Origin of the sequence: Kocuria rhizosphaericola, assembly GCF_044462205.1 — a bacterium.
Taxonomy (GTDB): Bacteria; Actinomycetota; Actinomycetes; order Actinomycetales; family Micrococcaceae; genus Kocuria; species Kocuria rhizosphaericola.
This window is the reverse complement of record NZ_JBISWK010000034.1, coordinates 1-106,007: the sequence shown is the minus strand read 5'-3', so window position 1 is coordinate 106,007 and position 106,007 is coordinate 1. Positions and strand designations below refer to the sequence as shown.

Annotated in this window: 99 protein-coding genes, 2 pseudogenes and 1 riboswitch; of the genes and pseudogenes, 44 read left to right on the top strand and 57 right to left on the bottom strand. The window is 73.6% G+C overall.

Annotation, left to right across the window (positions count from 1 at the left end; all coding sequences use genetic code 11):
* Positions 1–43: 43 nt before the first annotated feature.
* Positions 44–433: a YchJ family protein gene (locus tag ACH9D2_RS03785; RefSeq protein ID WP_396361422.1), complete on the top strand. Its 390-nt coding sequence runs from the start codon at positions 44–46 to the stop codon at positions 431–433.
* Positions 434–443: 10 nt separating this feature from the next.
* Here ACH9D2_RS03785 and ACH9D2_RS03780 read toward each other — a convergent pair whose 3' ends face one another.
* The 3 genes from ACH9D2_RS03780 to ACH9D2_RS03770 form a co-directional block, all read right to left on the bottom strand.
* Positions 444–809, bottom strand: a complete 366-nt coding sequence (locus ACH9D2_RS03780) for a VOC family protein (RefSeq protein ID WP_396361418.1) — start codon at positions 807–809, stop codon at positions 444–446.
* Positions 810–818: 9 nt separating this feature from the next.
* Positions 819–1,682, bottom strand: a complete 864-nt coding sequence (locus tag ACH9D2_RS03775) for an SDR family NAD(P)-dependent oxidoreductase (RefSeq protein ID WP_396361417.1) — start codon at positions 1,680–1,682, stop codon at positions 819–821.
* 106 nt (positions 1,683–1,788) lie between these two features.
* Complete coding sequence (locus tag ACH9D2_RS03770) at positions 1,789–2,814, bottom strand: AraC family transcriptional regulator (protein ID WP_396361416.1); 1,026 nt, start codon at positions 2,812–2,814, stop codon at positions 1,789–1,791.
* A gap of 69 nt (positions 2,815–2,883) precedes the next feature.
* Between ACH9D2_RS03770 and ACH9D2_RS03765 the strand changes: the two genes are divergently transcribed.
* The 4 genes from ACH9D2_RS03765 to ACH9D2_RS03750 all read left to right on the top strand — a co-directional run bounded on the left by ACH9D2_RS03765 (position 2,884) and on the right by ACH9D2_RS03750 (position 7,193).
* Positions 2,884–4,431: an NAD(P)-binding protein gene (locus ACH9D2_RS03765; protein ID WP_396361415.1), complete on the top strand. Its 1,548-nt coding sequence runs from the start codon at positions 2,884–2,886 to the stop codon at positions 4,429–4,431.
* Positions 4,428–5,360 (top strand): alpha/beta fold hydrolase, encoded by a 933-nt coding sequence (locus ACH9D2_RS03760; RefSeq protein WP_396361414.1) that lies wholly within the window; start codon positions 4,428–4,430, stop codon positions 5,358–5,360. Before ACH9D2_RS03765 ends, ACH9D2_RS03760 begins: the two co-directional genes overlap by 4 nt.
* 178 nt (positions 5,361–5,538) lie before the next feature.
* The gene (locus ACH9D2_RS03755; protein WP_396361413.1) at positions 5,539–5,994 is read left to right on the top strand and encodes a universal stress protein; all 456 of its coding nucleotides are present in this window, start codon (positions 5,539–5,541) and stop codon (positions 5,992–5,994) included.
* A 119-nt stretch (positions 5,995–6,113) separates the two neighbouring features.
* Positions 6,114–7,193 carry a helix-turn-helix domain-containing protein gene (locus ACH9D2_RS03750; protein WP_396361412.1) on the top strand — a complete coding sequence of 360 codons (1,080 nt, stop codon included), beginning with the start codon at positions 6,114–6,116 and terminating at the stop codon, positions 7,191–7,193.
* Between the two features lie 16 nt (positions 7,194–7,209).
* Here the strand turns inward: ACH9D2_RS03750 and ACH9D2_RS03745 are convergent, their stop codons facing one another.
* The gene (locus tag ACH9D2_RS03745) at positions 7,210–7,944 is read right to left on the bottom strand and encodes a GAF and ANTAR domain-containing protein (RefSeq protein ID WP_396361411.1); all 735 of its coding nucleotides are present in this window, start codon (positions 7,942–7,944) and stop codon (positions 7,210–7,212) included.
* A 136-nt stretch (positions 7,945–8,080) separates the two neighbouring features.
* Positions 8,081–9,022 (bottom strand): annotated as a pseudogene (locus ACH9D2_RS03740) (ABC transporter substrate-binding protein).
* 220 nt (positions 9,023–9,242) lie between these two features.
* On the opposite strand from ACH9D2_RS03740, the gene merA reads away from it, so the two are divergent.
* From merA to ACH9D2_RS03720, 4 genes are all read left to right on the top strand, one after another.
* On the top strand, positions 9,243–10,685 hold the full coding sequence (gene merA, locus ACH9D2_RS03735) for a mercury(II) reductase (RefSeq protein ID WP_396361410.1): 1,443 nt from the start codon (positions 9,243–9,245) through the stop codon (positions 10,683–10,685).
* A 104-nt stretch (positions 10,686–10,789) separates the two neighbouring features.
* Positions 10,790–12,139 carry an FAD-dependent oxidoreductase gene (locus ACH9D2_RS03730; protein ID WP_396361409.1) on the top strand — a complete coding sequence of 450 codons (1,350 nt, stop codon included), beginning with the start codon at positions 10,790–10,792 and terminating at the stop codon, positions 12,137–12,139.
* Between the two features lie 55 nt (positions 12,140–12,194).
* Entirely contained in the window at positions 12,195–12,581 is a 387-nt protein-coding gene (locus tag ACH9D2_RS03725) for a heavy metal-responsive transcriptional regulator (RefSeq protein ID WP_396361408.1), read from the top strand.
* Between the two features lie 52 nt (positions 12,582–12,633).
* Positions 12,634–13,452: an alpha/beta fold hydrolase gene (locus tag ACH9D2_RS03720; RefSeq protein ID WP_396361407.1), complete on the top strand. Its 819-nt coding sequence runs from the start codon at positions 12,634–12,636 to the stop codon at positions 13,450–13,452.
* Here ACH9D2_RS03720 and ACH9D2_RS03715 read toward each other — a convergent pair.
* The 4 genes and pseudogenes from ACH9D2_RS03715 to ACH9D2_RS03700 all read right to left on the bottom strand — a co-directional run bounded on the left by ACH9D2_RS03715 (position 13,430) and on the right by ACH9D2_RS03700 (position 17,647).
* A complete protein-coding gene (locus ACH9D2_RS03715) occupies positions 13,430–14,293 on the bottom strand; it encodes a glycoside hydrolase family 15 protein (protein WP_396361406.1) in 864 nt (287 codons plus the stop codon). The genes ACH9D2_RS03720 and ACH9D2_RS03715 overlap by 23 nt on opposite strands.
* Positions 14,294–14,337: 44 nt before the next feature.
* A pseudogene (locus tag ACH9D2_RS03710) lies at positions 14,338–15,261 on the bottom strand (glycoside hydrolase family 15 protein); the annotation flags it as partial.
* 244 nt (positions 15,262–15,505) lie between these two features.
* Positions 15,506–16,306, bottom strand: a complete 801-nt coding sequence (gene cysE / locus ACH9D2_RS03705) for a serine O-acetyltransferase (protein ID WP_396361405.1) — start codon at positions 16,304–16,306, stop codon at positions 15,506–15,508.
* Between the two features lie 663 nt (positions 16,307–16,969).
* Complete coding sequence (locus tag ACH9D2_RS03700) at positions 16,970–17,647, bottom strand: haloacid dehalogenase type II (RefSeq protein ID WP_396361404.1); 678 nt, start codon at positions 17,645–17,647, stop codon at positions 16,970–16,972.
* A gap of 258 nt (positions 17,648–17,905) precedes the next feature.
* Between ACH9D2_RS03700 and ACH9D2_RS03695 the strand changes: the two genes are divergently transcribed.
* Positions 17,906–18,154 (top strand): hypothetical protein, encoded by a 249-nt coding sequence (locus ACH9D2_RS03695; RefSeq protein ID WP_396361403.1) that lies wholly within the window; start codon positions 17,906–17,908, stop codon positions 18,152–18,154.
* A gap of 164 nt (positions 18,155–18,318) precedes the next feature.
* Here the strand turns inward: ACH9D2_RS03695 and ACH9D2_RS03690 are convergent, their stop codons facing one another.
* Entirely contained in the window at positions 18,319–19,473 is a 1,155-nt protein-coding gene (locus ACH9D2_RS03690) for an MFS transporter (RefSeq protein WP_396361421.1), read from the bottom strand.
* 123 nt (positions 19,474–19,596) lie between these two features.
* The gene (locus tag ACH9D2_RS03685; RefSeq protein ID WP_396361402.1) at positions 19,597–20,400 is read right to left on the bottom strand and encodes an SDR family NAD(P)-dependent oxidoreductase; all 804 of its coding nucleotides are present in this window, start codon (positions 20,398–20,400) and stop codon (positions 19,597–19,599) included.
* Positions 20,401–20,798: 398 nt separating this feature from the next.
* Here ACH9D2_RS03685 and ACH9D2_RS03680 point away from each other — a divergent pair, with 398 nt between their 5' ends.
* Positions 20,799–21,134 (top strand): metalloregulator ArsR/SmtB family transcription factor, encoded by a 336-nt coding sequence (locus ACH9D2_RS03680; RefSeq protein WP_396361401.1) that lies wholly within the window; start codon positions 20,799–20,801, stop codon positions 21,132–21,134.
* Between the two features lie 120 nt (positions 21,135–21,254).
* Here the strand turns inward: ACH9D2_RS03680 and ACH9D2_RS03675 are convergent, their stop codons facing one another.
* Entirely contained in the window at positions 21,255–21,650 is a 396-nt protein-coding gene (locus ACH9D2_RS03675; protein ID WP_396361400.1) for a VOC family protein, read from the bottom strand.
* 524 nt (positions 21,651–22,174) lie between these two features.
* On the opposite strand from ACH9D2_RS03675, the gene ACH9D2_RS03670 reads away from it, so the two are divergent.
* Positions 22,175–23,275, top strand: a complete 1,101-nt coding sequence (locus ACH9D2_RS03670; RefSeq protein WP_396361399.1) for an oxidoreductase — start codon at positions 22,175–22,177, stop codon at positions 23,273–23,275.
* Between the two features lie 90 nt (positions 23,276–23,365).
* Here ACH9D2_RS03670 and ACH9D2_RS03665 read toward each other — a convergent pair whose 3' ends face one another.
* The 4 genes from ACH9D2_RS03665 to ACH9D2_RS03650 all read right to left on the bottom strand — a co-directional run bounded on the left by ACH9D2_RS03665 (position 23,366) and on the right by ACH9D2_RS03650 (position 25,791).
* Positions 23,366–24,229 (bottom strand): fused MFS/spermidine synthase, encoded by an 864-nt coding sequence (locus ACH9D2_RS03665; RefSeq protein ID WP_396361398.1) that lies wholly within the window; start codon positions 24,227–24,229, stop codon positions 23,366–23,368.
* On the bottom strand, positions 24,226–24,747 hold the full coding sequence (locus ACH9D2_RS03660; RefSeq protein ID WP_396361397.1) for a GNAT family N-acetyltransferase: 522 nt from the start codon (positions 24,745–24,747) through the stop codon (positions 24,226–24,228). The genes ACH9D2_RS03665 and ACH9D2_RS03660 overlap by 4 nt, the downstream gene beginning before the upstream one ends.
* Positions 24,748–24,764: 17 nt before the next feature.
* Complete coding sequence (locus ACH9D2_RS03655) at positions 24,765–25,082, bottom strand: thiamine-binding protein (protein WP_298584774.1); 318 nt, start codon at positions 25,080–25,082, stop codon at positions 24,765–24,767.
* Between the two features lie 139 nt (positions 25,083–25,221).
* On the bottom strand, positions 25,222–25,791 hold the full coding sequence (locus ACH9D2_RS03650; protein ID WP_396361396.1) for a rhodanese-like domain-containing protein: 570 nt from the start codon (positions 25,789–25,791) through the stop codon (positions 25,222–25,224).
* Positions 25,792–25,878: 87 nt separating this feature from the next.
* Between ACH9D2_RS03650 and ACH9D2_RS03645 the strand changes: the two genes are divergently transcribed.
* From ACH9D2_RS03645 to ACH9D2_RS03625, 5 genes are all read left to right on the top strand, one after another.
* Complete coding sequence (locus ACH9D2_RS03645) at positions 25,879–26,172, top strand: metal-sensitive transcriptional regulator (protein ID WP_396361395.1); 294 nt, start codon at positions 25,879–25,881, stop codon at positions 26,170–26,172.
* Between the two features lie 136 nt (positions 26,173–26,308).
* Positions 26,309–28,402, top strand: a complete 2,094-nt coding sequence (gene pta / locus ACH9D2_RS03640) for a phosphate acetyltransferase (protein WP_396361394.1) — start codon at positions 26,309–26,311, stop codon at positions 28,400–28,402.
* Between the two features lie 57 nt (positions 28,403–28,459).
* Positions 28,460–29,617 carry an acetate/propionate family kinase gene (locus ACH9D2_RS03635; protein ID WP_396361393.1) on the top strand — a complete coding sequence of 386 codons (1,158 nt, stop codon included), beginning with the start codon at positions 28,460–28,462 and terminating at the stop codon, positions 29,615–29,617.
* A 146-nt stretch (positions 29,618–29,763) separates the two neighbouring features.
* The gene (locus ACH9D2_RS03630; RefSeq protein ID WP_396361392.1) at positions 29,764–30,246 is read left to right on the top strand and encodes a hypothetical protein; all 483 of its coding nucleotides are present in this window, start codon (positions 29,764–29,766) and stop codon (positions 30,244–30,246) included.
* 182 nt (positions 30,247–30,428) lie between these two features.
* Entirely contained in the window at positions 30,429–30,986 is a 558-nt protein-coding gene (locus ACH9D2_RS03625; RefSeq protein ID WP_396361391.1) for an NADPH-dependent FMN reductase, read from the top strand.
* A 16-nt stretch (positions 30,987–31,002) separates the two neighbouring features.
* On the opposite strand, the gene ACH9D2_RS03620 is transcribed toward ACH9D2_RS03625, so the two are convergent.
* The 3 genes from ACH9D2_RS03620 to ACH9D2_RS03610 are packed head-to-tail and all read right to left on the bottom strand — an operon-like array spanning position 31,003 to position 33,304.
* The gene (locus tag ACH9D2_RS03620) at positions 31,003–31,449 is read right to left on the bottom strand and encodes a MarR family winged helix-turn-helix transcriptional regulator (RefSeq protein WP_396361390.1); all 447 of its coding nucleotides are present in this window, start codon (positions 31,447–31,449) and stop codon (positions 31,003–31,005) included.
* Entirely contained in the window at positions 31,446–32,144 is a 699-nt protein-coding gene (locus ACH9D2_RS03615) for a CE1759 family FMN reductase (RefSeq protein WP_396361389.1), read from the bottom strand. Before ACH9D2_RS03615 ends, ACH9D2_RS03620 begins: the two co-directional genes overlap by 4 nt.
* Positions 32,141–33,304, bottom strand: coding sequence for a CE1758 family FMN-dependent luciferase-like monooxygenase (locus tag ACH9D2_RS03610; RefSeq protein WP_396361388.1), 1,164 nt, complete (start codon positions 33,302–33,304; stop codon positions 32,141–32,143). Before ACH9D2_RS03610 ends, ACH9D2_RS03615 begins: the two co-directional genes overlap by 4 nt.
* Positions 33,305–33,786: 482 nt before the next feature.
* Here ACH9D2_RS03610 and ACH9D2_RS03605 point away from each other — a divergent pair, with 482 nt between their 5' ends.
* Both ACH9D2_RS03605 and ACH9D2_RS03600 read left to right on the top strand, forming a co-directional pair.
* On the top strand, positions 33,787–34,317 hold the full coding sequence (locus ACH9D2_RS03605; protein WP_396361387.1) for a VOC family protein: 531 nt from the start codon (positions 33,787–33,789) through the stop codon (positions 34,315–34,317).
* 5 nt (positions 34,318–34,322) lie between these two features.
* A complete protein-coding gene (locus tag ACH9D2_RS03600; RefSeq protein WP_396361420.1) occupies positions 34,323–35,000 on the top strand; it encodes an alpha/beta hydrolase in 678 nt (225 codons plus the stop codon).
* Between the two features lie 113 nt (positions 35,001–35,113).
* On the opposite strand, the gene ACH9D2_RS03595 is transcribed toward ACH9D2_RS03600, so the two are convergent.
* Both ACH9D2_RS03595 and ACH9D2_RS03590 read right to left on the bottom strand, forming a co-directional pair.
* Entirely contained in the window at positions 35,114–35,656 is a 543-nt protein-coding gene (locus ACH9D2_RS03595; protein ID WP_396361386.1) for a ferritin, read from the bottom strand.
* 314 nt (positions 35,657–35,970) lie between these two features.
* The gene (locus ACH9D2_RS03590) at positions 35,971–36,531 is read right to left on the bottom strand and encodes a hypothetical protein (RefSeq protein WP_396361385.1); all 561 of its coding nucleotides are present in this window, start codon (positions 36,529–36,531) and stop codon (positions 35,971–35,973) included.
* Positions 36,532–36,842: 311 nt separating this feature from the next.
* Here ACH9D2_RS03590 and ACH9D2_RS03585 point away from each other — a divergent pair, with 311 nt between their 5' ends.
* The 3 genes from ACH9D2_RS03585 (at position 36,843) to ACH9D2_RS03575 (ending at position 38,714) form a co-directional block, all read left to right on the top strand.
* A complete protein-coding gene (locus tag ACH9D2_RS03585; RefSeq protein ID WP_396361384.1) occupies positions 36,843–37,307 on the top strand; it encodes an OsmC family protein in 465 nt (154 codons plus the stop codon).
* 187 nt (positions 37,308–37,494) lie between these two features.
* Positions 37,495–38,430 (top strand): polyphosphate kinase 2, encoded by a 936-nt coding sequence (gene ppk2, locus ACH9D2_RS03580; protein ID WP_396361383.1) that lies wholly within the window; start codon positions 37,495–37,497, stop codon positions 38,428–38,430.
* Between the two features lie 26 nt (positions 38,431–38,456).
* Positions 38,457–38,714 (top strand): hypothetical protein, encoded by a 258-nt coding sequence (locus ACH9D2_RS03575; protein WP_396361382.1) that lies wholly within the window; start codon positions 38,457–38,459, stop codon positions 38,712–38,714.
* On the opposite strand, the gene ppc is transcribed toward ACH9D2_RS03575, so the two are convergent.
* The gene (ppc, locus tag ACH9D2_RS03570) at positions 38,677–41,484 is read right to left on the bottom strand and encodes a phosphoenolpyruvate carboxylase (RefSeq protein WP_396361381.1); all 2,808 of its coding nucleotides are present in this window, start codon (positions 41,482–41,484) and stop codon (positions 38,677–38,679) included. The two genes, ACH9D2_RS03575 and ppc, sit on opposite strands and share 38 nt — an antisense overlap.
* 241 nt (positions 41,485–41,725) lie before the next feature.
* Here ppc and ACH9D2_RS03565 point away from each other — a divergent pair, with 241 nt between their 5' ends.
* The 3 genes from ACH9D2_RS03565 (at position 41,726) to ACH9D2_RS03555 (ending at position 45,051) form a co-directional block, all read left to right on the top strand.
* Positions 41,726–42,253 carry a hypothetical protein gene (locus ACH9D2_RS03565; RefSeq protein ID WP_396361380.1) on the top strand — a complete coding sequence of 176 codons (528 nt, stop codon included), beginning with the start codon at positions 41,726–41,728 and terminating at the stop codon, positions 42,251–42,253.
* Between the two features lie 108 nt (positions 42,254–42,361).
* Positions 42,362–42,937 carry a cysteine hydrolase family protein gene (locus ACH9D2_RS03560; protein ID WP_396361379.1) on the top strand — a complete coding sequence of 192 codons (576 nt, stop codon included), beginning with the start codon at positions 42,362–42,364 and terminating at the stop codon, positions 42,935–42,937.
* Between the two features lie 161 nt (positions 42,938–43,098).
* Positions 43,099–45,051, top strand: coding sequence for a hypothetical protein (locus tag ACH9D2_RS03555; protein ID WP_396361378.1), 1,953 nt, complete (start codon positions 43,099–43,101; stop codon positions 45,049–45,051).
* 203 nt (positions 45,052–45,254) lie between these two features.
* On the opposite strand, the gene ACH9D2_RS03550 is transcribed toward ACH9D2_RS03555, so the two are convergent.
* The 6 genes from ACH9D2_RS03550 to ACH9D2_RS03525 form a co-directional block, all read right to left on the bottom strand.
* The gene (locus ACH9D2_RS03550; RefSeq protein ID WP_396361377.1) at positions 45,255–45,974 is read right to left on the bottom strand and encodes a cation transporter; all 720 of its coding nucleotides are present in this window, start codon (positions 45,972–45,974) and stop codon (positions 45,255–45,257) included.
* Positions 45,971–46,303 (bottom strand): ArsR/SmtB family transcription factor, encoded by a 333-nt coding sequence (locus tag ACH9D2_RS03545; RefSeq protein ID WP_396361376.1) that lies wholly within the window; start codon positions 46,301–46,303, stop codon positions 45,971–45,973. The genes ACH9D2_RS03550 and ACH9D2_RS03545 overlap by 4 nt, the downstream gene beginning before the upstream one ends.
* Before the next feature lie 72 nt (positions 46,304–46,375).
* Positions 46,376–48,064 carry a peroxidase family protein gene (locus tag ACH9D2_RS03540; RefSeq protein WP_396361375.1) on the bottom strand — a complete coding sequence of 563 codons (1,689 nt, stop codon included), beginning with the start codon at positions 48,062–48,064 and terminating at the stop codon, positions 46,376–46,378.
* Positions 48,065–48,183: 119 nt separating this feature from the next.
* Positions 48,184–48,699, bottom strand: a complete 516-nt coding sequence (gene lepB / locus ACH9D2_RS03535) for a signal peptidase I (RefSeq protein ID WP_396361374.1) — start codon at positions 48,697–48,699, stop codon at positions 48,184–48,186.
* A complete protein-coding gene (locus tag ACH9D2_RS03530; protein ID WP_396361373.1) occupies positions 48,696–50,474 on the bottom strand; it encodes a multicopper oxidase family protein in 1,779 nt (592 codons plus the stop codon). The genes lepB and ACH9D2_RS03530 overlap by 4 nt, the downstream gene beginning before the upstream one ends.
* Before the next feature lie 94 nt (positions 50,475–50,568).
* Positions 50,569–51,111: a hypothetical protein gene (locus ACH9D2_RS03525; protein WP_396361372.1), complete on the bottom strand. Its 543-nt coding sequence runs from the start codon at positions 51,109–51,111 to the stop codon at positions 50,569–50,571.
* A gap of 208 nt (positions 51,112–51,319) precedes the next feature.
* Between ACH9D2_RS03525 and ACH9D2_RS03520 the strand changes: the two genes are divergently transcribed.
* The 3 genes from ACH9D2_RS03520 to ACH9D2_RS03510 all read left to right on the top strand — a co-directional run bounded on the left by ACH9D2_RS03520 (position 51,320) and on the right by ACH9D2_RS03510 (position 54,484).
* A complete protein-coding gene (locus tag ACH9D2_RS03520; RefSeq protein ID WP_396361371.1) occupies positions 51,320–52,273 on the top strand; it encodes an AfsR/SARP family transcriptional regulator in 954 nt (317 codons plus the stop codon).
* 154 nt (positions 52,274–52,427) lie between these two features.
* Positions 52,428–53,099, top strand: a complete 672-nt coding sequence (locus ACH9D2_RS03515; protein WP_396361370.1) for a response regulator transcription factor — start codon at positions 52,428–52,430, stop codon at positions 53,097–53,099.
* Positions 53,096–54,484 (top strand): sensor histidine kinase, encoded by a 1,389-nt coding sequence (locus ACH9D2_RS03510; RefSeq protein WP_396361369.1) that lies wholly within the window; start codon positions 53,096–53,098, stop codon positions 54,482–54,484. Before ACH9D2_RS03515 ends, ACH9D2_RS03510 begins: the two co-directional genes overlap by 4 nt.
* A 52-nt stretch (positions 54,485–54,536) precedes the next feature.
* Here the strand turns inward: ACH9D2_RS03510 and ACH9D2_RS03505 are convergent, their stop codons facing one another.
* The 6 genes from ACH9D2_RS03505 to ACH9D2_RS03480 form a co-directional block, all read right to left on the bottom strand.
* Complete coding sequence (locus ACH9D2_RS03505) at positions 54,537–55,589, bottom strand: Atu2307/SP_0267 family LLM class monooxygenase (RefSeq protein WP_396361368.1); 1,053 nt, start codon at positions 55,587–55,589, stop codon at positions 54,537–54,539.
* Between the two features lie 155 nt (positions 55,590–55,744).
* Complete coding sequence (locus ACH9D2_RS03500) at positions 55,745–56,434, bottom strand: hypothetical protein (protein ID WP_396361367.1); 690 nt, start codon at positions 56,432–56,434, stop codon at positions 55,745–55,747.
* A 128-nt stretch (positions 56,435–56,562) separates the two neighbouring features.
* Positions 56,563–58,407 carry a gamma-glutamyltransferase gene (gene ggt, locus ACH9D2_RS03495; protein ID WP_396361366.1) on the bottom strand — a complete coding sequence of 615 codons (1,845 nt, stop codon included), beginning with the start codon at positions 58,405–58,407 and terminating at the stop codon, positions 56,563–56,565.
* Between the two features lie 45 nt (positions 58,408–58,452).
* Complete coding sequence (locus ACH9D2_RS03490; RefSeq protein WP_396361365.1) at positions 58,453–62,013, bottom strand: proline dehydrogenase family protein; 3,561 nt, start codon at positions 62,011–62,013, stop codon at positions 58,453–58,455.
* A gap of 194 nt (positions 62,014–62,207) precedes the next feature.
* Entirely contained in the window at positions 62,208–62,681 is a 474-nt protein-coding gene (locus ACH9D2_RS03485; protein WP_396361363.1) for a DUF2867 domain-containing protein, read from the bottom strand.
* An 88-nt stretch (positions 62,682–62,769) separates the two neighbouring features.
* Positions 62,770–63,168 carry an NUDIX hydrolase gene (locus ACH9D2_RS03480; RefSeq protein WP_396361362.1) on the bottom strand — a complete coding sequence of 133 codons (399 nt, stop codon included), beginning with the start codon at positions 63,166–63,168 and terminating at the stop codon, positions 62,770–62,772.
* A gap of 102 nt (positions 63,169–63,270) precedes the next feature.
* Here ACH9D2_RS03480 and ACH9D2_RS03475 point away from each other — a divergent pair, with 102 nt between their 5' ends.
* Positions 63,271–64,344 carry a threonine aldolase family protein gene (locus tag ACH9D2_RS03475; RefSeq protein WP_396361361.1) on the top strand — a complete coding sequence of 358 codons (1,074 nt, stop codon included), beginning with the start codon at positions 63,271–63,273 and terminating at the stop codon, positions 64,342–64,344.
* A gap of 123 nt (positions 64,345–64,467) precedes the next feature.
* On the opposite strand, the gene ACH9D2_RS03470 is transcribed toward ACH9D2_RS03475, so the two are convergent.
* From ACH9D2_RS03470 to eat, 5 genes are all read right to left on the bottom strand, one after another.
* Positions 64,468–65,244, bottom strand: a complete 777-nt coding sequence (locus ACH9D2_RS03470) for a 3-oxoacyl-ACP reductase (RefSeq protein ID WP_396361360.1) — start codon at positions 65,242–65,244, stop codon at positions 64,468–64,470.
* 60 nt (positions 65,245–65,304) lie between these two features.
* On the bottom strand, positions 65,305–66,663 hold the full coding sequence (locus ACH9D2_RS03465; protein ID WP_396361359.1) for an aldehyde dehydrogenase family protein: 1,359 nt from the start codon (positions 66,661–66,663) through the stop codon (positions 65,305–65,307).
* Positions 66,660–67,475, bottom strand: a complete 816-nt coding sequence (locus ACH9D2_RS03460) for a gamma-glutamyl-gamma-aminobutyrate hydrolase family protein (RefSeq protein ID WP_396361358.1) — start codon at positions 67,473–67,475, stop codon at positions 66,660–66,662. Before ACH9D2_RS03460 ends, ACH9D2_RS03465 begins: the two co-directional genes overlap by 4 nt.
* On the bottom strand, positions 67,456–68,838 hold the full coding sequence (locus ACH9D2_RS03455; protein WP_396361357.1) for a glutamine synthetase family protein: 1,383 nt from the start codon (positions 68,836–68,838) through the stop codon (positions 67,456–67,458). Before ACH9D2_RS03455 ends, ACH9D2_RS03460 begins: the two co-directional genes overlap by 20 nt.
* 74 nt (positions 68,839–68,912) lie before the next feature.
* Positions 68,913–70,343 carry an ethanolamine permease gene (gene eat / locus ACH9D2_RS03450; RefSeq protein ID WP_396361356.1) on the bottom strand — a complete coding sequence of 477 codons (1,431 nt, stop codon included), beginning with the start codon at positions 70,341–70,343 and terminating at the stop codon, positions 68,913–68,915.
* Positions 70,344–70,524: 181 nt separating this feature from the next.
* Between eat and ACH9D2_RS03445 the strand changes: the two genes are divergently transcribed.
* The 4 genes from ACH9D2_RS03445 to ACH9D2_RS03430 all read left to right on the top strand — a co-directional run bounded on the left by ACH9D2_RS03445 (position 70,525) and on the right by ACH9D2_RS03430 (position 74,004).
* Positions 70,525–70,680: a hypothetical protein gene (locus tag ACH9D2_RS03445; protein WP_396361355.1), complete on the top strand. Its 156-nt coding sequence runs from the start codon at positions 70,525–70,527 to the stop codon at positions 70,678–70,680.
* A gap of 194 nt (positions 70,681–70,874) precedes the next feature.
* Positions 70,875–71,636 (top strand): FadR/GntR family transcriptional regulator, encoded by a 762-nt coding sequence (locus ACH9D2_RS03440; protein ID WP_396361354.1) that lies wholly within the window; start codon positions 70,875–70,877, stop codon positions 71,634–71,636.
* Between the two features lie 54 nt (positions 71,637–71,690).
* A riboswitch (TPP riboswitch) is annotated at positions 71,691–71,794 on the top strand.
* Between the two features lie 45 nt (positions 71,795–71,839).
* Positions 71,840–72,604: a 3-oxoacyl-ACP reductase gene (locus ACH9D2_RS03435; RefSeq protein ID WP_396361353.1), complete on the top strand. Its 765-nt coding sequence runs from the start codon at positions 71,840–71,842 to the stop codon at positions 72,602–72,604.
* Complete coding sequence (locus tag ACH9D2_RS03430; protein ID WP_396361352.1) at positions 72,604–74,004, top strand: LLM class flavin-dependent oxidoreductase; 1,401 nt, start codon at positions 72,604–72,606, stop codon at positions 74,002–74,004. Before ACH9D2_RS03435 ends, ACH9D2_RS03430 begins: the two co-directional genes overlap by 1 nt.
* On the opposite strand, the gene ACH9D2_RS03425 is transcribed toward ACH9D2_RS03430, so the two are convergent.
* A complete protein-coding gene (locus tag ACH9D2_RS03425) occupies positions 73,920–75,746 on the bottom strand; it encodes an Acg family FMN-binding oxidoreductase (RefSeq protein ID WP_396361351.1) in 1,827 nt (608 codons plus the stop codon). The two genes, ACH9D2_RS03430 and ACH9D2_RS03425, sit on opposite strands and share 85 nt — an antisense overlap.
* Positions 75,747–75,781: 35 nt before the next feature.
* Between ACH9D2_RS03425 and ACH9D2_RS03420 the strand changes: the two genes are divergently transcribed.
* Positions 75,782–75,970: a hypothetical protein gene (locus ACH9D2_RS03420; RefSeq protein ID WP_396361350.1), complete on the top strand. Its 189-nt coding sequence runs from the start codon at positions 75,782–75,784 to the stop codon at positions 75,968–75,970.
* Here the strand turns inward: ACH9D2_RS03420 and ACH9D2_RS19490 are convergent.
* The 3 genes from ACH9D2_RS19490 to ACH9D2_RS03410 all read right to left on the bottom strand — a co-directional run bounded on the left by ACH9D2_RS19490 (position 75,964) and on the right by ACH9D2_RS03410 (position 79,813).
* A complete protein-coding gene (locus ACH9D2_RS19490) occupies positions 75,964–76,065 on the bottom strand; it encodes an MFS transporter small subunit (RefSeq protein ID WP_441005561.1) in 102 nt (33 codons plus the stop codon). The two genes, ACH9D2_RS03420 and ACH9D2_RS19490, sit on opposite strands and share 7 nt — an antisense overlap.
* Position 76,066: 1 nt before the next feature.
* Positions 76,067–77,455: an OFA family MFS transporter gene (locus ACH9D2_RS03415; protein ID WP_396361349.1), complete on the bottom strand. Its 1,389-nt coding sequence runs from the start codon at positions 77,453–77,455 to the stop codon at positions 76,067–76,069.
* Positions 77,456–77,548: 93 nt separating this feature from the next.
* Positions 77,549–79,813: a glycosyltransferase gene (locus tag ACH9D2_RS03410; protein ID WP_396361348.1), complete on the bottom strand. Its 2,265-nt coding sequence runs from the start codon at positions 79,811–79,813 to the stop codon at positions 77,549–77,551.
* 428 nt (positions 79,814–80,241) lie between these two features.
* Between ACH9D2_RS03410 and ACH9D2_RS03405 the strand changes: the two genes are divergently transcribed.
* The 3 genes from ACH9D2_RS03405 to ACH9D2_RS03395 all read left to right on the top strand — a co-directional run bounded on the left by ACH9D2_RS03405 (position 80,242) and on the right by ACH9D2_RS03395 (position 83,505).
* On the top strand, positions 80,242–80,892 hold the full coding sequence (locus tag ACH9D2_RS03405) for a helix-turn-helix transcriptional regulator (RefSeq protein ID WP_396361347.1): 651 nt from the start codon (positions 80,242–80,244) through the stop codon (positions 80,890–80,892).
* A gap of 338 nt (positions 80,893–81,230) precedes the next feature.
* Positions 81,231–82,652 carry an FAD-binding oxidoreductase gene (locus tag ACH9D2_RS03400; protein WP_396361346.1) on the top strand — a complete coding sequence of 474 codons (1,422 nt, stop codon included), beginning with the start codon at positions 81,231–81,233 and terminating at the stop codon, positions 82,650–82,652.
* 28 nt (positions 82,653–82,680) lie between these two features.
* The gene (locus tag ACH9D2_RS03395) at positions 82,681–83,505 is read left to right on the top strand and encodes an alpha/beta fold hydrolase (protein ID WP_396361345.1); all 825 of its coding nucleotides are present in this window, start codon (positions 82,681–82,683) and stop codon (positions 83,503–83,505) included.
* A gap of 7 nt (positions 83,506–83,512) precedes the next feature.
* Here the strand turns inward: ACH9D2_RS03395 and ACH9D2_RS03390 are convergent, their stop codons facing one another.
* From ACH9D2_RS03390 to ACH9D2_RS03380, 3 genes are read right to left on the bottom strand one after another with little or no spacing between them, the layout of a single operon-like run.
* Positions 83,513–83,824 carry an AzlD domain-containing protein gene (locus ACH9D2_RS03390; protein WP_396361344.1) on the bottom strand — a complete coding sequence of 104 codons (312 nt, stop codon included), beginning with the start codon at positions 83,822–83,824 and terminating at the stop codon, positions 83,513–83,515.
* Positions 83,821–84,549 carry an AzlC family ABC transporter permease gene (locus ACH9D2_RS03385; protein ID WP_396361343.1) on the bottom strand — a complete coding sequence of 243 codons (729 nt, stop codon included), beginning with the start codon at positions 84,547–84,549 and terminating at the stop codon, positions 83,821–83,823. The genes ACH9D2_RS03390 and ACH9D2_RS03385 overlap by 4 nt, the downstream gene beginning before the upstream one ends.
* A complete protein-coding gene (locus ACH9D2_RS03380) occupies positions 84,546–86,594 on the bottom strand; it encodes a glycoside hydrolase family 15 protein (RefSeq protein WP_396361342.1) in 2,049 nt (682 codons plus the stop codon). Before ACH9D2_RS03380 ends, ACH9D2_RS03385 begins: the two co-directional genes overlap by 4 nt.
* Positions 86,595–86,692: 98 nt before the next feature.
* Between ACH9D2_RS03380 and ACH9D2_RS03375 the strand changes: the two genes are divergently transcribed.
* From ACH9D2_RS03375 to ACH9D2_RS03365, 3 genes are all read left to right on the top strand, one after another.
* Positions 86,693–87,007, top strand: coding sequence for a metal-sensitive transcriptional regulator (locus ACH9D2_RS03375; protein ID WP_396361341.1), 315 nt, complete (start codon positions 86,693–86,695; stop codon positions 87,005–87,007).
* Between the two features lie 61 nt (positions 87,008–87,068).
* A complete protein-coding gene (locus tag ACH9D2_RS03370; protein ID WP_396361340.1) occupies positions 87,069–87,278 on the top strand; it encodes a cation transporter in 210 nt (69 codons plus the stop codon).
* Between the two features lie 67 nt (positions 87,279–87,345).
* Complete coding sequence (locus tag ACH9D2_RS03365; protein WP_396361419.1) at positions 87,346–89,568, top strand: heavy metal translocating P-type ATPase; 2,223 nt, start codon at positions 87,346–87,348, stop codon at positions 89,566–89,568.
* Positions 89,569–89,657: 89 nt separating this feature from the next.
* Here the strand turns inward: ACH9D2_RS03365 and ACH9D2_RS03360 are convergent, their stop codons facing one another.
* The 4 genes from ACH9D2_RS03360 to pdxR all read right to left on the bottom strand — a co-directional run bounded on the left by ACH9D2_RS03360 (position 89,658) and on the right by pdxR (position 92,758).
* Positions 89,658–89,855 (bottom strand): hypothetical protein, encoded by a 198-nt coding sequence (locus ACH9D2_RS03360; RefSeq protein ID WP_396361339.1) that lies wholly within the window; start codon positions 89,853–89,855, stop codon positions 89,658–89,660.
* A gap of 129 nt (positions 89,856–89,984) precedes the next feature.
* Complete coding sequence (locus ACH9D2_RS03355; RefSeq protein WP_396361338.1) at positions 89,985–90,476, bottom strand: hypothetical protein; 492 nt, start codon at positions 90,474–90,476, stop codon at positions 89,985–89,987.
* Positions 90,477–90,536: 60 nt separating this feature from the next.
* Entirely contained in the window at positions 90,537–91,127 is a 591-nt protein-coding gene (locus ACH9D2_RS03350; RefSeq protein WP_396361337.1) for a DUF308 domain-containing protein, read from the bottom strand.
* 68 nt (positions 91,128–91,195) lie between these two features.
* Complete coding sequence (pdxR, locus tag ACH9D2_RS03345; protein WP_396361336.1) at positions 91,196–92,758, bottom strand: MocR-like pyridoxine biosynthesis transcription factor PdxR; 1,563 nt, start codon at positions 92,756–92,758, stop codon at positions 91,196–91,198.
* 97 nt (positions 92,759–92,855) lie between these two features.
* On the opposite strand from pdxR, the gene pdxS reads away from it, so the two are divergent.
* Positions 92,856–93,809 carry a pyridoxal 5'-phosphate synthase lyase subunit PdxS gene (pdxS, locus tag ACH9D2_RS03340; RefSeq protein ID WP_396361335.1) on the top strand — a complete coding sequence of 318 codons (954 nt, stop codon included), beginning with the start codon at positions 92,856–92,858 and terminating at the stop codon, positions 93,807–93,809.
* Positions 93,806–94,408: a pyridoxal 5'-phosphate synthase glutaminase subunit PdxT gene (pdxT, locus tag ACH9D2_RS03335; protein ID WP_396361334.1), complete on the top strand. Its 603-nt coding sequence runs from the start codon at positions 93,806–93,808 to the stop codon at positions 94,406–94,408. The genes pdxS and pdxT overlap by 4 nt, the downstream gene beginning before the upstream one ends.
* A gap of 67 nt (positions 94,409–94,475) precedes the next feature.
* Here the strand turns inward: pdxT and ACH9D2_RS03330 are convergent, their stop codons facing one another.
* From ACH9D2_RS03330 to ACH9D2_RS03310, 5 genes are all read right to left on the bottom strand, one after another.
* On the bottom strand, positions 94,476–95,369 hold the full coding sequence (locus ACH9D2_RS03330) for a universal stress protein (RefSeq protein ID WP_396361333.1): 894 nt from the start codon (positions 95,367–95,369) through the stop codon (positions 94,476–94,478).
* A 50-nt stretch (positions 95,370–95,419) separates the two neighbouring features.
* Positions 95,420–96,412, bottom strand: a complete 993-nt coding sequence (locus tag ACH9D2_RS03325; RefSeq protein WP_396361332.1) for a universal stress protein — start codon at positions 96,410–96,412, stop codon at positions 95,420–95,422.
* A gap of 51 nt (positions 96,413–96,463) precedes the next feature.
* Positions 96,464–97,816, bottom strand: coding sequence for an MATE family efflux transporter (locus ACH9D2_RS03320; RefSeq protein WP_396361331.1), 1,353 nt, complete (start codon positions 97,814–97,816; stop codon positions 96,464–96,466).
* A 74-nt stretch (positions 97,817–97,890) separates the two neighbouring features.
* Positions 97,891–99,348: a benzaldehyde dehydrogenase gene (locus ACH9D2_RS03315; RefSeq protein WP_396361330.1), complete on the bottom strand. Its 1,458-nt coding sequence runs from the start codon at positions 99,346–99,348 to the stop codon at positions 97,891–97,893.
* A 130-nt stretch (positions 99,349–99,478) separates the two neighbouring features.
* Positions 99,479–99,856 (bottom strand): RNA-binding S4 domain-containing protein, encoded by a 378-nt coding sequence (locus ACH9D2_RS03310; RefSeq protein WP_396361329.1) that lies wholly within the window; start codon positions 99,854–99,856, stop codon positions 99,479–99,481.
* A 277-nt stretch (positions 99,857–100,133) separates the two neighbouring features.
* Between ACH9D2_RS03310 and ACH9D2_RS03305 the strand changes: the two genes are divergently transcribed.
* Entirely contained in the window at positions 100,134–100,973 is an 840-nt protein-coding gene (locus ACH9D2_RS03305; RefSeq protein ID WP_396361328.1) for an ABC transporter substrate-binding protein, read from the top strand.
* A gap of 153 nt (positions 100,974–101,126) precedes the next feature.
* Entirely contained in the window at positions 101,127–103,106 is a 1,980-nt protein-coding gene (locus ACH9D2_RS03300; RefSeq protein ID WP_396361327.1) for a M13-type metalloendopeptidase, read from the top strand.
* Positions 103,107–103,128: 22 nt separating this feature from the next.
* Here ACH9D2_RS03300 and ACH9D2_RS03295 read toward each other — a convergent pair whose 3' ends face one another.
* Entirely contained in the window at positions 103,129–104,853 is a 1,725-nt protein-coding gene (locus ACH9D2_RS03295) for an amidase (RefSeq protein WP_396361326.1), read from the bottom strand.
* On the bottom strand, positions 104,850–105,953 hold the full coding sequence (locus ACH9D2_RS03290; protein ID WP_396361325.1) for an agmatine deiminase family protein: 1,104 nt from the start codon (positions 105,951–105,953) through the stop codon (positions 104,850–104,852). The genes ACH9D2_RS03295 and ACH9D2_RS03290 overlap by 4 nt, the downstream gene beginning before the upstream one ends.
* Positions 105,954–106,007: the final 54 nt, after the last annotated feature.

The window sequence follows — 106,007 nt, the reverse complement described above, 5'->3', positions numbered from 1 at the left end:
CGGCGACCCGGGAACGGGGCGGGGTGGTGAGAGGATCGGGGGCATGATCGACGACGACGCCCGCTGCCCCTGCGGCACCGGGGAGACCTACGCCGCGTGCTGCGGCCGCTTCCACCGCGGCCGCCCGGCGCCCACGGCCGAGCTCCTCATGCGCTCGCGGTTCAGCGCCTTCGCCGCCGGGGACGAGCCCTATCTGCTGAGCACGTGGCACCCGGGCACGCGCCCGGAGTCCGTGGACCTGGACCCCGCGATGCGCTGGACCCGGCTGGACGTCCACGGCGCCGCGGGCGGCGGCCCCTTCGACGACGAGGGATGGGTGGGCTTCACCGCCCACTGGCGCGGTGCGGACGGCGCCCGGGGGACCCAGCGGGAGAACTCCCGGTTCCGGCGCGAGGACGGCCGGTGGTACTACGTGGACGGCGTGCTCGCCTGAGTCCGGCCGCTCAGTCGCCCTCGAGGTCGGAGAGCACGCAGAACTCGTTGCCCTCCGGGTCGGCCAGCACCACCCAGGTCACCTCGGGGCCCTGGCCCACGTCCACGCGGCGGGCCCCGAGGGACTCCAGGCGCGCGATCTCCGACTCCTGGTCCGTGTCCACGGCGCGCAGGTCGAGGTGCAGCCGGTTCTTGACCGTCCGGGGCTCGGGGACGAGCACGAAATCGAGGTGCGGTCCGTCGCCCTCGGCGGGCACGATCCCCACGAAGCCCTCGGCCTCCCCGTGGACGACGTAGCCCAGGGCGGCGCACCAGAAGCGGGCGAGGGTCTCGGGGTCGCGGCAGTCGACGGCGATGGCGGACAGCGTGCTGGTCATGCGCCCAGCCTAGGCCCGGCGCCGCCGCCCGGAAAGGCGCTGCAGGACCCGCGGCGCGTACCGCAGGACCGGCCAGTAGGAGCCGGGCAGGAGCCGCGCCACGAGGTCCGGCAGCACCGCGCTGGGGGCCACGAGCAGCCGGGCCCGGCGCCGCTCCACCGCCCCCAGGATGTCCGTGGCCGCCCGCTCCGCCGGATAGCTCAGCAACGCCGCGAAGTCCTCCCGGTCCTTGCGCGAGCGCTCCTCGGGCACACCGGCCGGAGTGCGCGCGGTCTCCGCGATCCTGGTCCGGACCCCGCCCGGGTGGACCACGGTCACCCCCACCCGTCCCGCCAGCTCGTGGCGCAGGCCCTCGGTGAACCCGCGCAGGGCGTACTTGCTCGCGGAGTACGCCACCTGACCGGGCGGGGCGATGAGCCCGAACAGGCTGGAGAGGTTGACCAGGTGGCTGCCGGGAGCGGCGAGCAGGGCGGGCAGCAGCTCGCGGGTGAGCACCACCGGCGCCCGGAAGTTGATGTCCATGAGCCAGTCGAACTCCTCGGCGGAGACCTGCTCGAAGGACCCGCCCAGACCCACCCCCGCGTTGTTGATCAGCAGGTCGATCCGCGGGTGCTCGGCCCGGATCCGCCCGGCCACGCCCGGCAGCGCGGCCAGCTCGGCCAGGTCGGCGACGACCGTGCGCACCGGCAGGTCCGGGTGCCCGGCGCGGATCGCCCCGGCGACGGCCTCGAGTCCCGCCGCGTCCCGGTCGAGGAGCACCAGGTGGGTGCCGCGGGCGGCGAGGCCGTGGGCCAGCTGCTCGCCGATGCCGGAGGCGGCACCGGTGAGCACCGCGGTGGCACCGGCGAAACGGAAGGGTGCGGACGGGGACACGGGCTGCTCCTGGGGTCGTGGATCGGGGCCTGCTCTCCAGTGTGGGGCCCGGGGTCTCGTCGCCGCTTGACCCTTCACGACAGGAAGTTGACGCCCTGCGACAGCGTCAGCCGGTCCGGGCGCCCCGGCGGCGGACGTCCCGCGGCGGGGTGCCCCACCAGCGGCGGGCGCACCGGGTGAGGGCCGAGGACTCCGAGAGCCCCACCAGCCCGGCGATCTGGCCGAGGGGGACGTCGGTGGTGGTGAGCCAGCGCAGGGCCGCGCTGCGCCGGGTCTCGTCGAGGACGGCGCCGAAGGTGGTGCCCTCCTCGGCGAGCCGGCGCTGCAGGGTGCGGGGGTGCAGGTCCAGCACGCGGGCCACGGCCTCGATCTCCGGGGCCGCGGTGCCGAGCAGCTGCACCAGCACGCCCCGGACCCGGGGCGCCCACGCGGAGCCGGCCCCGGGGAGCTGGGTGTCGAGGAAGGCGAGCGCCACCTGCCGGACCCCGGCGTCCCCGTGCAGAGGCCGGGCGAGCGTGCTCGTGGGGATCCGCAGGAGGACCTCGGGGCGGCCGGTGCGCACGGGTGCTCCGAAGAACTCCTCGTAGGCCCGCAGCGGCGCCGTCGGCCGGTGCGCCAGCTCGACCGTGCGCAGCCCGTAGCGCCCGCCCACCAGGGAGGTCAGGGCCCGGTGCAGCAGGCCCAGGCCGAGATCGGTGCCCTGCTGGCTGTCCTGCCCGGGGTCCCGGGCGGTCGCGGCGGACCCGCCGTAGCGCACCGCCGTCACCCCGCGGGCGCCGTAGGGGTCCTCCACCAGCGCCAGCTCGAGGGACGGGGCGTGGACGAACAGGTAGCGGGAGGTGCACTCGAGGGCGTCGCGCACCGTCTCGGAGTGGCGGGCGGCGAGCGCGAGGGGCCCGAGCACGCCCGGGTCCTGCCGGGCGGCGACCCGCAGCCCCAGGTCGGGGCAACCCAGCTCCCGGGCCGCGGTCTCGAGCACCCGCCCCACGGCCCGCTCCGGCACCAGGAGGTCGTCGGTGTCCAGGGCGGCACGGGGCAGGCCGGCGGCGTCCGCGAAGGCCTCGGCGCTGCCGCCGAGCTCCGCGACCGCGGCGCGGAAGCCGCGCAGACCTGCGGACCGAATGACCGTCATGTCGCTCAGAGTCAAGCAATCGTCGCGCAGCGTCAAGTCTTCCCGGGTGCGCCGGGCGATCCTGGAACCATGCCAGCACCTTCCACCACCAGCACGCCGCCCCGCGAGACCCCCGGCGAGACCGACCACCGGGACGTCGTCGTCGTCGGGGCTGGTCTGTCCGGCATCGGCGCGGCCTACCGCCTGCAGACCGAGTGCCCCGAGCTGTCCTACGCCGTGCTGGAGGCCCGGGACGACCTGGGGGGGACCTGGGACCTGTTCCGCTACCCGGGCGTGCGCTCCGACTCCGACATGTTCACGCTCGGCTACTCCTTCAAGCCGTGGCGGGACCCCCGGACACTCGCCGACGGCCCCTCGATCCTCGCCTACATCCACGAGACGGCGGAGGAGTTCGGCATCGACCGGCACGTCCGCCTCCGCACCAAGGTGGTCTCGGCCGACTGGTCCGGCGCCGAGCAGCGCTGGACCCTGGGCCTCGAGGTCCGCGACGAGGACGGCACCGTGCACGAGCGCACCATGACGTGCGCGTTCCTGTACTCGTGCGCCGGCTACTACGACTACGACCGCGGTCACGACCCCGCGCTGCCCGGCCTGGGAGACTTCCGGGGACGGGTGGTGCACCCGCAGTTCTGGCCCGAGGACCTGGACTGGACCGGGCGGCGCGTGCTGGTGGTCGGCAGCGGCGCCACCGCGGTGACCCTCGTGCCGGCCATGGCCGGCGACGCCGCGGGCGTGACCATGCTGCAGCGCTCCCCCACGTGGATCAGCGCCGTGCCCGGCCGGGACAAGCGGGCCGACGCCCTGCGGCGGGCCCTGCCCGCGGGGCTGGCCCACCGCGTCATCCGGACCAAGAACATCCTGTTCAGCACGGCCGTGTACCAGTTCTGCCGGCGCCGCCCGGCCGCGGCCCGGGAGTTCTTCACGTCCCGGGCCGCGCGCATCCTCGGCTCGGAGGAGCTCGTGGCCGAGCACTTCACCCCGTCCTACGACCCGTGGGACCAGCGGCTGTGCGCGGTGCCGGACGCGGACCTGTTCAAGGCGCTGAAGAAGGGGCGGGCGGAGGTCGTCACGGGCACGATCGACACGTTCGTGCCCGAGGGCGTCCGGCTGAGCGGCGGCCGGGTGCTCGAGACCGACCTCGTGGTGACCGCCACGGGTCTGCGGCTGATCCCCTTCGGCGGGATCCGCCTGACCGTGGACGGGACGCCGGTTGAGCTGTCCGAGCAGTTCGTGTGGAACGGCGCGATGCTCACCGGCGTGCCGAACTTCGCGCTGTGCATCGGCTACACCAACGCGTCCTGGACCCTGCGCGCGGACCTCACCCACCGGCTGGTGTGCAAGGTGCTCCGGCATCTGCGCCGCCACGACGCCGGGGCCGTGGTGCCGCGCGCTCGCCGGGACATGGCGGAGCGCCCGCTGCTGGACCTCAGCTCCGGCTACGTCCAGCGCGCGATCGGCGCCTTCCCGCGCCAGGGCGACCGGCACCCGTGGCGGGTGCGGCAGAACTACCTGCTGGACTCCGCGACCACCCTGCGCACCCCGCTGTCCCGCACCCTCGATCTCGTCCCCCGCACCGTGGCCCGCCGCGGCGCCCGCCCACAGGAGGCCCGCGCATGACCGACCAGCACACCTCGGACCCCACCGCGGAGGCCCCCTCCCAGGCGCCCGGGGCCACGACCACGGTGGAGGTCGCCGGCCGCCCCGTGCGCATCCGCCTGTCCGGGCCCGCCGAGGCGCCGCCGGTCGTGCTGCTGCACGGCATCGGCCGGAGCCTGGAGGACTGGGCGGCCGCCCACGAGCTGCTGGCGCGGGAGCACCGTGTGCTCAGCATGGACCTCCCCGGCTTCGGGCTCACTCCCGCCGGGGCGGACAAGCCGGGGCTCAGGACGTTCGCCCGCGCCGTGGTCGGGGTCCTCGACGTGCTCGGCGAGGACCGGCCGGTGCACCTCATGGGCAACTCCCTGGGCGGTGCCGTGGCCATGACCGTGGCCGCCGAGCACCCCGGACGGGTCGCCGGGCTGCTGCTCGCCAACAGCGCCGGGTTCGGCCGGGAGGCCAACGTCTCCCCCCTGCCCATGGTGTGGGCCGCGCTGTCGCGGCTGCCCGTGGTGGGCCGCAGGTTCCGGCCGCTGGCGAGGGCCGCCGCGGTGCGGTCCAACCAGAACTGCTTCTTCGACCCCGCCCTGGTCACCCCGGAGCTGCTGCGGCACGCGGCCCTCGTGGGCTCCCAGCCGGACTTCCGCGCCACCTTCCTGGGCACCTACCGGAGCATCTGGCTCCCGGTCGTCGGGGTGCTGCCGGGCTGGCGCCGGGCCCTGCTGGAACAGGTGCGGGCGGCGGGCGTCCCCGTGCTCGTGGTGTGGGGCGACTCGGACGCCGTGCTGCCCGCCCACCACGCCGAGGCAGCGGCCGCGGCTCTGCCGGAGGCCCGGCTGCACGTCTTCCGGGACACCGGGCACATGCCCCAGATCGAGCGGACCGAGGAGCTGGTGGAGCTGGCCCGGGAGTTCGTGGTCTCCGTGGAGGAGCGGCGCAGGACGTCCTGAGCACCCACCGGCGTCACGATCCGGACTTGTCCGGCCCGGCCCTTATGCCGCGAACGGCCGGTGCCTACGGTGGAAGGGCCGGGACGCACCGGCCCGGCCCGGGACGTGGACCCCGCGCGGTCGACGCCCTGCCGTTGCGGGCCGCGAGCCGGCAGCCCCTCGACCGGAAGGCAGCAGCATGAGCGACATCCCGAGCGATTCGCGCGACAGCGGCCGCATCATCGTGGGCGTGGACGGGTCCGAGCACTCGAAGGAGGCGCTGCGGGAAGGGGCCCGCCTGGCCGAGGCCCTCGGCGCCCCGCTGGAGGCGATCGCCTGCTGGCAGGACCCGGCGGCGTACGGGGCCTCCTACGGGTACATCCCGGACCTCGACCCCGAGGCGTTCCGCGCCGAGAGCCGGCGCATGCTCGCGACCACCCTCGAGGAGGTCTTCGGCCGGCACCGGCCGGCGAACCTCAGCACCCGGTTGCTGCACGGACGCCCGGCCGAGCTGCTCGTGGAGGAGAGCAGGAGCGCCCGGCTGATGGTGGTCGGACGCCGCGGCGCCGGTGGCGTGCTCGGCATGATCCTGGGCTCGGTGAGTTCCGCGCTGGTCTCGCACGCGCACTGCCCGGTCCTCGTCGTGCGCCGGTAGACGTCGCGGACCGGTGCGCCCGGTTCCTCGGAAGGGGATCCGGGAGGGGGATGACCGACAGGCCCTTGTTCCGCGTGCCGCACCCTCCTATGGTGGGGTGACAGGTCGAGAGAACGGCCGTGGTGTTCGTCGTGCCCACGGAGGTCGTCCTGATGTCTGCTCCCGCTGCTGGAACCGCCTCCGCCGTGCCCGGTGACGTCCCCGGGCCGGCGCGGTCTCCCGAGGCTCCTCCGGCCGGGGAATCCCCGGCCGGCACGTCGCGCCGGCGCTTCCACACCTGTGATGTCGCCGAGGGCCTGGAGATCCTGGAAGAGGTCTACAACGCCCGGGAGCTCCGGGTGGTGCCCGACACCCCGTTCACCCTCACCCAGGCGGTCACGCCGCTGGACCACGTGCACCTCGAACGGGCGCGGCTGACGGGCGCCCCGGCCGCGGCGACGATCGACGCCACCGGAACCATCCGTGTGGCCCAGGTCCTCGACGGCCGTCTGGCCTTCACCGACGCCACCCGCACGGTCCCCGGCCCCACCCCGTTCCTGCTCCCCCAGCGGCCCTACAGCTGCCGCTGGACCGACCTCGACCTGGGGACCGTGGCCTTCGACGCCTCGGCGGTGGCCGCCCACGCCGCAGGCCTGCTCGGGCTCGAGGACTTCTCGTTGCGCTTCACCGGCGCCCGCCCCGTGGACGCGGGCATGGCCCACTACTGGTCCCGCACCGTCGCCCACGTCAGCCGGGACCTGTTGGCCGACGAGCAGACCATGGCCGTGCCGCTGCTGCGCGGCGAGGCCTTCCGCAACCTGGCCACCGCAATGCTGCACACCTTCCCCAGCACGTTCCTCGAACCCCGCGACGCCCCGGCCCCCGACCGGGCCGGTCCTGCGGGGGTGCGGCGGGCCGTGGCGTTCATGGAGGAGCACCTGGCCGAGGACATCGACCTGGCCCGGATCGCCGCCGCGGCCGGCATGAGCCCGCGCGGGCTGCAGGCGGCCTTCCGCCGAGCGCGGGGCAGCACTCCGTTGGGGCACCTGCGGGAGCTGCGCCTGGAGGCGGTGCACGCCGACCTGGTCGCCGCCGATCCCTGCACCGGCGCCACGGTGGGCGCGATCGCGGCCCGGTGGGGCTTCGCCCACCCGGGCCGGCTGGCGGCCGCGTACCGGGAGCGGTACGGCCGGTCCCCCGCCACGACCCTGCGCGCGTGACGACGCCGACGCCGGCTCAGATCCGGAAGTCGGTCTCCGGCGGTCCGCCGTTGACCTCGGCCACCAGCTGCGCGGCGATCTCCCGGACCGGGATGTTGTGCTGGTTGGAGGTGGCCCTGAGCTGTGCGAAGGCCTCGTGCTGGGTGCACCGGCGCCGGCCCATGAGGATGCCCACGGCCAGGTCGATGGCGGTGCGGGACCTCATGGCGGCCGTCAGGTCCCGGGCCACCTCCCGGTGCGAGGCCAGCCGCAGCGCCAGGCGCAACGACTTCGAGGCGCGCCCCATCTCCCGGACGGCCGCCTCGACCGCGGCCGCGTCCAGGGCACGGGCCCGGCCGGCGTAGAGGTTCAGCCCCGCCCTGGCCTCTCCCTCCAGCTCGAAGGGCACTCCCAGCACGGTGCCCACGCCCTGGTCCGCGGCGGCCCGGAGGTACAACGGCCACCGCTCGTCGGTGCGGGTGTCGTCGACGTGCACTGCGGTGTGCTCCCGGATGGCGGTCAGGCACGGTCCGTCACGGAAGGAGTACTGCAGCTCGTCCAGCACCGTGGCGCGGTCGTCGGAGGCGGTCACGGTGGCGGGCTTGTTCCGGCGCAGCACGGTGACGGCGCACCACACCCCGTCGGTCCCGTCGCCCAGGGCCTCGGCCATCGTGCGGGCGAACTCGCCCAGGTAGTCGGTGATGTCCCCGGCGTCCAGCAGCAGGTCCTGCCACTGCTCCACGGAGAGCTCGTCGGGATGGTGCCGGCCCACAGGGGCCTCCGTCCGTCGTCACTGCGAACGCAGCACCGTCGACGGTCTGGGCCCGGGAGCCCCGGAGAACCCCGGACCCGTGGCCCCATGATCCCACACTCCCTCCTGCTCGGGTCCGGGAGCGTCCGTGCCGGCCTCAGTACCCGTTGGCCGAGAGCCACTCCTCGGCGGCCTCGGACGGGTTGACCTGGTCCTGGCCGCTGACCCGGCGGTTGAGCTCGACGAGGTCCTCCGTGGTGAGCTTTCCGGACAGCTCGTCGAGCGCATCGACGGCCTCCTGGGGCCAGCCGGTCCTCGGCCGTCAGGGGCACCACCTGCTGGGCGATGAAGTTGTTCTCCGGGTCCTCCAGGATCACGAGATCGTTCTCCACGATCGACGGTGTGGTGCTGAAGATGTCGGCGACGTCCGCGTTCCCGTCGAGCAGGGCCTGGAGAGTCAGGGGCCCGCCGCCGTCGTTGATCGGCTCGAACGAGGCCGGCACGCACCCGTAGTTCTCCTCGAGGCCGTCGAGACCGTAGGCGCGCTCGGCGAACTCGGGGTGGCTGCGAGGACCAGCTGGTCGCAGACCTCCGCCAGGTCGGCGATGCTCGTCAGCCCGTACCGCTCAGCGGTCTCCGGGGTGACCACCAGGGTGTCCTTGTTCTGGGCCTCGGCCGGCTCCAGCACGGTGAGCCCCTCCGGCAGGGCGTCCGGCAGGGCGTCCATGATCTCTTCGGCGGAGCTCGCCGTGGCCTCGGGGTCCGCGAAGAGCAGCAGGTTGCCGGAGTAGTCGGGGATCACGTCCACGGCACCGTCCTGCACAGCGCTCACACAGGCCTCGCGGGAGCCGATGCCGAGGTTCGTCTCGGTGCCGACCCCGGCGGACTCCAGGGCCCCGGCGTAGAGGTGGGCCAGGATCTCGTTCTCCGGGAGGTCCGCGGAGCCCACGGTCACGGTCTCGGTGGCGCCCTCCTCGGACCCCCCGTCGCCGGCGAGGGGGTCGCCGCCGCCTCCGCAGGCGGTCAGGCCCAGCAGCAGGGCGGCACCCAGGGCCGGCGCGGCGGCACGGCGGGCACGGGAAAGGGCGGCAGCGGTCATGGTCGTTCTCCTGGCGGTCGGTGGTCGGGTGGCGAGCCGACCGCGGGGATCCTCCCTCTGCCGCGCGGTCAGTATATGGGCGCTTCCGGGCCCGCGCACCGTCCCGACCGGGCAGCCCGTTCCCTTGACCTTCCCCCTCGGGGGAAGGTGCACACTGGGGGCAGACCTGCCGACACGGCGTTCCCACGGCGTGTTCCCCCTCGAGCCTCCAGGAGGCCCCGTGCCTGCAGCACCGGCGTCCGAGTTCGACCTGGCCGTCGTCGGCTCCGGCGGCGGTGCCTTCGCCGCCGCGATCCGCGCGACCTCGCTCGGCTTGCGGGTCGTGCTGATCGAGCGCGCGACGATCGGCGGCACGTGCGTGAACACCGGCTGCGTGCCCTCCAAAGCACTGCTCGCCGCCGCCGACGCCCGTTCCACCGCGGCGGACGCCACCCGGTTCCCCGGCGTCGCGGCTGACCCCCGCCCGGTGGACATGGCGGGGGTGGTCGCAGGCAAGGACTCGCTCGTGGAGGGCATGCGCGCCGAGAAGTACGCGGATCTGGTCGACGACCACGGATGGGACCTGCGCCGGGGCACCGCCGCCTTCGGCGGCACCGCCGAGGGCCCGGTGCTGGAGGTCACGGACGCGGACGGGGCCGTCGGGACGGTGCGCGCCCGCCACTATCTCGTCGCCACCGGCTCCGCCCCGTGGGCCCCGCCGATCACCGGCCTGGACGGCGTCGACCACCTCACCTCCACCACCGCGATGGAGCTGGAGGAGCCCCCCGGGTCGATGCTGGTGCTCGGCGGCGGCTACGTGGCCCTGGAACAGGCCCAGCTCTTCGCCCGCCTGGGCTGCGAGGTGACCGTGCTGGCCCGCTCCCGGCTGCTCTCCGGCGAGGAGCCCGAGGTGTCGAGGGCCCTCCTGGAAGTCCTCGCCGACGAGGGCGTCCGGGTCGTGCCCCGCGCCACCGTCGAGTCGGTGCGCGCCTGCAGCACCACGGGCTGCGTCGTCGTCACCGCCGGCACGCGGGCCGGACGGCAGGAGCACACCGCCTCGCGGCTGCTCGTGGCCACCGGCCGCCGCCCCGTCACCGAGGGGCTCCGCCTGGAGCCCGTCGGGGTCCGGACCGGGGAGCGCGGGGAGGTCGTCGTGGACGACACGCTGGCCACCACCGACCCCCGGATCTGGGCCGCCGGGGACGTGACCGGGCACCCGGCGTTCGTCTACGTCGCCTCCGCCCACGGGGCGCTGGTGGTGGCGAACGCCTTCGAGGGCGCCGGGCGGCGGATCGACTACTCCGGCCTTCCCCGTGTCACCTTCACCTCGCCGTCCGTGGGCGCGGTGGGGATGACCGACGAGCAGGCCCGCGCCGCCGGGATCCGGTGCGAGTGCCGGGTCCTGCCCCTCGAGCACGTCCCGCGGGCGCTGGTGAACCGCGACACCCGCGGGTTCGTGAAGATCGTCGCCGAGGTCGGCGCCGGCAGGGTGCTCGGGATCACCGCGGTGGCCGAGAACGCCGGTGACCTCGCCGCGGCGGGCGGCTACGTGCTGGCCGGCGGCATGACGGTGGAGCAGGTGGCCACCGCGTGGAGCCCCTATCTGACCATGGCCGAGGGCCTCCGGATCGCGGCCCAGTCCTTCACGACGGACGTCTCGAAGCTCTCCTGCTGCGCTGTCTGACCTCGTGCCCGGCGGCGCCGCCGTCGGGAGCTGCACCATCGATCCGGACGACCGGCCGGAACGACCGACCCACCCAGAAGATCGACCAGGAAGAAGGAACAGGCATGAGCGAGCACTTCGACGTGGCAGTGCTGGGCATGGGTCCCGGCGGGGAGGTCGCGGCCGGTCGTCTCATCGCGGCGGGGAAGAAGGTCGCGGTCCTCGAGCGGGAGCTGATCGGCGGGGAGTGCGCCTACTGGGCGTGCATCCCCTCCAAGACGGTCCTGCGTCCCGTGGAGGCCCGCACCGAGGTCCGGCGGACCCCCGGGATGTCGGGGGTGGAACCGGACTGGACCGAGGCCCGGGGGCACCGCGACTTCATGGCCCGGAACCTGGACGACTCCGCCCAGGCCGAGGGCTACACCGGCCAGGGGGCGACCGTGATCCGGGGTGCGGCACGCGTCACCGGACCGGGCCGGCTCCGGGTCGGCGATCGGGAGATCACCGCGGAGCACATCGTCCTCGCCACCGGCTCCCAGGCCGTCGTCCCCCCGATCGAGGGCATCGAGGAGGTCACCGCCTGGACGAACCGGGAGACCTACACCACCCGCGAGCTGCCGGGGCGCGCGGTGATCGTCGGCGGCGGCGCGGTCGGGGTGGAGACGGCCACGTTCCTGGCCGGCTACGGGGTCGAGGTCACCCTCGTGCACCGCGGCCCGCGGCTCCTGGACCGGGAGGACCCGAGGGTGGGGGAGCTCCTGCACGGCTACCTGGCCGAGGCCGGCGTGGACGTCCGGCTGGAGGCCTCCGCCGCCCGTGCACGACGTGTGGGCGAGGACAGCGTCCTGGCCCTCGACGACGGGACCGAGGTCGCGGCCGACGTCGTGATCTTCGGCACCGGCCGCAGGCCCCGCACCCAGGACCTCGGGTGCGAGGACGCCGGGGCGCAACTGGGCGAGCACGGCGAGGTGCTCGTCGACGAGCACTGCCGCGCCGCGGAGAACCTGTGGGCGATCGGCGACGTCACCGGCGTCATGCCCTTCACCCACGTGGCCAAGTACCAGGGGCGGATCGCCGCCGACGCGATCCTCGGCCGCCCGCGCCCGGCCGGCTACGAGGGGATCCCCCGGGTGGTGTTCGCCGACCCCGAGATCGCAGCCGCCGGACTGACCCGGGACCGGGCGGAGCGGCGCGGGATCCGCACCGCGGCCGTCGAGCTGGACCTGGCGCAGTCCCTCGCGCGCCCGTGGACGTACGAGCGGGACCCCCGCGGACACCTCGGTCTGCTCGCCGACGTCGACCGGAAGGTGCTGATCGGGGCGTGGGCGGTCGGCCCGATGGCCGGCGAGTGGATCCACCAGGCCTCGCTGGCCATCCGCACGCGGCTGCCGCTGGACGTGCTGCGGGACCAGGTCGCCCAGTTCCCCACCTACCACGAGGCCTACCAGGCCGCCCTGGACGAGCTCGACGTCTAGCGGAAGGATCGGGGAGGACGCCCGTCCCCGGGACGAGAGAGGAGCGTGGTGCGCCGTGCGCATCGGTGAAGCCGCCGCCGTCGGCATGACCGCCAAGGCGCTGCGGTTCTACGAGCAGGAAGGGCTGCACCCACCCGCCGGGCGCTCCGCGAACGGCTACCGCGACTACCCGGAGGAGCTGCTCGGCAGGCTCCGGTTCATCCGGCGCGGCAAGGACGCAGGCCTGGGCCTGGCCGAGATCCGCGACATCCTCCGGATCCGTGACACGGGAGAGACCCCGTGCGCCCATGTCGTGGACCGGCTGTCCGAGCACCTGGCCGACCTCGACCGGCAGATCGCCGAGCTCACCGCCCTCCGGGAGTCCGTGGCGGAGCTCCACACGCGGGCAGTGGCCGGAGACCCCGCCCGGTGCGACGCCCAGCAGGTCTGCAGCTATCTGTGACCCCGGGCGGCACGCCGCCGCGCCGCCCGACCCGACGACGAGAGGAACCCGCATGGAGCACCCCGTGGACCGCCGGCAGATCGATGTCGCCGGCACCGAGCTGTCGTACCTGACCGCGGGCGACGACCAGGACCGACCGCTCCTGCTGCTGCACGGCACCTTCTGGAGCCGGGTCTGGCAGCCCGTGCTGCCGGCCCTGGGCCGGATCCGCCGGTGCATCGCGCTGGACCTGCCGGGGTTCGGCGCCAGCGCCGGTGAGCTCGACCCCGGCAGCGCGACCGTCCCGGCGCTGGCGCAGACGGTGCTGGACGCCGCGGACGCCCTGGGCGTGGACGTCTTCGACCTGGCCGGCCACGACATCGGCGGCGGCATCGCCCAGCACCTGGCCGCCACCACCGACCGCGTAAGGCGGATGGTGCTGATGAACTCGGTCATGTTCGACTCCTGGCCGGTCCCGGCGGTCGAACGCTTCCGCGACCCCGGGGTCCGGGCGGCAACGACGGTCGAGGACCTGCTCGAGGCCCGTACGGCGTCCACCCGCCGCAGCACGCTGCGGGAGCTGGACGACGACGAACTGGCCGACTACCTGTCCCCCTGGCGCGAACCGGCCAGGGTCCGGTCCTGGACGGCCATGGCGGCGGCCGCCGATCCCCGCTGGACCCTCGACATCGTGCCCGCACTGCAGCAGAAGGCCCTGCCCACCCGCCTGGTGTGGGGCAGCGACGACGAGTTCCAGAAGCTCGCCTTCGCACGGCGCTACGTCGAGGAGATCCCCGGCGCCGACCTCGTGGAGGTCGCGGGCAAGCACATCCCCACCGAGGACTCGCCCCGGCAGGTCGCCGACGCCGTCATCGGTCACCTCGCCGGCTGACGTCCTCCGCCGGGGCGATCGCCCAGGCCGCGTCGATGAGACCGATGTGGGACAGCGCCTGCGGGAACTTCCCGATGAGGACCCGCTCGCGGATGTCGATCTCCTCGGACAGCAGTCCCAGGTCGTTGGCGTGCCTCGTGACGGCCTCGAAGATCTCCCGGGCACGGTCCACCTGCCCTGCCATGGCTCGCCCGGCGGCGAGCCAGTACGAGCAGATGATGAACGCGCCCTCGTCCCCGGCCCCGGTCCAGCGCTGCACCAGGGCGTCGGTGGACAGCTCCCGCTCGACGGCGTCCAGGGTGGCCACGACGCGTTCGTCGTCGCCGGGCAGGAAGCCCACGAGCGGCATCAGCAGGACGCCGGCGTCGAGGTGGTCCGAGCCGAAGGCGCCGGTGAACGCGGACACGGAGTCGTCCCACCCGCGGTCGAGGATCGCGGCCCGGATCTCCTCCCGGACCTCCTCCCACCGCTGCACCGTCGCACCGGGGGCACCCATCTGCGCCGCGAGCCGCACGGCCCGGTCCAGGGCCGCCCAGCACATCAGCTTCGAGGTCAGGTAGTCCCGCTCACGCTCCCGCCCCTCCCAGATGCCGGCGTCGGGCTCCATCCAGGTGTCGGCCGCACGGTCGGCCACGGCGACGAGGAACTCCGCGGTGGTCGGGGACAGCTGCCCGAGCTGCTCGCGGAGGATCCAGGCGCACTCCAGGACCTCCCCCAGCACGTCGAGCTGCTTCTGGTCCCAGGCGTCGTTGCCGATCCGGACGGGCCGGCTGCCGGCGCACCCGGCCAGGTGGTCGAGGGTGTGCTCGGTGAGGTCGTGCTCCCCGCCGACCCCGAACATGATCTGCAGGGGCCTGCCGTCGCCGGGCCCGCCGACGCCGTGATCCAGTCGAAGAACCGTTGCGCCTCGTCCGGGCAGGCGGCCACCCACAGCGCCTTCAGCGTCAGGCTGCCGTCGCGCAGCCACCCGAACCGGTAGTCCCAGTTGGCGTCGCCGCCGACCTCCTCGGGCAGCGACGTCGTGGGTGCTGCGACCACCGCCCCGGTGGGCTGGTACGTCAGGGCCTGCAGGAGCAGCGCGCTGCGCCGGACCTGGTCCCGGTAGGGCCCTTGGTAGCCCTGGTGGGCGGCGCTCCAGGACTGCCACGCCGCGACGGTGTCCGACAGCTCCGCGGAGCCGTCCAGCGGCGCGGTCGGAGGGTCGGTCGAGCTGCGGTGGTGCAGGGCGAACGTGGCGCGCTCGTCCTCCCCGAGAGTGAACCTGCCGGTGGCCCGGGGCCCGTCGATGTCCAGCTCGCGGTCGCCGGTGAGGAGGAGCCGGTCGGCGCCGCCGACGATGTCCACGCCCGCCGCCGTGGGCGCCATCATCGGGGTGATCAGGCCGTACTCGAGACGGGGCACGAGCTCCACCGCGACCTCGACGTCACCGTGGAGCACGTGGAGCCGGCGCACGAGCACGTGCGGGGAGCCGTACCCGACCTCGTGCCCGCGCTCCCCGGCCCCGAGCAGGAGGCCGTCGGTGACCCGCAGCACCCCGGTCTCGCAGCGGAAGTCCGTCTCGACGACCATCGTGCCCTCGACGTACCGGCGCTCCACCTCGTACCGGCCCACCGGGCGGACGGTCCAGTGCCCGGCGTGCGGGTCCAGCAGGCGGCCGAAGATGCTGGGGGCGTCGAAGCGCGGCGGGCACCACCAGTCGATCGAACCGTCCCGGGACACGAGGGCCGACCCGTGGTAGTCCCCGAGCAGCCCGTAGTCGGAGATCACCGCCGCCGCCCGGTGCTCTCCGGCGGGAGTCCTGGTGTCCATGCATGTCCTCCGGTTCCTCGGGGATGCCCGTCCCGATGTGGTGCCGAGGGCTTCCGCACCGAGGGCACCCGGTCACGGCGTCCCGGGACCGGCGTTCCTCGGTGATCTCCGTCTCACCGTAGACCTTGCCCGTGGGACGACGTCAACGACGCCCGACCCGGGTTCCGGACTTCGGTGCGCGGTGTCGCGGCAGTCCTCCGGACCGCGGTGCGGCACCTGGCTCCCGCCGACGGGGTGCTCGCCGTCAGATCATGTAGTCGAAGGTCTGATCCATCGATTCGGCGGGCACGTCGTGGGTCCGCGACCGGACCACCCGGGCGGGGATCCCCACTGCGGTGGTACCGGCCGGGACGGCGCCCAGCACCACGCTGCCCGCACCGATCTTCGCGTCCTCGCCCACGATCACGTTGCCGAGCACCTTCGCCCCGGCCGCCAGGAGCACCCCCGACCTGATCTTGGGATGCCGGTCCCCGGACTCCTTCCCCGTGCCTCCCAGGGTCACGTTCTGCAGGATCGAGACGTCATCACCGACGACTGCCGTTTCGCCGATGACGACACCGGTGGCGTGGTCGACGAAGACTCCCGACCCGATGCTGGCACCCGGATGGATGTCCATGGCGAAGACCTCCGCGACCCTGCTCTGCAGGTACATCGCCACCAGCTGACGCCCGTCGCGCCACAGGACGTGCGCCACCCGGTGCACCTGCAGACCCAGGAAGCCCTTGGCGAACAGGTAGGGCACCAGCACGCTGGGATACGCCGGGTTGCGCTCCACACTCGCGAGGAGATCGGCGGCCGCGCAGGCCACGATCTCCGGATCCGCCGCCAGCGCCTCGGCGAACAGCTCCGCCAGGTCTTCGCGCGATACGCAGTCATCGGCGATCTTGTACGCCATGAGTCCGGCCAGACTCGCCTCGAACGAGTCGCGCTCCTCGACGAACACCCCCACCAGGCCCGCGAGGCTCGGTTCCTGGGTGGACGACACGCTCTCGCGCAGCATCCCCCAGACCGCCGAGACACCGAGTCGTTCCTGCGTGTGCTGCATCGATCCTCGCTTTCCGGGTCCGCGCATTTCTGCGGGACCGCCGCTGTACTGTGCCCCTGGTCGGCCGGTGACCAGCCGTGGACCAGGTCATGGTGTGCAGGTCCGGAGGGAGCGCCTGATACTGCAACCGGCTTCGTCATCGCCCGGAACGGGGCGCCACAGCCATGCGGCACCCCACGCCCCCCGGGATTTCCCTCTCACGGTAGACCTTGCCCTGTCGGACAAGGTCAACGGTGACCGGCGACTACGCCTGGGGGCCGAGCCTGCGGCGGCCTGCCCGGATCTGGAGGTGCCCGCCACGCGCGGAGTCCGCCACCACGTCCGTGCAGTCGCGCTCCACCGCCCGCCACGGGCGGGCACCGATGTCGGCCCCGCCCAGGCGGCACGCCAGGCGGGCCAGCGGAGAATACCGACCACGCACCGGTGGTGTCCTGCATGTCCACGACTCCCAGCACGGCCACCGGCGTGCACAGCTCGAGCATGTGCCGCCACCCGCTCTCCCAGTCGGGCATGATCGACAGCGCATAGGTGGCCGGCGCCCCGTCCGAACAATCGCGTCCGCCGGCGGCGGGAAGCACTTCACCCCGGAGGACCACCCCCGGGAGGTCGCCGAGGCCGTCAACGCCCTGCTGGGCTGAGTGCCGTCCTCGCGCCTGTCCCGGTTCAACCGTGCGGGCGCTCGAGCTGGTCGGCCAGCGCCGGCAGATCGCCGGCCTCCAGGTCCGGGCGCGAGAAATATCCCGGGTACTCGGCTCCCGTCCGGTTGATCCAGGCCGTGCGCAGTCCCGCCCGGTGCGCGCCGTGGATGTCCCACGGGTGCACGGCCACCAGGAGCATCCGGCCGGGCTCGCGACCGCACCGCTGCACGGCGTGGTCGTAGGCGGACCGGGCCGGTTTCCACGCCGGAGCGTCCTCGACGCTGAGCAGCTCGGAGAAGTGCTGGCGGAGCCCGGCGCTCGCCAGCAGCGTCTCGGCGACCTGGGCGGCCCCGTTGCTGAGGGTGACCAGCTCAGCGACCCGGCTCAGGGCTTCGACCCCTGGCACCACGTCGGGATGCACGTCCAGACTCTTCACGGTGCCCATGATCCGCTCGGCGGAGTCGCCCGGTGCGGAGGCCTCGTGCTCGCTCAGGAGCCGGGTGAGGCTGTCCTGGGCGATCTCGGCGAAGGCGGTGTTGCCACCGGCGGCCGTCATCGCGAATCCGTCACGGAGGATGCCGGCGAACCACGTGCGGGCCAGGTGCCCCGGAACTCCTTCCGCTGCGAAGGCCTCGCTCAGCGGCCCCATGTCCGAGAGGGTCTCGTTGACGTCGAACACGATCAGGTCCGGACTGGTCACCATGGTTCTGCCTCGTTTCCCCTCGGTACGGCCGGCGATCCGGGGCGGATCGGCGTGCCGTCGAGCCTACGCGGCGCCGGGACTCGACGGCAGTGGCTCCCGCCGTCGGCCCGGGGACCAGGGGCTGGAGCGGTCGGCGACGATCCTCTCCGAAGTGGGCGTTCCCGGCCTCGGCCGCTCCGTCACGACGACCAGGACCACCACTCCGGGCACGGTGGTCATCACGATCACGACCACGCGACAGGCGCCGAGGCCTTCTCGGTGACCGACCCCACGTTCTACCGCTCCCCGGCCGAGGCCATCGCAGCCCCGAGGCCGGAGACGGGGACGACCAGCTCTACCCCCACGGCACCGGGGGCCTGGAGGGCCGAGATCGACGCCGACACCGGAGGCCTGTCCCTCGACGAGGACTTGTTCCTCTCCCGAGAGGACTTCCGCGGCCTGCGCGTGCACCAGATCCGGCTGCAGGGCGGGGACGCGTCCTCCGACTCCTGCTGCCACCGCACCTGACCCTCTGCCCGCACGGGCACGGCCAGGCCTGTTGGCCGGTGATGGGCCCTGTGCCCCCGCACGAACTCGGGGCGGTCGGCGGAGTACGGCCCTGTCATCCGTCGGGTGACTCTCTCACCCGGTGGCCCGTGCCCGCTGCTCCGTGGGCCTGCCCTGCTCCGGTCCTACGTGCTCCGGGGCGGGCGGCGTCTTCCGCCGGCCAGCACGGCGACGAGGGTCAGCGCGGCCGCGCCGGCCACGCCCAGCAGAGCGTTCGGGTTCCCGACGGAGGGCGCCGCCAGCGCCACGAGGTACGGCACGATCAGGCCCGCGTAGGCGAGGCAGTAGAACAGTGCGACCACGGCGCCGAGCTCGTCCGGCTCCGCCACGGCCTGGGCCTCCCCCAGCCCGACGACCAGGCAGAGCCCGTATCCGGCCCCGAGCAGCAGCGCCGCCGCGGCAGCGCTCAGCAGGCCTGGCCGAGCAGTCGCGCCCGCGGCGACGAGGCAGCCGACGGTCACGACGGCCAGACCCACGCCCGCGGCACCGACGCCTCCGTTCCTGCCCAGAACGGTGTGCAACCGCCTGCCCCAGGGCTGGACAGCGGCTCCCGCAGCCAGGGCGGCAGCAGCCAGCAATCCCGGGAACGCGAACTCCAGGGCCGCGTCCGGCGGAAGCGCATGAGCAGGCAGGGTCGTGAACACCAGCGTGACGCTGCCGAACACCCACGGTCCCAGCGGGACGACGACGCGGCGGAACCGGCCGCCGGTGGTCGAGGCCGGGAACAGGGGTGCTCGGCGGGCCGATGCAGCGCGGGCGGGCCGTGTCTCCGGCGCGCCCGGGAGCAGCACGAGGGCGACCGCCGCGAGGACGAGGTGCACCAGGTACGGCAGCAGCTCAGGAGCCGGGGCCCACTGAGCGAGGGCACCGGCCACGAGCGGGCCGCCCCCGAAGCCCGCGGTGAGTGCCAGGGCCGCCCGACGGGCACCGGCCCCCGGAGCGGCCGTCGCGGAGAGCTCCTTGACCCAGGCCGTGCCGATGCTGAAGACGGCCCCGGACACGACGCCTGTCAGGAAGCGGCCGGCGTACAGTCCGGGCACGCCCCACTGGCCGGTGATCAGCACCGCAGTGGCGACCAGCGACAGCGCGGCGAAGACGACCATGAGCGTCCTGCGTCCGTGCGCGTCGCTGGCGCGCCCGCCGGCCACCAGGCCCGGGATCAAGCCCAGCGCGTACACCCCGAAGACCGCGGTGGCCTCGGCGTCGGACAGGCCCAGCGTGGACCGGTAGACCACCAGCAGTGGAACGAACTGGTTCGCCCCGTAGCCGACCGTTAACATGGCCAACGCCGGCCACCGCCAGGATCCGTCCCGGACCGCGGCCGGCTCAGCCCTGGCCACGGAGAGCTCCGCGCCCCGGGCCGGACGGGTGCCGCCGACGTTCCGGCGGCACCGGCCAGGAGCTCACAGGCTGGAGTGGCCGGCCACGACCTTCTCCAGCTCGTCCTTGCCCTGGGCGAGCATCCGGTCCAGTGCGGCCGGGTCCCGCCGGTTCAGCTCTAGCGTCTCGCCCATGGACGCCCCGCGCACCACGCTCAGCTCGCCCGCGACCACACCGGCAACGGTGGCCCGGGCGACGTCCTCCGGGCTCTCGTAGTCGAAGCCGTGCTGGGCCTCGGCCTCGGAGCTGTCCATCATCGGGGTGTCGGTGGCCCCGGGGAAGACGTTGAGCACGTGCACGCCCTCCCCGTAGAGCTCCCGGCGCAGGGCTTCCCCGAAGTGGGCGATCCCCGCCTTGGCCGCACCGTAGGTCGCGTAGAACGCCATCCCCAGCAGACCGAACCCCGAGGAGACGTTGACCACCAGCCCCTGACCGGAGGCCCGCAGAGCCGGCAGCGCCGCACGGGTGAGCAGGATCGGGGCCGTGAGGTTCAGCGCGATCTGCGCCAGCACCTCGGACTCCTCGATCGCCTCGAGCCGGCCGGCGCGGACGTTGCCGGCGTTGTTGATCAGCACGTCGATCCCGCCCAGCTGCTCCTGGGCCGCGGCCACGACCTGGGCGGGGGCACCATCGGCGGTCAGATCAGCAGGGATCACCACTGCCTCACCGCCCTTCTCGCGCACCAGGGCGGCGACCTCCTCCAGGGGCTCGGACCTCCGACCCACCAGTGCGAGTCGCGGCGAGTGCTGGGCCAGCTCGAGGGCCAGGGCGCGGCCGATGCCACTGCCGGCACCGGTGAGCAGGATCGAGCGGTTGTTCAGGTCCATCAGGACTACCTCCAGAGAAATGTGGGAAAGGAGAACGGGGAACGAGCGGGGACGATCGGCCCTGGTTCTTGAGGGACTGCACCAGCCCGACGGACTCTTCGGGCAACAGGAGCCCGGGGGGCCCCGAAGGAGCACCCGGAGGGGCCGGTTCGGGCCCAGCTCCAGGTCGGCACCGTGGTTGCACAGCACGGTCCCGGCGAACCACGGGCGGCCACCGGACACCGCCCGCCGGCGTCCAGACCCGCCGAGGCCCGCTGCGCGCAGTGGGTGGCCACGAGATCGGCGGGAACACCTTCCCCGACCGGCAAACAAGTACGTGAAACAACGTACAACGACAAACGTCTTAGTACAACAGTTGTCGTACGATAGAGGGAGGAACGACCAGGAGAGGAGAGGGCATGGCACCCGATCACGCAGCTCGGCAGGTGGAGCACCCCGCGCCCGAGGAACTCGAGCTCACCGACGTGCTCCACGCGCTGGCCGACCCCCTGCGGCTGGACATCGTGAGAGCACTGGCGCGCTCGGACCACGAGCTGTCCTGCAGCGCCCTCGCACTGCCGGTGACCAAGTCGACCAGCACCCACCACTTCCGGGTCCTGCGCGAAGCCGGCATCGTGCAGCAACGCTACGAGGGCACTGCGCGGATGAACAGCCTGCGGCGCGAGGAGCTGGACGCGGTCTTCCCCGGACTGCTCGACGCCGTCCTGAGGGCCGCCACCCGCCGGGAGCGGTAGCCCGATCCGGATCCGTCACGCCACGGGGCACCCGGCCTCGTCGATCACGACGTGGATCCTCACCGACAGCCTGCCGCGGACGCGTGCAAAACGTGATCAGCCGGATCGATGCGCAGACCCCTACGGTGCGCCCGGACGCCCGGGGAGGTCCGTGGCGTCCTCCGGGTCGGCCAGCACGCAGAACTCGTTGCCCTCCGGGTCGGCCAGTACCACCCGGTCCACCTCAGGACCCTGGCCCACTTCCACGCGGCGGGCGCCGAGGGACAGCAGGCGCGCCACCTCGCCGGCCTGGTCGGTGTCCGTGGCGCGCAGATCCAGGTGCACCCGGTTCTTGTTCGCCTTGGGCTCCGGGACGGACAGGAAGTCGAGAAAGGGCCGTCCGCCGCCGGGCGGAGCGATCCTGATGCCCTCCTCGTACTCCTCATGGACCGCATAGCCCAGGGCAGCACACCAGAAGCGGGCCAGGGCCGCAGGGTCGCGGCAGTCGACGACGACGAAGTGCAGCGAGCTGGTCATGACGTGCTCCTGTGTCGGGCGGCCGGCGCAGAGCCACCAGGACCGACCCCAGGGCCCCGGTGACGGCAGAACGTCCACGAATCCATCGAGGCGCACCGCGGCCCCGACTCCCCGTGGAGGTGGATCACTGCTCACCGAGGCCGGCGTCCCGCTCCGTTCGGGGTCACCGTCGCCGGCCTGTCCCTGTGCAGGACAATGCTCGAGCAGATCAGCACTGCTCGCACAGTACCCTCACCGCAGTGCTCGGGGAGCAGTGGATGCTGCGGCCCCGGCCAGGGGACCCGCACGTCCTTGCAGACGTCGGAGTGCCGGCAGATGCGCCGGTCGACAAGAGGCTCGTGGCCCGGGGACTCCTTCCGGAGGACGGTGCCGGCGCGGAGGCCGGCCGGACCCCGTGGCACACCCTGGGCAGTCCCCGCGTCCCAGCCGGCACCGGGCACCTGATCAGCGGCTGCGGAATAGCAGCAGGTGAACAGCCGTTTGCCCAGGAGCGCGCCCCTGAAGACAACGTGAAGGAGATCCTCGTGCCGAAATACGACTCGCTCTGGTCGCCGCTGACGATCGGTCCCACCCCGCTGGAGAACCGTGTCGCCCTGGCTCCCATGACCCGCATCAGCGCCACCGAGGACGGACTGGTCACCGAGAAGATGGTGTCCTACTACGAGGCCTTCGCCCGCGGCGGCTTCGGGCTGCTGGTCACGGAGGGCATCTACCCCGACACCGCCCACAGCCAGGGCTACCTGCATCAGCCGGGCATCGCCACCGACGAGCAGGCCCGGTCCTGGGCCGCGGTGGTCGAGGCCGTGCACGGGGGCGGGGCGAAGATCTTCGCCCAGCTCATGCACGCGGGCTCCCAGTCCCAGGGCAGCCGGTTCGCGGAGGCCACGGTGGGGCCCTCCGCAGTGGCGCCCAAGGGCGAGCAGCTGGGCTTCTACCGCGGCGAGGGCCCGTACCGGGTGCCGGAGGAGATCACCGCGGAGCAGATGGAGGAGGTCCGCCGGAGCTTCGTGGCCGCCGCGCTGCGCGCCGAGGAGGCCGGCTTCGACGGCGTGGAGATCCACGGCGCCAACGGATACCTGCTGGACCAGTTCCTCACCGACTACCTCAACCGGCGCACCGATGAGTACGGAGGCTCACCCGAGAACCGGGTGCGGTTCGCCGCGGAGATCTGCCGCGCCGTGCGCGAGGCCGTGGGCCCGGACACGGCAGTGGGGATCCGGATCTCCCAGGCCAAGGTCAGCGACCACGACCACCGGTGGGCCGGCGGCGCCGAGGAGGCGGAGGTCATCTTCTCCACCCTGGCCGCCACCGGCATCGACTTCCTCCACACCACCGAGTACAAGGCCTACGCGCCTGCGTTCGGCGAGGACGGGGAGCCGCTGGCCGCTCTGGCGAAGAGGTACTCGGGTCTCCCGGTGATCGCCAACGGCCACCTCGACGACCCGGAGACCGCCGTGTCCCTGCTGGCCGACGGGGCAGCCGACGTCGTGGCACTGGGCAAGGCGGCGCTGGCCAACCGGAACTGGCCGCACCGGGTCCGCGACGGGCTCCCCCTCGCCGATCTCGACGCGAGCCTGTTCGCGCCCGTGGCCGACGTCAAGGACTGGGAGCTGGAGCTCTCCTAGGCGGCACGGGCAGCCGTCTGCGGCCCGCCGGCAGGCGCGCTTGCAGGAGCAGGTGCGCCGCGGGGACCTCTCGGGTGCGGCACCCGACGCTTAGTCGTCCCGGCGCGGTGGGGTGCCGCCGACGAACGAGCGCACCCACGCCTCGTCCTTGTACTGGGCGGGCACCGCGCCGCCGAGCAGCTCCCGGCCCAGCGCGGCCGCCCCGGACGAGCCCTCCAGCGGCAGCGGCACGGAGGAGGCGGCCAGCACGATGTTCCCGTAGCGGCGGCCCTTGAGCATCGCCGGGTCCGCCACGGCGGCGACGTGCTCGAAGACCCCGGACAGCGCGGCGAGCTCGGCACGGGCCCCGGCGAGGTCCCGGGTGTCGCCGCAGTTGAGCACGTACAGCCCGCCCGGGGCCAGGACGCGCTCGACGTGCCGGGCGAACTCGACCGTGGTGAGCGGCTCGGGGGTCACGGCGCCGGCGAAGACGTCGCGGACCACGACGTCCCGGGTCGCGGGGCTCAGCGACTCCGTGACCGCCCGGGCCTCCCCCACCCGGATCCGCAGCAGCGGGGCACGCGGGAGGTCGAACCACTCCCGCACCAGCTCGGCGAGCCGCCCGTCGAGCTCGACGACGACCTGCCGCGCCGCGGGGTGCGCGTGGGCGAGGTACCGGGCCAGGGAGCAGGCGCCGCCGCCGAGGTGCAGCACCCGCAGCCGCCCCGGGTCCAGGTGGACTCCGACGTGGGCGTCCACGACCGCGGCGATCCAGCGCATGTACTCGAAGTCCAGCCGCTCGGGGTGCTCCGGGTCCACGTGGGAGGAGGGGACGCCGTTGACGTGCAGCACCCAGGAGCCGGGGGCGTAGGCGTCGGGCACGAGCTCGGCGGTGCCGGTCGAGATCTCGTAGCTCCCGGCCGCGGGCCCGGCAGGCGCCGGCGCGGCGCCCTGACGGCGGGACGCCCGGCTCACGCCGCCGCCGTCCGCAGCATGCGGTGCATGTGCTGCCCGGCCCAGGGCCCGCCGGAGGGGTAGGACTCGGCCAGGGCCCGGAAGCCGTGCCTGACGTAGAAGCGCTCGGCGCGGGCGTTGCCGGCCATGATCCACAGGTACGCGTCGGCGGAGCCGATCGCGGTCTCCAGCAGCTCGGCTCCGAGGCCTGTGCCGTGGGCGGCCCGCAGCACGTAGAGCTGGAACAGCTGCCGGGGGACGAGCGGGGCGGGCACCCCGGCCCTCCCCTCCCACGCGGCGGGGGCCGGGCCGGCCGAGACCAGCCCGAGGGCGGTGCCGCCGTCGTCGACCGCGAGGAGGGTGCGCACGTCCGGGTCGGCGAGGAGGGCCCGGTCGTAGCCGGCCGTGCGCCCGGCCGCGGCCTGCTGGCGGTCGGCGAAGGCGTCGCCGAAGAGCGGGCGGTAGGTCTCGTCGAGGCAGCGCAGGTGCAGGGCGGACCAGGCCTCGGCGTCGTCCGCGCCCGCGGGCCGGACGTGCACGATCGGGGCGGGTCGGCTCAGGACTCGATCGCCTGCCGCTGGATCGCGGCCTCGAGCCGCTCGACCTTGCCCTGCAGCTCACCGGTGTGACCGGGGCGGATGTCGGCCTTGAGCACGAGGGAGACCCGGGGCCCGTAGTCGCCCACGGCCTCGGTGGCACGCTTGACGACGTCCATGACCTCGTCCCACTCGCCCTCGATCGTGGTGAACATGGCGTCGGTCTCGTGCGGCAGGCCGGACTCGCGGACCACGCGGACGGCGGCGGCGACGGCGTCGTGGACGGAACCGCTCGGGTTCTCGCCACCGGACGGGGAGACGGAGAAGGCAACCAGCATGCCTCCATCCTCCCACCCGGCGGCGTCCGGGTGAACCCCGGCGTCGACGACGGCCCCGCCGCCACGGGAAGCCGTGGTGGCGGGGCCTGACGCGGGCCGGGCTGATCAGGGAATCAGCCCGGCGGATGGGACCGGCGGATCACTTGGCGGCGAGCTGCTCCAGCACGGCGTCCTTGGAGGGATCCTGGGCACCCTGGTTCCAGGGCATCTTCGAGAGCACGTTGGCCATGGTGCAGGTGTTGGACAGCGCGGAGTACGCGAGCCCGCCGCCGACGCCCGCGGCGACGGCGCGCAGCTTCGGCGAGACCAGCTGCCCGCCCACGACGCTCGCCAGCACGAGCGAGCCGGCGACCATGCGGACCTGGCGGTCCATGGCCCAGGTCGAGGCACCGCGGACGACCGCGCCGCCGGCCTTCTCGAAGTCGTCGACGGTGCCGTCGACGACGTAGGTGTTCTCGGTGCCGGCCGAGGAGAGGATGTCCTGAGCACGGGAGGCACGGGCGCCGGAGCGGCAGATCAGGGCGACCTTGCCGCCGAGGGCCTCGGCGATGTCCTTCGCGTGGTCGGCCACGAGGTCGACGGGGACGTTGTAGGCGCCGTCGATGTGCTCGGCGGCGAACTCGGCGGCGGAGCGCACGTCGAGGACGGCGACCTCCTCTCCGGACTCGATCCAGGACTTCAGCTCGGCGGGGGCGACTTTCGAGGTCATGCGGCATTTCCTTTCGGGGTGTCGGTGGTGTGACTCCATGATGCACCATACCCCCCTGGGTATGCAAGATCCCCCAGGGGGTATAGAATGGCGGGAGCAGACCACTACACCCAGGAGCGCACCGTGCAACTCGACCCCCAGGACCTCACCCCCGCCATCAACCGCCTCAAGCGGGCCCAGGGCCAGCTCGGCGCCGTCATCCGCATGCTCGAGGAGAGCCGCGACTGCAAGGACGTGGTGACGCAGCTCTCCGCGGTCTCCCGCGCCCTCGACAAGGCCGGCTTCAGCATCATCGCCACGGGCCTGGACCAGTGCCTGCGCCAGGAGGACCCGAGCCTGGACAAGGCCGAGCTGGAGAAGATGTTCCTCTCCCTGGCCTGAGCGGTCCCCGCCGGGTGAACTGCCCCGGCCGGGTGTACGGCGCGTTCGCCGGCGCGATTCCCGCGCCCGGCCCTCCGCCGGGCGGGCCCCTAGACTGGGCGCGGACCCAGCCCGACCGTCGGAGGAGCCCACCACCATGACCCAAGGCATCTACGTCAGCGCCATGACGCCGCAGTCCGGCAAGTCGCTCGTGGCCCTCGGGCTGGCCGACTCGCTGTTCCGCAAGACGGACCGGCTGGGCTACTTCCGCCCCGTCCACCTCGGGGCGGCCCCGGCGGAGGACCCGATGGTGCAGCTGATGAAGCGCAACTTCGACCTCCCGGACGAGCGCTGCCGCGGCGGCATCACCCTGGCCCGCACCCGCGAGCTGCTCGCCGCCGGGGACCACGACGAGCTCGACGCGATGGCCGTGACCGTCTACGGCGAGATGGCCCGGCACTGCGACGTGGTCGTGGTGGACGGCACCGACCTGCTGGCGCACAACGCGGCCACCGCCGAGTTCGACATGAACGCCCGGATGGCCAACAACCTCGGCGCCTCCGTGCTGGCGGTGATCGGCGCCGACGAGTCCGAGAGCCCCGAGGACGTGCTCAACGCGATCGAGGTCACCCGTGCCGAGCTGAACCAGGCGCGGTGCGACATCTTCGCCGTCATCGTCAACCGCGCCCACCCCGACTGGGTGGAACAGATCGAGCGCAACGCCGCCCGCGGCGTGCGGGGCCTGCCCGTGTACGTCATCGCCGAGAACGAGGCGGTCGCCGCGCCCACCGTGGCCGAGCTGCGGGACCGGCACGGCTTCGGGGACGGCCCGTCCGCGGTCTCGCTCGACCGCGACGTCAAGGGCGTGAAGATCGCCGCGATGACCGTGGGCCACTACCTCGAGCAGCTCGCCGACGGCGACTTCGTCATCACGCCGGGAGACCGCTCCGACATCGTCGTCGCGTCCCTGGCCTCCGCCCTCTCCCCCGCCCTGCCCGTCCCCTCGGGGATGCTGCTGACGGGCGGCTTCGACACCGAGGGGCGGATCCGGGAGCTCACCGCCGCGGCGCCGTTCCCCGTGCTGACCACCGGGCTGGACACCTACCGGGCCGCCCGGGAGGTGTCCCGGACCCGGGGCACCCTCTCCGGGGCGCACCCGCGCAAGGTCGCGGCCGCGCTCGGCGAGTGGGCGCGGCGGGTGGACGGCGAGGAGCTCGTGAGCCGGCTCGACCTGGCGCGCCCCGCCAAGCGCACGCCCCTGCGCTTCCTGCACGAACTCGTCGAGACCGCCCGGTCCGACCGGAAGAACATCGTGCTGCCGGAGGGCGAGGACCCCCGCATCCTGCGGGCCGCCGAGATGATCCACCGCCGCAACTTCTGCGACCTCACGGTCCTCGGCGACCCCGGCCGGATCGCGCAGCTGTGCCAGACGGAGGGCATCAACCTCGACTTCAGCGAGGACGGGCTGACCCTCGTGGACTTCGAGCACGACGAGGCGCTGCGCGAGAAGTACGCCGGTGAGTACGTGCGGCTGCGCGCCCACAAGGGCCTGCAGAAGGAGACCGCCCTGGAGCGGATGCTCGACGGCTCCTACTTCGGCACCATGATGGTGCAGATGTGGGACGTGGACGGCATGGTCTCCGGCGCCGCGCACACCACCGCCAACACGATCCGCCCCGCCCTGGAGTTCGTGAAGACCTCCGAGGGAGTGAAGATCGTCTCCTCCGTGTTCTTCATGCTCCTCGAGGACCGTGTGCTGGTCTACGGCGACTGCGCCGTGAACCCCAATCCGGACGCGCAGCAGCTCGCGGACATCGCGCTCGCCTCCGCCCGCACCGCCCGCCAGTTCGGGGTGGAGCCCAAGGTGGCGATGCTGTCCTACTCGACCGGCGGGTCCGGCTCCGGCCAGGACGTGGACAAGGTCCGCGCGGCCACCGAGATCGTGCACGGCGCGGACCCGGAGCTCGAGGTGGAGGGCCCCATCCAGTACGACGCCGCGGTGGACGCCTCGATCGCGGCGTCCAAGCTGCCCGGCTCCACCGTGGCCGGCCGGGCGACCGTGTTCGTCTTCCCGGACCTCAACACCGGCAACAACACCTACAAGGCCGTCCAGCAGTCGGCCGGTGCCGTGGCCGTGGGCCCGGTGCTGCAGGGGCTGCGCAAGCCCGTCAACGACCTCTCGCGAGGGTGCACCGTGGACGACATCGTCAACACGGTCGCGATCACCGCGATCCAGGCGCAGGGCATGTGATCTGACCGCCGGCCCCACCCCCACAGCACCCGTCCCCACCGCCCCAGGGAGTCCTCCATGCTCGTGCTCGTCGTCAACTGCGGCTCGTCCTCGCTCAAGTACCAGGTCCGGGAGCTCGAGGCCGGCGAGGACGGCGGCACGGTGCTGGCCTCCGGGCTGATCGAGAACATCGGCAGCTCGCAGATCGAGGACCACACGCAGGCGCTCGAGCTGCTCGCGGAGCGCCTCGAGGCCGAGCTGGAGGGGCGGACGATCGACGCCGCGGGCCACCGCGTGGTCCACGGCGGCGAGCGGTTCTCCGCGCCGGTGCTCGCGACCGACGAGATCGTCCGCGACATCGAACGGCTGGAGCCGCTGGCGCCCCTGCACAACCCCGCCGCCGTCCTCGGCCTGCGGGCCGTGCAGAAGACGTGGCCGCACCTGCCGCAGATCTGCGTGTTCGACACCGCGTTCCACCGCACCATGCCCGAGCAAGTGTGGCGCTACGCCGTCCCGGAGGAGTTCTACGAGCGCTGGGGCATCCGCCGCTACGGGTTCCACGGCACCTCCCACGACTGGGTGACGGGTCAGGCGGCGCAGTTCCTCGGCGTCCCCCGCGAGCGGTTCAGCTGCGTGGTGGCGCACCTCGGCAACGGCGCGTCGGTGACGGCGGTCAAGGACGGCGCCTCCTACGACACGTCGATGGGCTACACCCCCCTGGCGGGGCTCGTGATGGGCACCCGCACCGGGGACCTGGACCCCTCCGTGGTCACCGCCGTCCTGCGCCGGGACCCGGGGATGACCCCCGAGCGGCTCGACGCCGTGCTCAACAAGGAGTCCGGGTTGCGGGCGATCGCCGGCGACCACGACATGCGCGCCGTGCAGGAGGCCGCCGACCGCGGCGACGAGCGCGCCGAGCTGGCACTGGAGATGGCCGCCCACCGTCTGGCGAAGTACGTGGGCGGCTACCACGTGGCCGTGGACGGAGCGCAGGCGCTGGTCTTCACGGCCGGCATCGGGGAGAACGCCTCGGCCTTCCGCGCCCGCGTCTGCGGCCGGCTGGGCGCCCTCGGCGTCGTGCTCGACGACGACGCCAACGCCGCCCGCTCGCGGGAGGTCCGCCGGATCTCCGCGCCGGGCTCGGCGCTCGAGGTGCTCGTGGTGCCCACCGACGAGGAGCAGGCGATCGCGGCGGCGACCGCGGCCCTCGTCGCGGAGGGGCGGCCCGGCGCCTGAGCGGGTCCGGGCGTCACGGTCCGCCGCACCGAGGAGAACCGAGCCACCGGGTGTTCGCGAAAGCGATTCCCGCGGATAGATTCGGTGCTGGGTCCCGCCCGGGACCCCTTCTCCGAGTCAGCCCGCCGTGTCAGGAGGCACCGACGATGTCCCAGCAGCCCCACGCACCCCGGGCCCACGCTCCCCGCGCGGCAGCTCGCCCGCCCCGGCCACCGGCGACCGCGGACCTGCGGCTGCTGCTTCGGCTCACCGTGGCGTCCTTCGTGCTCGCGCTCCTCGGCAGCGCCGTGGGGTTCCTGACGGCACCTGAGCAGACCACGGGCCCGGCCGCGGGGACGGCGTTCGGGACGGTCGTCCTCGTCGGCTCGCTCGCACTGGGGGCCGGGGTCGTCACGGGGCTCTACGCCCTGGTGTACTTCCCGCTGCGCGAGCAGCGGGAGTGGGGGTGGATCCTCGGCATCGTCTTCGCGTCCATGGCGATCCTGAGCACCCTGGCCAACGCGGTGCTGCTGCTCGTGGTCCCCGCCGGCGCGTCGGCCGGCCTCGTGACGGGCGCGCTCAAGGCCGTCGTGGACGTGGCCTGGCTCGTGGTGGCCGTCCGCCCCGGCGTGCGCACGGCACTGCGTTAGCTTCCCCGGCGGTGGCGATCGCCGTCCCGTGGCCCGCGGATCACGCTCCCGTCCCGTCCTTGACGGAGCACCGCCCGGAGTGTCTGCTGAGAACAGGGCCGCCGGCCCTGCCGGTGCTGACCGATGAGCAGCACCGGCCGGCCCGACCGGGCCCCGCCCCTCCCGCCGACCGAAGGAGCGCCATGACCAGGATCGCCGTCATCGCCGGAAGCACCCGCCCCCACCGCCTGGCCCGCACCGTCGCCGACTGGGTGCACCAGCACACCAGGGACCGCACGGACGCGCAGTTCGACCTCGTCGACATCACCGACCAGAACCTGCCCCTGCTCGACGAGCCGATGCCCCCGGCCACGGGCCAGTACTCGAAGGAGCACACCCAGGCCTGGGCGGAGAAGATCGCCTCCTACGACGGGTACGTCTTCGTCACCCCCGAGTACAACCACTCCGTCCCCGCGGCGCTGAAGAACGCCGTCGATTACCTGTACGCGGAGTGGAACAACAAGTCCATCGGCTTCGTCAGCTACGGCAGCGCCGGCGGCACCCGATCGGTGGAGGCCTGGCGGCTCATCGCGGCCGAGCTGCAGATGGCCGACGTCCGGGCGCAGGTCTTCCTGCCCTTCGGCTCCGATTTCGACGAGGACTTCGCCTTCGCCCCCACCGAGGGTGCCACCCGTGATCTGCAGACCGTCTTCGACCAGGTGGTCGCCTGGGCCGAGGCCCTGAAACCCCTGCGCGGCTGACGAGCCCAGCTCCCGGTCACGCCAGGTTGTGCGCCAGGCGCTCCATGACGGCGGCCAGCCGCTCGGCGTCGTCGCCCTCCAGGGCGCTGAGGAACAGCTCCTCGACGTCGCGGGCGTGGGCGGGGCGCAGGCGGCGGAAGGCGCGCAGCCCCTCGTCGGTGAGCTCGGCCTCGAGGCCGCGCGCGTCCTCGGCGCAGCGGCGGCGCCGCACCCAGCCGCGCTTCTCGAGCACGCCGATCTGGTAGCTGAGCCGGCTCGGGGAGAAGACCATCCGCTGGGCCAGCTCCCCCATCCGCAGCCGGTGGTCGTCCGCGTCGCGCAGCAGCAGGAGCACCTGGTAGTCCATGAGCGAGCAGCCGTGCTCCTTGAGCCGGACCTCGATCTCGGTGGTCAGCCGGGCGGTGGTCTCGAAGAACAGCTGCCACACGTCCCACGGGCGGGCGGTGACCCCCGGGCCGGTCACTGGCCGGCCCGGGCGAGCAGGTCCGCGAAGTCCGGGACCCCGGCGAACCCGGCGCCCCGCTCCTGGCGCACGGCACCGGCCGGGACCGCCTCCGCCGCCCGCCCTCTCCGGCCCGCCCCCGGGGCGAGCAGGCGCGCCAGCTGCGTCCCCGCCCGCCGGATGCGCGACTCGAGCGAGACCCCGGCCCAGTCCTCGGTGGCTGCGTAGACCCCCAGGGGCAGCACGAAGGCCTTGAGGTGGGCGAACAGCGGGCGCATGGCGGAGTCGAGCATCAGGGAGTGCCGCGCGGTGCCCCCGGTCGCGGCCACCAGCACGGGCAGGTCCTCCAGCGCGGCCTCGTCGAGGAGGTCGAAGAAGGACTTGAACAGTCCGGAGTAGGACGCCTTGAACGTCGGGGTCGCCGCGATCAGGGCGTCCGCCCCCGTGACCGCCTCCAGCGCGCTCCGCAGCTCCGGGCTGGGGAATCCGGTGAGCAGGTGGTCGACGATCGCGTGGGCCAGCGGGCGCAGGTCCACGCGCTCGATCCGCACCGGTGCCCCGCCCAGGGCGTCGCGGGCCGCCTCGGCGAGCCGGTCGGCCAGCAACGAGGTGGAGGACGCGTCGGACATGCCCGCCGAGACCACCACCAGGGTGAGCGGGTGCACTCCACCGGGGTCCGGCGTCGTCGTGGTCGTGGGGATGCTCCGGACGCTCATCGGTGGGCCTTCTCAGCGGTCTGCGCGGCACGGGCCCGACCGGCGGGCGAGTCCTCGGCGCCGCCGGGCACCGGGTCCTGGCCCGCACGGTGGCGGGTCACCAGCGAGGCGTGGGTCGGGGCCTCGGGCACGTGGGCCGGCTTGAGCGCGGCGAACTCCTTGCGCAGCACCGGTACGACCTCCTCCCCCAGCAGGTCGAGCTGCTCCAGGACGGTCTTCAGCGGCAGGCCGGCGTGGTCCATCAGGAACAGCTGGCGCTGGTAGTCGCCCGCGTAGTCGCGGAAGGCGAGGGTCTTCTCGATGACCTGCTGCGGGGAGCCCACGGTCAGCGGGGTCTGGGTGGTGAAGTCCTCCAGCGAGGGCCCGTGGCCGTAGACCGGGGCCTGGTCGAAGTAGGGGCGGAACTCCCGCACGGCGTCCTGGGAGTTGCGGCGCATGAACACCTGGCCGCCCAGGCCCACGATCGCCTGGTCGTAGGAGCCGTGGCCGTAGTGCTCGTAGCGCTGCCGGTAGAACTCCACCATCCGCCGGGTGTGCTCGGCGGGCCAGAAGATGTTGTTGTGGAAGAACCCGTCGCCGTAGTAGGCGGCCTGCTCCGGGATCTCGGGGGACCGGATGGACCCGTGCCACACGAAGGGGGCCACGTCGTCGAGCGGGCGCGGGGTCGAAGTGAAGCCCTGCAGGGCGCTGCGGAACCGGCCCTGCCAGTTGACCACGTCCTCCCGCCACAGCCGGTGGAGCAGGCTGTAGTGCTCGATCGCCAGAGGGATGCCCTGGCGGATGTCCTGGCCGAACCACGGATAGACCGGGCCGGTGTTGCCGCGGCCCATGGTGAGGTCCACGCGCCCGCCGGAGAGGTGCTGGAGATAGGCGTAGTCCTCGGCGATGCGCACCGGGTCGGTGGTGGTGATCAGCGTGGTGGCGGTGGACAGGACCAGCTTCTCCGTGACGCCGGCCAGGTAGGACAGCAGCGTGGGCGGGTTGCCCGGGGCCACGAACGGCGGGTTGTGGTGCTGGCCCGTGGCGAAGACGTCCAGGCCCACCTCCTCCGCCTTCTTCGCGATCGCGACGGTCGCCTGGATCCGCTCGTGCTCGGTGGGGGTGCGTCCCGTGGTGGGGTCCTCGGTGACGTCCCCGATGGTGAAGATGCCGAACTGCATGTCGTCCTCCTGCTCCGCGGCGGCGTCCGGCCGGACGGCCCGCCCAGTTTCTTCAAATTTGAACTACTACCTGCAAGTGACCCTCGTGCGGGATTATTCCCGCACGGGCGCACCCGGGGCGGACGCACGCCGTCCCTGTCCTCCCACCCCGACGCGGACCCGCACTGCCGCAGGGCCGGGCCCGCCGGCGAGGGGAAGGACCACACCCGCGCTGATTCCGAAATTTACTTGACGCTTCAAGTTTCCTGTCGTACCGTTTTACTTGTTACTTCAAGCACTTTCGTTCGATCCAGGAGCACTCTCAGGGCACGCATCATCGGCGCCGGCAGCCTGGGCGAGGCCCTCTCCACCGCCGTCGCCTGAACGGAGCCCGCTTCCGCGGGTCGACAGCAGAGACAGAGAACACGACGACGTCGTGCCGGAGCGGCACCCCGTCGACCCGCCCAGACCCCTGCCCGGCACGACACACCTGGAGGACTCCGATGCCCATCGATCCGGTGCGACTCAACCACGCGGTGCTCTTCGTCACCGATCTGGACCGCGCCCTGCGGTTCTACACCGAGGTGTTCGGCATGACCGTCGTCACCCGGGAGCCGCGTGCCGACGCGGCATTCCTGCGCCTGCCCCGCGGGGGCAACCACCACGACCTGGGACTCTTCGGACTCGGCCCGGACGCCCCGCCCAGGCGGCGCGGGAGCGTCGGGCTGTACCACCTGGCCTGGCAGGTGGACACCATCGAGGAGCTGTCGGCCGCCCGGCAGGATCTGGTGGCCGCCGGGGCCTGCACCGGGGAGTCCAGCCACGGCGCGACCAAGAGTCTCTACGGTGTCGACCCGGACGGCAACGAGTTCGAGATCATGTGGATGCTGCCCCGTGCCGACTGGGGCCGCTACGAGCACGAGGCCCCGGTCGAGGCCTTGGACTTGCAGGCCGAGCTGGGCCGCTGGTCCGGAGTCCGCACCGCCGGCGCCCTGGCTCAGGAGAACCCCCGGACCCCGGCGGAGGAAGCGTGAACACCATGACGTTCCCCACCCCCGTGGTGGCCACCGCCGGCTCCAGCGACCCGAGCGCCCCGCTCGTGGTGCTGCTGCACGGGCGGGGTTCCCACGAACGCGAGATCCTGTCCCTGGCCTCCCAGCTGCCCACCGGCCCGGCCTACGCCGCGGTGCGCGCCCCCATCGCCGAGGGCGGAGGCTATGCCTGGTTCGCCAACCGCGGCATCGGCCGGCCCGTGGCCGAGTCCCTGGTGGCCACCACGGCCTGGTTCCGCGCCTGGCTCGACGAGACCGCCCCGGCCGGACGCCCCGTGGTGCTGGTGGGCTTCAGCGGCGGCGCCGCCTTCGCCGGAGCACTGCTGCTGACCGACCCGTCCCGTTTCGCCGGCGCGGCGATCCTCTACGGCACCCTGCCCTTCGACGCCGGGATTCCCACCGATCCGGCCCGGTTGACCGGCACCCCGGTGTTCGTGGCCCAGGGCGAGGGCGACACCGTCATCCCCCGCGACCTGCTCGACCGCACCTGGGAGTACCTGCTCGGGCCCTCCGGGGCCCCGGCCCACGCCCGCCGGGACCCCGGCGGGCACGGCATCACCGCGACCACCCTCGACGAGCTGGGTGGCTGGATCCGGGAGCGGCTGGCGTTGCTGGACCGCCGCGGCCCCCAGTCATCGCCCGCCCGCCGGCCGGGGGGCGGCTGAGCCCGGCACGGTGCTGGTGCCCGGCCCCCGCGACGAGGCGGGTCCGGCCACCGTGGCCGGCATCGCGGAGACCGCCCACGCCTTCGCCACGGGCCCCTGCCCGACCGGCCGGGTCAGACGGTGCCGCCGGCGGCCTCCGGAGTCCCGGACCTCCGGCCTCCGCCATGCCCACCGTCACCGACGCGCTCGCGGGCCAGGTAGTTCTCGATGTCGAAGAGGTTGTCGGCACGGCGCGCGATGTTCACCAGCGTCGTCATCGAGGCGACCTCTTCCACCTGCTCGTGGAGGAACCAGAGCATGAACTGCTCCCCCAGCGGGTCGCCCTCGGCCCGGGCGGCGGCGAACAGCGCCTTGATCTGCTCGGTGACCTCCTGCTCCTGGGCCAGGGCCAGGGCCAGGGGCTCGATGACATCGGCGAAGTCGTTGCGCACCTCCCCGACCCCGGGGATGGTCAGGGGGAGGTCCCGGTCCAGGATGTACTGGACGATCATCATGGCGTGGTTGCGCTCTTCCAGGGACTGCCGGTAGAAGTGCCGGGCCAGCTGGGGAAGGTCCTGGCTGTCGAACCAGACCGCCACGGCGATGTACTGGTGGGAGGCGGCGAACTCGTTGCCGACCTGCCGGGTGAGCAGCTCGTTGAAGGTCTCGGAGGCCATCGGATTCTCCTGGGGTTTCGGCGTCCCGGGCGGAGATCGACGCTGCGTGCCGGCCCCCGCAGTCGTAGCCGACCGGGATCGGGTCTGGGCACTTGCTGACCGGCAGCACCGGAGGACCACGCAGTCACACCCGGTGTGGAGACCGAGTCTAGTCCTCGGGCACCGTGTTCGAGCAGGACGATCGTCGTCGCCCCGTGACCTGCGACCGCTCCATGTCGACCGGCCACCGCGGCTCCCGCCACCGCGGGCAGGGGCTGCGGGACGGTGCCGCGCCCGCTCCCGCCGGATCGAAGCCGTGCCGCACGCGGCGAGGATCACCACTCCGCCGTGGGTCCGTCCTCGTCCAGGCCGAGTTCCACGACCAGGATCGGCAGCCTCAGGCGTTCGGCCGTGAAGGACACCACCCGGGCGTGCGGGATGCCCTTCTCCCGGACGAAGCGGCAGGCGACCAGCCCGTGGTCCCGGTTCTGGCCGATCATCAGCAGCCAGTGCCGGCCCGCCGCATCCAGCGCGTGCGCCTGCCGGTCCAGGTCCCTCCCCGCCGGATCCCGCTCGGTGCTGCGCTGGACGAAACGAGCCGCATAGGCCCTCATGTCCGCCGGGGTGTGCAGCAGTCCGGCGGCGACCCGCCGGACGTCCTGGGCCTTCAGCTCGGGGGCGATCTGCTCCTCGCGGATCCCGCCGGCACGGTCCCCGGACTCCTCGTCGGAGACTCCGGGACCGGTGTGGACGATGCGCTCGATGCGACGCAGTCGCGCGTCGTCCTTGTGCAGTTCCTGGTAGTCGCTGATCAGCGCCTGGAGCTCGGCATCCAACCGGGTCTGCTCGGGCTCCTGGGGATCGTTGCCGTCGCGCGCCGGTCGTGACGGGGACAAGCCGGCCTCCTGAACGCTGGACACTGAAGTCCCATCATCAACGGCGGAACCCCAGTGCCTATTCCGCCACGGATGTCCGGAACCGAGCCGGACGGACAGCGGAGGTGGAGCGGCCCCGCCCGGCGGACGCCTCGGCCGTGCCACGAGACGCAGCTCCGACCGGCGGACGCCGCCGGCGTCCGCCCGTCGTCGTCGGCACGGGCCGGCTGACCGCCCTGTCCCTCCGCTCGCTCGCCGGCGCAGCCGGCACGCAGCGAGACTTCCTCCCGGATCCGCCCGCCCGCGGGGGGCGGGGTTGGCATCATGGGCTCATGAGCGAAATCAAGGACCCCACGCCGCGTTCCGTCGAGCTGACCCGCACCGCCACCGGCCACTACACCGCCCGCAACCCGGCAGGGGCGGAGGTCACCTTCGGCCGCGGCGAGGACCTCATGTCCCCCGTGGATCTCCTGCTGGCCGCCATCGCCGGGTGCTCGGCCATCGACGTGGACACCGCGACCTCCCGCAGCGCGGAGCCCTCGACGTTCCGGGTCGAGGCCACAGGGCAGAAGATCGTCGAGGAGAACGGCGCGAACCGCCTGGAGGACCTGCACCTCTCCTTCCACCTCTCGTTCCCCGACGACGCGGCCGGCCGCAAGGCCGCCGGAATGGTCGAACGCCTCGTCACCCTCTCCCACGACAAGTACTGCACGGTCTCGCGGACGGTGGAGCACGGAACCGCCGTCGGCCACGACGTCAGCGTCGGCGTCGATGACGCCGCGGACGACGGCCGGTAGGCACTCGCGCGGGCGGTCCCGGGCAGGAGCGCCCGCTGCGCGCTCCCCCGGGCCCGCCTCCGGAGCGCGCAACGGCCGGGCGGCCGTCCCGCTGTTCACCGGCTGGTCATGCGGCCGCCGTCCGAGCAGGTCAGGACGGCCCCGCCTACACTGCGCTGAAGAGACCCTGACCGGAGAGGAACGGCTGATGCCCGACGGAAAACGGCAGTGGATGCCCGCCGACCAGTGGGCGGTGCGGGAGAACCTGCGGGAGTTCATCGACCACCTCACGCAGATGGGCTACACCGTGCCCCACGGGCACGAGGAGGACCCCGAGCTCGTCGATCCCGGTGGCTCGGCCGTGGAGACCTGGCGGGAGGACCACCCCTACGACGAGCTGATGACCCGGGAGGAGTACGAGCTCGAGAAGTACAAGCTGCAGATCGAGCTGCTGAAGTTCCAGTACTGGGGCCAGGATCACGACCTCCAGCACGTCATCGTGTTCGAGGGCCGGGACGCCGCCGGCAAGGGCGGGACCATCAAGCGCTTCACCGAGTACCTCAACCCGCGCGCGGCCCGGGTCGTGGCCCTGACCAAGCCCTCGGACCGCGAGGCCGGGCAGTGGTACTTCCAACGCTACGTCCGTCATCTGCCCACCACCGGGGAGATGGTGCTCTTCGACCGCTCCTGGTACAACCGCGCCGTCGTGGAACCCGTGATGGGCTTCTGCACCCCGCAGGACTACGCCAGGTTCATGGACCAGGCCCCGGTCTTCGAGAAGATGCTCGTGGACTCCGGCATCCACCTGACCAAGTTCTGGTTCTCCGTCACCCAGCAGGAGCAGCGCACCCGGTTCGCGATCCGCCAGATCGACCCCGTGCGGCGCTGGAAGCTCTCCCCGCAGGACCTGGCCTCCCTGGACCGGTGGGAGGACTACACGGACGCGAAGGAGGAGATGTTCCTGCGCACCGACACCGACCACGCCCCGTGGATCACGGTGAAGTCCAACGACAAGAAGCGCGCGAGGATCAACGCCCTGCGGTTCTTCCTGGACCAGTTCGACTACGAGGACAAGGACCCGGAGGTGGTCCACCCGGCCGACCCCCTGATCGTCCGTCGCGGCCGCAACGCCGTCGGCGACTGAACCCCGGACCGTGGAAGCCACGGCCGGTGCTCGTCGCCGGGATCGGCTCGAGCGTCCTGGGCGTGGTGTTCGCGGACACTCCGCTGCTGCTGCTCGACGAGGCCACCGCCAACCCGGGCTCCCTCGACGAGCAGGCCCTGCACACCGCCATCCGCTCCGCCGCTCCTGCCTGCCTCCGGCGAGAAACGGCGCCCCGGACGCGGGGGCGGGCCGCGCGGGCCGGCCCCCGCGGCCCGGCCGGGGCGATCAGCCGGTGTTGCGCAGACCGGCGGCCACGCCGTTGATGGTGATGAGCAGGGCCCGCTGCAGTCCTTCGTCGACCTCCTGGCCCCCGGCGTCCTGCTCCCGGATCCGGCGCAGCAGCTCGACCTGCAGGTAGGAGATGGGGTCGAGGTACTGGTCCCGCACCTCGAGGGTCTGCTTCAGGGTGGGGTTGCCGTCCAGCAGCTCCTGCTGCCCGGTGAGCCGGGCCAGCTCGTCGAGGGTGAGCTCGTACTCGCGGCGGATCGCCTCGAACACGTGCTGGAGCCGCTCGGGCACGAGCGCCCGGACGTAGTGGGCGGCGATCTCCAGGTCGGTCTTGGCCACGGTCATCTCCACGTTGGAGATCACGGAGCGGAAGAAGTGCCAGCGCTCCAGCATGGTCCGAAGGTCCTCCTCGAGCCCCGCCTCGCGGGCGGCGCGCAGGCCCGAGCCCACGCCGAACCAGCCCGGCACGATCTGGCGGGACTGCGTCCAGCCGAAGACCCACGGAATGGCCCGCAGCCCGGACAGGCCCTTGTCCGACGACGGGCGCTTGGCCGGGCGGGAGCCGATGTTCAGCGCGCCGAGCTGCTCCACCGGGGTGGCGGAGAGGAAGTACTCCGGCAGGTCGGGGTCCTCGACGAGGCCCTGGTAGGCGGCGAAGGCGGCGTCGCTGACCACGTCCATGACCTCGCCCCACCGGGTGAGCTCCTCCTCGGTGGAGCGCGGGTCCTGGTGCAGCGCGGTGGCGCGCAGCACGGCGGCCAGGGACAGCTCCAGGTTCTCGCGGGCCAGCGCGGGCAGGGAGAACTTGTCGCTGATCACCTCGCCCTGCTCGGTGAACTTGATCTCGCCGGCCAGGACGCCGCTGGGCTGGGCCAGGATGGCGTCGTGGGTGGGCCCGCCGCCGCGGCCCACGGACCCGCCGCGGCCGTGGAAGAGCCGCAGCCGCACCCCGTGCCGGGCGGCGACGTCGCGCAGCCGCCGCTCCGTCCGGTGGATCTCCCACCGGCTGGTCATCACCCCGGACTCCTTGTTGGAGTCGGAGTAGCCGAGCATGACCTCCTGGATGTCCCCGCGGGCGGCGACCACCCGCCGGTAGGCGGGGTCGGAGAGCAGCTCGTCGATGACCTCAGCGGAGCGGCGCAGCTCCTGGACGGTCTCCAGCAGCGGCGCGAAGCCGAGGGTGGCGCGGTCCTGCTCGCCCGTGAGGTCCACCAGCCCGGCCTCGCGGGCCAGGATCACGGGGGCGAGAATGTCGTCCGCGTCGCGGGTCATGGACACGATGTAGGTCTCGACGATCTCCTCGCCGTAGGTCTCCTGGGCCCGGGCGATCTCCCGGAAGACGGCGAAGGTCCGGTCCGCGTCACCGTCGAGGTGCACGGCACCCGTGGCGAGCCCTGGCGGGGCGAGGGGCCGGCGGCCGGCGAGCTCCCCGGAGAGCGCCGCGGCGCGCGCGGCGCGGTCCATGTCCGCGTAGGGCTGCTCGAGCTCCCCCAGCCGGTCCAGCAGCTGCCCCACGGCCTCGTGGTGGGCGTCGGCGTGCTCGCGGACGTCGAGGGTGGCCAGGCCCAGGCCGAAGCCCGCGATGGTCCGGGTCGCCGCGGCGAGGGCGCCGTCGGCGGCGAGCGCGCCCGCGTTGTGGCGCAGCGAGCGGGCCACCACGTCGAGGTCGGCCACGAGCTCGGCCGTGGTCCGGTAGTCCCTGCCCGGCTCGTGGACGGTCTCCTCCGCGAACCGGCGGCGGGTGTTGATCAGCTTGGCCTTGATGCAGGTGAGCTTGAGCCGGTAGGGCTCCTGCGCGTTGAGCTCCAGCACCCTCGGGTCCAGGCCGGGCAGGTGGGCCACGTCCTGCTCCACGGACTCCCGGAGCTCGGGGTCGACCTCGACGATGGCGGTGGAGGGGGACAGCCGGGAGACCAGCAGGTCCAGGAAGCTCAGGGCGATGTCGACGGCCGCCTGCCCCTGCAGCTGGAGGACCCTGCGGGTCATCTCCGGGGTCACGTTGGGGTTGCCGTCCCGGTCACCGCCGATCCAGGACCCGAAGCGCAGGGGCGGCGGGCCGGCCGGCAGGTGCACGTCGTGCTGTGACAGCTGGTCCTCGAGGTCCGCGAGCAGCACGGGCATGGTGTCGACGAGGACCTCCCGCAGGTAGTACAGGGCGTTGCGGGCCTCGTCGAGCGGGGTGGGGCGGTTCTGGCGCAGCTCGTCGGTCTGCCACAGGAGCTCGATCAGCTCGGCGAGACGCCGGTCCTGGCTGCGGCGCGCGGCGGAGCCCTCGGGGGTCTCGCGGGCCAGGATGTCGGAGAGGTGCCGGATCTTGGTCAGCACGGAGCGCCGGGAGGCCTCGGTGGGGTGCGCGGTGAACACGGGCCGGACGTCCAGGCTGCCCACCGCCTCCCGCAGGGCGTCGGTACCGGCCTCGGCGGCGACGTCGGTGACGGCCGCGGCGAGCCATCCCTCGTCCTCCGGACGGCGGCCGAGCACGCGCACGCGGTGCACCTGCTCGGCGGCGTTGGCCAGGTGGAAGTAGTGGGCGAAGGCCCGCACGAGGTCCGTCGCCCGGTCGAGGGGGAGGGAGCCGAGCAGGTCGCGGACCTGGGCCGCGGCGTCGTCGGCCCCGGAGGCCTTCGCGTCCTTGGTGAGACCGCGGACCTCCTCGACCAGCTCCAGCAGCTCCTCGCCGCGCTGGCGCGCCAGGGTCTCCCCCAGCAGGGTCGTGATGCGGCGGACGTCCGCACGCAGCGGTGCGTCGATCCCCCCGGCCGGACGGCGGTCGGGGGCGGCGGGGCGGTCGTGCTGAGTCGTCATGTCGCGGCTGCTCCTGGCTGGTCGGTCGTCACGGTTGCGCGCACGACCGACGAGCGGTCGCGCCGTCGGTGCCTACCGTGCCAGCCTACCCCGGGTGATCCACGTCGCACGGGACCGTTCTCGCCAGAGGCCCCGCTGGACGCCCTCGCAGAACGCCCCCGGGGAAACCCGTGCCGGGCGGACCCCGGGGGCGGTAGGTTCGGCGGTGAGCACACCTCGCACGCACCAGGAGGCACCGCCCATGAGCCAGACCCCGCACGGTCCCGGTGGCCCGCACCGTCCGGGCGACGGGCAGCCCCCGCAGGTCCCCGGCGGACCGGGCCCCATGATGGTGCCGCCCCGGCCCCCGATGACCGCCCAGCTGCGGCTGCTGCTGCGGCTCACCCTGCTGTCCCTCGCGGTGAGCGTGGCGAACAGCCTCGTGGAGACGGCCGTGGGGCCCAGCACGCTGCCCGGCCTGGAGGACGTGGTCCGGGTCCCGGGCCTCCCCGGGGGCGGGCTGGCCGCGGCCGTGATGCTGTTCGGCGTAGTGCTGACGGCGGCGCTCTACGCGCTCGTGTGGTTCCCCCTGCGCGAGCAGATGCAGTGGGGGTGGGTCCTCGGCATCGTCTTCTGCTCCCTGGCCGTGCTGGGCGACGTGTTCGACCTGGCCGTGTACCTCCTCGGCGGGCACCTGCTGCCCGGGCTGAGCACCATTGCCCTGGTGGCGGTCAACGTCCTGTGGCTGGTCGTCGCGAGCCGGCCCGAGGTCCGCGCGGCGCTGCGCTGACGGCTCCCGCGACCAGGTGGAGCCGTCGGCCCATGGGTAGTAAGTTTGCTGATCGGACCCGTTGCCCACGGGAGCTCCCTCGGGATCTCCCTCATCGGAGAGGACGCCATGACCCAGCACCCGGCGCAGGGCCGCACCGCCCTGCTCGTCATCGACATGCAGAACTCGTACTTCGACTTCCCCGAGCTCGAGGAGCAGCGGGAGTCCGTGACGGAGAAGGTCAACGAGCTGATCCGGGCGGCCCGCGACGGCGACTGCCCGATCGTGCTGATCCGCACTCAGCACGAGCGGGACCGCTCCACGTGGACCGTCAACATGCACGACGACGGGCAGGGCTTCGCGTTCCCCGGCACGGAGCAGTCCGCGTACGTGGCCGGCCTCGACACCGAGGGCGGCACGGGCCTGGTCAAGACCCGGGACAGCGCGTTCTTCGGCACCGACCTCGCGGCCCGGCTGCGCAACCTGGGCGCCACCGACGTGGTGCTGTGCGGGATCTCCACGCACAGCTGCGTGTCCCAGACCGCGATCGACGCGTTCGCCCACGACTTCCGGGGCGCCGTGGCCCGGGACGCCGTGGCCTCCGAGAACACGGACCTGTCCCGCGCGCTGCTGGCCTTCCTCGAGGAGGAGATGCGCCAGGACCTCCTCGGCCAGGAGGACGCCGTGGCCCGGCTGCGGGGCTGAGCACGGCAGAACCTCCTCCGGCCCCGGTGTGACGTCGCGCGTCGGGGCCGGGTCCCTCCCCACCGTGGCAGCACCGCGCCGCGGCACGGTGCCACAGGGTTTTCTCAAGTGTGACTTCGCATATTCGCGCTATCAGCACTGTCGCTACTCGAGGAGACATCATGAGCACCTCCACCGGTCCCCGCGAACTGCTGCGGGACCCGCCACAGCACCCCCGCGGCCGGCGCACGGTCGCCGCGGCGGCCGCGCTCCTGCTCGGTGCCACCGGCGTCAGCGCGTCGGTCGCCGCCACCGAGGTCGTCCAGCGCAACCCGGGCGGGCTGACCGCCGTGGGGCCCGTGAACACCGAGCACGGGTTCCCCGCCTGGTACGAGGACAGCAGCAAGGTCCGCACGGAGCTGTGCCTGGAGGCCGACAACCCGCTGTGCGCCTTCCCGCCCGGGGACGTCCCGGACCCACTGAGGCCCATCTCCTTCCCGGACAACTTCCCCGGCGAGGCCTTCTACATGCTCGCCGGGTCCGACGTCGCCGTGCCCGGCGGCGGGGACGCGGTCCTCACCCTCGCCCTGGAGGCGGCCTTCGCCAACGAGAACCCGATCGCCGGGGACCAGGTCGTCTTCGCCCGCCAGCGCGTCGACGTGGACGGCGCCGCGCCCAACACCACCCTGACGTTCACGCACCCCTACGGCACGGTCACGGTCGACACCGACGAGCGCGGCCGCGGACGCCTGGTGGAGGACGTCTCTCCAGCCGTCGGCAACTTCCGGACGCCGCTCAAGGGGGACATCGGGCCGTTCCTGCAGTGGGACAGCGGGGCGCCCGAGGGCTACCTCGGGAACCCCGACGTGGCGCACACGGTGACCGGCAGCCCGCTCGGCACGAACTTCTTCGAGGTGACGACCGCGGACGGCGCCACCGCCCGCAACGACCAGTTCTCCGTGATGGGCAAGCTCTCCACCAACACGGGGGTCCAGGCCGACCGGGCCGTCGCCGGCGGAGGCCACATCGACGTCTTCGCCACCAGCCGCGGGGACCAGCTCGAGGTCGTCGGCCAGGACGGCGTCTTCAGCACCACGCCCATGGAGAAGGACGAGGGCGACTCGGAGCGCGCCTACGCCCGGATCGCGTACACGGGCGCCGCACCGGCGAGCGTGACGGTCCGGAACCTCGGCGACAATCCCGTGAGCAGCGCCGAGGTCGCCGTCACCGACGTCTCGGTCGCCACGGCCGCGACCTACGACGGCACCGCCCTGACCGTCGAGGCGACGTCCTCCTCCGGGACCGCCCCGGAGGTCGCCGGCTTCGGCGCGCTCGAGGCCACCGGCACCGCGAACGTCTTCAGGGGCTCGTTCGCCACGGCCGCTCCCCCGGTCGAGGCCACGGTCTCCACCTCCGGGACGAGCAGGACCACCGTGCCCGTGGTGGTGACCGGCGGGGAGGCCTCCCCGGTCGGGGAGGATCCGATCGAGCCCGCACCGGACCCCGGTCCCGTCACGGACGGCAGCACCCCGGACAACCCCGACGTCGAGCAGCCGGCGGCCACCGCGGCCGTCGCGGCCCTGCCGGGCTCGGTCGCCCGCGGGACGGCCACGGAGCTGGACGGCAGCGGGTCCACGAACGCGGTCGGCTACGAGTGGTCGCAGCTGAGCGGGCCCGAGGTGAGGTTCAGCGACCGGACCGTGGCCCGGCCCAAGGTCGTGGTGCCGTTCTTCACCGCGGTCTCGGCCACGGCCCCGGCGGCCCCGGACGAGGACCCGGTCCTGCAGCTGGTGGTCACCGACGCGGCCGGGGCCTCGAGCACCCCCGCCACGATCACCCTGAAGAGCGACGACGTGGTGACCGTCGCGGCGGCCTCCCGGCACCGGGTCGGCAAGGAGCTGCGGATCAGCGGCACGGCGCTCGTCCCCGGCGCGCCGTCCCTGCTGAACCCGGCCACGTCGGTGAACGTCTACGACACGACCTCGGGCGCGCCCGTCAAGATCGGCTCCGCGCCGGTGGACTCGCTCGGCAACTGGGAGTATCGGGCCAAGCCCGGCCCGGGCCGGCAGATCTCGGCCGTGCTCGTGCAGTCCACGCGCGGCGGAGAGGCGAGGGGGGTGGTGGGCACCGGATGAGCGTCTGAGACAGCACTCCCTCCAGCCGGCCCGTGCCCCGACCCCCTCGGCGCACGGGCCGGCCCCTGTGCGTTCCCAGGGCGCCCCGCGGCCCCAGGCCATCCCCCGCCCTGCCTGCGGCGCGCCGGGTGCTCGGCGGGACCGGCGGCGGTCGGCGAGACCGCCGGGACAGCGGCGGGATCAGGGGGTCAGGGGCGGCGGGGTCAGTGGTCGCAGCAGGAGCAGCCGGGGCCGCAGCCACCGCAGTGCGCACCGTCCTGGGCGTCGTCGGCGGCGGTGAGCACCGCGACGGGGGTGCAGCAGGCGTCGCCCCGCCAGGCCTCCAGACCCTCCCGCACCGCCACGGCGGCGATCACCAGCGCGGCCACCGGGTCGGCCCAGCTCCAGCCCATCGTGCTGTTGAGGACCAGGCCCACCAGCAGCACGGCCGAGAGGTACGTGCACAGCAGGGTCTGCTTGGAGTCGGCCACCGCGGAGGCGGAGCCCAGTTCCCGGCCGGTGCGGCGCTCGAACCAGGAGAGCAGCGGCATGACCACCAGGCTCACCGCCGCCAGCCCGATCCCGACCGGGGAGTGCTCCGGCTCGGCCGCGCCGAGCAGGGCGCGCAGGGCGTCGACGGTGACGAAGGCGGCGAGTCCGAAGAACGAGAACGCGATCACCCGCATGGTCGCCCGCTCCCGGCGGTGCGGGTCGGGAGCGGCGAACTGCCAGGCCACCGCGGCCGCGGACAGCACCTCGACGACGGAGTCCAGGCCGAAGCCGATCAGCGCCGAGGAGGACGCCACGGCGCCGGCGGTGAGCGCGATGATCGCCTCGAGGACGTTGTAGGTGATGGTGCCGGCCACGATCCACCGCACCCTCCGGTGCAGGATCGCCCGCCGGGCCGCCGTGACGGGCTCGGGCCCGAGAGAGGTCGAGCTCATGCGCAGGTGCAGCCTTCCGGTGAGCAGCAGACGGGGTCCACGGTGACCACCAGGTCCAGCAGGTCCCCGAGGGCGCCGCCCAGGCGGGGGTCGGCCAGCCGGTACCAGGTGCTGCGTCCCTCCCGGGTGGCCTCGACGAGGCCGCAGCCGCGCAGACACGCGAGCTGGTTGGAGACCACCTGCTTCGACACGCCCAGGGCCCCGGCCAGGTCCGAGGGACGGGCCGGGGCCTCCCGCAGGCTCAGCAGGATCCGGGTGCGGACGCCCTCGGACAGGGCGTGGCCCAGCCGGGTCAGGGCGGCGGCGTGGGTGAGGGTCACCGAGGTCATGCTCCCACGGTACACGCATCCGTGTACTCAGCGGCGGGCCGGCCGGAGGCAGCTCGCTCCGGAGCGGGTCGCTCAGGAGCCCTCGGGGAGCGCTGGGTCCGGCACCTCACCCTTCGGCACCTCACCCTCCGGCGCCTCCTCCTCGGGCGCCCCCTTCTCGGGCGCCCCGTCCTCGGGGAGCTCGTCCTCCTCCGGGGCGAGCCCCTCCCGGACGACCCCGGCCATCCGGAGGAGGTCGCCGCAGGCGAAAGGGGTCGTCGCCGGTGTCCAGGGCGTGGCGGCGTTGAGGAACGAGGAACGGTCCAGGGAGAGGATGCCGAGGATCACCTCGGCGACGATCCGTCCTCCCACGGGACCGAGCGTGCGGCCACCCGTCAGCTCCGCCTCCTTCAGCACGTAGAACCACAGCGGGGCCCTGCCGTTCCAGCCCCGTTCCGTCAGGCCCAGCCGGTCGTTCGGGATCGGTGTGACGCCCATGGCCCTGGCGACGTCCTGACCGGCCGGCAGGCCGAGCCGCTTGCCGCGCAGCAGGTTGCGCTGGGCCAGGTTGAGGATCGCCCCGTCGGCGTGCTTGACCACGGTCGGCGGAAGCTCGGCCAGCGGCAGCGCGAGCTTCGTGTCGATGAGCCGGGTCATGTTGCGGTCGTCCGGGGCGCTCATGCCGGGGATCTCGAAGAAGTAGTTCCAGTCGGCCCGGGCGGTCGAGGGGATCGGCCGCGCACCGCGGAGGTCGTGGCCCGGGAGCCCGAAGAACGGCATGGTGACCTCGTCGTGCATCTCGTACTCGGCCCGGACCATGCTGTGCCCGAACCGGTAGGCGCCCACGGAGTACTCGATGGGCATCATCGGCCGGCCGGGGTTCCCCGGCTTGTAGAACCGCCGGTCCACGGTCACGGCGCCCCGCCCGTCGGTCCCCAGCATGCTCTCGACCAGAGGCCGGCCCACCACGTGGGGCAGGAAGTCGTGCACGATCAGCCACTGGAAGTGCCAGCGGGTCAGCCGCCTGGCCTCCTCGAACGACGCCCCGGAGTCCACGAACCGGTTGTGCAGCTGCAGGAAGGCGAGGTGCAGCTGGCAGACGATGAGGTTCTCGTCGTTGCGGTGGTCACCGATGACGGCCGTCCCGTCCGCGTGCCGCGGCAGATCCGCCAGGCCGTCCGGGGTCGCCCCGATGCGCATCCTCCGCGGGTCCGCCGGGTCGTAGAGCTGCGGGTCGGCCGCCGGCCCCCGCCCGTAGACGGAGCCGAGGTCGAAGAAAGGCGTGTCGAAGTTGGTCAGGCCCTTCGGGTCGACCTGCTGCTCCGGCAGCGCGGTCAGGTCGAGGGTCATGTCGTGGTCGATGAACTGGCCCAGGTAGGCGAAGCCCGCGGGCATGTCCGGGTTGTCGAAGCCGTCGTTGCTCAGGGACACGTCGCTCAGCGGCGGGGTCCGGTCGATCATCCGGTGGGCGAGGTGCTCCAGCAGGGCGTCGTCGGGCGCGAAGCCGGACAGCTTCGGGAACATCACGCCGAAACGCCCCTCGGTCCGCCGCCCGGCCGTCACCGCGACGTCGACCCCCCGCAGGTGGGCCGCCCCGTGGCCGCCCCCACCCGAGAGGACCGCGCCGGCAGAGGCCGGCTTGCGCGGCGCCGCGTGGGCCGGCGCGTCCACGGCCGGCAGGGCGACGAGCCCGGCGGCCAGCCCGGCGAGGACGCCCCGGCGCGAGAGACCGGGGGCGCTCGTCATGACGGCCGGGGTGTTCGCGGTGTCCAGGGGGTTCATGGTGGTTCCTTCCGGCACGGCCCGCCACGACGGGCCCGGTATTCGCATCGGTGGATGCCAGTGAAGACGAGGGCAGTTGGAAAAGCCTTGGACCGCGCACCCGAGGGAGCTCGGGTGCGTCACGGCCCCCGGGGCAGCAGGACCGTGGCCTCGACGACGGAGAGGGGGACGCTGCCGTAGTCGCGGGAGTCCACGGACGGGGAGCGGTTGTCGCCCAGGACGAAGACGTGCTCCGGTGGGACGGTGACGGGGCCGAACCAGGTGCCGTCGATCCGGCCGTGGTCGACGAACGGCTCGGGGACGGGTGCGCCGTCGACCACCAGGACGGAGTCCTCGATGGCCACGGTCTGCCCCGCGGCGGCCACGACCCGTTTGACGGTGCTGTGCCCGTCCCAGGGATCCGCGAAGACCACCAGGGACCCCGGCACGGCCCGCTCCTCCGGGGAGCCGCTCTTCAGGAGCAGTACCAGGCCGCCCTCCGGCAGGGTCGGCTCCATGCTGTCGGAGCCGACGGCGAGGGGCTCGACCGCCCACATCCGGAGGGCGACGACCGACGCGACGGCCAGCAGCCCCGCGGCGGTCCCTGCCCGCCCGGCCAGGAGTCGTCGGGACGGCCCGGCGGCCGGGGCGCTCACCGGGGCTTCTGCCCCCCTCCGCCGGATCCTCTGCCCTTGGTCCTGGTGGGCGAGGGGCTCGGGGAGGGCGTCGGGGCGGGGGTGGCCGTCGGCGTCGGGCTCGGCGACGAACTCGGCGTCGGGCTCGGGGAGAGCGCAGGTGTCGGGCTCGGGGCGGGGGTGAGGTCCGATCCGTCGTCCCACTTCGCCGGTGCCGCCGTCATCGGGTCCCAGGGGTCGGGCTCCCCCTCCTGGAGGCCCACCCGGAACTGGACCATCATGTCGTGGTCCTCGTGGGAGAGGTTGTGGCAGTGGATCATGTACCGGCCCTGGTGCGGACCGAACTTCATGAGCAGCCGGACGGTCTCCCCCTCCCCCACGTAGACGACGTCCTTGGGCCCGCGCTCGTAGGTGAACGAGGACCTGCCGTTGCGGCTGAGGATCTGGAAGTCGACGAGGTGGATGTGGAGGGGGTGGTACCAGCCGCCCGAGTTGTTCTCGAACTCCCAGATCTCGACGGCGTCGACGTCCACCTGCGCGGCCACCTTCTGGTAGCCGCTGGCGATGACGTCCTGCCAGATGACGCCGTTGATGGTCCACAGCCCGTTGGTGCGGTCCAGCTCGAAGTGCCGGGTCCGCGTCGACTGGCCGGCCGTCAGGGCCATCACCTCGTTGCCGGGTGCCGGCTGCGCGGGGATCCGGTTCCAGGTCGGGTCGGAGGTGTCCACGGGTTCGTCGACGACGTCGAACGCCATGATCTGGTGGGTGTAGTCGTAGTCCACGTTGTTGTCGTTGGAGAGGTTGCGCAGCTCGATCCGCTGCCCGGTGCGGTACTTGCGGAAGTCGATGAGCAGCTCGTAGCGCTCCGCCCCGGCGTGGCGGTAGTTGTTCACGAACTGGGTGCCCGGCACCAGGCCGCCGTCCGTGCCGACGACGGCGATCGGGTCGCCCGTGCTCAGCGTGGGCCGCAGCGACCGGGAGATGCAGGCGTTGAGCACCCGGAAGCGGTAGACCCGCTTCTGCACCTTCATGACCGGCCACGGCCGCCCGTTGACGAGGACGACGTCGCCCCACAGGCCCGAGTGGCTGTTGTCGTCGTAGCCGAGCGAGCCGTCCTCCGCGAACATCGCGTCGGAGATGGTGAGGGCCACGTCGTAGCGGCCCTGCGGCAGGAGCCCCCGCTCGAGCGGATCGTGCAGGTGGTACTGCGCGGCCAGGCCGGAGTATGCGTTGAGCGCCGTGTAGTGCACGCCGTGGTCGTGGTACCAGAGCGTCCGCGCCGACTGGAAGTTCGGGTAGTGGTAGTCCTTGTAGAAGCCGGGGTTCGTGACGTCGTTGGCGTAGCCGTCGTACTGCGGCAGGGACGCGGACCCGTGCAGGTGGGTCGAGGTGGACAGGACGTGCCCGTCCAGAGCGTGCGTGGGAGGCAGCTGGTTGCGCACGCGCAGCACCGCCTTGGTCCCCCGGTCGAGGCTGATGGTGGGGCCGGGGAAGATCCCGTTGTAGCCCAGGATCGGCGTGGTGAGCCCGGCGCGGGGCAGGATCTGGGCGTCGGCGGCCCGCTCGGTGACCACGTAGTGGTGCACCGGCGCCCCGTCGGCCGGATCGGTCGTCCGCGCGTGGGGCTGCAGCACCGGGGCCTGGACGAACGCCGTCCGGAAGGGCCGGGGCATCTCGGACTCGTCGAGCCGGCTGGCGGACTTGGCGTCCACGGACCGCGTGGGCACCATGAGCGAGCCGGCGCCCAGGACGCCCAGGCCTCCGAGCAGCAGGACATTTCTTCGCGAGACGGTCATCGGACTTCTCCTTCGAGCAGGCTCAGGGACGGTGTCCCGGACTCCCGGGACACCCGGTGGCGGCGCGTTCCGGCCGCCGGCAGCGCGGGGGCGGTCACCGGGGACCGCCCCCGCGGTGGTGGTCGGAGCCCAGGGACAGGCGGGCGTCGCCGGCTCCGTCGAGGGTCAGCTCCAGCGCCCGGTCGGGGACCTCCACGACGAGCTCGGTCAGCAGGACCTCCCCCTGCGGGATCGACTCCTCCGCGACGGACGCCCGCAGGACCGGGGACACGCCGCCGCCGAGGCGCTCCACCACCCAGTCGTCGGCCCGGAAGTCAATCCCATCCGGCTCCATCGCGGTGAGCTCGAGCAGCACCCGCACCCGGTGCGTCCCGTCCTCGGTCCTCTCGTCCCCCGAACGGGGGGCCACGTCGACATCCGGCAGGACGCCGTTGACGCGCGCGAGCCCCCCGGGCACCGGGGCCACCGCTCCCAGCGGGGTGCTCGGCACCTCCTCCTGGGCGAGCGCGGCACCCCCGAGGATGCCACCGAGTCCCAGCAGGAACACCGCCGGGAGCAGCCGGCGCCGGCGGGCCCGTCCTGCAGGACGGACCTCGCCGGCGGGGCCGGCGGCGGTGGGCGTGGCTGAAGTGGTCATGTCAGCACGATGGAAAGCCGACCTTGGGAAAACGTTGCTCGCACGCGCAGAAGTCGCGACCGCGCCCGCAGCAGCGGGAAGCACCGGCCCCGGGACCCGGCGACCGCTGCACGGACCCCCCGTTCTGGGGGTCCGCACCCCCTCAGACGGGGCTGATCCTTTTCCTTTCGCACAGACACACTGGAGTTCACTTTCGGGAAGGGGACCCGTGAAAACAACAGGTGATGGTGGAGGAACGAGTGGGCCGGGCGTACGGCTGTCCGTCCGCGTCCTGGGGCCGCTGGAGGTGCGCCGGGGGGAGCGCACACTGACCGCGCGGGAGCTGGGCGGCCCCAAGCAGCGGCAGATCCTGGAGATCCTGCTGCTGCAACTGGGCACCCCGGTGTCCAAGGACCGGCTGATCGAGCTCCTCTGGGGGGACCGGCGGCCGGCCGCCGCGCTGCAGAACCTCGAGAGCTACATCAGCGTGCTGCGCCGCGGCCTGCAGCCGGGAGCGGGCCGGAGCGGGCCGCTGCGGACCGCCAACGGCGGATACGTCCTGGACGGCGCGGCCGTGGACCTGGACGTGCGCCGGTTCGAGCTGGCGGTGGAGCGCGCCCGACGCCGCCGCCCGGACGAGGCCTACGCCCTGTGGTGCGAGGCGCTCGAGCGGGCGTCGGCGCCGCTGCTCGAGAACGAGCTGCGCTGCGAGTGGGCGGAGCTCCAGCGCGAGCTGCACGCCGCCCGCGTGCTCGAGGCCCGCGTCTCGGCGGCGGAGTGCGCCCTCGAGCTGCGCCGCCACCGCGAGGCCGTGCAGCACGCACGGGCGGCCCTCGTCGAGGACCTGCTGCAGGAACGCGCGTGGACGGTGCTGGTGCTCGGACTCGAGGGCTCCGGGCGCCCGGTCGAGGGCCTGCAGGCCTACGAGCAGTGCCGGCGGACCCTGGACCACGAACTGGGGTGCGCTCCGTCCGCGGCGCTGCAGGCCTCCTACGCCCGCATGCTGCGGGCCACGGCAGCGACCGGCAACGAGCTCGGCCGGGCCCTGACGGCCCTGCTGGTGCTCCACGGCCAGCTGGGCGACCCGGACTGGATGCCCGGCGCCCGCGCTCCGCTCGCCCGGCAGGAGGCGGCCTCGGTGCTCCAGGAGTTCCTGGGGCGCTCCCTGAGCACGGCCGCGTAGAAGGCCGGCCATGCGACCGCGCGCACGGTGGTGTTCCAGGACGTATCCCCTTGTCAACCACCGAAGTGGGTACATCGACCAGCTTGCCCCCCAGGATTTGCGATCGGCATACTACCGCTACGTAGTTGGGGGTTCGCCGGGGGGCTGGTCCGAGATGGACGCTGACATTGCAGGGGGACACGCCGCGCGCACCTCGATCCTGGTGGTCGACGACCACACCACCTTCGCGGAGCTGCTGACCGGCGCGCTGAGCCAGGAACCGGATCTGCGCAGTGTCGGCGTGGCCGACGACGTCGAGTCGAGCGTCCGGCTGTGCGCGGCGCTGCGGCCCGACGTCGTGGTCATGGATTACCACCTCTCCGGCGGCGACGGCGTGATGGCCTCGGCCCGCATCCTCGCCGAGGCACCGGCAACACGGATCGTCATGCTGACCGGCGATCCGTCCCAGCACCTGATGGAGACCGCGGCGGGCACGGGCATCTGCGCCTTCCTGCCCAAGGACGGCTCCCTGGCCACCTTGCTGCAGACCATCCGCAACGCCCGCTGCGGCACCATGATCGTCCACCCGTCGTTGCTCACCGCGGCCCACGCCGGCCGCCGCACCGGCCCAGCCGGGAACGCTCCCGCGCTGACGCAGCGGGAGATGGAGGTGCTGCGGCTCATGGCCCAGGGGCACAGCGTGGGCCAGAACGCGAAGCTGCTGAGCATCACGCCGAACACCTGCCGGGGCTACGTGAAGGCCATCCTCGCCAAGCTGGGCGCGCACTCCCAGCTCGAAGCGGTCGCGGCGGCGTCGAGGCTGGGTCTGCTGGCGGACGGCCGATGAGACGCACCCTGCCCCACGGGGGCCGCACCGCCCCGGGGGTCGAGACCCTGTTCCCGACCTGGCCGGCCACCGCCCCGGACTCCCTGTCCCAGCACTCCGAGGTGCGGGCGGCGATCGCGAGGTTCCTGCTCGCCGGCCTGGTGGTCCTGCTGGTCACCGCCGTGCCGGCGGCCTGGTGGATCCGGGCCGTCGCCGAGGAGCACGCCGTGGACCACGTCCTGCGCACCACCCAGAGGCTCACCGACTACGCCGTCGCACCCCTGATCACCGAGGACCTCCTCTCGGGCGGGACGGCCGACGCGATCCAGCTGGACCAGCGCCTGCAGCCGTGGCTCCAGGACGGCACCATCCACCGCATCAAGATCTGGGACGCGGACGGCACGGTCCTCTACTCCGACGAGCGCTCCCTCGTCGGCCAGAACTTCGGTCCCCCGCCCTGGGACGCGGACCTGGTCGCCCGGGGCGAGGGGGTCGCCACCATCGAGCACCAGGAGGCCCCGGAGAACGCCCACGAGTCCCGCGCCGGCCAGCTGGTCGAGGTCTACGTCGGATTCGTCCCCGCCAGCGGCGAGCAGCTGGTCTTCGAGGCCTACTACGACGACGCGATCGTGCGCGAGGAGGAGCGCTCCGTGCTCCTGGGCATGGCCCCCGCGATCCTGCTGACCATGGTGCTGTTCCAACTGGCCCAGCTCGGTCCGGCGGTGGGTCTGGCCCGGCGGATCCAGGACCATCGGGCGGCCCGGGCCCGGCTCCTCCAGCACGCCGTGGACGCCGCCGAGCTGGAGCGCGTCCGGGTCGCCCGGGACCTGCACGACGACGTGATCCAGGACCTCGCGGGACTCTCCTACGCCCTGGAGGCCCAGGAGATGCAGGCCGGCCCGGATCAGCGCGGCGTGCTCGGCCGGACCCGGTCGATCCTGCAGGGCAGCCTGCGCACGCTGCGCGGGATCACCACGGCCCTCTACTCGCCCGACCTGCTGGCCCTCGGCCTGCCGACGGCCATGGCGAACCTGGCGGAGCCGCTCGCCCAGCGGGGGGTCGACACCAGTGTGCAGGTCGATCCCGCCGTGTTCCTCACACCGGACCAGGAGGGGATGTTCCTGAAGGTGGCGAGGGAGGCCCTCGCCAACATCTCGAAGCACGCGCACGCCTCCACGGTCACGCTGCACCTCGGCGTGGAGCACGGGGCCACGGTGATGACGGTCAGCGACGACGGCACCGGTTTCGACGACTCCCGCTCGTCGCCGGAGGGCCATCTCGGGCTGCGCATCATGCGCGACATCGCCGACGCCGCGGGGGCCGAACTCTCGATCCGCTCCCGGGCGGGGGTCGGGACCACCGTGGTGACGACCCTGCCCCACGACGCGGTGACCGTGCGGTTCTGAGACCCCCGTGTCCGGGCCTGCCCGGACCGGACACGGGGCCGACGGCGGGAGCTCAGCCGGTGACGCCGGCCGGCAGGTCGACGGTCATGTCCTCGACGTAACGGCGCACCTCGGTGCCGAACAGCTCGATGCTGCGCGTCATCCGGGTGTGGTCCAGGGTGCCCACCGCGTACTTGAGGTCGAAGCGGGCAGCACCGAGCGCCGCCGAGGACCGCACGATCTTGCGGGCCACGGTCTCGGGCGAGCCCACGAAGTAGGCGCCCTCCGGTCCGCACATCGCGTCGAACTCCGCACGGGTCAGCGGGCCCCAGCCGCGCTCCCTGCCGATCCGGGCGTGCGTGTAGGCCTGGTGCGGGAAGAACTCCTCGCGGGCCTGCTCGTCGGTCTCCGCCACGTACCCCGGGGAGTGGAAGGCCACCGGCTGCGGCTCCTGGTCGAAGTGCTCGAGGGCCTGGCGGTAGTAGTCCGCGAAGGGCGCGAAGGCGGCAGGGCTCCCGCCGATGATCGCGAAGATCACGGGCAGCCCGTAGTGGGCGGCGCGCACCACCGAGTTGGGCGAGCCGCCCACGGCGATCCACGCGGGCAGCGCGCCGGACTCGGTCTTCGGGTGCACCTCCAGCCCGCGGATCGGCGCGCGCAGCCGGCCCTCCCAGTCGATGACGCCCTCGGTGCGGAGCCGGTCGAACAGCTGCAGCTTCTCCTCGAACAGGGCCTCGTACTCGTCGAGGGGGTACCCGAACAGGGGGAAGGACTCCGTGAAGGACCCGCGCCCGAGGATGACCTCGGCACGGCCCGAGGAGAGGGCGTCCACGGTGGCGAAGCGCTGGTAGACGCGCACCGGGTCGTCGGAGCTGAGCACCGTCACCGCGGAGCCCAGGCGGATCCGCTCGGTCACGGTGGCGATGCCCGCCAGGACGGTCTCGGGCGAGGAGACCGCGAAGTCCTCCCGGTGGTGCTCGCCGATGCCGAAGAAGTCCAGGCCCACCCGGTCGGCCAGCTCCGCCTCTGCCACGACGTTGCGGATCACCTGCGCCCCGCTGAGCATCCGCCCGTCGGGCCCGGGGTAGAGGTCGCCGAAGGTGTTGAGGCCGAGCTGGATGGTCATGCGGAGCTCCTCGTCGTGGATTTTGTGGATACATCCATAAAACCCGTGGCCGGGCGCCCTTATTCCGGGGCCCCGGGGCCGCGTCACCGCCGCGCGCCCGTGACCGCACTTCCTCGGCCGCGCTCCCGCGGCCGCTGCGGACGGGCGGTCCGGGCTCAGCGGGTGAGCCACTCCCAGGCCGTGTGCTTCTCGGGGCCGGGGACGCCGCTGACGATCCAGGCGATGTCGTCCGTGGAGAGCGGGAACGGCGGCGCCCCGTCCTGCTCGGCGGCGGGCTCGAGCTCGTCCACGTGCTCGAGGCTCCACAGCTCGGCGAACACCTGGGTGGGGCCGCGCCGGTCCACCAGCCGCTCGCGGACCTCCTCGGCGAGCTCGTCCAGGTGGTCCTGCAGGAATCCGGCGAGCTCCGCCGCGAACCCCTCCGTCCCCTCCTCCGCCGGGTCGATCTCCCACGTCTGCCGCACGACCGCCAGGACCTCGTCCTCGCCCAGGGGCGCGCCGTCCCGGCGGGGGTCGGGGGCCTCGGAGGGGACCGGCTCGCCGGCGGCGACGGCCAGGAAGCGCTCCTGGAGGACGAACAGCGCGGCGACGGTCATGAGGTCGCGCACCCGCCGGCCGACCGCGTCGTCGTCCTCCGGTCCGGCGGCCGGGCCGTCGAGGCCCTCCCAGGCGTGGCGCACCCAGGCCCGGGTCCGGTCGGGGTCGCCCGAGCGGATCGTGGACGGGCGGATCGAGGACGGGCGCCACCCGGCCGTCGCCGCCCGCCACCGCTCGTCCAGGGCGGGATCCCCCGGAACGACGGGCTCGGACGGTCCGGGGCGGTCGGTGGGCGGGTGGCTGAACACGGTGCGGCTCCTGGGTCGGACGGGGCAGCGCGGGACGCGCGGTCTGGACCCAGCGTAGGACGTGCCCGGTGAGGCCCCGGGCCCCGTCCGGGAGGGACGGGGCCCGGGGCCCCACCGGTGGGGCGGGGTCACGGCTCGGGGTGCACCACCATCGCGGAGCCGCCGTAGCCGCGTTCGGTCTCCGCCGCCGCCTCGAACCGGTCGCCGTCGAGGAGCCGGATGGCCGAGGCGTTGCCGATCCAGCGCACGTCCTCGAACTCGTGCCCGAGCTCGGTCAGCTCCTGGCCCGTGGCCGATCCGGAGAGACCCAGGTCGGTGCGCTCGACCCCGTTGCGGGAGCTCAGCCGGGGCGCGGCCACGGCGTCGACGAGGGCGAGGTCCCGGTCCACGTGGCCGGTGAGGATCTGCGCCACCGTGGTGATGATCGTGGCGCCGCCGGGCGTGCCCACCGACATCCACGGCTCCCCGTCCTTCAGCACGATCGTGGGGCTCATCGACGAGCGGGGCCGCTTGCCCGGACCCGGCAGGTTCGGATCCGCCACCCCCTCGGTGGCGGGTGCGAAGCTGAAGTCGGTCAGCTCGTTGTTGAGCAGGAACCCGTGGTCCGGGACCGTGATCCCGGAGCCGCCGGTCTGCTCGATGGTGAGGGTGTAGGAGACCACGTTGCCCCACCGGTCGGCCACGTTCAGGTGGGTCGTCGAGACGCCTCCGACGGGCTCCGGCTGACGGGCCCCGGGCACCCCGCACTCGGCGTACTCCCCGTCGGGCTCCCCGAACGGGACCGGGCGCTCCTGGGCCTGCCCGGGGTCGAAGAGGCAGGCGCGCTCGTCGGCGAACTCCTGGCTCGTGAGCTCCTCCACGGGCACGCCCTCGACGTCCCCGATCCACCGGTTGCGGTCCGCGAAGGCCGTGGCGCTCGCCTCCGAGAAGCGGTGCAGGTACTGGGCGTCGGAGACCTCGGCGAGGCCGGTCCCGGTGCGCTCGTCGTAGGCCTCGAGGAGGTTCAGGGTCTCGGCCACCGTGATGCCGCCGGAGCTGGGCAGGCCCATGCCGTAGACGTCCAGGCCGCGGTACTCGGTGCGGGTCGGCTCCTTGAGCAGGGCCTCGTAGGACGCCAGGTCCGCGAGGGTCAGCTCCCCGGCGAGCACCTCCACGCCCTCGGCGGTCGTCGGCGCACGGCTCGCGTCGACCACCGCCCGGGCGGTCGCCCCCTCGTAGAAGGCGCCGGTGCCCTCGTGCCGGATCGAGTGGTAGGTGCGGGCGAGATCGGGGTTGCGGAACACGGTCCCGACCTCGGGCGCCTCGCCGTCGGGCAGGAACAGCTCCGCGGTCTCGGGGAACATCCCGAAGCGCTCGGCGTTCTGGGCCGTCTGCTCCTGGAAGTTCTCGTCCACCACGAACCCGCGGGCGGCGATCCGCTCCGCGGGCCGCAGCAGGTCGTGCAGGTCCATGGTGCCGAACTCCTCGGCCGCGGTCTCCCACGTGGCCAGGGTGCCGGGCACGCCCACGGACTTCCCGGAGCTGACCACGGTGGCGAAGTCGAGGGGCTCGCCGTCCTCGCCCAGGAACTCGTCCTCCGTGAACGTGGCCGGCGCGGTCTCGCGCCCGTCGATCGTGCGGATCTGGCCGGTCTCCGCGCTGTGGTGGACGAAGAACCCGCCGCCGCCGATGCCCGCGGAGTACGGCTCGGTGACGCCCAGGGTCGCGGCCGCGGCCACGGCGGCGTCCGCGGCGGTGCCGCCCCGCTCGAGCACGTCGATGCCGACCTGGCTCGCGAGGGGGTCCACCGAGGAGACCGCACCGCCGCCGCCGGTCATGGTGGGGACCTTGGGCAGCTCGGCGGTGACGGGTGCGTCCTGGCCACCGTGCCCCCGATCGTCGTGCGCGACGGCCGCGGAGCCGCCGAGAACGGTGCCGGAGACGCCGAGCGCTCCGGCCAGACCCAGTGCGAGGTACCTCAGGGATGCGCGCATGGGCTCATGCTGGCACCGGCGCGCCGCCCCCCCCAGGGGCGACGCCTACATTTCGGCCGGTGGCACCGGCGTGCCCAGCCTCGGCGAGGACGCGATCAGCCGGTGCACCACCGTCTCGGCGTCCGTCGAGGGGTTGCCGAAGCGGTGCATCGTGATCGAGACGGCCTGCTCCGCGAGCAGCGGGAGCATCTCCACGCGGGAGGCACCGACCACCGGGTCCGCGAGCAGCGCGATCTCGGGCCGCTCCGCGAGCGCCTCGGCGAGGCCGGGGGCGGTGCCCACCACCCGGATCCGCCCGGCTCCGCTCGGGGCGGTCCAGTCCGCCGCGACCCGGGCGAAGGCCTCGTCCCCGCAGGGGTCCAGCACGGACCGGAACAGCTCCCGCACCTCCGCGGGGACCTCGTCCGCGGGGGCGAGGACGGCGCGCGCACCGGAGCGCACCGCGGCGAGCCCCACCCGGATCACGTCCGTGAGCGGGGCGTCCTCGGACGCGCGCACGACGACGTCGCGGGGGCGGTAGCGGAACAGGTTCGCCTCGCACGCCAGGCCGGTGGGGTCGTGGGCCCGGCCGAACTCCTGGTCCCACCACGCCTGGTCCTGCTCGGCGCAGGTCGTCAGCCAGGCGGCGTCCGCCTCGGGCACGAGGGGCCGGAGCTCGTCCAGGTGGTGGGCGACGCCCTCGGAGAGCTCGACGCCGGCCTCCTCGGACGGACCCCCTTCGGACGGACCCCCTTCGGACGGGACCTCCTGGAAGGGTGCCTTCTGCCACGAGCCGAGCTGGGCCAGGTAGTTCGGCCCGCCGGCCTTGGCGCCCAGCCCCACCGAGGACTTCTTCCATCCGCCGAAGGGCTGGCGCTGGACGATCGCCCCGGTGATGCCGCGGTTGACGTAGAGGTTGCCCGCCTCGACGAGCTCCACCCACGTGCTGATCTCCTCCGGGTCCAGGGAGTGCAGCCCGGCGGTCAGCCCGTACTCGACCGCGTTCTGCAGCGCGAGCGCCTCCTGCAGGTTCGGGGCCTCCATCAGCCCCAGGACGGGGCCGAAGCACTCGGTGCGGTGGAAGAAGGAGCCCGGGGCCACCCCCGTCTTGATCCCGGGCCGCCACAGCCGCCCGGTGTCGTCGAGCTGCCGCGGCTCGAGCAGCCACTGCTCCCCCGGGTCGAGGCGGGTCAGGGCGCGGTGCAGCTTGTCGCCGGGCTCGGAGATCACCGGGCCCACCGACGCCTGCAGGTTCTGCGGCCAGTCCACGACCATCGAGGACGCCGCGTCGAGCAGCTGCCGGCGGAACCGCTCGGACTCCGCCACGCTGCCCACCAGGATGCCGAGGGAGGCCGCCGAGCACTTCTGCCCGGCGTGGCCGAACGCGCTCGTCACGAGGTCCCACACGGCCCGGTCCCGGTCCGCGCTGGGGGTGACGACCAGGGCGTTCTTGCCCGAGGTCTCCGCGGTCATCGCCCGTCCCGACCGCCAGGACTGGAAGAGCCGGGCCGTCTCGTAGGCGCCGGTGAGCACGATGCGGTCCACCCCGGGGTGGGAGACGAGGGCCTGCCCCACCTCCCCCTCGACGGAGTCGACGAGCTGGAGCACGTCCCGCGGGACGCCGGCCTCCCACAGCGCCTCGACCACGGCGGTCGAGCAGCGCCGCACCTCGGGGGCGGGCTTGTGCAGCACGGCGGCGCCGGCGGCCAGGGCCGCGACCGTGGAGCCGGTGGGGATCGCCAGCGGGAAGTTCCACGGCGGGGTGACCAGCACGAGCCGGTCGGGGACGAACCGGGCGCCGTCCACGGTCTCGAGCTCGAGGGCGCGGCGGGCGTACCAGCGGCAGAAGTCGATGGCCTCCGAGACCTCCGGGTCCGACTGCCCCAGGGTCTTGCCCGCCTCCGCGCCGGCCACCGCCAGCAGGTGCCCCCGGCGGGCGGCCAGGACGTCGGCCGCGCGGTTGAGGATCTCCGCGCGCTCGCGGGCGCCGCGGGCGTGCCACTCCTCGGCGGCGGTCCGCCCCGTGCGCACGAGCCGCTCGACGTCCTCCGCGTCGACGGGGTCGGGCACGGGCAGGGTCTCGTACCACTGCCGGTCCCCGATCCGGGCCGCGATCTGGTCCGCCCACGCCTGGTTCGCGGGGACGGAGACGTCGGTGTCCGGCTCGTTGCGGAAGGGCTCCTCCAGCGGCAGGTGCGCGGACCCGGCGTCGGGGGTCGTGCGGTCCTGGGCGCGGGCGGGGGCCGGGGCGCCGTCCTCCTGCGGGTCCAGCGCCTCGAGGGCGGCGCGGAAGCGCTGCTCCTCCCGCGCGAAGACCTCGTTGTCCGGGGCCAGCTCGAAGATCCCCGACATGAAGTTCTCGTGCGAGGCGTTCTCCTCGAGCCGGCGCACGAGGTAGGACACGGCCACGTCGAACTCGGCCGGGCGCACGGCGGGCACGTAGAGCAGCAGCTGTCCGACGTCGGCGCTCACGGCCCGCGCCTGCTCGACCGCCATGCCCTGGAGCATCTCGAACTCGATCCGGTCCGTCACGCCGCGGCGCTCGGCGAGCAGGTGGGCGAAGGCGATGTCGAAGAGGTTGTGCCCGGCCACCCCGAGCCGCAGCCCCGTCATCCGCCCGGGCACGAACAGCCAGTCGAGGACCCGCTTGTAGTTGGTGTCGGTCTCCTGCTTGCTGCTCCACGTGGCCAGGGGCCACCCGTGCAGCTCCGAGTCCACGCGCTCCATGGGCAGGTTCGCACCCTTCACGAGCCGGACCTTGATCCCCGCGCCCCCGGCCTCGACCCGCTGGGCGGACCACACCGAGAGCCGCCGGACCACCGCGAGCGCGTCCGGCAGGTAGCCCTGGACCACGATCCCCGCCTCGAGCCCCCGCAGCTCGGGGTGCTCCAGGAGGCGGGTGAACACCTCGGTGGTCAGGTGCAGGTCGGAGTAGACCTCCATGTCGAGGTTGATGAACTTGCTCCCGGCCGGGGCCTCGGCGGCGGCGCGGTAGACGGGCAGCAGCCGCTCGACGACCTTCGACACGGTCCCCTCGAACCCCCAGTGGGACAGCTGCGGGACCACGGAGGAGACCTTGACGGACACGTAGTCGACGTCGTCCCGGTCCAGCAGCGCGGCGGCGTCGGCGAGGTGCTTGTCCGCCTCCTCCTCGCCGAGGACCTCCTCGCCCAGCAGGTTGATGTTGAGGCGGTGGCCCTCGGCCGTCAGCCTCTTCACGGCCTGCCCGAAGGCCTTGGGGCGGGCGTCGACGATCATGTGCCCCACGAGCTGGCGGAGCCTCGCGCGGGCCGCGGGGACGACCACCTGGGGCGCCCTGGCCGAGAGGGCGGCCCCGACCCGGATCTGGGCGCGGTCCGCCGCGGGCATGGTGCGGGGCACGATCTCGGCGAGCGCGTCCAGGGCGCGCCCGGCGGCCCGCACGTCCTCGGTGCGCACCACCCGGTCCACGAAACCGACCGTGAACTCCAGCCCGTGGGGGTCCTGGAGCACGGTGGCGAGCCGGTCGGCCGCGCGGTCGCGGTGCCGGCGGCCCTCGGCGGCGCGGACGAGCCACTCGCGGACCAGGGCGACGGCCTCGTCGGCCAGGGCGCGGGAGTCGGGGACGGACGGGGCGTCGGCGGTCATGGCGGCACTCTCCTGAAGGCTCCGCCCGGCAGCGGTGCCGAGGCACTCCCCCGGCCACCGGCCGCGTCCACCGGGCGTCACGGTGGCCGGTGAGTCCACGCTACGGCCGGAGCGGCCGGGGCGGAAGAGCCCGGCGCTCCCGGGTCTTCGTCGTCCGCGGCCTGTGCGGTCCCGGACTCGGACGACGAGGAGCGCTATCCGCCCGCCTGCCGCAGGACGTCCGTGGCGAGCCGCCCCAGGACGGCCTTGTGGGGGGCGAGCATGGCGTACCAGTAGGCGCGGCCCGCCGCGCCCGCCGGGCGGAAGACCGTGGTCTGGCGGTAGACGAGGGACCCGTCCGGCCCCGGTTCCAGGCAGATGTCCAGCCAGGCGTCCCCCGGCATCCGCACGAGGGAGCGCAGCCTCAGCCGCCGCGGCGGCTCGAGGGCCTCGACCGTCCACCAGTCCAGGCGCTCCCCGGCCGAGAGGTGGTCCGGGTCCTCGCGGTGGCGCAACCGCCCGGGCGGGAGGCCCAGGCGGTTGGCCGTGGCGCGGGCGGCCCAGACGCGGTCGGTGCTGTACCAGCCGCGCTCGCCGCCGATGCCCTCGAGGACCGCCCACACCGCGTCCCGGTCCGCCGTGGTCGTGCGCTCCACGGTGTCGACGTAGAAACCCCGCGTCTGTGCCATGACCCCATCCAAGCACGCGCTCCGGACCGGGACGAGACGCCGGGCGGGGCACGGTCCCCCGGGATCCGGCCCGGGCGGTCCGGCGGGTTCAGGCCGGGCGGACCCCGAACCGTGCGAGGTGCTCCAGCAGGCCGTCGGTGGTCTCCAGCCCCGGCAGCTCCTCCGGGGCGACCCAGCGCACGGCGTCGGCGTCGTCGCCGGGGCGCAGCGTCCCGCCGAGGTAGGTCGCGGCGACGTCGTGCACCTCGTACACGAGCTCCGCGCCGCCCGGGATGCGGACCGTCCCGAGCTCCCGCTCCGCGCGCACCCGGGCCCCGGTCTCCTCGAACGTCTCGCGGACCGCCGCCTGCGCCGCCGTCTCACCGGGCTCCACCTTGCCGCCGGGCACGCTCCAGCGCCCGCGCTGGGGCTCCCGGCCCCGGCGGACCAGCAGCAGCCGGCCGTCCTCCCGGACGACCACCGCCGCGGCGGCCTGGACGATGCGCATGCCCCGACCCTACCGAGGGCCCGTGCCGGGCGGTCCGGGACGGGGCGCGAGTAGAGTGCGAGTGCCGCCCGGCACCACGCCGACCCACCGGAAGGGCCACCCGTGACCGACTCCGTCCTGTCCCGCCTGCACGACCCCGCCCGGAAGGGCTTCGCCAGCGACAACCACGCGGGCGTCCACCCCGAGGTGCTCCAGGCCCTCGCGACCGCCAACGGCGGCCACGTGGGCGCCTACGGCGCGGACCCCTACACCGAGGCGCTGCAGGACGTGGCCCGCCGGCACTTCGGGGAGCAGGCCGCCTGCTATCCCCTGTTCAACGGCACGGGCGCGAACGTCGTGGCGCTCGCGGCGATGACCGACCGCTGGGACGCGGCGATCTGCACGGCCACCGCCCACGCGCACGTGGACGAGTGCGGGGCCCCCGAGAAGGTCGCGGGCGTGAAGATGCTGGCCGTGCCCACGCCGGACGGGAAGCTGACCCCGGAGCTGATCGACCGGGAGGCGCACGGCTTCGGCTTCGAGCACCACGCCCAGCCGCGCGTCGTCACCGTCACCCAGTCCACGGAGCTCGGCACCGTCTACACGCCCGAGGAGCTGCGCGCGGTCTGCGAGCACGCGCACGGACTGGGCCTGACGGTCCACCTGGACGGCGCCCGGCTGGCCAACGCCGCCGCGGCCCTCGACGTCCCGCTGCGGGCCCTGACCACGGACGCCGGCGTGGACGTGGTCTCGTGGGGCGGCACCAAGAACGGTCTGATGGGCGCGGAGGCCGTCGTGGTGCTCGCCCCGGACGCCGTGCGGCAGCCCCGGTTCGTGCGCAAGCTCTCGACCCAGCTGGCCTCGAAGATGCGCTTCGTGTCCGCGCAGCTGCTGGCCCTGCACACGGGCGACCTGTGGCTCGAGGCGGCCCGCCGGGCCAACGCCATGGCCCGGCGCCTCGCGGCCGGGATCGCGGAGGTCCCCGGCGCCCGGGTGACGCAGACCCCCGAGGCCAACGCGGTCTTCGCGGTGCTCCCGGCCGGGACCACCGCCCGCCTGCAGGAGCGCTGGCCGTTCTACGTGTGGGACCCGGCCACCGGGGAGGTCCGCCTGATGTGCTCGTGGGACACCGCCGAGGAGGACGTGGACGGGTTCGTGGCGGCGCTGCGGGAGGACATGGTCGCGGCCGCCCGCTGACCCCGGCAGGCCACAGGAGGCCGGCCGACGTCCGGGAACCCCCAGTGACCCTGGGGAGCCCGGCTGACCACGCCACGGCGTCGGCCGGCCGGGCTCCCCAGGGCTCACTCGGCGGCGGCGGGGTCACACCGGGGTGACGTAGGCCCCGGAGATCCCCCCGTCCACCAGGAACGTGGCGGCGTTGACGAACGAGGCGTCGTCGCTGGCCAGGAACGCGACCGCCGCGGCGATCTCCTCCGGCTCCGCGAACCGCCCGGCCGGCACGTGCACGAGCCGGCGCTGGGCCTGCTCCGGGTCCGCGGCGAACAGCTCCTGCAGCAGCGGCGTGTTGACCGGACCGGGGCACAGCGCGTTGACCCGGATCCCCTCCCGGGCGAACTGCACGCCCAGCTCCCGGCTCATCGACAGCACGCCGCCCTTCGAGGCGCTGTAGGAGATCTGGGAGGTCGCCGCGCCCATGACGGCCACGAAGGACGCGGTGTTGACGATCGAGCCCTTCCCCTGCTCGCGCATGTACGGGATCGCGTGCTTGCAGCAGTGGAAGACGCTGGTGAGGTTGACCTCCTGGACCCTCCGCCACGCGTCGATGCCGGTGTCCAGGATCGAACCGTCGTCGGTGGGGTTGATGCCGGCGTTGTTGAAGGCGATGTCCACGGATCCGTAGGCCTCGTGCGTCGCCGCGTAGAGCGCGATCACGGCGGCCTCGTCCGCCACGTCGGTGCGCACGAACAGCCCCCCGACCTCCTCGGCGGCGGCCTCCCCCGCCGCGGGGTTCAGGTCCGCGACGACGACGTGCGCGCCCTCGGCGGCGAGGCGGCGGGCCGCGGCGAGACCGATGCCGCTGGCCCCTCCCGTGATGACTGCGCTGCGGCCGGCCAGGCGGCGGGCGTTGACCTCCATGGGTTCTCCTTCGGTGGTGGGGGTGCCCCGGGACGGGACGAGTGGTCGTGCGCGGGGGCCTCAGTCGGTGGCGAGGAACACGTTCTTGGTCTCGGTGAACGCCTGCGGGGCGTCCGGGCCGAGCTCCCGGCCGAAGCCGGACTGCTTGAAGCCGCCGAACGGCGTCCAGTAGCGCACGGAGGCGTGCGAGTTGACGGAGAGGTTCCCGGCGTCGACGGCGCGGGACACCCGCAGCGCCCGCCCCACGTCCCGGGTCCAGATCGACCCGGAGAGCCCGTACTCGGTGTCGTTGGCGATCCGGACGGCGTCCGCCTCGTCCTCGAAGGGCACCACCGCCAGCACGGGGCCGAAGATCTCCTCCCGGAACGCCCTGGAGTCCGGGGACGGGGTGAGCACGGTCGGCGGGAACCACCAGCCGGGACCCTCGGGAGCGGTGCCGCGGAAGGCGACCGGGGCGTCGTCGTCGAGGAAGGAGGCCACGGAGTCCCGGTGCGCGGCGGAGACCAAGGGGCCCATCTGCGTGTCCTCGCGCCACGGGTCCCCGCACGCGAAGTCCCGCACGGCGGGCTCCAGCAGCTCCAGGAATCGGTCCAGCACGGAGCGCTGGACGAGCACGCGGGAGCGGGCGCAGCAGTCCTGGCCCGCGTTGTCGAGGGCGCCGGCGGGGGTGGAGGCGGCGGCGCGCTCGAGGTCCGCGTCCGCGAAGACGATGTTGGAGTTCTTGCCGCCGAGCTCCAGGGTCACGCGCTTGACCTGCTCCGCGCACCCGGCCATGATCCGCCGGCCCACCTCGGTGGAGCCGGTGAACACGACCTTGCGGACGGCGGGGTGGGTCACGAAGCGCTCCCCTACGACCGAGCCCTTGCCGGGCAGCACCGTGAGGACGCCCTCGGGCAGTCCCGCCTCGAGGGCGAGCTCCCCGAGCCGGATCGCGGTGAGAGGAGTGAGCTCGGCCGGTTTGAGCACCACCGTGTTGCCGGCGGCCAGCGCCGGGGCGAAGCCCCACGCGGCGATCGGCATGGGGAAGTTCCAGGGCACGATCACGCCCACCACGCCCAGCGGCTCGTGGAAGGTGATGTTGACCCCGCCCGGAGTGGGGATCTGCCGCCCGGAGAGCCGCTCAGGAGCGCCGGAGTAGTAGGTCAGCACGTCCCGGACGTTGCCCGCCTCCCAGCGGGCGTTGCCGATGGTGTGCCCCGCGTTGCGGACCTCCAGGGCCGCGAGGCGCTCCAGGTCGGCGTCCACCGCGTCGGCGAAGCGGCGCAGCAGCCGGGCCCGGTCGGCGGGGTCGACGGCGCGCCAGGTCTCGAAGGTGCGCCGGGCCCGGTCCACGGCCGCGTCCGTCTGCTCGAGGGACGTGAGCTCGACGGTGCCGACGACCTCCTCCGTGGCGGGGTCGATGATCTGCGTGGTGGTCATGGGATGCGGGTGTCCTCTCGCTGCGGTGCGGGCTCTGCCCCGCCGGTCCTGCGGGGGCGGTCCTGCCGGGTGCGGTCGCGCGCGTAGCCGTGCGCCACGCGGACGAACCCCTCGAACAGGCGGGCGTCCTTCCGGTTCTCCTCGGGGTGGAACTGCACGCCGAGCGTCCAGCCGCCCTCGACGGTCTCGACGGCCTCGACCGTCCCGTCCTCGGCGCGGGCGGTCACGACGAGGCCCTCGGCCACCGTCTCCAGGGCCTGGTGGTGGTAGCACGGGGACCACGCCGTCTCGCCCAGCAGCTCGCGGCAGCGGCTGCCCGGCTCGGTGGCGAACTCGACCTCCCCGTACCGGCCCGGCCCGGGCTGGTAGCGCGCGGCGTTCTCGTTGACGTCCGGCAGGTGCTGGATCAGCGTGCCGCCGAGCGCCACGTTGAGGATCTGCGCGCCGCGGCAGATGGCGAACAGGGGCACCTCGAGATCGAGCGCCGCCCGGGTCAGGGCGAGGTCGTGCTCGTCGCGGGCGGGCTGCGAGGAGGTCGCCTCGTGCCGCTCGGCGCCGTAGAACCGCGGGTCCACGTCCACGCCGCCGATCACGATCAGACCGTCCACGAGCTCGAGCACCCCCGGGTCCGTGCCCACCGGGGGCAGCAGCAGGGGCGTGCCGCCGGCCGCGGCGACGGCCTCCACGTAGGCGCCCGGGACGATCGCCGCGAAGGAGTTCCAGACCCCCCAGGACCCCTCCTGGTAGTAGGTGGTCAGGGCGATCCGCGGCCGGTACCCGGTGCCGGCCGGCTCAGAGTCGTTCGAAGCCACGGCGCAGCTCCCAGTCGGTGACGGCAGCCTCGAAGGCCGCCAGCTCCACGTCGGCGTAGTGGACGTAGTGCTCCACGACGTCCTCGCCGAACAGGTCCCGCGCCAGCTCCGAGCCGGCCAGCAGGTCCCGGGCCTCGCGCATGGTCGAGGGCACCACGGGGGCGTCGGACTCGTAGGCGTTGCCCTCGGTCATCGGCTCGAGCTCGAGCTCCTGCTCGATGCCGTGCAGCCCGGAGGCCAGCATCGCGGCCAGCGCCAGGTAGGGGTTGACGTCGCCGCCGGGGAGCCGGTTCTCCATCCGCGCGGAGCGGCCGCTGCCCACGAGGCGGACGGCGCACGAGCGGTTGTCCACGCCCCAGGCCACCGAGGTGGGGGCGAAGCTGCCCTCGACGAAGCGCTTGTAGGAGTTGATGGTGGGGGCGTAGAACAGCGTGAACTCGCGCATGGTCCGCAGCACCCCGGCGATGAAGTGCTCGTAGGTGCGGGACCGGGCGTCCCGCTCGCGGTCCCAGAAGACGAGCTCGCCGTCGGTCCCGCGCAGGGACATGTGGATGTGGCAGGAGCTGCCCTCGCGCTCGTTGGGCTTGGCCATGAAGGTGATGGACTTCCCCTGCTGGTGGGCGATCTGCTTGGACGCGAGCTTGTAGACCACGTGGTTGTCCGCGGTGACCATGCCCTCGTCGTAGCGGAACGCGATCTCGTGCTGTCCGAGGTTGCACTCGCCCTTCGCGGACTCCACGGTCAGCCCGGCCGCGTACATCGCGTTGCGGATCTCCCGCAGCAGCGGCTCGACCCGCTGGGAGCCCAGCACGGAGTAGTCCACGTTGTACTGGTTGGCCGGGACCAGGTTCCGGTAGCCGCCGTCCCAGGCCTCCTCGTAGCTCGTGTTGTAGACGCAGAACTCCAGCTCGGTGCCGGTGACCATCTGGAAGCCCATGTCCCGGGCCCGGTCGAGCTGGCGGCGCAGCATGGACCGCGGCGACATCGGGATGGGCTGACCGCCGTGGCCGGTGAGGTCGCACTGGATCAGGACCTGGCCGGGGTTGTGCGGCATCAGCCGGATCGTGTCGAGGTCCATGGCGAACTCCATGTCCCCGTAGCCGGAGGACCAGCTGCTGATCGAGTAGCCGCCCACGGTGTTCATCTCCGTGTCCACGGCCAGCAGGTAGTTGCACCCCTCGGCGCCCTCGTCGAGCACCGAGTCCAGGAAGAACTGCGCGTGGTTGAGCTTGCCCTGCAGACGGCCCTGCATGTCGGTGAAGGCCAGGACCACGGTGTCCACGAGCCCGTCGGCGACGTGCTGCCGCAGCTGATCGACGGTGAGCATCCGGTCGTTGCGGGGGTGCTGGGGAGTCTCGGTCATGGGTCCGGTCCTTCGTCGCTGAGGTCGGTGGGTGCGCTGAGGTCTCTGGGGTGGGTGGCGGGCGGGGCTGGGGGTCAGTGCAGGTCCGCCTCGGCGGTGCGGATCTGCGCGAACTCCTCCTCGGGGGCGTGGCCCACGAGGCGGTGGCGGCTGTAGAACCAGTAGTAGGCGAGGAAGACGACGAACACGAGGGCGGTGATGGACGCGGCGAGCACGTCGACCAGGAACGTCGCGACCACGGCCACGAGCGCCAGCACCAGGGCGATGCCGGTGGTGACCACGCCGCCCGGGGTGCGGTAGCCGCGCGGGAGGTCGGGCTCCCGAAGCCGGAGCACGATGTGGGAGAGGTTCAGCAGCACGTAGGAGACGGTGGCGCCGAAGACCGCGATGTTGATGAGCAGTCCGCCGTCGCCGGTCGCGGCAGCCAGCACGAAGCCGACGGTGCCCGGCACGATGAGGGCGACCCACGGGGTCCTGCGCTTGCCGGTCAGCGAGAGCCAGCGGGGCAGGTACCCGGCCCGGGAGAGGGCGAACAGCTGCCGGGAGTAGGCGAACATGATGGAGAAGAAGCTCGCGACCAGACCGGCCAGACCCGCGTAGTTCACGATGCCGGCCATGACGCTGTCCGCCCCGGCGACCGTGCGGATGGCCTCCGGCAACGGGTTGTCCGAGGTGCTCATGGCCTCCGAGCCCGCGGCTCCGGGGACGAGGACGAGCATCAGCGCGCCGGAGACCAGCAGGAAGGCCATGGCCACGATGATCCCGCGCGGCATGTCGCGGCGCGGGTCGGCGGTCTCCTCGGCGGCCAGCGGCACGCCCTCGATCGCCAGGAAGAACCAGATCCCGTACACCAGGGCCGCCATCGCCCCCGCGTACCCCATGGGCAGGAACGCGCTCGCCCCCACGGCGTCGTTCGGGACGATGTCGAAGAGGTTGGCGGCGTCGAAGTGCGGCACGAGCGCGACGACGGTCACCCCCAGCGCGAACACCGCGATCACCGTGATCCCGAACATCAGCTTGAGGGCCTCGCCGACCCCGTACATGTGGATGCCCATGAACACGAGGTAGGTCACGAGGTACACGGGCCAGGAGTTGGTGATCCCGAACAGGCCCAGCGCCTCGATGTAGCCGCCGATGAACGTGGCGATCGCCGCGGGGGCCACGGCGTACTCGATGAGCACGGCCATCCCGGTGGCGAAACCACCGAGGGGGCCGAGGGCACGCCGGGCGAAGCCGTAGCCGGCCCCCGCCGTGGGCAGGGTGGAGGAGAGCTCGGCGAGGCCGAAGACCATGCAGGTGTACATGAGGCCCATGAGCACGAAGGCGATGAGCAGCCCGCCCCACCCGCCCTCGGAGAGCCCGATGTTCCAGCCGGAGAAGTCCCCGGAGATGACGTAGGCGATGCCCAGGCCCGCGAGCAGCACCCAGCCGGCAGCCCCGGAGCGGAGCTGGCGGTGCTGGAAGTACTCGTCGGTGCGGTCGGGCTGTGATGGGGAGTCGGGCATGGGACGATCCCTCCGGGTTCCACAAAGGTCTGAAAACAGACATATGGCGCGAGTGGTCACAGTCTGTGGGCTGCTCTCCGCCCCGTCAAGACCCTGCGTCGCAGGGCCGGACGAGCGTCGAGCGGCGCGTGGGGCCCCGGCCCGGTGGAGACGGCCCTGCGGATGTCGCAGAATGGTGGGCATGAACAAGACCAGCGCATCTGCTCCCGACCGCCCCGGCTCCCAGAACTCCGGCTCCGCCCGCTCCTGGGCGTTCATCGCCATCGCGGCGGGCTTCCTCGTCTCCGTCGCGCTGATCATCGCGGTGGGCGTGGTCGCCATCGATCTCACCCACTAGGAGCTCGGCGGCCGTTCCCGCTGGATGGAGCGGGGGGCTGCCCGGGCCGGGCGGCCCCCCGCTCCTGCTCGTGACGCCGCCCGGCACAGCGGGCGCCGTTCCCGCGGAGTCGGTCCCGGGGACACGACGCGGCGTCGGCCCCGGGGGCCCGTGACACGATGGGCGCACGTCGTACCGCAGGGAGGAGCGCCGCCGTGAGCGATCCCGTCCAGCACCCCCGCATCCGCCCGGTGCGCCAGGGCAACGCCTTCGAGGAGGCCGTGGAGCGGATCCTCGACTCGATCCGGCTCGGCCTGTTCCGCAAGGGCGAGCGGCTCCCGCCCGAGCGGGAGACCGCGGCGATGCTCGGGATCTCCCGCGCCACGCTGCGGGAGGCCCTGCACGAGCTCCAGGCCGCAGGGGTCCTGGAGGTGGTGCGCGGCCGGTACGGCGGGACCTTCGTGACCGGCCGCACCGCCCTGCCGGACGAGACCCTCCCTCCCGTGGATCCCGCGGACGTCGAGGACGTGCTGGTGTTCCGCGCCGTCGTCGAGCCCGCCGCGGCGGAGCTGGCCGCGGCGGCGTCCCTCAGCGCGGCGGCCCGGGAGCACCTGCTCGCGTGCCTCCGGCAGGTCGAGGAGAGCTCCCCGGAGGACTACCGTCCCGCCGACGCGCGCTTCCACATCGCGGTCGCCGAGCTGGGCGGCTGCCCCAGCCTGGTCCGCGCCGTCGCGGAGGTGCGCTCGCGGGCCAGCGACCTGCTGGACCGGATCCCTCTGCTGCCGGTCAACCTCGAGCACTCCGACCGCCAGCACCGCGAGCTCACGGACGCCGTCCTGGCCGGGGACGCCCCCGCCGCCCGGGCCGCCTCCCTCGCGCACCTCGAGGGCACGGCCGCGCTGCTGCGCGGTTTCCTCGGGCACGGGGCGCAGCCTCCCGACGACGACGCCCCCGGTGACCGCCGCCGTCCGGTCTGAGCTGCCGCCCGCGGAGGACCGGGCGGATCCCGGGACGGCGTGCCTATACTCGTCCGCAGTGACACGGGGTGCCGGCGCCGCACGACGAGCCGGCTGAGATGACACCCGTCGAACCTGATCCAGTTCGTACTGGCGAAGGGATGTCCTGTCGGGGCCCGCCGTGGCCGGCCCCGCGTCTCCTCGCCCTGACCCCAGGGAGTCCCATGCAGATCGCAGAACAGGTCGTCCTCGTCACCGGCGGGGCACGCGGTCTCGGCCGCAGCGTCGTCGAGGCCTTCGCGGCCCAGGGCGCGCGGGTCGTGGTCAACCACCGGACCAGCGGGGCGGCCGCGGAGGAGCTCGTGGACCGGTACGGTCCCGACCGGGCCGTGGCCCTGCGCGCCGACGTGACCGACCCCGGGCAGGTGGCGGACCTGCTGCGCGCGGCCCGGGAGCACTTCGGCTCCCCCGTCACCACGGTGGTGAACAACGCGCTGGCCGACTTCTCCTTCAACGGTGACGCCCGCTCCTCGGCGGAGGGCATCCGCTGGGAGGAGTTCGACGCCCAGTTCTCCGGCAGCGTCCGCGGGGCGCTCAACACCACCCAGCAGGCGCTCCCGGGCATGCGGGAACGGGGCTTCGGCCGGATCGTGAACATCGGCACGAACCTCTTCCAGAACCCCGTGGTGCCCTACCACGACTACACGGCCGCCAAGGCCGCGCTCCTGTCGCTGACCCGCACCCTGGCCAAGGACCTCGGGCCGCACGGCGTCACGGTCAACATGGCCTCGGGCGGACTGCTGCGCACCACCGACGCGAGCGCCGCCACGCCCGAGGAGGTCTTCGACCAGATCGCGGCGGGCACCCCGCTGGGTCGCGTCACCACCCCGGCCGAGTTCGCCGACGCCCTCCTGTTCTTCGCCTCGCCGTGGGCCCGCTCGGTCACCGGACAGAATCTGGTGGTCGACGGCGGACTGGTCCTCGACTGATGGGGGCCGCCGCGACCGCGCCGCGACAGCTGCACCTCAACGCCTTCCTCTTCGGCGCGGGCCACCACCAGGCCGCCTGGCGGCACCCGGACTCCTCCGTGGAGCGGCTCGGGGACATCGCCCACTGGGAGGATCTCGCCCGCACCGCCGAGCGCGGCCTCTTCGACGCCGTGTTCCTCGCCGACGGGCACAGCGCCGGCGACGTGGGGGTCGGGCCCCGGTGGTTCCTCGAACCGCTGACGGCCCTGTCCGCCATGGCCCGCGCCACGGAGCGGATCGGGCTCATCAGCACCGTGTCGACGACCTTCTGGACGCCCTTCCACGCCGCCCGCCTGCTGGCCTCGCTGGACCACATCAGCCGCGGCCGGGCCGGCTGGAACGTGGTCACCTCCATGTTCGACGCCGAGGCGCGCAACCACGGCCTGCCCGGGATGCCGCCGCACGCGCAGCGCTACGCGCGGGCGGCGGAGTTCGTCGACGTGACCCTGCGGCTGTGGGACTCCTGGGCCGACGACGCCGTGGTCGGCGACCGGCGCGGTCTGCACGCCGACCCGGACCGGGTGCGCCGGATCGACCACGCGGGCGAGCACTTCCGCGTGGACGGGCCGCTGACCGTGCCGCGCCCGCCCCAGGGGCGCCCGGTCCTCTTCCAGGCGGGCGCCTCCGGGCCGGGTCGGGACCTGGCCGCCCGCCACGCGGAGGGCATCTACGCCGTGGCCTACGACCTGGAGAGCGCCCGGGAGCACACCACGGACCTGAAGCGGCGCGTCGCCGCGGCCGGGCGGGACCCGGGGTCCGTGGCCGTCATGCCCGGCCTGGTCGCCTACGTGGGCTCCACGGAGGAGGAGGCCCGGGCCAAGCAGGCCGAGGTCGACGCCCTGCTGCCCGTGGAGCAGTCCCTGGCCCAGCTGTCCGCCTTCGTCCAGCAGGACTGCAGCGGCTGGGAGCTGGACGCCCCGGTCCCGGAGCTGGCCCCGCTCGAGGCCTTCACCGGGCCCCAAGGCCGGTACGCCACGATCCTGCGGATCGTGGCGGTCGAACGCCCCACGGTGCGGCAGCTGCTGGGCCGGCTGGCCGCCGGAGGCGGGCACTGCACCGTGGTCGGCACCCCGGAGGCCGTCGCGGACCGGATGGAGCTGTGGTTCCGCTCGGGGGCGGCCGACGGGTTCAACCTCATGCCGCCCAGGCTGCCGGACTCCCTCGACGACTTCGTGGACCACGTGGTCCCCGTGCTCCAGCGCCGGGGGCTCTTCCGCACCCGGTACACCGCGTCCACGCTGCGCGGACACCTGGGTCTTCCGCGACCCGGTGACGGTCAGGGGCGTACCGCGGTGCCCCGGGTGGCGCGAGAGCCCGGCGGGTCCGCGAGCACGTCCTCGATCGGTCTGCGCAGGCTGTAGGGCAGTCTGGGGCCGTGGCCGAAGCGCACGGCGAGCTGGCCGTGCTCCCCGGCGAGGCCCAGCCACGTCTCGAACCGGGGTCGCAGCTCCGGGACCTCGATCGGCTGGTTGACGAAGGCCGTGCGGATGTCGAGCGCTTCGGCCTGCAGGGCGAACCGCTGGCAGGCCCGTCCCGCCTCGACCCATGCGGCCCGGTCGTCGTCCGCCGTGACGAAGACCGCGACACCCGCGGAGCCCTTCAGCTGCTCGGCGTCGGCCCGCGCCTGGGCACCGGCCCGGAGGAGGAACCGCGCCAGCAGCGTGCCCATCCGGCTCGGCACGGGAGGCCGGCCGGTCGCGCGGCCGGCGAGCCCGTCCCTGCTGCGCAGGGCGGCGGCGGGGTTGAAGCGGATCCAGGACACGAGTTCCCGGCGGAATGCCGCGTCGTTCAGCTGCGCGAGGTCGCCGGAGGCCACGTGCTCGGCGACGGCTGCGAGGTCCCTGGGCTCGGTGAGCAGGAGGCATCGCACCCGCCCCAGGCCCCCGGCCCGCTCGAGCACCACCAGGTCCTCCCGGTCGACGGGGCGGCCGGCGTAGGCGCCGCGGGTGCACTGCCGGGTCTCGATGGCCGCCGACAGCGGAGTTGCCGTGGCGGTCCCCGGTGCGTCGAGGGCCACGACGACTCGCTCGTCCGTGGCCAGGGCGACCTCGGCCGCGCGGCCCTGCGCGGCGGCGGCGTGGACGAGGTTCTCGGCCGCACAGCCCAGGCTCTTGTACAGGTGGGCGTCGTCGGGGTCGACCACGGGACAGCGACGCGAGCGGTCGGGGCGGAGGGTGATCGAGTCCGGTGCCACCGTGAACGTCCACGGCTGGGTGTTGTGGCTCGAGGCGGCCAGCGTCGCCAGCCGGATCAGCTCACGGTCCTGCGCGGCGTCCGGGTCCGGCCGCCGCAGCGCCGCAGCGGTCTCGTCGTACTCGCGGGCGGAGCGCCCCCTTCGCCTGGCGCCGGCGCAGCTGCTTCCGGCCCGGTCGGGCTGGCGCCGATCGGGCACGGGTCCGGCCCGGCGTTCGGCCAGCCGCTTCAGGTTGCGGAGCATCTCCTGGCTCATCACGAAACTGACCGGCTCGATCAGGGCCGGGGAGGTGAACAGCCGCTCCTGCCGGCTGGGCCCGGCCGAGAAGCTCAGCCGCTCGACCAGCCGGGTGCCTCCCTCCGGGGCCGGCCGCAGGTGGAAGGACCACAGGCCGCCCGTGACGCGCCGGTCGGCCGCCGGAGGGCCAGCAGACGCGGCCAGCACGAGGTCCCGGCCCGGCTCGACGCGCGCCACGGCCAGGGCCGCCTGCGGGGCGAGACGGATCTCGGGGACGGCCGAGAGGTCCTGGTGCTCGGGCAGGATCCGGTCGGTGTTGCGCATCCGGCAGCCGATGAGGTTCTCGAGGCGCTCGAAGCTGTAGAGGCCCCCCCTGCCCTGGCCGAGCTGGGCCAGCCACGGCCAGATCCGCTCCGGCGGAGCCTCGACGGTCACGGCGTGGGTGGCGGTCCAGGACGGGTCGGGGAGCAGCTCGTCGCCGGGCCAGGCCGAGGACACCTCCTCGGGCACGGCTCCCCAGGACATCCGGCGCCGCCGCAGCAGCGGACCGGTGAGGACGTGCCCGGCCATCCGCACGGCGGCGAACAGGTTGCGCGGCAGGCTGCGTCCGACGTCCATGGGACCCCCCGAGGTCTCGTTGGAGCCCGTCGTGGCACGGGTCCACGGGTCCATGGTCGGACGTCTCCCGTGCGGGGTCAACAGCGGTCGTGGGCCACCACCTGCTGCGGGGCCGCAGGGGCTCCGGGGCGCTGCGCTGGGCGCAGGCCTGGGTGCTGGGGCTGGTCCCGGTGCTGCTCCGGCCCTGCCGGGTCCCGAACGCCGTCTCCGCGGCGGTCTTCGAAGCCGTCCGCCGCTCGGCCGCGGGTCGCGCCCGGCGGCGACCGGTGGCTCAGTAGAACAACGCGCCCACCCGGATGAGGGTCGCTGTCACTCCGTAGGCGAGCGGGACCCCGACGAGGATCCAGCCCAGTGCCAGTCGTGCTTGGCTCATGTCATGACTCCTTCGCGAGGGCCGTGGTGTCGGACGGTGCGGGCTCGTGGTACTTGGCGTCCACCGGCTTCACCAGGAGGTTGGCGATGAAGCCGACGACCAGCAGGCCGACCATGGTCAGCAGCGCCGGCTGGTACGCCTGCGCCGTGAGCTCCCCGGGGGTGCCCTGGGCGTCGAGGAAGGCGTTGACAATGAGGGGGCCGGCGATGCCCGCGGCGGACCAGGCAGTGAGCAGGCGGCCGTGGATGGCCCCCACCTGGTAGGTCCCGAAGAGGTCCCGCAGATAGGCCGGCACCGTGGCGAAGCCGCCGCCGTAGAACGAGATGATCACGAAGGCCAGCAGCACGAACAGCAGCGTGGAGGTCGAGCCGAACAGCGCCAGCACGGTGTAGAGGACCGCCCCGACGCCGAGGTAGACCATATAGATGCGCTTGCGGCCCAGGATGTCCGAGGTGGTGGACCACACGAAGCGCCCGCCCATGTTGCCGATGGACAGCAGGCCCACGAAGCCGCCGGCCACGGCCACCGTCACGAGGGAGGTGCCGTCCGCCTGGCGGAAGAAGTCCTGGATCATCGGAGCAGCCTGCTCGAGGATGCCGATGCCGGCCGTCACGTTGCAGAACAGCACGATCCACACCAGCCAGAACTGCCGGGTGCGGACGGAGTTGCGCGCCGAGACGTGGTTCTTGGTGACGAGGGTCTTCGACTTGACCTTCGACGGGTCGAAGCCCTCGGGCTTCCAGTCCGCGGCGGGGACCTTGATGGTGAACGCACCGAAGAGCATGTAGGCGAGGTAGACGACCGCCAGGGTCAGGAACAGCTTGCCGACGGCGTCCCCGCTCGCCACCCAGCCGGGCGTGCCGGAATCGGGGTCGTAGAAGTTGAGCAGGGCCGCCGAGAGGGGGCTGGCGATCAGCGCGCCGCCGCCGAAGCCCATGATCGCCATGCCCGTGGCGAGACCGGGACGGTCGGGGAACCACTTGATCAGCGTGGAGACGGGCGAGATGTAGCCGATGCCCAGACCGATGCCGCCGATGAACCCGTATCCGAGGTAGACGAGCCAGAGCTGCTCGGAGAAGATCCCCAGCGCGCCGACCAGGAACCCGCCGGACCACAGCAGCGCCGCGGTGAACATCGCCCTGCGCGGACCGCCGGTGTCCACCCACGTGCCGAAGACGGCGGCGGACAGACCCAGCATGACGATCGCGATGGAGAAGATGATGCCGATCTGGGTGAGGCTCGCGTCGAAGTGCGCGACCAGCGCGTTCTTGTACACGCTGGTGGCGTAGGCCTGCCCGATGCACAGGTGGACCGCCAGGGCTGCCGGCGGTATGAGCCAGCGGTTGAATCCCGGTGGTGCCACCGAGTGCTGTCGATCAAGCCATCCCATGCCCCGACTCCTCATCTGCTGCGGACACTGCGCGAAACGTGCGTCCCGAACGGACCGCGCCCGTCCCGGCCCGGCACCTGATGGTGAAGCTTGTCACATCATGACGAAAAATGGGAAGCACCCTGCCGACCGGTCGTGTCGGGCCGGGCCGCTCGTCCCCCGCGCACGGAACGCCACACTCGCCGCCAGAAGGCGGTGAAGCCCCGCTCCGCCACGACCCGTTCCAGCCGGTCGAGCTGGCGGGACTGGGCGCGGACCACCTCCAGGAGCTCGTGCGCGAGCTCCTCGGCGGCGTCCAGCCGACCGTGCAGGGCGGCGGCCTCCTGGGTGGCCGCCCGGCGCAGGTACAGCGGCAGACCGATCCCGTTCTCCGCACTCCACTGCCGCAGCCGGCGGTCGCGCACCGCCAGCTCGTCCCGTGCGGCCGAGCCCCCCCTCCGCCCGCTCCCGGGCCGCGGGCGGGCGCGCAGGGAGCATGCCCACGGAGAAGGTCTCGAGGAAGCGGAGCGTGAACTCCCAGTCCGCTGCGGCGCCCAGGGTCTCGTCGTAGTCGCCGAGCACCCCGTGCACCGCCCGCCGGTACAGGAACGGCGAGTCGGCCGCGGTGCGGTCGCCGTCCAGCACGTCGGTGAGGGTGAGCGCCTCCCGGCCCGCTCGGACGAGGCCCCGCCCCGGCCGGCCGGACGGGAGCTCCTCGCCGCCGCGGGGCCCGTCCTCGGTCCGCACCACGACCCCGTCGTCGGTCACGAGCGGGTCCTCGAGATGGGCCACGGCGCGCTGCAGGAGCGTGGGGGGCCAGTCCTCGTTCCCGTCGTGCCGGACGACGAGCTCCGAGTCCGCGGCCCGCACCCCTCGGTTGGTGGCGGCCGCGGGGCCGAGGGCTCTGCGGTGGCCCAGGACCGTCACGCGCCCCGCGAGCCCGCCCTGCTGTGGCGCCAGGGCCTGGTCCACCTCGGCAGGATCGCCGCCGTCGTTCACGACGACCAGCCGCCAGTCGGCGAACGTCTGCACCAGGAGGTCGTCGACCGCACGGCGCAGACGTGCTGGGCCGTCGCGGTACCGCAGCACGACCGCGACGGTGGGACGCTCGGGCGGCACCTCGGGAACGGTGTACCGGCGGCGGAGGGCGCGGACCACGGGCGCGCCGACTCCGCGCGGCGCAACCACCTCCTCCGGGGCGCAGGGTGGCTGCCGGCCGCGGAGGGCCCCGGCCACGTCGTCCCACCACCGGTCCGCCGCTTCCCGGACCGCCGGCTCGGCGTCCGCCAGCGCGGCACGCACGGCCCCGCGACGCTCCACCGCCTCCGCGGCCCACTGCTGGACGGCCGCCCGGGTGTCCCATGCCACGTCCCCCGGGGTGAGCAGCGCCGCCAGGGGCACGACACCGCCGCCCAGGCCCCAGCCGCTCAGGACGCTGTTCATGCCCTCCAAGGAATATTTGTCCGGTGCCACGGGAAGCACGACGGCTCGCGCCGCCATCCCGAGGGCCGCCCCGCGGGGACACGTGGTCACGACCCAGTCGGCCCGGAGCGCGGCCGGACCCTCCTCGTCGTCCGGCAGGACACGCCGGACGTCGTCCGGCAGCAGCGCGGCCACGTCCGCCGCGAACTCGTCGTCGGCCGAGGTGCCGCCGCAGGCCACGAGCGAGACCATCCCTCCCGTCCGGTGCACCAGGGCATCCAGCACGGCGGCGAGCACCGGAGCGACCTCCTCGGGCGGGAAGGGGCCGTCCGGCCGCCCCACCGCGGCGACGATCCGCGGCGCCGCCGGTCCGCCCTGCCCCGGCGGCTGCTCGGCCGGCCCGCCCTGCCCCGGCGGCTGCTCGGCCGGCCCGCCCTGCTCCGGCGGCCACGCCGGGGCGACGGGCCCCGGGAGGAGGAGCGCGTCCTGCCGGCCGACGCGCAGACCGGGGTGCTCGGGGCACAGCCGGCGGGCCACCGCCAGGGACGTCTCGTCCCGCAGGCCCACGAGGGAGGCGAGGGCGAGCAGCCGGCGCACGGCCCGCTCCGGAACGGCGCCGGCCCCGAGGGCCAGACCGCTGACGACGACGGGCCGGCCGGCACCTGCTGCGGCCCGCGACCGTTCGAGCCAGTGGTCCAGCTGCGCGTCGTCCACGGGCGCGCCCGTCCCGAGGCCGACCAGCAGGAGCGCCTCCGCCTCGGGACGCCGTTCGGGGAGGGGGCTTCCGGGCTCCGGGCGGTCCGACACGGGTGCCGCGAGCGCCGGACCGGCCGCCGGGTCGACGGGCCGTGCGTCGACGCCGCGCAGGGCGAGCTCGGCGAGGAGTCCCTGGAGCTCGTGCTCCGCCCCCGGCAGGCGGCCCGGTGCGCCCGGACCCGGAACAACGTCGATGTGCATGGCGGAACGGACCTTCCCTCGACCGATGCGTGCTCCCCCATTCTTCCAGCCCCGCCCTCCCCTGCTCGCCTCCTGGTGCCCGCTTCCCGGCACGAAAAGCCTCCCCGCGCCGCCCGCCACCACCCCGCACGGGCCCCGCCCGGGCCTGTGCGGTGTGCGAAGTTGCAGGTCCGCACGAAAGCGCCTTGCCCGCGCGCGGGCGGGTCCGCCACTGTGGAGGGACACAGTGCACCATCTCCGCCGGCAGCGCCCGCCCGGAGGACTCCGCACCCTGAGGCTCCCGCCACGCCCCCGTATATTCCTGCAAGGACATATGGACGACGGATCGGCCCCCGGGCACGGACCTCCCGCCGTCGGACCGGGCCGGCGATCCCCCGGCCCCGGAGTTCCCGCCCACCTCATCGCGGGAGACGTCGAGGAGTCCCACCATGTTGAATGCAGCCGTCGTCAGCCCCCAGCCCATGACGCGCATCGCGATGCAGCGCGAGTCCGTCGCCCACCCCGAGCACGGTGTGCGGGTCAGCGCGGTGGCCGGGAACGTCCCGGACTTCCTCGCCCAGAACCCGGCCGAGGAGATGGTGGTCCTGCTGAGCCTGAACACCCTGGACGGTCGCAGCCTCGTGCAGAACGTCACGGACCTCACCGCGCAGGAGCACACCGTGGTGGTGCTGGCGCTGCCGGACGACCTCGCCCGGGTCCGCTCCGCGTTCGCCTGCGGGGCGTCCGGAGCCGTGGGCAAGTGCGAGCCCATCAGGACCGTCTTCCGTACCATGCGCCTCTCCCGGCAGCTGGGCCACTTCGTGAGCGACATGCTCCAGTCGGCCCTGGCCGAGCTGCCCAGCAGGGCGCCGGCGAAGCTCTCCGCCCGGGAGCGCGAGGTGCTCGCGCTCTACGTGGACGGCCTCCAGGAGCAGGAGGTGGCCGGGCTGCTGCAGATCGCGGAGTCCACGGTGGAGGAGCACCTCAAGCGGATCCGCCGCAAGTACGCTCTGGTGGAACGGCCGGCCCGCACCAAGCTCGAGCTGTACAAGCGCGCCGTCGAGGACGGGATCATCCCGCCGGTGCTGCCGCTGGGCTGAAGCACCGGGCCGGTCCCTCCGCCCGGCGAGAGCCCCGCCCGCCCGGTCCCTGCCCCGCTGAACGGTGTCCGGACCATTGTGTCCGGACCAATGTGTCCGGACCATTGCGTCCGGGCCGTTGTGCCGCGTCGGAGACACTTCTACCCTGGTGGGAGCACCATCCCGCGCCGTTCCGCATCCCCCGCACCGGAACAGAAGCCCCGGCGGGGCCGAGCGCCCGGACCGCTCCGCGTTCGCTCGCGACCCTTCCGGCATCGCCGACGACGGTCTGCGCACCGCCGTCGAGCACCAGCACCAGCCCGGGGGCGCGTGGCCCCCGACCACAGGAAGCCAGTCCCATGAATGCCGTGGACCGCGGGGAGCACGAGCACGAGATCACCCGAGAGCTCGAGAAGCTCCGGACCCATCTGACCGGAACGCTGGTCGAGCCCGACGACCCCCTCTACGACGAGGCGAGACGGGTCTGGAACGGCATGGTCGACGCGCGGCCCCGTGCGATCGTGCAGGCCGGATCCGTGTCCGACATCGACCCGGTGCTGGCCGCCGCCCAGCACACGGAGCTGCCGCTGGCCGTCCGCGGCGGCGGGCACAACATAGCCGGCCACGGCACCGTGGAGGGCGGCATCGTCCTGGACCTCGGCGCGCTGCGGCGGGTCGAGGTGGACCCGCGGACCCGTCGCGTGACCGTCGAGCCGGGCGCGACCCTCGCCGACGTCGACCGGGCCACCACCCCGCACGGGCTGGCGGTGCCCCTCGGCGTGGTGAGCGCCACCGGGGTCGCGGGACTCACCCTGGGCGGGGGCGTCGGCTGGCTGACGCGCAGCAACGGCCTGAGCCTCGACAACCTCGTGGACGCCGAGGTGGTCACCGGGACCCGGGAGCACCTGCACGCCAACGCCGAGCACAACCCGGACCTGTTCTGGGGCATCCGCGGCGGCGGGGGGAACTTCGGCGTCGTGTCCTCCTTCACGTTCCTGGCCCGGGAGCTGCCCCCGTCCGTGCTGGGCGGGAACCTGATCTACCGGCGCGAGAAGTGGCGCGCGGCCCTGCAGGCGTTCGCCCGCTGGACGGCGGACCTGCCGGACGAGATGAACGGCATCGTCTCGATCCTCCGGCTGCCGGCCGGCTTCGGCGTGGGCGAGGAGCCCGTGCTGATCATCGGCTTCGCCTGGATGTCGCCCGACCACGACGAGGGCCTGCGCCTGGTCGAGCGGCTGCGGGCCGACGCCCCACCGGACGAGGAGGAGGTGGGCCCCGTGCAGTGGACCGAGTGGCAGTCGGCCATGGACGAGGTCTTCCCGAAGGGCTCGCGCGGCTACTGGAAGAACGCCTCGTTCTCCCGCTTGGACGACGAGGTGGTCGACACCCTGCTGGGCGTGGCCTCGGAGATCACCTGGTTCGGCACGGGTATCGACGTCCACCACCTGGAGGGGTTCTTCGGGCGGGTGCCCGCCGGGGCCACCGCCTTCCCGAACCGGTCCGCGCGGTACTGGCTCAACGTCTACGGCTACTGGCAGGACGCCGCCGAGGACGTCCGCCTCACGGCGTTCGCCCGGAAGGCCCACGCCGCCATGGAACCGTTCGCCGACACGGGCCTCTATGTGAACTTCCTGGGCGCCGAGCACGGCCCGGTCACGTCCGAGGCGGCACGGCAGGCCTACGGGGAGCGGACGCACCGGCGTCTCGTCGAGCTGAAGAACCGCTACGACCCCGGCAACCTGTTCCGCCTCAACCACAACATCCTGCCGACCGCCGCATGACGACACCCGGGACGAGGAGGGCGGACCCGTGGGACAGCACGTGCACGCAGAAGGCCTCGACATCTGGACGGAACAGGTGGGCAGCGGCCCTGACGTCCTCCTGATCGGCGGACTCGGGGACACGGTCGAGTCCTGGCAGTTCCAGCTGGACGGACTCGCCGACCGCTACCGGATCACGGCGTTCGACAACCGGGGCGCGGGCCGCACCGCCATCACGGAGGAGGAGCTGACGGTGGAGCAGCTGGCCGACGACGCCGCCGGGGTACTCCGGGCGCTCGGCGTCCCCGCCGCCCACGTGGCCGGCTTCTCCGGAGGCAGCGTCATCGCGCAGGAGCTGACCCTGCGCCACCCGGAGCTCGTCCGCAGCCTCGTGCTGCAGAGCACGTGGCCGGCGATGGACCCGTACCTCCGGTCGTGGGGGCTCTTCGTCCGCTGGCTGGTCGAGGCCGCCCCGGGCGAGCGCGAGTTCCTGGAGTGGTTCTCCATGTTCATCTACACGCCGCGGGCGCACAACGACGGCACGGTGGGCCGGTTCATCGACGAGGTCCTCGCCTTTCCGCACAAGCAGCCGACGGAGAACGTGCAGCGCCACCTCGACGCGTTCCTCGGCCACGACACCACCGACCGCCTGCCCCGGATCGCGACCCCGACGTACGTCCTGGCCGGGGGCCGGGACATCACCGCCCGCCCGGAGCTGGGCCGCACCGTCGCGGACCTGATCCCCGGCGCCCGGTTCCAGGTCCTGGCGGAGGAGTCCCACCAGCCCTTCCAGGAGGCCCCGGAGCAGTGGAACGGCCTGGTCGACGCATTCTGGCAGGAGGTCGAGGCGCCGGACGCCACGCGTCGCGGCTGAGCCACGGTCAGGGCGCGCCGAGCAGCCGGAGCACGGCGGCCGCGACCGCTCCCAGCACGACGACCACGAGGAACGGGGCTCGCAGCACCAGGGCGACCCCTGCCACGAGCAGCGCGCCGAGCCGGGCGTCGAGGACCAGGGCCTGGCCGGCCCCGAACGCGTTCATGACCACGAGCGCGGCGAGCAGGCCCACGGTCACGGTGCCCGCCATGCGCCCGACGCGGGGGTCGTCCAGCACCCGGTCCGGCACGAGGTAGCCGACGAGCTTCAGGGCGTAGGCGAGCGCGCACGCCCCGAGCACCCAGAACCACATGCTCATGCCCCCGCCTCCTGCGCGCCGGGGCCTGCTGCGGCCCCGGCCGGTCCGGCGCCGCGGGAGCGGCCCAGGAACGCCGCGACCACGGCGGCCACGAGGATCGGCAGCCCCGCCGGCAGCACGGGGATGGTCAGGGCCGTGACGAGACCGCAGACCACCGCGACCGCCACGGGCTCCCGGGCGCTCAGCCGCGGCCACAGCAGGCCGAGGAACGCGGCCACGGCGGCGCCGTCCAGGCCCCACCGGGCGGGATCACCCAGGGCGTTGCCGAGCAGGGCGCCCAGCACGGTGAACAGGTTCCAGAGCACGAACACGCCCAGGCCCGCGGTCCAGAACCCCCGTCGCTCCTCCACGGGGTGGACCTGGGAGGAGGCGGCCGCGTTGGACTCGTCGATGGTCACGTGCGCGGCGAGGAGCCTGCGCCAGCCGCGCGGGCGGACGAGGGCGTTCATGCTCATCCCGTAGACGGCGTTGCGGATCCCGAGCAGCGTGGCGGCGCCCAGCGCCGAGGCCCCGGCGCCCCCTCCGGAGACCACCCCGATGAAGGCGAACTGGGAGCCCCCCGTGAACATGAGCGCGGACAGGGCGACGGTCTGCCAGAAGGTGAGTCCCGCCGCCACGGACAGGGCCCCGAAGGAGATCCCGTACAGCCCGGTGGCCGCGGCCACCGACAGGCCGATCCGGACCGCCGGCGAGGACCGCCAGTCCACGGGAGCCGCGTGGCTCACGAGGCGCTGCCCGCGGCGACGGCGGAGGACCCGTCCGCGCCCCGTCCCGGTCCGGTCGCGGTCACGTGCGTCTCGGCCGGCGCCCGGCGTCCCTGGGCGGCGTCGAGCGCGTCCAGGGCCTGGACGAGGGCGAGGTGGGTGAAGGTCTGGGGGAAGTTGCCGGTCAACCGCCGGTGCTCGGGCGACCACTCGGTGGAGAGCAGCCCGAGGTCGTTGGCGCGGGACAGCACGAGGTCCACGAGCTTCCGGGCGCTGTCCGTGCGGCCCGACCGCGCGTACTGGGCGGCCAGCCACAGGGACGCACCGAGGTGCGGGTTGTCCTGGCCGGGGAAGCCGTCCACCCCGATGACCCCGGCGTACGCGTCGGGGTCGTCGGGGTCCACCGGGCCCAGGACGTTGCGGTAGCGGTGGATCAGTCCACTGGGGTGGCGCAGCTCCTCCTCGATCCGCCGCACGGTCCCGAGCATCCGCTCGTCCTCGTAGGCCACGAACCCCACCTGCGGCAGCTGGAGCAGGGACGCGTCCACGGTCTTCGCCCCGTAGTACTGGACGAAGGAACCGACCTCGGGGTCGTAGCCGCTCGTCCAGATCTCCTCGGCGAGCGCGTCCCGCAGCTGCTCCCACAGCTGCGCGTCGCCGGGCAGGCCGTGCACGCGCACGGCGTCCACGCCGCACTGGAGGGCCGCCCACATCAGCACGCGCGAGTGCGTGTAGTACTGCCGTTCGCCGCGCATCTCCCAGAGGCCCTGGTCCGTGACCTCGTAGTTCTCCACGACCGAGCGCAGCATCGCCTGCTGCAGGGGCCAGGAGAGGTGGTCCTCCACGGCGCCGCGGCGGCGGAGCTTCTCGAAGACCACCATGACGTGGCCCACGGCGTCGGACTGGTGCTGGCCGGCGGCGCCGTTGCCCTCGCGGACCGGCCGGGAGCGCTCGTAGCCGGGCAGGTCGAGCTGGTGCTCGCGCCCGCGGCGCTCCCCGGCGACCCCGTAGATGTTCTGCAGGTCGTGCGGGTCGCCCGCCACGGCGCGCAGCAGCCAGTTGCGCAGCTGCGCGGCCTCGCGGTCGTGGTCGTGGTCGAGCATGACCTCGAGGGCCATCGCGGCGTCCCGCAGCCAGGCGAAGCGGTGGTCCCAGTTGCGCTCCCCGCCGACCACGTCCGGCAGGGACGTGGTGGGGGCGGCCACCAGCCCGCCCGTCTCCTGGTGCATCAGCGCGCGCACCACGAGCAGCGAGCGCCGGACCACGTCCGAGCGCCGGGCCACGGCATGACCGCGGACCGGGACGATGTGCACCGGCTCGTCCTCCTCGGCGGCCGGCGGGGAATACAGCCCCGACCAGTCCTGCCACAGCTCCACGGTGCGGGTGAGCTGCTCGTTGACGTCGATGGGCGACGGGGGCGTGCGGTGGGACGGGAAGTGGGTGAGGACGAAATCCCGTGCCTGGCCGGCGGAGACGGTGAAGGTGCCGCGGTGGCGGCGCTCGTCGTCGTCGTCCGTGGACTCGGGCAGGGGCTCTCCGCGCAGCACGAGGGCGTCCGGGCCGGCCATGGCCACGAGCATGGGCGGGGCGGCATCGCCGCTCTCCGGGTCCTCCTCCCCCTCGAAGCGGCTGATCCAGGGGACCACGGCGCCGTAGCCGAAGCGCACCCGCAGCTCGTGGTACATCTCGACCTCGCCCGTGAGTCCCTCGACGCGGCGGACCACGTCCGTGCGGGAGGTCAGCGGGAGGAAGTCGGTCACCCGCACGGAGCCGGAGTCCGTGACCCACACGGTCTGCAGCACGAACGTGTTCTCCACGTAGAACCGCTCGGCGACCTGGGCGCCGCCCTCCTCCTCATCGAGGACCTCGCCGTCGCCCCCCTCCGCGACCGTGCTCGCGGGGGCCAGCAGCCACCGTCCGTGGTCGGCCTCCCCGAGCAGGGCGCCGAAGACCGAGGGGGAGTCGAACCGGGGCGCGCACAGCCAGTCGATGGACCCGGTGCGGGAGACGAGCGGACCTGTGCGCATGTTCGAGAGCAGCGCGTAGTCCTCGATCAGTGAAGCCATGCCTCAAGATTCGCACATCTGCGGGGGCTGCCCGGCACCGGGGTGGAGTGATACCCCTAAGGGGTATACAGTGGGGGCGGGACGACCGAGGAGGACCCATGACGCAGACCCTGCCGCCGCACGGGTACAGCCACGACAAGGATGCCTGGCTCAAGCGGCTGCGCCGCATCGAGGGACAGGTCCGCGGCATCCACCGGATGGTCGAGGAGGACAAGTACTGCATCGACATCCTCACCCAGGTCTCCGCGATCCAGTCCGCCCTCAAGGCCGTCAGCCTGGGCCTGCTGGACGAGCACCTGAACCACTGCGTGGTGGACGCCGTCGAGGCCGCCCAGGAGTCCGGGGACGTCGCCCACATCGACGACAAGCTCCAGGAGGCCTCCGCGGCCATCGCGCGCCTGCTGAAGAGCTGACCCGCTCCCGCCGGACGACCCCTCCCCCGAACGAACCCGCTGAAACCCAGAGGAGACCACCGTGCAGACCACCGTCAATGTTTCCGGAATGACCTGCGGCCACTGCGTCATGTCCGTCACCGAGGAGCTCACCGAGCTGGAGGGCGTCGAGTCCGTCGACGTCGACCTCATGGCCGGCGGGGTCTCCCCCGTCGTCCTGACCTCCTCCCGCGAGCTGCCGGAGGACGAGATCAAGGAGGCCGTCGAGGAAGCGGGGTACACCGTTGCCTGAGACCCGCACGCCCGTCCCCACCGAGGTCGCCGGGCCGCTGCGCACCCTCGAGCTCGAGATCACGGGCATGACGTGCTCCTCGTGCGTCAGCCGGGTGGAGAAGAAGCTGGGCAAGCTCGACGGCGTCGACGCGTCCGTCAACCTCGCCCTCGAGACCGCCACCGTGCACGTGCCCGAGGGCGTGAGCGACGAGCAGGTCGTCGAGACCGTCGAGAAGGCCGGGTACGGCGCCGCCCTCAAGAACGCAGCCGGGGACGACGACGCCACGGACCCGGACAGCTCCGACGCCATGACGAAGGTCGCCGGTCGCGAGGCGTCGTCGCTGCGCTCGCCCGGGTCCCTGCGCCGGCGCCTCCTCGTGGCGGCTGTGCTCTCCGTCCCGGTGTTCGTGATCTCGATGCTGCCCGGCTTCCAGTTCCCGCACTGGGGCTGGGTGGTCGCGGTCCTGAGCCTGCCGGTCGTGACGTGGGCGGCGTGGCCGTTCCACCGCTCGGCGGCGATCAACGCCCGCCACCTGACCTCCACCATGGACACCCTCGTGTCCCTGGGCGTGTCCGCCGCGTACCTGTTCTCGCTGTGGAACCTGCTGCGCGAGCCCGGCATGACGGCCGGCGCGATGCTCGGCCACGCGATGGACATGAGCGGGCACCAGCTCTACTTCGAGACCGGGGCGCTCGTCACCGCGTTCCTGCTGCTGGGCCGCTACCTGGAGGCCCGGGCGAAGGCGCGCTCCGGCGAGGCGCTGCGCGCGCTGCTGGAGCTGGGCGCGAAGGACGCGGTGGTCCTGCGGGACGGCGTCGAGACGAACCTGCCCGCGGAGCAGCTGCGCCCGGGGGACCTGATCGTCGTGCGCCCCGGCGAGAAGATCGCCGCCGACGGCGTGGTCGTGGACGGCCGCTCGGCCGTGGACACCTCCCTGCTCACAGGTGAGTCCCTGCCGGTGGAGGTGGAGGTCGGCGACACCGTCACCGGCGCCACGATCAACGCCAACGGCCGCCTGCTGGTCGAGGCGACCCGCGTGGGCGCCGACACCACCCTGGCCCAGATGGGCCGGATGGTGTCCCGCGCGCAGTCGAGCAAGGCCCCCGTGGCGCGGCTGGCCGACCGGATCTCGGGGGTCTTCGTCCCGATCGTCCTGGTGCTCGCCCTGGCCACCCTGACCGGCTGGCTCCTGCTGACCGGGGACGTCAACGCGGCCTTCGTGGCCGCGGTCTCCGTGCTCGTGATCGCCTGCCCCTGCGCCCTCGGCCTGGCCACGCCCACGGCCCTGCTCACCGGCACGGGCCGGGGCGCGCAGCTGGGCATCCTGATCAAGGGCGCCGAGGTGCTCGAGGACACCCGCACCGTGGACACCGTGGTGCTCGACAAGACGGGCACCGTCACGAGCGGTCAGCTGTCCGTCGCGGCCGTGACGCCCGTGTCCGGGTACTCCCGGGACCAGGTGCTGGACCTCGCGGCCACCGTGGAGCAGCACTCCGAGCACCCCATCGCGCGGGCCGTGGCCGCGGCCACCCCGCACCGGTTCCCGGTCTCCGGGTTCGTCTCGGCCCCCGGCGGCGGCGTGCGCGCCCACGTGGCGGACGGGATGCACTCCCGCTCGGTGGTGGTCGGGCGCACCACCTGGCTGGCCGAGAACGGCGTGCGCCTGGACGGGGACCAGCTCGACGCCCTGCGCCGGGCCCAGGAGGGCGGGTTCACCACGATCCTCGTGGCCGTCGACGGCGCCCTGGCCGGTTTCGTCGACCTGCGCGACACCGTCAAGGGCGGCGCCCGCGAGGCGATCCAGCGGCTCAAGGAGCTGGGGCTGCGACCCCTGCTGCTGACCGGCGACAACGAGCCCGTGGCACGGGCCGTCGCCGCGGAGGCCGGCATCGCCGCCGAGGACGTCGTCGCGGACGTCAGCCCGGAGGGCAAGGTCGCGGTGGTCCGCGACCTGCAGGACGACGGCCGCGTGGTCGCCATGGTGGGCGACGGCGTCAACGACGCCGCGGCCCTGGCACAGGCCGACCTCGGGATCGCGATGGGCGCCGGCACGGACGCGGCGATCGAGGCCGCGGACATCACGGTGGTGCGCAGCGACGTCGGCTCGGTGCCCACGGCCATCGCCCTGTCCCGCCGGACCCTGTCGATCATCAAGTCGAACCTGTTCTGGGCCTTCGCCTACAACACGGTGGCCATCCCCGTGGCGGCCGCCGGCCTGCTCAACCCGGTGATCGCGGGGGCCGCCATGGCCTTCAGCTCCGTGTTCGTGGTGCTGAACTCCCTGCGGCTGCGGAGCTTCGGGCGCTGACCCCGCCGCACCGGCCCCGCCGGACGCACGACGCCCCGGGGAGGACCCTTGGTCCTCCCCGGGGCGTCGTGCGTTCCGCGAGGTGCTGCTCAGGCGCCGGCCTGGCCGGAGTCGACCGGGCTGTCCTCCTCCACCTCCAGCTCGGGCACCTCGGACTTGTAGTCCTCCTGCGCCACGTCCGTGGGGTCGTCGTCAGGACCGGTCTCCTGCTTGGCGGCCATTCGCTGCTCGACCTCGCGGTCGAACTCGTCGTCGCCCTCGGTGGGTGGTTCCGACTGCTGGCTCATGCTGGTTCCCGTCGTCCGGTGTCGAGCAGGGCGCGGGGTCGGCCCTGCTCAGGTGCTGTCCAATCTACTGAGCGCACGGGCCGACTGCCAATGACTCGCGCGCCGGACCGGTGGCCTCGGGGCGGGCGCTCAGGCGCGCGGGGCGGAACCGCCGTCGTCGCCCGTCGTCCCGCCCGTCGTCCCGCCGGTCGCCCCGCCGGTCGTCCCGTCCGCCGGAGCGGTGCCGTCGGCGGAGCGCCGGCCGAGGAGGTCCTCGCCCTCGGTGTCGGGCGGGACACGCTGGCCGAACTCGGCCTCGCCGGCCGGTCTCGCGGCCGCCTGGCGGCGGGCCCGGGTCTCGGCGTAGAGCTTGGCCGAGGAGCGGTTGACGCCCGTGCCCTCGCCGAGGTGGGGGTCGTTGGGCTTCTCGACGATCATCAGGGTGGCGCTGATCACGAGCGTCACGATGAACGCGATGCCGGCGGCGATGAAGGCCAGGTCCAGGCGCAGGGCGTTGTCCGTGCCGCCGCTGGCGAAGATCCCCACGGCGACGAACGCGATGGCCGCGAGCACCGCCGACAGGATCAGGGGGCCCTTGACGTCGGCCCGGGAGCCGCCTCTCGAGCCCTTGCGCTGTGCCACTGGTCCTCCTCGTGAGCTGGTGTCCTCGGCAGGACGGGGCCTGCCGTGCGGTGGCCCAGTCTACGCGGTCCCGGAGGGGGCCCGTCCCCGGCGGTCCTCGTGCCGGAGGGTCAGGGCGGCCAGCAGGTGGGTGACGCCGATGACCACCGCGGCGGCCCCCACCACTCCGAAGAGCGCCTTGGCGCCGAGGTCCACCACGAGCACGAGGCCCGTGGCGGCGAGGACCGTGACGAGTCCGGCGATGGTCCAGTCGCGGCCCAGCGGGAAGGTCGTGCGGAACCTCAGCCCGAGGGCCAGCTCCGTGAGCCCGGCCAGGCCCATGACGGACGCCGCGTAGACCACGAGCCACGCGGGGGTGTCGGCGCCGAGGATCGTGAAGATCCCGCCCAGGAGGTACAGCACGCCGTAGGACTGCGGGATCTGCCGGGTGGGGCCCATGTCCACGTGGTCGTTGCCGTTGAGGCGCAGCTGCAGGAGCACGCTCGCCGCACCCGTGAGCACGAGGTACAGCCCCACGCCCCAGGCCACCACGGGCAGCGTGGGCTCCTGCCAGAACACGGTCACGCCGCCGAAGACCAGGGCCACGAGCGCGCGCAGCAGCGTGGGCGCGAACAGGTCGCGGTGGATGCCGGTGCTCGGGTCGGGGATCACGGTGCGCCTTTCGGGGGACGTGCTGGCGAGGAGGTCCCGGCGGAACGGCCCGCGGGGCACGGGTCAGTCTAGCGACCGGAGCCGGGCCCGGGCGCCGAGAGCACCCGGGCCAGGACCGCGAGGGCGTCCGGGAGGGCGTCGCCCTCCGGGGCGGCACCGGTGGCGCCGAAGCCGACGACGACGCCGCGGCGGCCGCCCCCCGCGCCGTGCGCCCAGTACGAGCCCAGTGCCGCCACCCGCACGCCCGCGGCGGCGGCACGGTCCACGACGTCCTGTTCCTCGAACGGCACCTCCCCCGTGAACTCGAGGACGGCATGCAGCCCGCCGTCCATGGGCACGGCCCGCACCCCGCGGACCCCCACGAGGGCCGCGGTGAGCAGGTCCCGCCGGCGCCGGTACTCCCGCCGCATCCGGGCGGTGTGCCGGCGCAGACCGCCCTCGGCCAGGAAGCGGGCCATGGCGTCCTGGGCCACCGCGGAGGCGGGGTTGCCCAGGTCCGTGCGCAGCCGCAGCAGGTCCTCCCGCAGGGCGGGCGGGGCCAGCAGGTAGCCGACCCCCAGCCCGGGCGCGAGGACCTTGGTGAAGGAGCCCAGCGTGGCCACGTGGCCGCCGGCGCCGAGCAGCCGACCCGGGGCGGGGGGCTCCGGGACCGCGCCCGGGGCGTGGTCGAGGGAGGACAGGGCGGGGAGCGGCTCGCCCACGTAGCGCAGCTCGGAGTCGTAGTCGTCCTCCACGATCAGCGCGTCGTGGGCGCGTGCCCAGCCGAGCAGCTCGAGCCGGCGGGCGGCGGGCATCGACGCCCCGAGGGGGTACTGGTGGCTGGGGGTCACGATCACGGCGTCCGGGGGCCGCTCGATCTCCCACTCCCCCGGACCGGCCCACGCGCCGGCCCACGCGCCGGACGGGAGCCGGGCGGGGTCGAGCCCCTGCTCGTCGATCGGCACGGGCAGCACCTCGTGGCCGAGCCGCTGCGGCACCCGGCGCAGCGAGGGGTAGCCGGGGTCCTCGACGGCGACCCGCAGGCCGCGGCCCGCGTGGCCGCCGAGCACCGCGAGCAGCAGCTGGAGGCCGTCCCGGGCGCCCGCCGTGACGAAGAGGTCCTCGGGGTCCCGGACCACGCCGCGCATCAGCCGCAGGTGCTCGGCGATCTGCTCGCGCAGCGGTTCCCAGCCCTGGGGCGGGGGCGCTCCCGTCCCGGCGGCGGCCGCGGCGTCCCGCCACGCGGCGCGCCACTGCGGGGTGGCCAGCCGTCCGGTGTCGGGCCGTCCGGGCGTGAGGTCGATCATGGGCCGCTCCCGGGCCAGGCGCGGCGGCGGCACGGGCGGGCGGGGGCCGGGCCGGGCCGCGGGGGGCTCCGCGCGGGAGCGGGCCAGGTCGGGGTGGACCACTGTGGCCCCGTTGGTCGCGTGCAGGTAGCCCTCGCCGTGGAGCTGGTCGTAGGCGGTGACCACGGAGCCGCGCGAGATCCCCAGCCGGGCGGCGAGCCCGCGCGTCGAGGGCAGCGCGTCCCCGGGGCGCAGGGCACCGGAGACCACCAGCTCCCGCAGCTGCTGGACGAGCTGGGCGGGCAGCGGCGCGGGATCCGCCCGGTCCACGCGCACGGGCAGCTCGACGTCGTGGGGATGCCGCACGGGTCCGCTCCTCTCCCGCCAGGAATTCCGGTGGTCCAACAGATTCTATCGATGGTGGACCTGTCGGTGGACCACTTGCGGCCGCAGGATGGACCCCATGACCGATCTGCAGACCACCCCTGCCCAGAACTCCGCCCGCACCGCCGCCTCGGACGCGACCCCGCTGACCGGCTCCCCGCTCGTCAAGCGCGGTCTCGCCGACATGCTCAAGGGCGGCGTCATCATGGACGTCGTCACCGCCGAGCAGGCCCGCATCGCCGAGGACGCCGGCGCCGTGGCCGTCATGGCCCTCGAACGCGTGCCGGCGGACATCCGCGCGCAGGGCGGCGTGGCCCGCATGTCCGACCCCGACCTCATCGAGGGCATCCAGGCCGCCGTCTCCATCCCCGTCATGGCGAAGGTGCGCATCGGCCACTTCGTGGAGGCCCAGGTGCTCGAGCACCTGAAGGTCGACTACATCGACGAGTCCGAGGTCCTCTCCCCGGCCGACTACGTCAACCACATCGACAAGCAGCGCTTCACCGTCCCGTTCGTGTGCGGGGCCACCAACCTGGGCGAGGCCCTGCGCCGGCTCGCCGAGGGCGCCGCCATGATCCGCTCGAAGGGCGAGGCCGGCACCGGCGACGTCTCCGAGGCCACCAAGCACATCCGCACCATCCGCGGCCAGATCGCCGAGCTGCAGGCCCTCCACCGGATCTCCCCCGACGCCCTCTACGTGAAGGCGAAGGAGCTCGCGGCCCCCTACGACATCGTCCTCGAGGTCGCCCGCACCGGGAAGCTGCCGGTCGTGCTGTTCACCGCCGGCGGCGTGGCCACCCCCGCGGACGCCGCCATGATGATGCAGCTCGGCGCCGACGGCGTGTTCGTGGGCTCCGGCATCTTCAAGTCCGGCAACCCCGCGGCCCGGGCGCAGGCCATCGTGAAGGCCACCGCCTACTTCGACGACCCGGAGAAGATCGCCGAGGCCTCCCGCGGGCTCGGCGAGGCGATGGTCGGCATCAACGTGGGCGATCTCCCGGCCCCGCACCGGCTCGCGGAGCGCGGCTGGTGAGTTCCGCGCCCCGCGTCGGCGTCCTCGCCCTGCAGGGCGGGGTCGCCGAGCACGCCGCGATGCTGCAGGAGCTCGGCGCCGAGCCCGTGCTCGTGAAGACGGCCGGGCAGCTCGACGGCCTGGACGCGATCGTCCTGCCCGGCGGGGAGTCCTCCACCGTGGACCGACTGCTGCGCCTGTTCGGGCTGCGGGAGCCGCTGCGGGACGCCGTCCTCGGCGGCCTGCCCACGCTCGGCACGTGCGCCGGGCTGATCCTGCTCGCGTCCGGCATCGAGGACCCCGCTCCCGGTCAGCAGTGCCTCGAGGTCCTGGACGTCACGGTGGCGCGCAACGCGTTCGGCCCGCAGACGGCCTCCGAGGAGGTCACGCTCGCCTGGGGCGGCGGCGGGGACGTCGTGCGCGCGGCCTTCATCCGGGCCCCCGCCGTGACCCGCGTCGGCGAGGGCGTCGAGGTCCTCGCCCGGCACCGGGGCGAGGTGGTCGCGGTGGCGAGCGGCGCCGTCGTCGGCATCTCGTTCCACCCCGAGCTGACCGGGGAGACCACGGTGCACCGGCACCTGCTGTCCCTCGTGGCCGCCCGGCGCCCGCTCCCCGCCTGAGGGGCCCGCACCCCGGGTGCTCGGTCGCGGCAGCCCGGGGCGAGGACTCCTCCAGCGGGCGGGCGGGTCAGTCCTTCCGTCGGCTCGGGACCACCATCACGGGGCCCTCGCCCTCGTTGAGCACGGCCTGCGAGACGGAGCCCATGAGCAGTCCCCGGAACCCGCCGTAGCCGCGGCTGCCGACCACCACCAGGTCCGCCGACCGCCCGGCCTCGACGAGCTGGTCCGCGGCCTGACCGCCGAGGACGAACGTCCGGACGTCCAGGTCCGGGTGGTCCGCCCGGACCGACGCCGCGACCTGGTCCACGAGGGACCGTGCCGGCTCGGTGAGCTGCTCGCGCACGGCCCGGTCCAGGTCGGCGGAGCCCGTCGGCATGCTCAGCGTCTCCGGGACCACGGTGATCAGCGCCAGGCCCGCACCGTGCCGCGCGGCGTACCGCCCGGCCGCCAGGACGGCCGGGTTGTCCCGTCCGAGCCGGTCCACGCCGACCACCACGCGCCCCGTGAAGGGTCCCTCCCCGCCACGGTCGTCCCTCGCCCGCGGGTCCCAGCGGTCCGGGAGGACGATCACGGGGCACTTCGCGTGCGCCGACGCCGCGGCCGTGACGGACCCGAGGCGTCCGCGCACCCCGCGGCGGCCGCGGCGGCCGAGCACCAGGGCCGCGGCGTCCTCCGACTCGTGCACCAGCACCCCGGCCGCGTCACCGCGCTCGACCACTGCGACCGCCGTGACACCGGCGTCGCGGGCCCTGGTGACGGCGGCGCCGGCGATCTTGTCGGCCTCCTCCTCGATCGCCTCCAGGAACGGCCCGTAGAGACTCGGGTCCACGGCGACGGGCCGCCCCATGGAGACCACCACCTTGAGCTCGCCGGCGAGGGCACCGGCCTCCCGGATCGCCCAGTCGAGGGCTCGCTCGCTGTTCTCGGAGCCGTCGTATCCGACGACGATCTGTTCCGCCATGTGCCGCTGCTCCCTGGATCGCCTGGGGGTGGGGTGCCGGGAAGGAGTGCTCAGGAACGGGGCGCGGGCACGACCATGACCGAACCGGTGGCGTTCTCCAGCACCGCTTGGGACACCGACCCGAGCAGCAGACCCCGGAAGCCGCCGATGCCGCGGGAGCCCACCACGACCAGGTCCGCCGAGTGCGTGGCGTTCATCAGGATGCGGGCCGGGCGGCCCACGAAGATGTGGTGCTCCACCGTCAGCTCGGGGTGCTCCTCGGCGATCTCGTCGGAGATCTGGGTGAGCTTCCGGTCGGCCTCGTGGAAGTACCGGGCCTGGTTGAACTCGTCCTGGAACCAGGCGGGCGTGCCGGACAGGGCGCCGTTCACGGAGACCAGCGCCAGGGCCTTGCCGTGCTCCTGCGCGTACTCCATGGCCTTCCCCAGCGCCGGGCTGCGCGATCCGAGGGCGTCCAGGCCCACGACCACCCGGCCGGTGAAGTCGATCTCGTCCGCCTTGACCGGCCCGTCGGCCTCGAGCGCGAAGTCGCTCCCGCTGCCGCCGCGCCGTTCGGTGTGCCCTTCGGCGTGCCGGGTTTCCGCGGCCTCGGGGACGATGATGACCGGGCACTTGGCGTGCGCCGCGACCGCCGCGGACACCGAGCCCAGCCGGCCGCGCAGCGCGCCGCCGCGACCGCGCTTGCCCATCACCACGAGGGCGGCCTCGCCCGACTGCTCCACGACGGCCTTGGCGGCGTCCCCGGCGGCCTCCACGACCTCGACGGGAAGCCCCGCCTGCTCCACGGCCTGCCGGGCCTCGGCCAGGTGCTCGGCGTTCTCCTTCTTGACGGCCTCGGTGAACCGCATCTCGAGTCCGGGGTCCCCGACCCCGATGACCGGGTAGGCGCCCAGCAGGCGCACCGTCAGGTTCTGGGCCCGGGCCTCGTCGAGGGCGCGCTCGAGCGCGTGACGGGCCTGGTCGGAGCCGTCGATGCCGACGAGCACGACGTTGTGCCCGGAGTCGGCGGATGACTGGTTTTCTGCACGGGGATCACTGTTCATGTTTGCATCGTAGGTGATCCACCCCACAAGTCCCGGGTGCGTCCCCGCTTGTTACCGAGCGTTCCGCAGCAGCCAGGAGTCGCCGCGGGCGCGCAGTCCCAGGGTCAGGGCGCGGGCCCCCAGGTAGCCGCCGGCGTAGGCGGTCCACAGCCACACGAACCCCTCGGTCCCGTCCCCCGCCCGGAGGGCGACGAGCACCAGCAGCGGGGCGTAGACCGCGAGATTGAGCACCCCGGCCACCGCGAGGTAGCGGGCGTCCCCGGCCCCGATGAGCACGCCGTCCAGGACGAAGACGTAGGCGGCCAGCGGCTGGCCGACCGCGACCACCAGCAGGGCCGCCGCGAACAGGGCCTGCACCGCGGGGTCGGGGCTGAGCAGGAAGCCCAGCCGCGTGCCGACCAGGGCCACGACGAGGCCCGTCACCACGCCGAAGCCGAGACCCCACAGGACCAGCCGGTTCATCAGGTCCCGGATCGCCCGGCGCTGCGCGGGGTCCTCGACGTCCCGCGCCCCCATGTCCCGGCCCAGCAGCGCCTGTGCGGCGATGGCGAGGGCGTCGAGGGCGAACGCCAGGAAGTTGAACACCGTCATCACGAGCTGGTGCGCCGCGAGGTTCTGGGCGCCCTGCCCGGTGACCACCAGGACGGTCGCGAGGATGGCCACCCGCAGGGAGACGGTGCGGAGCATGAGCCAGGAGCCCACGGTGAGGTGCGAGCGCAGCCGCGGCCACGTGGTCGCGGGCCCCACGCCGTGCGCGCGGGCGAGCCGGCGCATGATCCGCAGGTACGCCAGGGCCATGGCCCACTGCACGGCGCTCGTGCCGATCGCCGCACCGGCCACCCCCAGGCCCGCGCCGTGGACGAGCAGGAGGTTGAGCCCCGCGTTGGCCGCGGCCCCGATCCCGGCGATCAGCAGCGGGGTCCTGGTGTCCTGGAGCCCGCGCAGCACGCCGGTGGCCGCGAGCACGAGGAGCATGGCGGTCAGCCCGGGCAGGGACCAGTGCAGGTAGACGACGGCGTGCTCCAGGACCTCGCCGCGCGCGCCCATCAGCGCCAGCAGCGGACGGCCCAGCACCCAGCCGCCCGCGGACAGGAGGAGCCCGAGTCCCGCGGCCACCCACAGCCCGTCCCGGCCCACCGCGACGGCCTCCTGGAGCCGGCCCGCGCCGAGGTGCCGGGCGACCGCCGGGGTGGTGCTGTAGGCGAGGAAGACCATGAGTCCCACGACCGTCTGCAGCACGGCTGCGGCCACGCCCACACCGGCGAGCTGCGGGGTGCCGAGGTGGCCGACGATCGCGGAGTCCGCCAGCAGGAACAGCGGTTCGGCCACGAGCGCCCCGAAGGCGGGGACGGCCAGGGCCAGGATCTGCCGGTTGAGGCCGCGGGGGCGGGAGGTCGTGGTCACCGGTCCAGGCTACCGACGACCTCCCGCCCCCGCGGCGCACCGCCGGACGGGGCGGTGCTCCGGAGGGGGCGTGCTCAGAACGGGTAGTGCGGGACGTCCGGGCTGATCGTGATCCACTGCGTCTCGGTGAACGCGTCGATGTTGGCGGTCGGCCCGCCGAACCGGGAGCCGGTGCCGGAGGCGCCCATCCCGCCGAAGGGGGCGTTGGCCTCGTCGGCGACCGTCATCTCGTTGATGTGGATCTTGCCGGAGCGGATCCGGTCGGCGATCTTCATGGCCTCCCCCACGTCCCCGATGATGGACACCGAGAGACCGTACTCGGAGGCGTTGGCGAACTCCACGGCCTCGTCGGCGCTGCTGACCTTCATCACGGGCGCCACCGGTCCGAAGATCTCGTCCTTCCACGCCGTCATCTCGTGGGTCAGGTCGGCGAGCACCGTGGGCCGGTAGAACAGCCCGTCGTGGGAGCCCCCGGCGACCACCCGCGCGCCGGCGATGGCGGTCTCCTGCACGATCGCGTCGATGGACTTGAGCTGGCGCTCGTCGATGATCGGGCCCATGTGCACGGGCCCCTCGGACGGATCCCCGACCACGAGCGCCTCCGCCTTCGCGGCGAGCTTGTCCACGTACTCGTCGTGCAGGTCCTCGTGCACCAGGTGGCGCCCGGTGGTCATGCAGATCTGGCCCTGGTGGAAGAAGGAGCCCATCGCCCCGACCCCGGCGGCCAGGTCCACGTCCGCGCCGGGCAGGACGATGACCACGTTGTTGCCGCCCAGCTCCAGGTGGGCGCGCTTGAGGTGCTGCGCCGCGGCCGCGCCCACGTGCCGTCCGGCCGCCGTGGACCCGGTGAAGGACACGACGTCCACCTGCGGGGCCTCGACCGTGGCGGCCCCGACGTCACCGCCGCCGGGCACCAACTGCAGGACGCCGGACGGCAGCCCGGCCTCCTCGAACACCCGCATGATGAGCGCGCCGCCCGTGACCGAGGTGCGGGGGTCCGGCTTGAGGAGCACCGCGTTGCCCAGGGCCAGGGCGGGGGCCACCGAGCGGATCGAGAGGATCAGCGGGAAGTTGAACGGCGAGATCACCGAGACCACCCCGGCCGGCACCCGGCGGGACAGCGACCAGTGCGGCGCGTCCGAGGGCAGGACCTCCCCGTGCGGGTGGGTCGGCAGCGCGGAGGACTCGTAGCACTCCGCGGCCGCGACCGAGGCCTCCAGCCCGGCCTTGGGCTGGATCGCCCCGGTCTCCCGGACCACCCAGTCCATGACCTCCTCGGCGTGCTCCTCGAACAGCAGGCCGGCGCGGCGCAGCACCCCGGCGCGCTCGGAGGGCTTCAGCGCCGCCCACTCCTTCTGGGCCGCCGCGGCCTTCTCGGCCGCCTCGTACACGTCCTCGGGGGACGCGAAGCCGATCTGCCCCAGCGTCTCGTCCGTCGACGGGTTCTTGACGTCCTCGGTGCCGCCGCGGCCGTCGCGCCACCCGTTGACGTAGATCTTTCCGGTCCACACCGATGTGTCCAGCAGTGCCATGGGTCGAACTCCTCGGGTTCCGGCCGTGCGTCGAACCGCCGGACGGCGGAGTGACCCACGGCACACGTGCAGTGGGGATTATTCTGCGCCTTCCTGGGAGTGCGCCCGGAACGGGGCGCCCCGGGCGTCCTCAGAGACCCCGCAGACGGTCCATCTCCCGGCGGTCCTTCTTGGTGGGGCGGCCGGTGCCCCGGTCCCGCCGCGGGACGGCCGCGTGCAGCGCCGGGGGCGGCGGCGGGCTGTGGTCGACGTAGGCCTTCGCCGCCACCGGGGCCCCGACCCGCTTGGTCAGCAGCTGCACCACCTCCAGGACCTGTTCGTGCCCGGGACGTCGCACGGCGACCCGCTGGCCGGGCCGCACCGGCTGGGCGGCCTTGACCGAGGTGCCGTCGATCTTCACGTGGCCGGCACGGCACGCGGCCGTGGCGGCGGACCGGGTCTTGAACACGCGCACGGCCCACAGCCACACGTCCACGCGCACGCTCGCGGGCGCCGAGGCCGCCGTCATCGCCTCTCCTCGGGAGCCGGTGCCGGGAATTCGTCGATCGGGGTCATGGGCTCCATTGTGCCCAACCCGTGCCGGCCTTCGGACGCCGGACGGCTCCCGCGGACCCGCCCTCCGTGGCCGGGAGTGGGGACAGGGAATTGGCTACCGACCAGTGGTGTGCGACACAGCGGGAGTCCGACAGCCCCTACACTGAGGCTCATTCAACGGTGGGCCGCACCGGAGCACGACGCCGTGCACGGACCGGCGGCCGGCCACCTCCCGAGGGAAGGACAGATCCATGAAGAGCAGGTTCCACGGGGCAGCGACCCTGTCCGTGCTGGCCGTCTCCGCGCTGGCCCTGAGCGCGTGCACGAGCGACGGAGGGGGCGAGGAGGCCGCCGGCGAGGGCGAGATCAGCCTGATCAGCCCCGGGACCCTCACCGTCTGCTCGGACATCCCCTACGCCCCCTTCGAGTACGTCGAGGACGGCGAGACCGTGGGCTTCGACATCGACCTGGTCAACAGGATCGCGGAGGACCTCGGCGTGGAGACGAACGTCATCACCACGCCCTTCGAGGCCATCGAGACCGGCTCCGCGCTGGACACCGACCAGTGCGACCTCGCCGCGTCCGGCATGACCATCACCGAGGAGCGCGAGTCGGTGATGGACTTCTCCGAGCCCTACCTCGAGGACAACCTCGCCCTGCTCGTGGCGCCGGACTCCGGCATCGAGTCCGTGGCCGACATCGAGGGCCAGCGCGTGGGTGCGCAGCAGGCCACCACCGGCGAGGACTACGCCCGGGAGAACGGTGCGGACGTGGTCCAGTACGAGACCTCCTCGCTGATGATCCAGGGGCTCAACACCGACGACGTCAAGGCCGTGCTCGGCAACATCTCCGTGACCGGCCCCGCCATCTCGGACAACCCCGAGCTGCGGCTGGTCGAGGAGATCGAGACCGGCGAGCAGCTCGGGCTGGCCGTGAAGACGGGCAACACGGCCCTGCTGGAGCGGGTGAACGAGTCGCTGGCCACCATGGAGGAGGACGGCACCCTCGACCAGCTCAAGGCCGAGTGGCTGGGCACCGCGGACTCCGAGGGCGCGGACGCCCCGGCGAGCCCGGAGCCGACCGCGAGCTGACCCTCCGCCGCACCCGCCGGACGGGTGTGACGAGCACCACGGACGCCGTGGCCCGCGCACGGCGGGCCACGGCGCCGTCGTCCGTACGCTGGATCCGGGCGGGCCCCGCCGCCCCGCGTCCTCCGCCCCGCCACGACGACAGGGGAAGCTCCCGTGACCACCGTCTCCGGCCTCGAGCTGCAGCACGTGCACCCCGGCGTCCGCCCGCAGGACGACCTGTACCGCCACGTCAACGGCGGCTGGATCGAGGCGCACGAGCTGCCGGACGACCGCGCGTTCGACGGCGCCTCCGCGATCCTCACCGACCTGAACACGCAGCGGGTGCACGAGATCGTGCAGGAGGCCCCGGCCGGGTCGCGGATGGGCGCGCTGTACCGCTCCTTCCTCGACGAGGACGAGATCGAGCGCCGCGGGAGAGCCGTCCTGGCCCCGGACCTCGCGGTGCTGGACGCCGCCCGGGGGAAGGAGGGGCTCGCCCGCGCCTCGGCCGCCCTGCACCGCACCGGCGTGGACGGGCCGCTGTCCTTCTTCGTGGAGAACGACTCCCGGGACTCCTCCCGCTACTCGTTCTTCCTGCGCCAGGACGGGCTGTCCCTGCCCACCGACAGCTACTACACGGACCCGCTGCACGAGCGGCTGCGCACGGCGTTCACGGACCACGTCGCGGCGATGCTCGAGCTGGCGGGCCTGCCGGCGTGCTGGGGCGTGGCCGCCGGGGACGCCGCGGCGACCGTGCTCGCCATGGAGACGCAGCTCGCCGCCGCCCACTGGGACACCGTCTCCGCGCGCGACGTCGAGGAGATGTACAACCCCGTGGACCTGCCCGGGCTGGAGGCCATGGCGCCCGGCTTCCCGTGGACGGCGTGGCTGGAGGGCACCGCCCCGGAGCGCGGCACGGCGGTCTTCGACCGGGTCATCGTGCGCCAGCCCTCCTTCGTGACCCGGCTGGGCCGGCTGTGGCAGGAGTGGTCGGAGGAGCAGATCCGGATCTGGCAGTCGTGGCGGATCGTGTCCAAGCGCGCCCCGTTCCTGCCCCGGCCGTTCGTCGAGGAGAACTTCCGCTTCTACAGCACCGCCCTGTCCGGGATCACCCGCCCCCGCGAGCGGTGGCGGCGGGCCGAGTTCCTGGTCACCCGGATCCTGGGCGACGACGTGGCGCGCGACTACGTGGCCCGCTGGTTCCCGCCGGCGCACAAGGCCCGGGTGGAGCAGCTCGTGGAGCACCTCCTGGCCGCGTACCGGGAGCGGATCTCCCGGCTGGAGTGGATGTCGGAGGCCACGCGGGTCCGCGCCCTGGAGAAGCTGTCCACGTTCTCGGTCAAGGTCGGCTACCCCGAGACCTGGCGGGACTACTCCTCCCTGGAGCTGGACCCCGGGGACCTGCTCGGCAACGTCCGGGCGGGGCTGGCGCTGGAGCACGACCGCACCGTCGGGAAGATGGGCACCCCCGTCGACCGTGGCGAGTGGTTCCTCTACCCCCACTGGGTCAACGCCTACTTCCACCCCGTGCTCAACGAGGTGGTCTTCCCCGCGGGGATCCTGCAGCCGCCGTTCTTCGACGTCGGCGCCGACGACGCCGTGTGCTACGGCGCGATCGGCTCCGTGATCGGCCACGAGATCGGCCACGGCTTCGACGACCAGGGCGCCAAGTACGACGCCCGGGGCCACCTCGAGAACTGGTGGACCGACGAGGACCGCGCGGAGTTCGCCCGGCGCACCGCCGCGCTCGTCGCGCAGTACGACGGCTGCACGCCGCGCGGGCTGGACCCGGACCGGCACCGTGTCAGCGGGGCCTTCACGGTGGGCGAGAACATCGGGGACCTCGGCGGGCTGGAGATCGCCCTGGTGGCCTACCGGATGTCGCTGGCCGAGCGGGGCCTGGACCAGGACAGCGCTCCGGTGCTCGACGGGCTGAGCGGCGCGGAGCGCTTCTTCTACGCCTACGCGGCGCTGTGGCGCTCGACCGCCCGGGAGCAGGAGCAGGTCAACCGGCTGGCCACCGACCCGCACGCCCCGGCCGAGTTCCGCTGCAACAGCGTGGTGCAGAACATGTTCGCGTTCCACGACACCTTCGGCACCCGGCCCGGGGACGGCCTGTGGCTGGCCCCCGAGGAGCGCGTGAACATCTGGTGAGCCTCTTCCGCGGGCTGCGGGGTCAGCCGGCCGCCGACGGCGTGCGCGGCGGGACGGTGCGGCGCTCCCCGGTGGCCTCGAAGGCTGCGCCGAGCCGCAGGAGCGCGGTGTCGTCGTAGGCCCGCCCGGCGATCGTCAGACCGACGGGCATCCCGGTGTCGGCCATCGTGCCCATCGGCACGGTGACGGTGGGGATGCCGAGGTGCCGGGGCACGAGGTTGCCGTTGGCGACCCACACGCCGTTGCGCCAGGCGAGCTCCGCGGAGGCCGGGTCCACGTCGGCGTCGGCGGGCCCGACGTCGGCGACGGCCGGGAACACGACCGCGTCGAGGCCGAGCCCGTCCATCCACTGCTCCAGGTCGATCCGGCGGGTCTCCTCCAGCCCGCGCAGCCCCTCCGCCAAGCAGGGGATCGCGGTCAGGACCGGGACGCCGTGCTCCCGCACGAATCCCGGGTAGTCGGCGATGTCGTCGTCGAACCCGTCGTAGCGGTCGGGCAGCGCACCCTCCGGGTGGGGGAAGACCAGGGATCCGTCCACGTCGGCGAGCCGGTGCAGGGCGGGGTCCCCGTTGGCCTCGAGGAAGTCGTGCCACGCCCAGGCCGAGAGGTCCACGATCTCCCGGTGCAGGTACTCCGGGCTCACCAGGCCGCGGGTCGCGATCGTGGGCGCGCCCGGCCGGTCGCCCTCGTAGTTGCTCACCACCGGGAGGTCGACCTCGACCACCGTGGCGCCGGCGGCCTCGAGGTCGCGGCGCGCGGCCTCCCAGAGCGCGATCACGGAGGGGCGGGTCTCGATCCGCCGTCCGGTGGGACCGCCGATGCCCGGGGAGCCGGCGGTGCCGGCTCCGGGATCGGCGTTGACGTACATCCGCGGCACCCCCAGGCGGGCGCCGGCCAGGACGTCCGCGGCGCGCTCGGGGTCCGGGACGGCCAGCGCCGGATAGGAGGCGGGCCGCACCGAGGACGCCGCCGGGATCCCGACCCAGGGCTGCACCCGCCAGAAGTCGCCGCGGGGCTCGGGGTCGTCGGCGACCACCACGTCGAGCACCTCCAGCAGGTCGGCCATGGTGCGGGTGTGCGGGACGACGACGTCCATCGTGGGCACCAGCGGCCAGTTGCCGCGCACCGAGATCACCCCGCGCGAGGGGGTGTAGGCGCACAGCGCGTTGTTGGAGGCCGGGGCGCGGCCCGAGGACCAGGTCTCCTCCCCGAGGCCGAACGCGGCGAAGGAGGCCGCCGTGGCCGTCCCGGAGCCGTTGGAGGAGCCCGAGCCGAAGGCGGCGGTGAGGTACTCGCCGTTGTACGGGCTCTCCGCGCGGCCGTAGACGCCGCGCTGCATGCCCCCGTTGGCCATCGGCGGCATGTTGGTCAGCCCGATCAGCACCGCACCTCCCGCGCGCAGCCGCTCGATCGTGAAGGCGTCCTGCCGGGCCACGAGGTGCTCGAAGGCGGGCGAGCCGGCCGCCACCGTGAGCCCGCGGACCTGGTAGCTGTCCTTGGCGGTGTACGGGATCCCGTCCAGCGGACCGAGGGTCGCGCCCCGGGCCCGGCGGGCGTCGGAGGCACGGGCCTCCTCCAGCGCCGCGGGGTTGTCCACGACGACGGCGTTGAGCTCCGGCCCGCCGCGGTCGAAGGCCTCGATGCGCCGGAGGTAGGCGGTGACCAGCTCCTCGCTGGTCGTCCGGCCGGACTCCAGGGCGGCGCGCAGCTGCCCGATGCCCGCCTCGACGACGTCGAACGTGCTCATCGGTGGCCCTCCTCCCCGCTCGTGCCGGCCGGGCGGGCGGCCGGCTGCTGCTGGGTGATGCAGTGGATGCCGCCGCCGAAGGCGAAGATGTCGCGGGCGTCGACCAGCTCGACGGCCCGGCCGGGATAGGCCTGGGCCAGGATCCCGGCGGCGACGTCGTCGTGGGGGTCGTCGAAGGCGCACAGCACGACCACGCCGTTGGCGACGTAGTGGTTGATGTAGGAGAAGTCGACGAACCCGTCGCCGGCGTCGAGCACCGTGGGGGCGGGGACGTCGACGACGCGCAGCCGGCGGCCCCTCGCGTCGGTGGCCGCCTCCAGCACCGCGCGGAGCTGCCGGCTCACCGCGAAGTCGGGGTGGGCCGGGTCGTCCTGGCGGTGCACCAGGACGGTGCCCGGCCCGGCGAAGGCGGCGACGATGTCCACGTGGCCGCGGGTGCCGAACTCGTCGTAGTCCCGGGTGAGCCCGCGGGGCAGCCAGATGGCCTTGCTGGTGCCCAGGCGGGCGTGGATCTCGGCCTCGACCTGCCCCGTGGTGGCGCCGGGGTTGCGCCCGGGATCCAGCTGGACGGTCTCGGTGAGCAGAACCGTCCCCTCGCCGTCGACGTGGAACCCGCCCCCCTCGTTGACCAGGGTGCTGGGCCGCAGGTCCGCGCCCGCCTGCGCGGCGACGAAGCGGCCCAGCTGTTCGTCACGGCCCCAGGCGGCCCAGTCCTGGGCGCCCCAGCCGTTGAACACCCAGTCCACGGCGACCACGTCCCCGGTGGAGCCGTGGGCGAAGGTGGGCCCGGAGTCGCGCAGCCAGGCGTCGTCGAGCGGGGCCTCCACCACGTCGATGCCCTCCCCCAGCGCGGCACGGGCGGTGCCCGCGTCGGCGGGGGCCGCCACCACGGTGACGGGCTCGTAGCGGGCGATCGTCCGGGCCACGGCGGCCCAGGCGCGCCGCGCGCGGTCGAGGCTCTCGCCGCCGGCAGGGCCGAAGGTGTCGTTGGGAGTCGGGAAGGCCATCCAGGTGCGGTCGTGGGGATCCCACTCCGCAGGCATCACGGTGGTGGCCGTGCCGGCGGTCGCGCCGGTCGTGGTCTCAGGAGCAGGGTGCATGGTCGGTGGTCCTCGGGTGCCGGGGATGTGCTGCGGAGTGCTGCGCGGGGGCGG

What these genes read in the sequence shown, in the direction of transcription:
- ACH9D2_RS03605 (WP_396361387.1), top strand. Translation starts at nt 33,787, where the DNA reads ATGCCCATCGATCCGGTGCGACTCAACCACGCGGTGCTCTTCGTCACC.
- ACH9D2_RS03540 (WP_396361375.1), bottom strand. Translation starts at nt 48,064, where the DNA reads ATGAACCCCCTGGACACCGCGAACACCCCGGCCGTCATGACGAGCGCC.
- ACH9D2_RS03675 (WP_396361400.1), bottom strand. Translation starts at nt 21,650, where the DNA reads ATGACCAGCTCGCTGCACTTCGTCGTCGTCGACTGCCGCGACCCTGCG.
- ACH9D2_RS03510 (WP_396361369.1), top strand. Translation starts at nt 53,096, where the DNA reads ATGAGACGCACCCTGCCCCACGGGGGCCGCACCGCCCCGGGGGTCGAG.
- cysE (WP_396361405.1), bottom strand. Translation starts at nt 16,306, where the DNA reads ATGCAGCACACGCAGGAACGACTCGGTGTCTCGGCGGTCTGGGGGATG.
- ppk2 (WP_396361383.1), top strand. Translation starts at nt 37,495, where the DNA reads ATGCCCGACGGAAAACGGCAGTGGATGCCCGCCGACCAGTGGGCGGTG.
- ppc (WP_396361381.1), bottom strand. Translation starts at nt 41,484, where the DNA reads ATGACGACTCAGCACGACCGCCCCGCCGCCCCCGACCGCCGTCCGGCC.
- ACH9D2_RS03425 (WP_396361351.1), bottom strand. Translation starts at nt 75,746, where the DNA reads ATGGACCCGTGGACCCGTGCCACGACGGGCTCCAACGAGACCTCGGGG.
- ACH9D2_RS03645 (WP_396361395.1), top strand. Translation starts at nt 25,879, where the DNA reads ATGGCGGGAGCAGACCACTACACCCAGGAGCGCACCGTGCAACTCGAC.
- ACH9D2_RS03780 (WP_396361418.1), bottom strand. Translation starts at nt 809, where the DNA reads ATGACCAGCACGCTGTCCGCCATCGCCGTCGACTGCCGCGACCCCGAG.
- ACH9D2_RS03410 (WP_396361348.1), bottom strand. Translation starts at nt 79,813, where the DNA reads ATGCACATCGACGTTGTTCCGGGTCCGGGCGCACCGGGCCGCCTGCCG.
- ACH9D2_RS03465 (WP_396361359.1), bottom strand. Translation starts at nt 66,663, where the DNA reads ATGACCACCACGCAGATCATCGACCCCGCCACGGAGGAGGTCGTCGGC.
- ACH9D2_RS03785 (WP_396361422.1), top strand. Translation starts at nt 44, where the DNA reads ATGATCGACGACGACGCCCGCTGCCCCTGCGGCACCGGGGAGACCTAC.
- ACH9D2_RS03490 (WP_396361365.1), bottom strand. Translation starts at nt 62,013, where the DNA reads ATGACCGCCGACGCCCCGTCCGTCCCCGACTCCCGCGCCCTGGCCGAC.
- ACH9D2_RS03715 (WP_396361406.1), bottom strand. Translation starts at nt 14,293, where the DNA reads ATGTTCGGGGTCGGCGGGGAGCACGACCTCACCGAGCACACCCTCGAC.
- ACH9D2_RS03325 (WP_396361332.1), bottom strand. Translation starts at nt 96,412, where the DNA reads ATGAACAGTGATCCCCGTGCAGAAAACCAGTCATCCGCCGACTCCGGG.
- ACH9D2_RS03650 (WP_396361396.1), bottom strand. Translation starts at nt 25,791, where the DNA reads ATGACCTCGAAAGTCGCCCCCGCCGAGCTGAAGTCCTGGATCGAGTCC.
- ACH9D2_RS03560 (WP_396361379.1), top strand. Translation starts at nt 42,362, where the DNA reads ATGACCCAGCACCCGGCGCAGGGCCGCACCGCCCTGCTCGTCATCGAC.
- ACH9D2_RS03600 (WP_396361420.1), top strand. Translation starts at nt 34,323, where the DNA reads ATGACGTTCCCCACCCCCGTGGTGGCCACCGCCGGCTCCAGCGACCCG.
- ACH9D2_RS03525 (WP_396361372.1), bottom strand. Translation starts at nt 51,111, where the DNA reads ATGACCACTTCAGCCACGCCCACCGCCGCCGGCCCCGCCGGCGAGGTC.
- ACH9D2_RS03435 (WP_396361353.1), top strand. Translation starts at nt 71,840, where the DNA reads ATGCAGATCGCAGAACAGGTCGTCCTCGTCACCGGCGGGGCACGCGGT.
- ggt (WP_396361366.1), bottom strand. Translation starts at nt 58,407, where the DNA reads ATGCGCGCATCCCTGAGGTACCTCGCACTGGGTCTGGCCGGAGCGCTC.
- ACH9D2_RS03415 (WP_396361349.1), bottom strand. Translation starts at nt 77,455, where the DNA reads ATGGGATGGCTTGATCGACAGCACTCGGTGGCACCACCGGGATTCAAC.
- ACH9D2_RS03365 (WP_396361419.1), top strand. Translation starts at nt 87,346, where the DNA reads ATGACGTGCTCCTCGTGCGTCAGCCGGGTGGAGAAGAAGCTGGGCAAG.
- ACH9D2_RS03515 (WP_396361370.1), top strand. Translation starts at nt 52,428, where the DNA reads ATGGACGCTGACATTGCAGGGGGACACGCCGCGCGCACCTCGATCCTG.
- ACH9D2_RS03730 (WP_396361409.1), top strand. Translation starts at nt 10,790, where the DNA reads ATGAGCGAGCACTTCGACGTGGCAGTGCTGGGCATGGGTCCCGGCGGG.
- ACH9D2_RS03615 (WP_396361389.1), bottom strand. Translation starts at nt 32,144, where the DNA reads ATGAGCGTCCGGAGCATCCCCACGACCACGACGACGCCGGACCCCGGT.
- ACH9D2_RS03610 (WP_396361388.1), bottom strand. Translation starts at nt 33,304, where the DNA reads ATGCAGTTCGGCATCTTCACCATCGGGGACGTCACCGAGGACCCCACC.
- ACH9D2_RS03380 (WP_396361342.1), bottom strand. Translation starts at nt 86,594, where the DNA reads ATGGCTTCACTGATCGAGGACTACGCGCTGCTCTCGAACATGCGCACA.
- ACH9D2_RS03445 (WP_396361355.1), top strand. Translation starts at nt 70,525, where the DNA reads ATGAACAAGACCAGCGCATCTGCTCCCGACCGCCCCGGCTCCCAGAAC.
- ACH9D2_RS03595 (WP_396361386.1), bottom strand. Translation starts at nt 35,656, where the DNA reads ATGGCCTCCGAGACCTTCAACGAGCTGCTCACCCGGCAGGTCGGCAAC.
- ACH9D2_RS03625 (WP_396361391.1), top strand. Translation starts at nt 30,429, where the DNA reads ATGACCAGGATCGCCGTCATCGCCGGAAGCACCCGCCCCCACCGCCTG.
- ACH9D2_RS03635 (WP_396361393.1), top strand. Translation starts at nt 28,460, where the DNA reads ATGCTCGTGCTCGTCGTCAACTGCGGCTCGTCCTCGCTCAAGTACCAG.
- ACH9D2_RS03360 (WP_396361339.1), bottom strand. Translation starts at nt 89,855, where the DNA reads ATGAGCCAGCAGTCGGAACCACCCACCGAGGGCGACGACGAGTTCGAC.
- ACH9D2_RS03770 (WP_396361416.1), bottom strand. Translation starts at nt 2,814, where the DNA reads ATGACGGTCATTCGGTCCGCAGGTCTGCGCGGCTTCCGCGCCGCGGTC.
- ACH9D2_RS03700 (WP_396361404.1), bottom strand. Translation starts at nt 17,647, where the DNA reads ATGGTGACCAGTCCGGACCTGATCGTGTTCGACGTCAACGAGACCCTC.
- ACH9D2_RS03455 (WP_396361357.1), bottom strand. Translation starts at nt 68,838, where the DNA reads ATGACCGAGACTCCCCAGCACCCCCGCAACGACCGGATGCTCACCGTC.
- ACH9D2_RS19490 (WP_441005561.1), bottom strand. Translation starts at nt 76,065, where the DNA reads ATGAGCCAAGCACGACTGGCACTGGGCTGGATCCTCGTCGGGGTCCCG.
- ACH9D2_RS03310 (WP_396361329.1), bottom strand. Translation starts at nt 99,856, where the DNA reads ATGACGGCGGCCTCGGCGCCCGCGAGCGTGCGCGTGGACGTGTGGCTG.
- ACH9D2_RS03765 (WP_396361415.1), top strand. Translation starts at nt 2,884, where the DNA reads ATGCCAGCACCTTCCACCACCAGCACGCCGCCCCGCGAGACCCCCGGC.
- ACH9D2_RS03530 (WP_396361373.1), bottom strand. Translation starts at nt 50,474, where the DNA reads ATGACCGTCTCGCGAAGAAATGTCCTGCTGCTCGGAGGCCTGGGCGTC.
- ACH9D2_RS03375 (WP_396361341.1), top strand. Translation starts at nt 86,693, where the DNA reads ATGACGCAGACCCTGCCGCCGCACGGGTACAGCCACGACAAGGATGCC.
- ACH9D2_RS03680 (WP_396361401.1), top strand. Translation starts at nt 20,799, where the DNA reads ATGGCACCCGATCACGCAGCTCGGCAGGTGGAGCACCCCGCGCCCGAG.
- ACH9D2_RS03555 (WP_396361378.1), top strand. Translation starts at nt 43,099, where the DNA reads ATGAGCACCTCCACCGGTCCCCGCGAACTGCTGCGGGACCCGCCACAG.
- ACH9D2_RS03760 (WP_396361414.1), top strand. Translation starts at nt 4,428, where the DNA reads ATGACCGACCAGCACACCTCGGACCCCACCGCGGAGGCCCCCTCCCAG.
- ACH9D2_RS03290 (WP_396361325.1), bottom strand. Translation starts at nt 105,953, where the DNA reads ATGCACCCTGCTCCTGAGACCACGACCGGCGCGACCGCCGGCACGGCC.
- eat (WP_396361356.1), bottom strand. Translation starts at nt 70,343, where the DNA reads ATGCCCGACTCCCCATCACAGCCCGACCGCACCGACGAGTACTTCCAG.
- ACH9D2_RS03685 (WP_396361402.1), bottom strand. Translation starts at nt 20,400, where the DNA reads ATGGACCTGAACAACCGCTCGATCCTGCTCACCGGTGCCGGCAGTGGC.
- ACH9D2_RS03430 (WP_396361352.1), top strand. Translation starts at nt 72,604, where the DNA reads ATGGGGGCCGCCGCGACCGCGCCGCGACAGCTGCACCTCAACGCCTTC.
- ACH9D2_RS03480 (WP_396361362.1), bottom strand. Translation starts at nt 63,168, where the DNA reads ATGCGCATCGTCCAGGCCGCCGCGGCGGTGGTCGTCCGGGAGGACGGC.
- ACH9D2_RS03295 (WP_396361326.1), bottom strand. Translation starts at nt 104,853, where the DNA reads ATGAGCACGTTCGACGTCGTCGAGGCGGGCATCGGGCAGCTGCGCGCC.
- ACH9D2_RS03690 (WP_396361421.1), bottom strand. Translation starts at nt 19,473, where the DNA reads ATGTTAACGGTCGGCTACGGGGCGAACCAGTTCGTTCCACTGCTGGTG.
- ACH9D2_RS03470 (WP_396361360.1), bottom strand. Translation starts at nt 65,244, where the DNA reads ATGGAGGTCAACGCCCGCCGCCTGGCCGGCCGCAGCGCAGTCATCACG.
- ACH9D2_RS03405 (WP_396361347.1), top strand. Translation starts at nt 80,242, where the DNA reads ATGTTGAATGCAGCCGTCGTCAGCCCCCAGCCCATGACGCGCATCGCG.
- ACH9D2_RS03390 (WP_396361344.1), bottom strand. Translation starts at nt 83,824, where the DNA reads ATGAGCATGTGGTTCTGGGTGCTCGGGGCGTGCGCGCTCGCCTACGCC.
- ACH9D2_RS03505 (WP_396361368.1), bottom strand. Translation starts at nt 55,589, where the DNA reads ATGACCATCCAGCTCGGCCTCAACACCTTCGGCGACCTCTACCCCGGG.
- ACH9D2_RS03305 (WP_396361328.1), top strand. Translation starts at nt 100,134, where the DNA reads ATGAAGAGCAGGTTCCACGGGGCAGCGACCCTGTCCGTGCTGGCCGTC.
- ACH9D2_RS03330 (WP_396361333.1), bottom strand. Translation starts at nt 95,369, where the DNA reads ATGGCGGAACAGATCGTCGTCGGATACGACGGCTCCGAGAACAGCGAG.
- ACH9D2_RS03550 (WP_396361377.1), bottom strand. Translation starts at nt 45,974, where the DNA reads ATGAGCTCGACCTCTCTCGGGCCCGAGCCCGTCACGGCGGCCCGGCGG.
- pdxS (WP_396361335.1), top strand. Translation starts at nt 92,856, where the DNA reads ATGACCGATCTGCAGACCACCCCTGCCCAGAACTCCGCCCGCACCGCC.
- ACH9D2_RS03315 (WP_396361330.1), bottom strand. Translation starts at nt 99,348, where the DNA reads ATGGCACTGCTGGACACATCGGTGTGGACCGGAAAGATCTACGTCAAC.
- ACH9D2_RS03400 (WP_396361346.1), top strand. Translation starts at nt 81,231, where the DNA reads ATGAATGCCGTGGACCGCGGGGAGCACGAGCACGAGATCACCCGAGAG.
- ACH9D2_RS03755 (WP_396361413.1), top strand. Translation starts at nt 5,539, where the DNA reads ATGAGCGACATCCCGAGCGATTCGCGCGACAGCGGCCGCATCATCGTG.
- ACH9D2_RS03585 (WP_396361384.1), top strand. Translation starts at nt 36,843, where the DNA reads ATGAGCGAAATCAAGGACCCCACGCCGCGTTCCGTCGAGCTGACCCGC.
- ACH9D2_RS03485 (WP_396361363.1), bottom strand. Translation starts at nt 62,681, where the DNA reads ATGGCACAGACGCGGGGTTTCTACGTCGACACCGTGGAGCGCACGACC.
- ACH9D2_RS03720 (WP_396361407.1), top strand. Translation starts at nt 12,634, where the DNA reads ATGGAGCACCCCGTGGACCGCCGGCAGATCGATGTCGCCGGCACCGAG.
- ACH9D2_RS03630 (WP_396361392.1), top strand. Translation starts at nt 29,764, where the DNA reads ATGTCCCAGCAGCCCCACGCACCCCGGGCCCACGCTCCCCGCGCGGCA.
- ACH9D2_RS03545 (WP_396361376.1), bottom strand. Translation starts at nt 46,303, where the DNA reads ATGACCTCGGTGACCCTCACCCACGCCGCCGCCCTGACCCGGCTGGGC.
- pta (WP_396361394.1), top strand. Translation starts at nt 26,309, where the DNA reads ATGACCCAAGGCATCTACGTCAGCGCCATGACGCCGCAGTCCGGCAAG.
- ACH9D2_RS03565 (WP_396361380.1), top strand. Translation starts at nt 41,726, where the DNA reads ATGAGCCAGACCCCGCACGGTCCCGGTGGCCCGCACCGTCCGGGCGAC.
- ACH9D2_RS03655 (WP_298584774.1), bottom strand. Translation starts at nt 25,082, where the DNA reads ATGCTGGTTGCCTTCTCCGTCTCCCCGTCCGGTGGCGAGAACCCGAGC.